The sequence below is a fragment of the Photobacterium sp. GB-36 genome, assembly GCF_003026135.1.
Classification (GTDB): domain Bacteria; phylum Pseudomonadota; class Gammaproteobacteria; order Enterobacterales; family Vibrionaceae; genus Photobacterium.
This window is the reverse complement of sequence record NZ_PYNY01000015.1, coordinates 1-102953: the sequence shown is the minus strand read 5'-3', so window position 1 is coordinate 102953 and position 102953 is coordinate 1. Positions and strand designations below refer to the sequence as shown.

The 102953-nt window shown below is 41.2% G+C and carries 89 protein-coding genes and 1 tRNA gene; 47 read left to right on the top strand and 43 right to left on the bottom strand.

Annotation, left to right across the window (positions count from 1 at the left end; translation table 11 throughout):
- Window positions 1-47: 47 nt before the first annotated feature.
- A tRNA-Asp gene (locus tag C9J46_RS14095) sits at window positions 48-124 on the top strand.
- A gap of 412 nt (window positions 125-536) precedes the next feature.
- On the opposite strand, the gene C9J46_RS14090 is transcribed toward C9J46_RS14095, so the two are convergent.
- On the bottom strand, window positions 537-1064 hold the full coding sequence (locus tag C9J46_RS14090) for a glycine zipper 2TM domain-containing protein (RefSeq protein WP_107207758.1): 528 nt from the start codon (window positions 1062-1064) through the stop codon (window positions 537-539).
- A 267-nt stretch (window positions 1065-1331) separates the two neighbouring features.
- On the opposite strand from C9J46_RS14090, the gene C9J46_RS14085 reads away from it, so the two are divergent.
- Complete coding sequence (locus C9J46_RS14085) at window positions 1332-2579, top strand: MFS transporter (RefSeq protein WP_107207757.1); 1248 nt, start codon at window positions 1332-1334, stop codon at window positions 2577-2579.
- On the opposite strand, the gene C9J46_RS14080 is transcribed toward C9J46_RS14085, so the two are convergent.
- The 7 genes from C9J46_RS14080 to gadC (C9J46_RS14050) form a co-directional block, all read right to left on the bottom strand.
- The gene (locus tag C9J46_RS14080) at window positions 2565-3179 is read right to left on the bottom strand and encodes a trimeric intracellular cation channel family protein (protein ID WP_107207756.1); all 615 of its coding nucleotides are present in this window, start codon (window positions 3177-3179) and stop codon (window positions 2565-2567) included. The two genes, C9J46_RS14085 and C9J46_RS14080, sit on opposite strands and share 15 nt — an antisense overlap.
- A gap of 146 nt (window positions 3180-3325) precedes the next feature.
- A complete protein-coding gene (locus C9J46_RS14075; RefSeq protein WP_107287832.1) occupies window positions 3326-4726 on the bottom strand; it encodes a glutamate decarboxylase in 1401 nt (466 codons plus the stop codon).
- Window positions 4727-4740: 14 nt separating this feature from the next.
- Complete coding sequence (glsA, locus tag C9J46_RS14070; protein WP_107207760.1) at window positions 4741-5685, bottom strand: glutaminase A; 945 nt, start codon at window positions 5683-5685, stop codon at window positions 4741-4743.
- Window positions 5686-5703: 18 nt separating this feature from the next.
- On the bottom strand, window positions 5704-7224 hold the full coding sequence (gene gadC / locus C9J46_RS14065; protein ID WP_107207754.1) for a putative glutamine/gamma-aminobutyrate antiporter GadC: 1521 nt from the start codon (window positions 7222-7224) through the stop codon (window positions 5704-5706).
- A gap of 565 nt (window positions 7225-7789) precedes the next feature.
- Window positions 7790-9190: a glutamate decarboxylase gene (locus C9J46_RS14060; protein ID WP_107287833.1), complete on the bottom strand. Its 1401-nt coding sequence runs from the start codon at window positions 9188-9190 to the stop codon at window positions 7790-7792.
- A gap of 15 nt (window positions 9191-9205) precedes the next feature.
- On the bottom strand, window positions 9206-10150 hold the full coding sequence (gene glsA, locus C9J46_RS14055; protein ID WP_107291075.1) for a glutaminase A: 945 nt from the start codon (window positions 10148-10150) through the stop codon (window positions 9206-9208).
- A gap of 10 nt (window positions 10151-10160) precedes the next feature.
- The gene (gene gadC, locus C9J46_RS14050) at window positions 10161-11678 is read right to left on the bottom strand and encodes a putative glutamine/gamma-aminobutyrate antiporter GadC (RefSeq protein ID WP_107207752.1); all 1518 of its coding nucleotides are present in this window, start codon (window positions 11676-11678) and stop codon (window positions 10161-10163) included.
- A gap of 317 nt (window positions 11679-11995) precedes the next feature.
- Between gadC (C9J46_RS14050) and C9J46_RS14045 the strand changes: the two genes are divergently transcribed.
- Complete coding sequence (locus C9J46_RS14045) at window positions 11996-12334, top strand: hypothetical protein (protein WP_107207751.1); 339 nt, start codon at window positions 11996-11998, stop codon at window positions 12332-12334.
- Between the two features lie 78 nt (window positions 12335-12412).
- Here C9J46_RS14045 and dapD read toward each other — a convergent pair whose 3' ends face one another.
- Window positions 12413-13444: a 2,3,4,5-tetrahydropyridine-2,6-dicarboxylate N-succinyltransferase gene (gene dapD, locus C9J46_RS14040; RefSeq protein ID WP_005371559.1), complete on the bottom strand. Its 1032-nt coding sequence runs from the start codon at window positions 13442-13444 to the stop codon at window positions 12413-12415.
- A 339-nt stretch (window positions 13445-13783) separates the two neighbouring features.
- The gene (locus C9J46_RS14035; protein WP_107207750.1) at window positions 13784-14089 is read right to left on the bottom strand and encodes a YebG family protein; all 306 of its coding nucleotides are present in this window, start codon (window positions 14087-14089) and stop codon (window positions 13784-13786) included.
- Window positions 14090-14170: 81 nt separating this feature from the next.
- Here C9J46_RS14035 and C9J46_RS14030 point away from each other — a divergent pair, with 81 nt between their 5' ends.
- The gene (locus C9J46_RS14030; RefSeq protein ID WP_107207749.1) at window positions 14171-14857 is read left to right on the top strand and encodes a DNA-3-methyladenine glycosylase I; all 687 of its coding nucleotides are present in this window, start codon (window positions 14171-14173) and stop codon (window positions 14855-14857) included.
- A gap of 27 nt (window positions 14858-14884) precedes the next feature.
- Here the strand turns inward: C9J46_RS14030 and C9J46_RS14025 are convergent, their stop codons facing one another.
- The gene (locus C9J46_RS14025; RefSeq protein WP_107247503.1) at window positions 14885-15772 is read right to left on the bottom strand and encodes a LysR substrate-binding domain-containing protein; all 888 of its coding nucleotides are present in this window, start codon (window positions 15770-15772) and stop codon (window positions 14885-14887) included.
- A 209-nt stretch (window positions 15773-15981) separates the two neighbouring features.
- Here C9J46_RS14025 and C9J46_RS14020 point away from each other — a divergent pair, with 209 nt between their 5' ends.
- The 4 genes from C9J46_RS14020 to recD all read left to right on the top strand — a co-directional run bounded on the left by C9J46_RS14020 (window position 15982) and on the right by recD (window position 26577).
- Window positions 15982-16974: a TDT family transporter gene (locus tag C9J46_RS14020; RefSeq protein WP_107207747.1), complete on the top strand. Its 993-nt coding sequence runs from the start codon at window positions 15982-15984 to the stop codon at window positions 16972-16974.
- A 202-nt stretch (window positions 16975-17176) separates the two neighbouring features.
- Window positions 17177-20638 carry an exodeoxyribonuclease V subunit gamma gene (gene recC, locus C9J46_RS14015; RefSeq protein WP_107291074.1) on the top strand — a complete coding sequence of 1154 codons (3462 nt, stop codon included), beginning with the start codon at window positions 17177-17179 and terminating at the stop codon, window positions 20636-20638.
- Between the two features lie 274 nt (window positions 20639-20912).
- Window positions 20913-24515, top strand: coding sequence for an exodeoxyribonuclease V subunit beta (gene recB / locus C9J46_RS14010; RefSeq protein ID WP_107291073.1), 3603 nt, complete (start codon window positions 20913-20915; stop codon window positions 24513-24515).
- Window positions 24508-26577, top strand: a complete 2070-nt coding sequence (gene recD / locus C9J46_RS14005; RefSeq protein WP_107291072.1) for an exodeoxyribonuclease V subunit alpha — start codon at window positions 24508-24510, stop codon at window positions 26575-26577. The genes recB and recD overlap by 8 nt, the downstream gene beginning before the upstream one ends.
- A 67-nt stretch (window positions 26578-26644) precedes the next feature.
- Here the strand turns inward: recD and C9J46_RS14000 are convergent, their stop codons facing one another.
- From C9J46_RS14000 to argA, 3 genes are all read right to left on the bottom strand, one after another.
- Entirely contained in the window at window positions 26645-27193 is a 549-nt protein-coding gene (locus C9J46_RS14000; RefSeq protein WP_005371573.1) for a disulfide bond formation protein B, read from the bottom strand.
- Window positions 27194-27206: 13 nt separating this feature from the next.
- Window positions 27207-27362, bottom strand: coding sequence for a DUF5993 family protein (locus C9J46_RS21820; protein ID WP_005371575.1), 156 nt, complete (start codon window positions 27360-27362; stop codon window positions 27207-27209).
- 136 nt (window positions 27363-27498) lie between these two features.
- Entirely contained in the window at window positions 27499-28827 is a 1329-nt protein-coding gene (gene argA / locus C9J46_RS13995; protein ID WP_107207743.1) for an amino-acid N-acetyltransferase, read from the bottom strand.
- Window positions 28828-28997: 170 nt separating this feature from the next.
- On the opposite strand from argA, the gene C9J46_RS13990 reads away from it, so the two are divergent.
- On the top strand, window positions 28998-29408 hold the full coding sequence (locus C9J46_RS13990) for a DUF2850 domain-containing protein (RefSeq protein ID WP_107291071.1): 411 nt from the start codon (window positions 28998-29000) through the stop codon (window positions 29406-29408).
- On the opposite strand, the gene C9J46_RS13985 is transcribed toward C9J46_RS13990, so the two are convergent.
- On the bottom strand, window positions 29405-29620 hold the full coding sequence (locus tag C9J46_RS13985; RefSeq protein WP_005371580.1) for a hypothetical protein: 216 nt from the start codon (window positions 29618-29620) through the stop codon (window positions 29405-29407). The genes C9J46_RS13990 and C9J46_RS13985 overlap by 4 nt on opposite strands.
- 299 nt (window positions 29621-29919) lie before the next feature.
- Here C9J46_RS13985 and mltA point away from each other — a divergent pair, with 299 nt between their 5' ends.
- On the top strand, window positions 29920-31050 hold the full coding sequence (mltA, locus tag C9J46_RS13980; RefSeq protein ID WP_107207741.1) for a murein transglycosylase A: 1131 nt from the start codon (window positions 29920-29922) through the stop codon (window positions 31048-31050).
- Between the two features lie 121 nt (window positions 31051-31171).
- Window positions 31172-31981: a tRNA cyclic N6-threonylcarbamoyladenosine(37) synthase TcdA gene (gene tcdA / locus C9J46_RS13975; RefSeq protein WP_107291070.1), complete on the top strand. Its 810-nt coding sequence runs from the start codon at window positions 31172-31174 to the stop codon at window positions 31979-31981.
- An 84-nt stretch (window positions 31982-32065) separates the two neighbouring features.
- Here the strand turns inward: tcdA and csdE are convergent, their stop codons facing one another.
- Window positions 32066-32500, bottom strand: coding sequence for a cysteine desulfurase sulfur acceptor subunit CsdE (gene csdE, locus C9J46_RS13970; protein ID WP_105060883.1), 435 nt, complete (start codon window positions 32498-32500; stop codon window positions 32066-32068).
- Window positions 32501-32523: 23 nt separating this feature from the next.
- A complete protein-coding gene (gene csdA, locus C9J46_RS13965; protein ID WP_107247509.1) occupies window positions 32524-33744 on the bottom strand; it encodes a cysteine desulfurase CsdA in 1221 nt (406 codons plus the stop codon).
- A gap of 363 nt (window positions 33745-34107) precedes the next feature.
- Here csdA and C9J46_RS13960 point away from each other — a divergent pair, with 363 nt between their 5' ends.
- Genes C9J46_RS13960 through rlmM form a run of 4 tightly spaced genes read left to right on the top strand, consistent with a single transcriptional unit; the run spans window position 34108 to window position 37167 of the window.
- Window positions 34108-35028: a transcriptional regulator GcvA gene (locus C9J46_RS13960; RefSeq protein ID WP_005371607.1), complete on the top strand. Its 921-nt coding sequence runs from the start codon at window positions 34108-34110 to the stop codon at window positions 35026-35028.
- Complete coding sequence (locus C9J46_RS13955; RefSeq protein ID WP_107247510.1) at window positions 35009-35686, top strand: alpha/beta family hydrolase; 678 nt, start codon at window positions 35009-35011, stop codon at window positions 35684-35686. The genes C9J46_RS13960 and C9J46_RS13955 overlap by 20 nt, the downstream gene beginning before the upstream one ends.
- 25 nt (window positions 35687-35711) lie before the next feature.
- Complete coding sequence (locus C9J46_RS13950; RefSeq protein ID WP_039872794.1) at window positions 35712-36071, top strand: DUF423 domain-containing protein; 360 nt, start codon at window positions 35712-35714, stop codon at window positions 36069-36071.
- A gap of 10 nt (window positions 36072-36081) precedes the next feature.
- Complete coding sequence (rlmM, locus tag C9J46_RS13945) at window positions 36082-37167, top strand: 23S rRNA (cytidine(2498)-2'-O)-methyltransferase RlmM (RefSeq protein ID WP_107291069.1); 1086 nt, start codon at window positions 36082-36084, stop codon at window positions 37165-37167.
- A 75-nt stretch (window positions 37168-37242) separates the two neighbouring features.
- Here rlmM and xni read toward each other — a convergent pair whose 3' ends face one another.
- The 5 genes from xni to queF form a co-directional block, all read right to left on the bottom strand.
- A complete protein-coding gene (gene xni, locus C9J46_RS13940) occupies window positions 37243-38019 on the bottom strand; it encodes a flap endonuclease Xni (RefSeq protein WP_107291068.1) in 777 nt (258 codons plus the stop codon).
- 74 nt (window positions 38020-38093) lie between these two features.
- Entirely contained in the window at window positions 38094-39467 is a 1374-nt protein-coding gene (ppnN, locus tag C9J46_RS13935) for a nucleotide 5'-monophosphate nucleosidase PpnN (RefSeq protein WP_107291067.1), read from the bottom strand.
- A gap of 271 nt (window positions 39468-39738) precedes the next feature.
- The gene (locus C9J46_RS13930; protein WP_107207734.1) at window positions 39739-41298 is read right to left on the bottom strand and encodes a GGDEF domain-containing protein; all 1560 of its coding nucleotides are present in this window, start codon (window positions 41296-41298) and stop codon (window positions 39739-39741) included.
- A gap of 123 nt (window positions 41299-41421) precedes the next feature.
- Window positions 41422-43701, bottom strand: coding sequence for a tetratricopeptide repeat protein (locus C9J46_RS13925; protein ID WP_107207733.1), 2280 nt, complete (start codon window positions 43699-43701; stop codon window positions 41422-41424).
- A 115-nt stretch (window positions 43702-43816) separates the two neighbouring features.
- Entirely contained in the window at window positions 43817-44665 is an 849-nt protein-coding gene (queF, locus tag C9J46_RS13920) for an NADPH-dependent 7-cyano-7-deazaguanine reductase QueF (RefSeq protein ID WP_107247514.1), read from the bottom strand.
- Between the two features lie 89 nt (window positions 44666-44754).
- Between queF and syd the strand changes: the two genes are divergently transcribed.
- Window positions 44755-45309 (top strand): SecY-interacting protein, encoded by a 555-nt coding sequence (gene syd / locus C9J46_RS13915; RefSeq protein WP_107207731.1) that lies wholly within the window; start codon window positions 44755-44757, stop codon window positions 45307-45309.
- Window positions 45310-45312: 3 nt separating this feature from the next.
- On the top strand, window positions 45313-46089 hold the full coding sequence (locus C9J46_RS13910; RefSeq protein WP_107207730.1) for a Zn-ribbon-containing protein: 777 nt from the start codon (window positions 45313-45315) through the stop codon (window positions 46087-46089).
- Window positions 46090-46127: 38 nt separating this feature from the next.
- On the opposite strand, the gene C9J46_RS13905 is transcribed toward C9J46_RS13910, so the two are convergent.
- The 4 genes from C9J46_RS13905 to C9J46_RS13880 all read right to left on the bottom strand — a co-directional run bounded on the left by C9J46_RS13905 (window position 46128) and on the right by C9J46_RS13880 (window position 50202).
- Window positions 46128-46400 carry a hypothetical protein gene (locus C9J46_RS13905; protein WP_107291066.1) on the bottom strand — a complete coding sequence of 91 codons (273 nt, stop codon included), beginning with the start codon at window positions 46398-46400 and terminating at the stop codon, window positions 46128-46130.
- A gap of 31 nt (window positions 46401-46431) precedes the next feature.
- Window positions 46432-46662 (bottom strand): DUF2789 domain-containing protein, encoded by a 231-nt coding sequence (locus C9J46_RS13900; protein ID WP_005371635.1) that lies wholly within the window; start codon window positions 46660-46662, stop codon window positions 46432-46434.
- Window positions 46663-48828: 2166 nt separating this feature from the next.
- Window positions 48829-49143, bottom strand: a complete 315-nt coding sequence (locus tag C9J46_RS13885; RefSeq protein WP_107207728.1) for a DUF3301 domain-containing protein — start codon at window positions 49141-49143, stop codon at window positions 48829-48831.
- 18 nt (window positions 49144-49161) lie between these two features.
- Window positions 49162-50202 carry a DUF3549 family protein gene (locus C9J46_RS13880; protein WP_199189197.1) on the bottom strand — a complete coding sequence of 347 codons (1041 nt, stop codon included), beginning with the start codon at window positions 50200-50202 and terminating at the stop codon, window positions 49162-49164.
- 186 nt (window positions 50203-50388) lie between these two features.
- On the opposite strand from C9J46_RS13880, the gene C9J46_RS13875 reads away from it, so the two are divergent.
- From C9J46_RS13875 to C9J46_RS13865, 3 genes are all read left to right on the top strand, one after another.
- A complete protein-coding gene (locus C9J46_RS13875; protein ID WP_105060868.1) occupies window positions 50389-50709 on the top strand; it encodes a YqcC family protein in 321 nt (106 codons plus the stop codon).
- Window positions 50710-50718: 9 nt separating this feature from the next.
- Window positions 50719-51456 (top strand): tRNA pseudouridine(65) synthase TruC, encoded by a 738-nt coding sequence (gene truC, locus C9J46_RS13870; RefSeq protein WP_107291065.1) that lies wholly within the window; start codon window positions 50719-50721, stop codon window positions 51454-51456.
- Between the two features lie 91 nt (window positions 51457-51547).
- Window positions 51548-51994 carry a flavodoxin gene (locus tag C9J46_RS13865; protein ID WP_107291064.1) on the top strand — a complete coding sequence of 149 codons (447 nt, stop codon included), beginning with the start codon at window positions 51548-51550 and terminating at the stop codon, window positions 51992-51994.
- Between the two features lie 57 nt (window positions 51995-52051).
- Here C9J46_RS13865 and glnD read toward each other — a convergent pair whose 3' ends face one another.
- Together glnD and map are read right to left on the bottom strand one after the other, a co-directional pair.
- The gene (gene glnD / locus C9J46_RS13860; RefSeq protein WP_107261051.1) at window positions 52052-54673 is read right to left on the bottom strand and encodes a bifunctional uridylyltransferase/uridylyl-removing protein GlnD; all 2622 of its coding nucleotides are present in this window, start codon (window positions 54671-54673) and stop codon (window positions 52052-52054) included.
- A 127-nt stretch (window positions 54674-54800) separates the two neighbouring features.
- Window positions 54801-55640 (bottom strand): type I methionyl aminopeptidase, encoded by an 840-nt coding sequence (map, locus tag C9J46_RS13855; RefSeq protein ID WP_107207725.1) that lies wholly within the window; start codon window positions 55638-55640, stop codon window positions 54801-54803.
- Window positions 55641-56007: 367 nt separating this feature from the next.
- Between map and rpsB the strand changes: the two genes are divergently transcribed.
- The 19 genes from rpsB (at window position 56008) to C9J46_RS13760 (ending at window position 78291) form a co-directional block, all read left to right on the top strand.
- Entirely contained in the window at window positions 56008-56736 is a 729-nt protein-coding gene (gene rpsB / locus C9J46_RS13850; RefSeq protein WP_005371655.1) for a 30S ribosomal protein S2, read from the top strand.
- Window positions 56737-56853: 117 nt separating this feature from the next.
- A complete protein-coding gene (gene tsf / locus C9J46_RS13845) occupies window positions 56854-57699 on the top strand; it encodes a translation elongation factor Ts (RefSeq protein ID WP_107207724.1) in 846 nt (281 codons plus the stop codon).
- An 89-nt stretch (window positions 57700-57788) separates the two neighbouring features.
- Window positions 57789-58517, top strand: coding sequence for a UMP kinase (pyrH, locus tag C9J46_RS13840; RefSeq protein ID WP_005371658.1), 729 nt, complete (start codon window positions 57789-57791; stop codon window positions 58515-58517).
- A 77-nt stretch (window positions 58518-58594) separates the two neighbouring features.
- The gene (gene frr, locus C9J46_RS13835) at window positions 58595-59152 is read left to right on the top strand and encodes a ribosome recycling factor (protein WP_107207723.1); all 558 of its coding nucleotides are present in this window, start codon (window positions 58595-58597) and stop codon (window positions 59150-59152) included.
- 75 nt (window positions 59153-59227) lie between these two features.
- Window positions 59228-59989 (top strand): isoprenyl transferase, encoded by a 762-nt coding sequence (locus tag C9J46_RS13830; protein ID WP_107207722.1) that lies wholly within the window; start codon window positions 59228-59230, stop codon window positions 59987-59989.
- 100 nt (window positions 59990-60089) lie between these two features.
- Window positions 60090-60938 carry a phosphatidate cytidylyltransferase gene (locus C9J46_RS13825; protein ID WP_107207721.1) on the top strand — a complete coding sequence of 283 codons (849 nt, stop codon included), beginning with the start codon at window positions 60090-60092 and terminating at the stop codon, window positions 60936-60938.
- Window positions 60939-60996: 58 nt separating this feature from the next.
- Window positions 60997-62193, top strand: coding sequence for a 1-deoxy-D-xylulose-5-phosphate reductoisomerase (gene ispC, locus C9J46_RS13820; protein ID WP_107291063.1), 1197 nt, complete (start codon window positions 60997-60999; stop codon window positions 62191-62193).
- Complete coding sequence (gene rseP, locus C9J46_RS13815; protein WP_107247520.1) at window positions 62190-63545, top strand: sigma E protease regulator RseP; 1356 nt, start codon at window positions 62190-62192, stop codon at window positions 63543-63545. The genes ispC and rseP overlap by 4 nt, the downstream gene beginning before the upstream one ends.
- 35 nt (window positions 63546-63580) lie before the next feature.
- Window positions 63581-66007 (top strand): outer membrane protein assembly factor BamA, encoded by a 2427-nt coding sequence (gene bamA, locus C9J46_RS13810; protein WP_107207718.1) that lies wholly within the window; start codon window positions 63581-63583, stop codon window positions 66005-66007.
- 17 nt (window positions 66008-66024) lie between these two features.
- Window positions 66025-66534: an OmpH family outer membrane protein gene (locus C9J46_RS13805; RefSeq protein WP_107207717.1), complete on the top strand. Its 510-nt coding sequence runs from the start codon at window positions 66025-66027 to the stop codon at window positions 66532-66534.
- Window positions 66535-66647: 113 nt separating this feature from the next.
- Window positions 66648-67676: a UDP-3-O-(3-hydroxymyristoyl)glucosamine N-acyltransferase gene (gene lpxD, locus C9J46_RS13800; protein WP_107291062.1), complete on the top strand. Its 1029-nt coding sequence runs from the start codon at window positions 66648-66650 to the stop codon at window positions 67674-67676.
- Window positions 67677-67769: 93 nt separating this feature from the next.
- Entirely contained in the window at window positions 67770-68225 is a 456-nt protein-coding gene (fabZ, locus tag C9J46_RS13795; RefSeq protein ID WP_005371673.1) for a 3-hydroxyacyl-ACP dehydratase FabZ, read from the top strand.
- Window positions 68222-69010, top strand: a complete 789-nt coding sequence (lpxA, locus tag C9J46_RS13790) for an acyl-ACP--UDP-N-acetylglucosamine O-acyltransferase (RefSeq protein ID WP_107207715.1) — start codon at window positions 68222-68224, stop codon at window positions 69008-69010. Before fabZ ends, lpxA begins: the two co-directional genes overlap by 4 nt.
- Window positions 69010-70152: a lipid-A-disaccharide synthase gene (gene lpxB / locus C9J46_RS13785; protein ID WP_107291061.1), complete on the top strand. Its 1143-nt coding sequence runs from the start codon at window positions 69010-69012 to the stop codon at window positions 70150-70152. The genes lpxA and lpxB overlap by 1 nt, the downstream gene beginning before the upstream one ends.
- A gap of 1 nt (window position 70153) precedes the next feature.
- On the top strand, window positions 70154-70765 hold the full coding sequence (rnhB, locus tag C9J46_RS13780; RefSeq protein ID WP_107287845.1) for a ribonuclease HII: 612 nt from the start codon (window positions 70154-70156) through the stop codon (window positions 70763-70765).
- Between the two features lie 128 nt (window positions 70766-70893).
- Complete coding sequence (gene dnaE / locus C9J46_RS13775; protein WP_107207713.1) at window positions 70894-74373, top strand: DNA polymerase III subunit alpha; 3480 nt, start codon at window positions 70894-70896, stop codon at window positions 74371-74373.
- Between the two features lie 70 nt (window positions 74374-74443).
- Entirely contained in the window at window positions 74444-75403 is a 960-nt protein-coding gene (gene accA / locus C9J46_RS13770) for an acetyl-CoA carboxylase carboxyl transferase subunit alpha (RefSeq protein WP_107291060.1), read from the top strand.
- A 104-nt stretch (window positions 75404-75507) separates the two neighbouring features.
- Complete coding sequence (tilS, locus tag C9J46_RS13765; RefSeq protein WP_107291059.1) at window positions 75508-76824, top strand: tRNA lysidine(34) synthetase TilS; 1317 nt, start codon at window positions 75508-75510, stop codon at window positions 76822-76824.
- A 255-nt stretch (window positions 76825-77079) separates the two neighbouring features.
- Window positions 77080-78291: an aromatic amino acid transport family protein gene (locus C9J46_RS13760; RefSeq protein ID WP_107261063.1), complete on the top strand. Its 1212-nt coding sequence runs from the start codon at window positions 77080-77082 to the stop codon at window positions 78289-78291.
- 51 nt (window positions 78292-78342) lie between these two features.
- Here C9J46_RS13760 and C9J46_RS13755 read toward each other — a convergent pair whose 3' ends face one another.
- The 8 genes from C9J46_RS13755 to metN all read right to left on the bottom strand — a co-directional run bounded on the left by C9J46_RS13755 (window position 78343) and on the right by metN (window position 85139).
- Window positions 78343-78531, bottom strand: coding sequence for a DUF4250 domain-containing protein (locus tag C9J46_RS13755; RefSeq protein WP_107207710.1), 189 nt, complete (start codon window positions 78529-78531; stop codon window positions 78343-78345).
- Complete coding sequence (locus C9J46_RS13750; protein ID WP_107207709.1) at window positions 78531-78737, bottom strand: YaeP family protein; 207 nt, start codon at window positions 78735-78737, stop codon at window positions 78531-78533. Before C9J46_RS13750 ends, C9J46_RS13755 begins: the two co-directional genes overlap by 1 nt.
- 134 nt (window positions 78738-78871) lie before the next feature.
- Window positions 78872-79729 (bottom strand): GGDEF domain-containing protein, encoded by an 858-nt coding sequence (locus tag C9J46_RS13745; protein WP_107207708.1) that lies wholly within the window; start codon window positions 79727-79729, stop codon window positions 78872-78874.
- A gap of 194 nt (window positions 79730-79923) precedes the next feature.
- Complete coding sequence (locus C9J46_RS13740) at window positions 79924-81639, bottom strand: proline--tRNA ligase (RefSeq protein ID WP_107207707.1); 1716 nt, start codon at window positions 81637-81639, stop codon at window positions 79924-79926.
- A gap of 126 nt (window positions 81640-81765) precedes the next feature.
- Window positions 81766-82467, bottom strand: a complete 702-nt coding sequence (gene tsaA, locus C9J46_RS13735) for a tRNA (N6-threonylcarbamoyladenosine(37)-N6)-methyltransferase TrmO (protein WP_107207706.1) — start codon at window positions 82465-82467, stop codon at window positions 81766-81768.
- Between the two features lie 103 nt (window positions 82468-82570).
- Entirely contained in the window at window positions 82571-83386 is an 816-nt protein-coding gene (locus C9J46_RS13730) for a MetQ/NlpA family lipoprotein (protein ID WP_107247525.1), read from the bottom strand.
- Between the two features lie 42 nt (window positions 83387-83428).
- Window positions 83429-84115 carry a methionine ABC transporter permease gene (locus C9J46_RS13725; protein ID WP_107207704.1) on the bottom strand — a complete coding sequence of 229 codons (687 nt, stop codon included), beginning with the start codon at window positions 84113-84115 and terminating at the stop codon, window positions 83429-83431.
- Window positions 84105-85139, bottom strand: a complete 1035-nt coding sequence (gene metN / locus C9J46_RS13720) for a methionine ABC transporter ATP-binding protein MetN (protein WP_107247526.1) — start codon at window positions 85137-85139, stop codon at window positions 84105-84107. The genes C9J46_RS13725 and metN overlap by 11 nt, the downstream gene beginning before the upstream one ends.
- Window positions 85140-85400: 261 nt before the next feature.
- Between metN and gmhB the strand changes: the two genes are divergently transcribed.
- The gene (gmhB, locus tag C9J46_RS13715) at window positions 85401-85955 is read left to right on the top strand and encodes a D-glycero-beta-D-manno-heptose 1,7-bisphosphate 7-phosphatase (RefSeq protein WP_107207702.1); all 555 of its coding nucleotides are present in this window, start codon (window positions 85401-85403) and stop codon (window positions 85953-85955) included.
- Between the two features lie 215 nt (window positions 85956-86170).
- On the top strand, window positions 86171-86419 hold the full coding sequence (locus tag C9J46_RS13710) for a hypothetical protein (protein WP_107207701.1): 249 nt from the start codon (window positions 86171-86173) through the stop codon (window positions 86417-86419).
- A gap of 66 nt (window positions 86420-86485) precedes the next feature.
- On the opposite strand, the gene C9J46_RS13705 is transcribed toward C9J46_RS13710, so the two are convergent.
- From C9J46_RS13705 to C9J46_RS13675, 7 genes are all read right to left on the bottom strand, one after another.
- The gene (locus C9J46_RS13705) at window positions 86486-87700 is read right to left on the bottom strand and encodes a lipopolysaccharide assembly protein LapB (RefSeq protein ID WP_107207759.1); all 1215 of its coding nucleotides are present in this window, start codon (window positions 87698-87700) and stop codon (window positions 86486-86488) included.
- Window positions 87701-87713: 13 nt separating this feature from the next.
- On the bottom strand, window positions 87714-88352 hold the full coding sequence (locus C9J46_RS13700; protein ID WP_107207700.1) for an energy transducer TonB: 639 nt from the start codon (window positions 88350-88352) through the stop codon (window positions 87714-87716).
- Window positions 88353-88356: 4 nt separating this feature from the next.
- Window positions 88357-88764: a biopolymer transporter ExbD gene (locus C9J46_RS13695; protein WP_107207699.1), complete on the bottom strand. Its 408-nt coding sequence runs from the start codon at window positions 88762-88764 to the stop codon at window positions 88357-88359.
- A 26-nt stretch (window positions 88765-88790) separates the two neighbouring features.
- Window positions 88791-89318, bottom strand: a complete 528-nt coding sequence (locus C9J46_RS13690) for a MotA/TolQ/ExbB proton channel family protein (protein WP_107207698.1) — start codon at window positions 89316-89318, stop codon at window positions 88791-88793.
- Window positions 89319-89327: 9 nt separating this feature from the next.
- Complete coding sequence (locus tag C9J46_RS13685; RefSeq protein ID WP_107207697.1) at window positions 89328-90689, bottom strand: MotA/TolQ/ExbB proton channel family protein; 1362 nt, start codon at window positions 90687-90689, stop codon at window positions 89328-89330.
- On the bottom strand, window positions 90689-91456 hold the full coding sequence (locus C9J46_RS13680) for a DUF3450 domain-containing protein (protein ID WP_107207696.1): 768 nt from the start codon (window positions 91454-91456) through the stop codon (window positions 90689-90691). Before C9J46_RS13680 ends, C9J46_RS13685 begins: the two co-directional genes overlap by 1 nt.
- Window positions 91457-91559: 103 nt before the next feature.
- The gene (locus tag C9J46_RS13675) at window positions 91560-94190 is read right to left on the bottom strand and encodes a TonB-dependent receptor (RefSeq protein WP_107207695.1); all 2631 of its coding nucleotides are present in this window, start codon (window positions 94188-94190) and stop codon (window positions 91560-91562) included.
- A gap of 793 nt (window positions 94191-94983) precedes the next feature.
- On the opposite strand from C9J46_RS13675, the gene C9J46_RS13670 reads away from it, so the two are divergent.
- Genes C9J46_RS13670 through C9J46_RS13645 form a run of 6 tightly spaced genes read left to right on the top strand, consistent with a single transcriptional unit; the run spans window position 94984 to window position 102564 of the window.
- Window positions 94984-96009 carry an ABC transporter permease subunit gene (locus C9J46_RS13670; RefSeq protein WP_107207694.1) on the top strand — a complete coding sequence of 342 codons (1026 nt, stop codon included), beginning with the start codon at window positions 94984-94986 and terminating at the stop codon, window positions 96007-96009.
- Between the two features lies 1 nt (window position 96010).
- Entirely contained in the window at window positions 96011-97054 is a 1044-nt protein-coding gene (locus tag C9J46_RS13665; RefSeq protein WP_107291058.1) for an ABC transporter permease, read from the top strand.
- A 25-nt stretch (window positions 97055-97079) separates the two neighbouring features.
- Window positions 97080-98933 (top strand): extracellular solute-binding protein, encoded by a 1854-nt coding sequence (locus C9J46_RS13660; protein ID WP_107207692.1) that lies wholly within the window; start codon window positions 97080-97082, stop codon window positions 98931-98933.
- 14 nt (window positions 98934-98947) lie between these two features.
- Window positions 98948-99814 (top strand): ABC transporter ATP-binding protein, encoded by an 867-nt coding sequence (locus tag C9J46_RS13655; protein WP_107207691.1) that lies wholly within the window; start codon window positions 98948-98950, stop codon window positions 99812-99814.
- A gap of 34 nt (window positions 99815-99848) precedes the next feature.
- Entirely contained in the window at window positions 99849-100685 is an 837-nt protein-coding gene (locus C9J46_RS13650; protein ID WP_107207690.1) for an ABC transporter ATP-binding protein, read from the top strand.
- Between the two features lie 52 nt (window positions 100686-100737).
- Window positions 100738-102564 (top strand): extracellular solute-binding protein, encoded by a 1827-nt coding sequence (locus C9J46_RS13645; RefSeq protein WP_107291057.1) that lies wholly within the window; start codon window positions 100738-100740, stop codon window positions 102562-102564.
- The last annotated feature ends 389 nt before the right edge of the window (window positions 102565-102953 follow it).

Sequence of the window (102953 nt, the reverse complement as noted above, 5' to 3'; positions counted from 1 at the left end):
GTTTTGAACTACGGATATCGGATAAAACGAAAGTTTTATCTCCGTGTGGAGCGGTAGTTCAGTTGGTTAGAATACCGGCCTGTCACGCCGGGGGTCGCGGGTTCGAGTCCCGTCCGCTCCGCCACTTATATTAAGCCCTAGTCGAAAGACTGGGGCTTTTTTACATTTGGAACAAATGAGTTAAATGTATTTGAGTGAGTTGGTAGTTCAGTTGGTTAGCCTCTTTATTGGAGAGCTTAGCGACCTGTCACGCCGGGGGCGCAGGTTCGAGTCCCACTTGAGCGCAAGCCTGAACTAGGCGTCCCCATCGTTCAGCCACTTATTAAGAAGCCTCGCTAGTCATCGCGGGGCTTTTTTCGTTTGTAAGAAATGAATATGATAGTGGGAGAGTTCGTTTGGTTAAGATTTAAAATTGAGAAGCTTAACTGCTGGTAACGCTGGGATGCGCAGGTATTAGGAGTGGAACCCAGTATTATTGAATAAAAAAGCCCTGCTATAGCTAGCAGGGCTTAGAATATTCTTATTGTGACTATAGATTAGATAACAACTTTACCGTTTTTAACCGCTAGCGTATCGCCAGTTGGTTTTTTATCCATACGAATTGTGTCTTTGTCATCGCCTAGTTGGTAGGTTACATCATAGCCAATGGTTTGTTCTGTTTTGCTATTTTCTGTGTGACAACGTTTTTCCATTGTTGTTGTTGTATGGCCTTCTTGGTATTTACCTTGAGCCATATTACCAGCAACGCCACCGGCTACTGCACCAGCTACTGTTGCGACTTTCTTACCGTTACCACCACCAACTTGGTGTCCTAGTACACCACCGGCAACAGCACCGGCAAGCGTACCTAACACTTTATTTTCGTCTTTAGGAGCGACTTTATGAGTCACAGCAACTTGCTCACAGACTTGGTGTGGTGTTGTTACTGTTTTAGTGACGGCTTTTACTGATAAAACTTTTGCTTCTGTTGGTTCGCTAGCGTGAGATTTTTCATTACACCCTGTTAACGATAAGCTTGAAATAGCAACCAGTGCACTTAGACCCACAATCATATGTTTTTTCATTATATCTCTCCTTAATTTTATGAAGTCTATTCTCCTGATTCGTTCCTGTTTAATGACAGAGCGTTGTGATTTAAATGTAAGCTAATAGTAAAATATTGAATGGATCGGGTGTTGTTGATTTAGCATATGGATGGAAATAGCTGGTTTTATTTTTTAATAAAGGACTAAAATAAGAAACTTAAATTGATTAAGTAAATATAAATCACTTTAAAATGAGGACTAAAATAACGCGGTTAATTATTATCATCACTGAGTGGGCTTGTTGGAATGAATAATTCAACAGAAATCCTTTTAGCCGATCAAGTCAAAGGTGTTATTAAAGAGAACTGGAATATCCTATTTCTCGCTATATTAATAGTTAGCATCGGTCAGCTTAGTTTAGGCTTAGTCTTTCCTTTGTTACCTTGGATCCATCTTGATTTTAAAATTAATCAAAATCTTGCGGAAGGACTGATTGTTAGTTATTTGATCGGATATGGTCCATCACAATTATTCTATGGGCCGTTATCTTATGTTTATGGGCGGCGTCATGTATTATTAATAGGTTTGTTGATATCTATCCTTGGTTTAGGAGTTATCTTAACTTTTCACCATGACTTTTCTATTTTGATTATAGGACGCTTTATTCAAGGTGTTGGTGGAGGGTGTGAATCAGTTATTGCACGTTCAATGCTACATGATAGCTATAAAAATAAATTCTTTTTATCAGCAATGACGGGACTATCTATTATTTCTGCTTTTACTCCTATATTTTCACCGATTATGGGAGGGTTAGTGAATCACCATTTTGGTTGGTTTGCGGTTTTTATTTGCTTGTTTATCTATACCGTTCTAGGTTTTCTCATTTTATTTTTCTATTTGCCTGAAACATTATCTACACCTCGTGTCTCTATTTCATTTATTCCTATATTTCAATATTATGGCTCCTTGCTAAAAGATAGATACTTTCTTTCTTATGCGATGATCGGTTGGGTTAATTGGGCACTTGTCATATTTACCGGTTCATTAGCGCCATTTATTTTAGAATCACAATTACATATTACTTCAGAAAATTATGCCTATTGGTCTATTATTCCTGCAGTGGCGTTTTTACTTGCAAGTACATTATGCTTTATATTGAGGAAGTCTTACGGTACGCACCATATTGTTTTTATTGCTCCTGTTATTCAATTGAGTGTGGTTATGATCTTTTTATCACAACCAATGTCACTATTAACGCTAACAATTGGCTTTATTGGTGTGGCTGTTGCTCAAGCGCTTATTTATCCCTGTTCCCAATCCTTATTATTGGTACCTTACAGTAATCAATTAGGAACAGTAAGTGCGCTCTCTGGTGGCGGACAAATGTTATTCTCAGCGATTTTTATTTTTATCGCATGGCAGCTTAATCTTGATAATTATTACTCACTTACAGCCATTATATTTATTACGTCTCTCATAGGGCTGCTTTTTGCCTTGCTGGGCAAGCGATCTATGGCAAGTGCATCACTAGAAAATGAATTATTTAAGCAATAAAAAATCGGGGAATTTTTTTTTCTTTATTACAATGTACATGCGTAAAGCAATAATAAAGATAATACTGCTCAAGGTTGCGACATCTGGGTTAATGTGGTGCTCAGTTTGGAGAATATATAAGTAACAGCCGATAATAACGGGACTGGCATAAAACTCCGTATTGTTAAACATGGTTGGACGGTTGGTGAGAATGTCACGTAGTACGCCACCAAATACCGCAGTGATCATCCCCATAGTGATCGCAACATAGGGCGCATAATGTTGAGCGGTCAGATCTTTAGTGACTAACACTGAGAACATGGAAATACCAATCGCATCCAGAGTTACAATAATACGTTCGACTTTTACGTGTCGTAAATGTGGAGCAAGGAAAAAACCTATAAAAGAGCTGAGTAATGCTGTCCAAAAATAGGATGGATCTCTTATCCAAAAAACCTGATTTGTGGATAGTATAATATCTCTTACGGTTCCGCCTCCGAGTGCTGTTACCCATCCAATCACCATGATGCTGACGATATCTTTACCTTTATTAGATTCACTGATCACGGCACTTAATGCGAAGGCAATAATACAAATAATTTCAATCGTGTGAATAAACATTTAAGCGCCTATAGTGTGGTGATTGATTTTATTATTAATTGAAAAATATTAGCATGTTAGATATTAAATGGGAGAGCAAATAGTGAAGTTAGTGTTTTCAATAATAGCAAAGGTCAGTATTAAACTAACCTTTGCTTTCATTGGTATCAGCGACCGCTATGATCAAAGTTTTGTGTATCATCAGCTGTACACTGCGCTGTCGGATGAGAGTTTAAAAAATCAAGCGAGCGTTGGAAGTCAGCAATTAATAAGCTAGCAAGGTCTACTGTAAAGCCTTGTTTAACTAAGATACGTTGTACCACAATATCTTGCGCGTTTGCAGGCAAGCTATAAGCAGGTACTAACCAGCCTCGAGTACGTAGGCGATCCGCTAAGTCATATAAGCTAAATGAAACGTTAGCATTATTTTTTAAGCGCCATGAAATGGCTGGAATACCTTTTTCACGGTTGCCGTCAAACAAGAACTCAAACAGATCAAATTTGTTTAACTCTTTAACGAGGTATTCGCACACATCGTAACTTGCATCATGAATACGTTTGTAACCTTCATAACCTAAACGTAGAAAGTTGTAGTATTGTGCAATGATTTGTCCTGCTGGACGAGAGAAATTCAAGGCGAAAGTCGGCATGTCACCACCTAAGTAGTTAACATGGAATACTAAGCCTTCAGGTAAATCTTCTTTGCTACGCCATACAACCCAGCCAACGCCTAATGGCGATAAACCAAACTTGTGGCCAGAAGTACTGATTGATTTAACCCGCTCTAAGCGGAAATCCCAAGGTTCAATTTCTGTGGCACAAAATGGGGCTAGCATTGCGCCGCTTGCGCCGTCAACGTGGATATCAATCGAGTTACCAGTGTCATGCTCGTAAGTATCTAGTGCATCAGATAACGGTTTTACTGTTTCGTATAAACCGGTGAAAGTTTGACCGAAAGTCGGTACCACCATAATAGTGTTATCATCAACGAGTTCTAACATGTCTTCTGGGGTCATAAAATAATGACCGTCGTCCATTTTAGTTTCGCGCATTTCAACGTCCCAGTAGCGGGCAAATTTTTCCCAACAAACTTGGACAGGGCCACAGACCATGTTTGGTTTATCGGTTGGTTGACCAAGAGCACGACGTTTTTCACGCCAGCGCCATAGGGCAGCCAAACCACCTAGCATACAGGCTTCACTTGAACCTGTGGTTGAAGTTCCGACTGTTGTAACAGAATCAGGTGCATTCCATAAATCCGCTAACATATGAACACAACGACCTTCAATTTCAGCAGATTGAGGGTATTCATCTTTATCAATCATGTTCTTATCAATGGATAGATCCATTAATTTATGCACTTCATCTTCTTCCCATGTTTGGCAGAAGGTCGCAAGATTTTGACGTGCATTACCATCTAGGTAAAGTTCATCACGGATCATTTGATAGATCACTTTAGGTGCTTGTTCTTGCTGTGGTAGTTTGGTCGTTGCCGCAACGTTATGAATAGTATCTGAGCCATAGATTGGATCATTACCTGTTTTACGGTTTACTTCATGAAGAGCCATAATTTTTCCCTACCTTAGTGTTGCTTACTGCTAAATAAGTTCCAAGCCATTGCTTGAGTAACATGCTTAATCATTTGTTGACCACGGATACTGTTACCAAATGGGTCTAGTCGTGGCGAGAATGCAGCCAGTGCACCTACGTTTGGAATAACCGTTACTAAACCGCCGCCAACGCCACTCTTTGCTGGTAAACCGACATCATATGCCCAATCACCAGAAGTATCGTAAAGCCCTTCCATTACCATCTCTGCGAGAATGTGGGGAATGTTTTGAGGGTCAATCACCTGTTGACCTGAGCATGGGTTTTTACCACCATTGGCCAGTGTTGCGCCTACGGTGGCAAGTTCTACCGTATTAAATAGGGTAGAACATTGGCGTGTATAAACATCACACGCTTCAAGTGGCTCTGAATACATACGCCCAGATGATTCTAATAACAATGCGATAGCACGGTTATGAGTATTGGTCGTTTGTTCAGACTGATTGACTTCGTCAGAGAGCGAAATTTCGCTGTTTGCTAGCAGGGATTGAAAGTTCAAAATCTGCTGCCAGCGTTGCTCTTTATCTGTCGCTTTAACTAAGCTCACTGTTGCCATTGCACCGGCATTAACGAGAGGGGTTAGGGGTTTACCGTTATGGAGTTCAAGTGCCAAAACGGAATTAAATGGCATCCCTGTTGGTTCTGCACCGACTTTACTGTGCAGCGCATCGGCGCCTGATTGTTCAAGAACTAATCCAAGCGTCATAATTTTTGAGATAGATTCAATGGCAAATTTATAATCACAGTCTTGTAATTGAATAATCTCGCCAGTAACAGACACAAAGGCTAAGCCTGTAAGTTCTGACGGTACTGATGCAAGAAACGGAATATATGAGGCGTTTTCGCCGTCGTTATTCGTTTTTGCTTCATTCAGTGCTTGCTGCATAATGACAGCAAGCTTTTCATTTAGTGGTGGCATTTGACGCATCCTTAACTCTTATTGATTTAATGTATGAGTTACTTTGTCTGATGGATTGATCACACCTGGATGAGTATCTTCTATTTCCCAAGTAAAGGGTGCAAAGTCTGAGACTGTTGGATCTTTCCAGTGCGGTTTACGGGCTTTGTAGATGAATAATGGAACAGCTACAAATATCACCGTTAGTACCACTAAGAAGCCAATGTATTCTTCAGGGCTACCGACTGAAATTTGACTTGGTGGAATGAAAGAGAAGATGAATGCTAATAGTGAACCAGAAAAGCCAACACCAGCGATGATCCACATTCCCATATCACCACCAGGGATTTTGTATGGACGAGGGCGATTAGGTTGGCTGTAGCGTAAATGAATCGCTGCAGCAAACATTAATAAGTACATGATGAGGTAAAGAACGACCGTTAATTGACTTAGAATTTGATAAGCAGCTTGAACTGAAGGTAATACTACAAACACAGTAGAAATCATGGTCACTAAGAACGCTTGTGCCATCATGATATGGGTTGCCATACCATTTTTGTTGGTGTATTGCCAAAAGCGCGGTAAATAACCACCTTTAGCAACCACAAGTAATGCCGATGAAGGACCTGCAACCCAGCCAACAACTCCAGCAAGTACACCTAGCGCTAAACAAGCTGCCATAATTGGCGCAGCCCAGCTGATGCCAGCCCAAGCAAACATATCATTGTAAGCGACTAATAAACTTTGAGTTAAGCTGATGTCTTGTTGTGGAATAACAAATGCAATTGCCAGCGTGCCAAGTACGAATACACAGACAGTACCAATCGCAGCAATCGCAATCGCAATTGGGTAGTTACGCGGCGCATTATCAACTTCTTTAACGTGAATCGCGTTCATTTCCATACCGGCATAGAATAAGAAGATACTTGCCGCTAAAACTACGTTATTAAAGTTAGAAAAGTCAGGAATAATATCGTGCCAAGAAAGTTGAATTTGTGGTGGCTTACCTGAGAAGAATAGGTAAGAGAAACCTAAAATAATTAATACGATACCAGGAATAACAGTACCAATTAATCCGCCCCATTTAGCCACTTTAGAAAAGGCTGCAGTGCCGCGTAAAGCGATGAAAGTTGCGAGCCAATAAATGGCTAATACTATTCCTAGTACGAAGAATTTATTTTGAGATAATGCTTGATCCCATGATTTATCTGGACCCATAAATGCAAGTGAAACAGAGCCAAAAGTTAATGCGGTTGGAAACCAAACAGTCACTTCAATCCATAGCATGAAGATCGCAACTAATGCTATTCGAGCTCCAAAAGCTTCGCCGACCCAGCGGAATACACCGCCTTTTTCAGACCAACCTGTCGCAAGCTCAGCGGCAACTAATGATACAGGAACCAGAAATACTACGGCGGCAAAAATATAATAAAAAATGGAGCTTAATCCGTATTCAGCTTCTGCTGGAAGACCGCGCAAACTCACTACTGCAACAATGTTTAACATTGCGAGAGCGAAAATGCTGATCCCCCCTTTTTTCGTTTTAATTGAATTTGTCATTGTTAACCAACTTATATTTAGTGCATTAAACTAATATTACAATATGAAAAATTAATTCATGTTGTAATTATATGTGAGAAAAAACATCAATAGAGTAGTACGTAAATTAAGGTGGATAATTATTATTGTTTATATTTGTGGATTATATATCAATAATTAAAGTTAACTTTATGATATGAGAAGTATTATTGGAATTATGTTTGGTAATATTTTTCTAGTGGTCTATTATTAATTTTTTAGTGACTGTTTTTAGTGACTGTTTTTAGTGACTGTTTTTAGTGACTGTTTTTAGTGACTGTTTTTAGTGACTGTTTTTAGTGACTGTTTTTAGTGACTGTTTTTAGTGACTGTTTTTAGGTTATTTTATGGGAGGGTTTAAATTATTTATTAAGACTCTTTTTATTTGTTTTTATCTGCAGATAAGCTGAAGGGGCGATTGAAAGGTTACTTTGATAATATTAAAGAGAATTTGGCGATTAATAATAGTAGGCGATTTTGGTTTATTAATATTAGTTAAATAAAGGCTGGAAAAACCAGCCTTTATTTAAAATAGATGTAAATATAATTAGCGACCACTATGATCAAATGTTTTTACATCTTCAGCTGCGCATTTAGCTTGTGCATGAGTATTTAGAAAATCAATTGAACGTTTAAAGTCAGCAATTAATAAGCTAGCAAGGTCTACTGTAAAGCCTTGTTTAACTAAGATACGTTGTACCACAATATCTTGCGCGTTTGCAGGCAAGCTATAAGCAGGTACTAACCAGCCTCGAGTACGTAGGCGATCCGCTAAGTCATATAAGCTAAATGAAACGTTAGCATTATTTTTTAAGCGCCATGAAATGGCTGGAATACCTTTTTCACGGTTACCGTCAAACAAGAACTCAAACAGATCAAATTTGTTTAACTCTTTAACGAGGTATTCGCACACATTGTAACTTGCATCATGAATACGTTTGTAACCTTCATAACCTAAACGTAGAAAGTTGTAGTATTGTGCAATGATTTGTCCTGCTGGACGAGAGAAATTCAAGGCGAAAGTCGGCATGTCACCACCTAAGTAGTTAACATGGAATACTAAGCCTTCAGGTAAATCTTCTTTGCTACGCCATACAACCCAGCCAACGCCTAATGGCGATAAACCAAACTTGTGGCCAGAAGTACTGATTGATTTAACCCGCTCTAAGCGGAAATCCCAAGGTTCAATTTCTGTGGCACAAAATGGAGCTAGCATTGCGCCGCTTGCGCCGTCAACGTGGATATCAATCGAGTTACCAGTGTCATGCTCGTAAGTATCTAGTGCATCAGATAACGGTTTTACTGTTTCGTATAAACCGGTGAAAGTTTGACCGAAAGTCGGTACCACCATGATAGTGTTTGCATCGACAAGTTCTAACATGTCTTCTGGGGTCATACAGTAATGACCATCAGCCATCTTTGTTTCGCGCATTTCAATGTCCCAGTAGCGGGCAAATTTTTCCCAACAAACTTGGACAGGGCCACAGACCATGTTTGGTTTATCGGTTGGTTGACCTAGTGCACGACGTTTTTCACGCCAGCGCCATAGGGCAGCCAAACCACCTAGCATACAGGCTTCACTTGAGCCTGTAGTTGAGGTACCAACGGTAGTTACTGATTCTGGTGAATTCCATAAATCCGCTAAAATATGAACACAGCGTCCTTCTATTTCAGCAGACTGAGGGTATTCATCTTTATCAATCATGTTCTTATCAATGGATAGATCCATTAATTTATGCACTTCATCTTCTTCCCATGTTTGGCAGAAGGTTGCAAGGTTTTGACGTGCATTACCATCAAGGTAAAGTTCATCACGGATCATTTGATAGATCACGTTAGGTGCTTGTTCTTGCTGTGGTAGCTTGGTAGTTGCCGCAACGTTATGAATAGTATCTGAGCCATAGATTGGATCATTACCTGTTTTACGTGTTACTTCATGAAGAGCCATAATTTTCTTCCTACCTTAGTGTTGCTTACTGTTAAACAAGTTCCAACCCATAGTTTGAACGACATGTTTGATCATTAATTGTCCGCGTACGCTATTACCAAATTGGTCGATACGAGGTGAGAATGCAGCCAGTGCACCTACGTTTGGGATAATGGTAACTAAACCACCACCAACACCGCTTTTTCCTGGTAAACCAACATCATAAGCCCAGTCTCCCGATGTGTCGTAAAGCCCTTCCATCATCATTTCTGCTAAGATATGAGAGGCATTTTCAGGGCTAACAAGCTGTTGTCCTGATATTGGGTTTTTACCGCCATTAGCATACGTAGCCCCTACTATTGCCAATTCAACAGTATTGAATAGCGTCGAACACTGACGAGTGTAAACATCACACGCTTCAAGTGGATCAGAGTAGATACGGTTTGATGATTCTAGTAACAAAGCAATTGCGCGATTATGGGCGTTGGTTGTTTGCTCTGACTGATTAACATCCTCTGAAAGCTCAATGTTTTCGCCAGCTAGCGCTGATTGAAACGCCAGAATTTTCTGCCAGCGTTGTTCTTTATCATCAGCTTCAATTAGGCTTACCGTTGCCATTGCACCTGCATTGACAAGCGGTGTTAGTGGCTTACCGTTATGGAGTTCAAGCGCCATCACTGAATTAAACGGCAAACCTGTTGGTTCAGCACCGATTTTACTGTGAATTGCATCTGCACCTGATTGTTCTAGTGCTAACCCTAATGTCATGATCTTTGAGATAGATTCAATGGCATATTTGTAGTCAACATCTTGGATTTTAATGACGTCGCCAGTAACAGAGACGAAAGCCAATCCACATAAATCTGATGGAACCGATGCTAGGAACGGGATGTAAGAAGCATTAGCGCCATCTTTGTTGTCTTTATGCAAATCAAACGCTTGTTGCATAACGGCAGCGACATCTTTTTTACAACACGACATATTCATTTCCTTACTGATTCAATGTGTGAGTAACTTTGTCTGATGGGTTAATTACACCTGGATGAACGTTTTCAATTTCCCAAGTGAATGGCGCAAAGTCTGTAATTGCTGGATCTTTCCAGTGAGGTTTACGGGCTTTGTAGATAAATAGCGGAACAGATACAAAGATGATGGTTAGCACAACTAAGATACCTACGTATTCTTGAGGGCTACCGACAGAGATCTGACCGGGTGGAATGAATGAGAAGATGAAGGCAGTTAAAGAGCCAACAAAACCTACGCCACCAACAAACCACATACCACCATTACCCCCTGGGATTTTGAATGCACGTGGGCGGTTTGGTTGGCTATAACGTAAGTGAATGGCAGCAGCAAACATTAATAGGTACATCACAAGATATAAGATCACTGTAAGCTGACTTAAGATCTGATAAGCCGCTTGTACAGAAGGAAGTACCACAAATACGACTGATAGAGCAGTAACAAGTAGACCTTGCATCAACATGATATGTGATGCCATGCCGTGTTTGTTTGTGTATTGCCAAAAACGAGGTAAGTAACCGCCTTTTGCCACCACAAGTAGCGCTGAAGAAGGACCAGCAACCCAACCAACAACCCCCGCTAGTACACCTAGAGCTAAACAACCAGCCATGACAGGCGCAGCCCAGCTAATACCAGCCCAAGCGAACATGTCATCGTAAGTAACAAGTAAGCTTTGAGTTAAGCTAATGTCTTTTTGAGGAATAACAAACGCAATAGCTAATGTACCGAGTACGAATACACATACCGTACCAAGTGCAGCAATACCGATCGCGATAGGGTAGTTACGTGGCGCATCATCAACTTCTTTAACGTGAATAGCGTTCATTTCCATACCGGCGTAGAACAAGAAGATGCTGGCAGCAAGAACAACATTATTAAAGTTAGAGAAGTCAGGAATGAGTTTATCCCAGCCTAATTGAATTTGTGGCGTATTACCGGCGAAGAAATAAGAAAAGCCTAATACAATTAATACGATACCAGGAATAACAGTACCAATTAAACCGCCCCACTTAGCGACTTTAGAGAAAGCTTCAGTACCACGTAGAGCAATGAAAGTGGCTATCCAATAAATAGCGAGAACAATGGCAAGTACGAAGAATTTATTTTCTGATAGGGCTTGGTCAAAGGTATGGTTAGGTCCCATAAAGGCAAGGGAAACAGAACCGAATGTTAGTGCTGTTGGGAACCAAACGGTCACCTCAATCCACAACATAAAAATAGCAACAAGCGCCAGTTTTGGACCAAATGCTTCACCTACCCAGCGGAAGATACCACCTTTTTCCGACCAACCTGTTGCGAGCTCTGCGGCAACCAGTGATACAGGAATAAGAAAAACAACCGCAGCAAAAATATAATAAAAGATTGAACTTAAACCATATTCCGCTTCAGCAGGAAGACCACGTAAACTCACCACGGCAACAATGTTTAACATTGCTAAGGCAAATACGCCGATCCTCCCTTTATTTATTTTGTCGTTACTAGCCATAAAAACCTACTTATATTTCCATATTTAACATGCGTGGGTTAGGTGTCCTTGTAGGCGTATAACATTTTAATAAACGTTATATGGAGACAGGTGTTACCTAATGGCAAGAAAAGTAGCATCAAGCATTTGCATTTAACATTCCTAAAAAAAATACTTTAAGTTGCAAATATTAATGTTGTTTTAATGAATAAAAAGAGTAGAAGTGGTTGTTTTTTATGCTTATCTAAATTAAATGAGCGCTTATTAGAAATAGAATAAATAAATTTACTTGATAGCATTAATCGGTCTATGAGATTCTAAGTTTAAGGATTTAATAGATGGATAATATAGTGAAATTCTTTTTTCAACGCAGTGAAACGGACTCTGAAATACGTATAGAACTGAAGACCGCCCCTTTTTATTTGTTATTAGCAATGATTGCTGGCTGGTTAGCTATTAGTTTTATTTTGAAATCTAATGAGGCTGGTTCAATCTTTTTACCGGTACTTATAGGTTTTATCATGTTGCGATTTTTTGCTTTAATTAAAGCGCAGAAAGAAGTACTAGGGGCGATGAAAGATCGTCGACTAACGACTCAAGGTAGTAAGTTTTCTTTTAATAATCCGTTTATTTATATTATTAAAAAGAAAGTAGATAACACTAAACCAGAAAAATAAGTATTAATCTTTTAAAAAAAAGCGGCTCACTAAAATAGTGAGCCGCTTTTTTTTATCGATTATCTATCGACAATAAAATTAGTTATTGCTGTGTAATTCGCTGTTTAGCTCAATCGCAGTTTTGTTGGTTAGACATTCGATTTGACCTGTCATAGAGTTACGACGGAACAGTAGATCAGGCTTACCAGCAAGATCGCGCGCTTTAACCACTTCTACAGGCTTACCGTTAGCATCAAGCATTTGTACTTTAGAGCCAGCAGTTACATATAGACCAGATTCGATAGTACAACGATCCCCCATAGGGAAACCAAGACCCGCGTTGGCACCTAGTAGGCTGTTTTCACCGATAGAAACCACTACTTTACCACCACCAGAAAGGGTACCCATGATAGATGCACCACCACCGATATCAGAGCCATCACCCACAACAACACCTGCAGAGATACGGCCTTCGACCATACTTACGCCAGTAGTACCTGCGTTAAAGTTGATGAAACCTTCGTGCATAACTGTCGTACCTTCACCCACGTGTGCGCCAAGACGTACACGAGATGTATCAGCAATACGAACACCTGTTGGTACCACGTAGTCCACCATTTTAGGGAATTTATCAACACAATCGACAGTGATCGTTTCACCGTTTAAACGGGCTTCCATTTGACGATCAGCAAGCTCAGGAAGATCAATTGGACCTTTGTTTGTCCATGCGATGTTGTGCAGTAAGCCGAAGATACCGTCAAGCACAACGCCATGAGGTTTCACTAAACGGTGCGAGATAAGTTGCAGCTTTAAGAAACCTTCAGCAACAGATGATGGAGCGAGATCTGTTTTTAGCATCACCATAACAAGCGGCTGAGAAGACAGTGTTGCTTTTGCTGCAAACTGTGCACTTACTTCATCGTCAGCATCTTCAAATGCAGAAGCGATAGCTGCACATTGTTCTGGTGTTACTTCAATCGCTTGGTTGCCGCCACGGTAGCCAACAATCGTCGCAATATCTTTTACTAATTGTTCTGATGGATGAAGCGTTGGGGTTGGGAAAAACGCTTCAATGATTTTTCCATCACGGTTTTTAGTGGCTGTACCTAGGGCAAGTGAAAAGCTAGACATGGTTACCTGTTCTCCATTACAAAAAATGTGATGTTAAATACACCTTACAGTAAGGTGGAACATCAAGATAAGCCCGAGAAATCATTTGCAACGAGCAGATAACTCCCGATTAATAAAACCATAATAAAGACACTTGGTAAGATATAGAAGAGCCGAAAGAAAAATCAGAGCAAAATGATGTTTTTTTTACGAATCTGTTGGCTTAAAAGAAGGGAATAGCCCTTTAAGATGGGACAAATTACTGGCTGATATTTGCTGTAGAATTGAGTTTTTATTGCTGAGTTATAAAAAAACCTCCAGTGAGGAGGCTTTCAACAGCGAACGGGATAATTTTAAAAATTATGCTGCGTCTTCTTGCTCTGGGGTATCAGCAACAACTTCAGGTTTTGCGACCTTCTTTTTTGCTACTGGTTTTGCTTTTTTCGCGCCTAACGCAATTAATACTTCTTCACGCTTTTGCGCTAAGAACATAGATAGTTCTTCTTGCTTGGCTTCATCTTCGAAAAGCTCACTTTCGCTAAGTAAAGTAAACATCTCGTCAGCCATATCTAGCATTTTGTCGTATGCGTCGGCTTCGGATTTAGAGGTGAAAGTCATCTTTTCTTCTCCGTTGCGCTCAACTACATATTTGACGATAACAGCCATGGTCATCCTCTCCGAAATTGATTTACTGGCTGTTTATACAGTAGCATACTAGCTTCGTCCAGTGCTAAGCGTGTTAATGTGATGACCAAAGAAAAATTTGACCAAATTTACATCAGAGCAGCAGAAAGAAAAGGGGGCGATATCGCATTAGAACAGCGATTATCACTGCCACTTAGTTGCAATGAATTAAAAGCGATCACAGATGATCGGTGGCTTGCGTGTTTAACTCAAAAAATCTTTCAGTGCGGGATTCGCTGGCAGGTTGTACGCAATAAATGGGCTGGCTTTGAAGAGGTATTTTTTGGTTTTAATATTGAAAAAATGGGTTTAATGCCTGAGGAAATGTGGGAACGTAAAGCGCAAAATCCCGAAATTATTCGTGATTTAAAGAAGGTAATGACGATCCCTGAAAACGCCAATATGATCCACCGTGCAGCAGTCGAGCATGGCTCATTTGCCAATATGGTTGCCGAGTGGCCAGAGCAAGATATCGTTGGCTTATGGTTGTACTTAAAAAAACATGGCAAACGTCTAGGCGGCAAAACTGGTGCTTATAGTTTACGTGCGATGGGTAAAGACAGTTTCTTGTTTACCAAAGATGTGGAAAGTTATTTGCGTCATACGGATATTGTGGATGGTGGACGAGACACATTAAAATCATGGCGAAATGCGCAACATGCGTTTAATGATTGGCAACAAGAATCTGGCCGATCATTAACTGAGATCAGCCAAATCATTGCTTACAGTGTGGGTGATAATCGTGTTTAACTGATATCTTTAAGACGAGTATGACGGTTAATCAAATGTCCATTGTTGGCTAAATTGAATAAAAGATTCTAGCAATGGACTTTGGTACTTCTCTTTATGGAAAATCAGCCAATATTGGCGGCGCATATCTAATGGCATTGGCAGTAATACAATGCGCTTTTCTTCAACTGCATGTAATGCCGCACGTTGTGAAATACAGGTGATCCCAAGTCCTGCGGAAACACTATTGATGATCGCTTCTGTAGTATTTAGCTCAAAAGCTGGCGTCCAATGCTCTAAACGTGGCGCTAAGCGATTTAAGAAAAACTCACGTGTGCCAGAGCCTGTTTCGCGCAGAACCCATTCAGAATCTTCCAGATCAGATAAGCGTAATGCTTCAATTTTTGTCAGTGGATGATTAGGATGACAAGCCACCACCATATTATCTTCGAGCCACGGCTGCACAATAAGATCTGGGTGCTGTACTTTACCTTCAACAAAGCCCACATCTAATTCAAATTCAGTGAGTTTCTGACATACTTGCGCAGTGTTAGAAATAAACAGTTTTTGGTGACGATGTTGGGTCGCTGAGCGGAAATCTCGAATTAAAAAAGGTGTTAGCTGATTGCCTACAGTATCACTTGAACCTATTTTTAGCTCACCAGCAATAACATCGTCTTGATCAAACAGTTTTTCGATAGTGTTAGAACGCGCTAACAGTTCGTCAGCCAAAGGCAGTAGTTTCTTACCTTGTTCGTTGATCAGTAAGCGGTTGTTGTTGCGATCAAACAGTTTATGATCAAGCTGCTTTTCTAGCTCAGACAATGCCATGCTCACTGCTGGCTTGGATAGAAATAACTTTTCTGCGGCTGCGGTAATGGTACGTTCTTGGGCAACGGTTACGAAAACTTTCAATTGTTTTAGCGCTATATTCATAACTATCCTTTGTTGAAAACTCATTGTGCAAGGTCGTTATTTATCATTAATGACGGTAAAATTTCGCCTTTAAAATATTGGTTAAGTTTAACTTAACATGTGGTTAAATATATTCAGATATTCTAAAACAATCAAGCTGGATATACTTAGTTACATCAAAAGAAACAGACAATTCGCTAAGAGCTATCAGATAAAGGCGGAGAGAGAACATGATTAAGACGACGAAAAGAAAAGTAGCAGGGGCGCCAACGCCTATGGCAGGTTTAGCACTCGGTATTGGTAGTGTTTTATGGTGCTGGGAAAATGGTGCCACACTTCATGGTTATGCACAAATGACAGGTGCAGTCATTGCGGCATTGATGCTACTCGTTTTAGTTGCAAAATTTATATTCCATCCAAAATTATTATGGGGTGATTTATCTCACCATGTAGTGGGTAGTGTTGTACCAACATTTGCGATGGCATTAATGGTGGTATCAAAAGCGATTGGTTTATATGTATCAGCGCAAGCAGGTGCTTACCTTTGGTTATTCGCGGTAATTTTACACGTTATTTTCTTAACACTATTTATTTACCACCGTGCATGTGACTTCCACCTTCACCACATGGTGCCAAGTTGGTTTGTACCGCCAATCGGTATTATTGTTGCTGATGTGTCGTTCCCAGGTATTGCAGAGCTACACCCATTAGCAAACGTATTGTTAATCTTTGGTATGTTGTCATACGCAGTCATGCTTCCAATGATGATTTACCGCTTTATGTTCCGTGATGAAGTGCCAGATGCTGCAAAACCAACCATTGCGATTATGGCAGCGCCTGCTAGCCTATCACTCGCAGGTTATTTAACAGTAACGGCAAACCCATCACCAGTAGTGGTTGCATTACTAGCTGGTATTGCAGTATTGATGACAGCGGTAATTTACTTAGCTTTCTTCCGTTTATTACGCTTAGAGTTCAGCCCAGGTTACGCAGCTTTTACGTTCCCAATGGCAATTGGTGCAACAGCACTATTTAAAACTGCAGCGTGGATGAAAAATTACGGCTTTGATGCTCACTATGTGGCACAAGTTCACGGTCTAGCAACCATTGAGCTTTATATCGCAACGATTATCATTGGCTATGTAGCAATTCGTTATTTAGCATTTTATCGTCCATTCGGACTTCTTAAAAATAACAGTGAACACTGTCCACAAAATGTCTGATAGCGATGGTAATACAGGCAGATGAGTTAAGATTATTTGCCTGTACTATCACTGATGTTTTGTGTGTTGCTCGATCGAAATATCGGGCTTTTTTTGTTTTAGGGCTAAGACAATATTGTTAATATTTCTGCCTGTATGTATTTACAGTGTTCAATTCATGGTAGACAATTTAGTTATTCATCACCTGCTGTGAGATACCTTAGTGTTTACCGTCTACCATTCAAATCAACTCGACTTGCTTAAATCTTTGCTGGTGGAGCTTATTAAGCTAAAGCCATTAGCTAATCCATTTGAAAAAGAACAGATTCTGGTACAAAGTCCAGGAATGTCGCAATGGTTAAAAATGGAATTAGCAAAGTCATTGGGTGTGGCTGCTAATATCGATTTTCCACTGCCAGCGACCTTTATTTGGAAGATGTTTACCCAGGTCCTCGCTGATGTACCAGAGCGCAGTGCATTTAACAAAGAAGCTATGACGTGGAAGTTAATGCAAGTGCTACCAGCACAGTTTGAGCAACCTGAATTTGAAGCGCTACAGCGGTATTTAGACGGTGATGACGACAATTTAAAGTGCTATCAGTTAGCTGAAAAAATTGCCGATATTTTTGACCAATATTTAGTGTATCGCCCTGAGTGGATCCAACAATGGGAAGCGGGGGAAGTTGTCGCTGAATTAGAAGATGAGCATCCTTGGCAGCCTATTTTATGGCAAGCACTGTATGATCAAACCTTGGCACTTGGACAATCGCCTTATCATCGTGCCAACTTGTACGAACACTTTATTGAAACGCTACAAAACTACAACGCATCACAAGGTAAAGAAGCATTAATAGCAGCAGGCTTACCGCAGCGTTTATTTGTGTTTGGTATCTCATCATTACCCCCACGTTATCTAGATGCACTTGCTGCTATTGGTGAGCATATTGATGTGCATTTAATGTTTACTAACCCTTGTCGTTATTATTGGGGAGATATTCGCGATCGTAAACACCTTGCGCGACTCGCTGCCAGTAAGCGGGTCAAACTTCATAATATCGAAGAGCAACAAGATATTGATGCCACGATTGAAGTACTAAAAGACAACGATGAAAGCCACTATGATGATGAGATGCAAAATGGCATGGTCGGTAATAGCTTATTAGCCTCTATGGGTAAGCTTGGTCGCGATAACATGTATTTGTTATCGGAGATGCAAGTTAACGAAGTGGATGCCGGTTTCGTTGATATTGAATCAGATACTTTATTACATGCCATTCAAGCTGACATCTTAAACTTGGTTGATCGCCAAGATGATACCCAATTAGATTCTAGCGAGCATAAATTCCCAATTGCTGCAGATGATAACTCACTCTCTATTCATGCATGTCATAGCCCAATGCGTGAAGTTGAAGTGCTTCACGACAAGCTGTTAGCGATGTTTGAGGCAAACCCTGATCTGAAACCACGTGATGTGATCGTGATGGTGGCTGACATCAATGCCTACAGCCCCGCCATCCAAGCGGTATTTGGTAATGCGCCGGGTAACCGTTATATTCCATTTTCGATTTCTGACCGAACCGCAGAGCAAGAAAACCCGATATTGTTGGCGTTTTTACGTTTATTAACTTTGCCTGATAGTCGCTGTCATGCTTCTGAACTGTTAGAGCTATTAGAAGTGCCTGCGGTGATGAATAAGTTTGGTTTTGATAGCCAAAGCTTTGAGAAAGTAAAACAGTGGATCGAAGAAGCGGGAGTTCGCTGGGGCTTAGATCAGCATACATCGAGCCAATTTAATCTTCCTGAGCAGATGCAAAATACTTGGCTGTTTGGTATTCAGCGCATGCTGTTAGGTTATGCCATGCCCCATAATACTGGTTTGTTTGAAGGCATTTCTGCTTACGATCAAGTACAGGGGATTGATGCGGAGTTAGCTGGGCAGTTAGCTGGCTTTATTGATTGCTTAATTAGTTACCGTGAAGTGTTAGCACAGCCACATTTGGTGACAGAGTGGGCGGATACACTTAACCAAATGCTGGATGATTTTTTCGCGGTGGAATTAGAAGGCGAACTGGTTCTTAAATCTATTCGCGATAACTTACACCGCTTGCACGAACAACTCGATGATGCGGGTTATCAAGGTGAGATCACACCAGCAGTGCTAACTCAATATTTACGCGATAAGTTATCGGGTGAGCGAGTAAGCCAACGCTTCCTTGCTGGACAAGTGAATTTTTGTACCTTAATGCCAATGCGTTCGATCCCCTTTGATGTGGTGTGCTTGCTTGGCATGAATGATGGTGCTTACCCTCGAAATATTGCCCCTGAAGGGTTTGATTTAATGAATGGTCGCACTAAAGCGGGCGATCGTTCTCGTCGTGATGATGACCGTTATCTTTTCCTTGAAGCATTATTATCAGCGCAAGAAACCTTATATATCAGCTACGTGGGTCGCTCAATTCAAGACAACGCAGAAAAAATTGCGTCTGTGCTAGTCAGTGAGCTGGTGGAATATTGTCAGCAAGGTTATTGCTTAGAGGGGGATGAATCTCTTCCTGTCGATAAATCAGCCGAAAACATTAAACAAAAACTGATTGAGCACCATCCCTTAGTGCCATTTAGTCCGAGTGCTTTTATCGGGAGTAATAGCAGTTATGCCATTGAATGGCTACCCGCTGCTGCTCGTGAAGGGCAAGCGAGCCAACCTTTCCAATTAGGTGAACTTCCTCCAGAACCGATTGCCGATGATCAACAACAAGTATTAGAGCTTGCTGAGTTGCAGCGTTTCTGGCGTTTACCGGTACGTTATTTCTTTAACCGTCGTTTGAAAGTCTACTTTGAGCCGCCAATGGGATTATTGGAAGATGATGAACCGTTTGTGCTTAATCAGCTAGAAAGCTATCACGTTAAAGATGAGCTATTAGCATTATTGCTTGATGCTCAAATGACCAATAAAGATCCGGATCAGATCTTCAGTCATTTCGCTCAAGAGCAAAAAGCAGCGGGCAAGTTACCTGTAGCGGCATTTGGTGATATTGATTTAGATGCCAGTCGTCTAGCAGTACGTGAGTTAGTGAGCCAAATTGAGCCATTAATTCATGCGCCATTAGATGATCAGGAAGTGGCAATAACACTAACGATAAATGGTCATGCCGTATTACTTCAAGGTTGGCTGAAACAGCGCTATCAATCAGGTTTAATGCGTTTTCGTAGTGGTAAAGTGCGCTCGGTAGATTTACTCGCGGCTTGGTGTGATCACTTATGTTTAGCGATTAGCCAGCCAGAATTGAACCCGAAAACACATATTATTGGTACCGATAAGCACCTTGTCATTAATGCGATCGAAGCGAGTAAAGCACAAGGTTATTTACAAGAGCTTATCGAGTTGTATTACCAAGGTTTGAATCAACCTTTAGCGTATTTTCCGAAAACAGCACATGCAGGTATTCAAGCGTGTGTTGATAAGCAAGGTAACTGGAAAGACGATGAACAAACCATCGAGAAAGCCTACAGCAAAATGGCAGATTGTTTTAACGATGGTTACTTTTTTGCAGGTGAAGGCGCGGATGAATACATCAATCGAGTATGGACACATTGGAATGATGAACTTGCACAGAATAGCTATGTGTTGGCACTGAAAGTACTTCAAGCTGCGGTATTAAATAGTGAAGAAGTAAAGCCGGAATAAGGGGTAGTGTGGCCGCCAGCAAATCATTATTAGTTGTAGGGTGCTTGCTGTACGGCCACCGGTCCAGAGGTGACCAAGTTTCTGGCGCTGATACTAACCAACCGCTGTAATACAAACCGTGAGTAAGTTCTCACAATATTAGAATATAACAAGATTTGATCGCTCAATATTCGCTTATAAGTGTTTGATCACAGTAGTGATGTGAGCAAGATCACCTTGAGCTTCAAGGGATCATTGGAGTGATCGAGTTTTACGATATGGGACAAGTAAAATCATGACGGTACAAACGCAAACCAATATTTTGCAGCCAATGGCCTTTCCATTGCATGGTACACGTTTAATTGAAGCATCTGCCGGTACGGGCAAAACATTTACTATTGCCAGTTTATACCTGCGTCTATTACTCGGTCATGGTAATGCAGAAACGCGTCATGCTGTTGAATTAACGGTTGATCAAATACTGGTGGTGACTTTTACCGAAGCGGCAACGGCAGAGCTTCGCGATCGTATTCGTGGCCGTATTCACGATGCGCGTTTAGCGTTTAGTCGTGGTGTGAGTGGCGATCCCGTTATAGCCCCGTTACTGCAAGAGTATCCCGATCATAAAGCGGCAGCCAATATTTTACTGCAAGCTGAACGTCAAATGGATGAAGCGGCTATTTATACCATCCATGGTTTTTGTCAGCGAATGTTGACTCAAAACGCGTTTGAATCAGGCTGTCGTTTCAACAATGAATTTGTCACCGATGAAAGCCAATTGAAGAACTTGGTGGTAGCGGATTACTGGCGTAGTCATTTCTATCAGTTACCACGAGCGCTTGCTTGTCAGATCCGTGATTTATGGTCATCGCCGCATGCGCTATTAAAAGATATTGGCAATAGTTTAACAGGTGTTCCCGTTAAACTTTCTGTAGCGGCTATGACGGCAAGTTTAGAGCAGTTACATCAGCAAAATATCGAACGCATTAATGAATTTAAAGCATTATGGAAACAGCACTTCGCTGATTTAGAAGCGTTAATTGCCAATTCAGACGTGAATAAACGTAGCTATACCAAAAAGAGCCTACCAACGTGGCTCGCTCAAGTGAATGAATGGGCTAATCAACCGACTGAGAATTATGATTTACCGGATAAATTAGAGAAGTTTCACCAACAGGAATTGATCACTAAAACCCCGAAAGGTGAAGCACCACAGCATGCGGTATTTGTTGCGGTTGCAGATTTACTTGATAACCCAGCGACATTACGCGATCCCTTATTAGCGCACGCGATTGAACATTGTCGTATTTTACTGGCGCAGGCAAAAGCCCATAAAGGGTGGTTATCGTTTGATGATCTCTTAACGCAGTTAGGCGCTGCGATCGATAACGATCAAGATGATCTCCTGGCAAGTAAGATCCGCAGCCAATATCCAGTTGCGATGATCGACGAATTCCAAGATACCGACCCCTTGCAGTACGGTATCTTCAGTTCGGTGTATCACGATCACCCTGAATGCGGATTGTTTATGATCGGTGATCCTAAGCAGGCGATTTATGCGTTTCGTGGGGCAGATATTTTTACTTATATTCAAGCCCGTCGTCAGGTTCAAGATCATTACACATTAGGTACCAACTGGCGTTCAACGGCAGATATGATTGCGTCGGTAAATAGCGTCTTTGATACACCTAATAGCCCGTTTATTTATGATCAAGATATTACCTTTGATCCTGTTGGTCATAGTCCGAAAGCACCAGATCGTAGCTGGTGGCTAAACGGCGAACAACAACACGCGCTCACGTTCTGGTTGCAAGATAGCCTCGATGGTAAGCCTATTACCAAGGGCGATTATGAGTCGACGATGGCAACGGCGACAGCCGCACACATTCAGCATATTTTAGAGCAGTCACAACAAGGGCAAGGCTACTTTTTAGATAAAGAAACTCAACACCCAGTGAAAGCGGGTGATATTGCGGTGTTAGTACGTACAGGACGAGAAGGTAAGTTGGTGCGTGAAGCACTGGCAAAACAAGGGATTGCCAGTGTGTATTTATCTAATCGTGATAGCGTTTTTTCCACTGCTGAAGCGGCTGATGTACAGCGATTATTACAAGCGGTACTAACACCTGATGACGATCGCGCATTGCGTGCTGCGTTGGCGTCAGGGTTGTTTTCTTTAACCGCAATAGAGCTCGATACGCTTAATAATGATGAGAATGAGTGGGAAATTGCAGTAAATAGCTTTAAGCAATACCGTCAACAATGGCTCAAGCGTGGCGTGATGCCTATGCTACGAAGCGTGATGGCGAAAAACAATATTGCTGAGCGTTTATTAGTGGAAGAAGGCGGTGAACGTCGTTTAACTGACTTACTTCATATTGGTGAATTACTGCAAGAAGCGAGTCAAACCTTAGACAGTGATTATGCGCTATTACGTTGGTTGGCTGAAAATGTAGCTGAGCCAAACGGTAATTCTGATGAGCAAATTTTGCGTTTAGAGTCCGAACGTAATTTGGTGCAGATTGTTACCATCCACAAATCAAAAGGATTGGAATACGATTTAGTCTTTATGCCGTTTGTTTGTAGCTATCGTGAAGTCGATAGTAAAGGCGAAGTGAAGTATCACGATGAAGACGATAACGTGACGATTTTAGATATTACCAAGCACGCTGATTCTATTTCTAAAGCTGATAAAGAACGCCTCGCAGAAGATTTACGTTTAATTTATGTAGCGTTAACTCGTGCAGTTTATGGCTGTTTTGTTGGTATGGCACCTGTACGTAATGGTCGCAGTAGCAAAGAGCCGACTGGATTACACAAATCAGCGATGGGGTATTTAATTCAAAATGGAGAAGAGTGCGGTGTTGCAGCACTAGAATTAGCGCTGGCTAAGTTATCTGAAGCGCAACCGACGATCACTATTGCTGAACCTCCAGTATTACCTGTCGATAAGTGGGCAGGACAAAATGAGCAAACTGAGGCGTTGAATCGTCGTGAATTTGAGCGTCAGATTGAACGTAATTGGTGGATGACCAGTTACTCCAACTTGGTGAAACAAGGCCATCAAGCGCATCATGATAGCAGTTTAGATCTTCCTGGATTTGATATCGATTCTGTGCAGAAAGAAACGCCAGAAAACAGTGAAACGGAGGTGGAATTAGAGCCTGAATACTCTATTTACACTTTCCCTCGCGGTGCGCGTCCGGGGACATTTTTACATACGGTGTTTGAAGAAATCGAGTTTACACGTCCTGTCGATAGCCCAGAAACTGTCGCTAAACTGACGGAGCTATTGCAACTTGAACATTACGAGTTAGCGTGGCTACCTGTATTACAGCAATTAATTAACGATGTTTTGCACTGTCCATTAGATGGCGAACAATTGCGATTGGCAGAAAAAACACCACAACAACGTTTAACGGAAATGGAGTTTTTACTCCCGATTGAAATGTTGCAATCACCGCTACTCAATAAAGTCATTGCTAAGCATGATTCTATTTCCGCTAAAGCTGGTGAGCTTGGCTTTAGTACGGTCAGCGGTATGCTTAAAGGTTTTATTGACTTGGTGTTTGAACATCAGGGTAAATATTACGTATTAGACTGGAAATCGAATTATCTCGGTGATGATCCACAGGTGTATCGTGGTGAGCAGTTGGTTGAAGCGATGCGCGATCACCGCTATGACTTGCAGTATCAAATCTATGCCTTAGCGCTGCAACGTTTCTTGCGTAGCCGTATTCCAAACTACGACTATGAGACTCATTTCGGTGGTGTGTATTACTTGTTCCTACGTGGCATTCAAGCTGGTAGTGACAGTGGGATTTTCCATGCGAAACCATCGCAAGCATTGTTAGAAGAACTGGATTTATTAATTGATGGAGCATTACCTCATGCTTAAACGACTTCAAGCGTTAACCAAACAAGGTGTGTTGCGTCAGCTTGATTATCAGTTCGCAAAATTTGTCGCGCATCATAGCCCCGCAGATCAAGCTGATTTAGCCGCACTTGTGGCAGCTCTTGCCAGTAATGAATTAGGTAAGGGACATGTTTGCGTAGTGCTAGATACACTTTCGCTTCAGAGTTTATTTAGTTTGCCATCACGTGTTGCAATTGAGTTGTTAGAAGGCGTGCCTGAGCCTTCACAATGGGGAGAGCTATTAAGCCATTTTGCTGTGGTATCAAGTGTGCAAACAGGCAAGGTGCAAGCGACCCCCTTAGTTATTGAACATGGTCGTTTGTACCTAAGTCGTTATTGGCAATTTGAACAAACCGTTGCCAATAAAATCCTCATGATGGCAAACAATGCAGGATCAGAGGATGTACGATTTAGTACGACTGAGCTCAACGTTATGCATCAGGCATTAGATGATTTATTTCCTGTGACTTACGGTTACTTGTATGAAGCCTTATCAACCGCGACAACAGCTGATGCACGCCAGAGATTAGTGTGTGACATGCTTGATGTGGTGAAACCAGAGCAAGTTGATTGGGCGAAAGTCGAGCATATTTTAGTCAATGCGACATCGCAAAAAGATCTTTCTCAATTAGATGGGGTGATACCACTAGATGCCTGCTTAAATTGGCAGAAAGTGGCAGCTGCAGTGGCATTGACACGTCAGTTTGCAGTGATTTCTGGCGGCCCAGGTACGGGTAAAACAACCACCGTCGCTAAATTACTTGCGGCATTAGTAATGCAAGCCGGTGATGAGCATGTACCTAATATTATGCTGGTGGCACCGACAGGTAAGGCGGCGGCACGTTTAACAGAATCGATTAGTTCTGCGGTGAAATCATTGCCCGTAGCGGCATCAGTGAAAGAGCGTATTCCGACTCAATCGAGTACGATCCACCGTTTATTGGGGGCAATTCCGGGACGCGTTGAATTTCGTCATCATAAAGATAATCCCTTACACCTTGATGTGTTAGTGGTTGATGAAGCCTCAATGGTTGATTTACCAATGATGGCACGATTGCTCGATGCGATGCCTGCTGGCGCGAAACTGATTTTATTAGGGGATAGAGATCAGTTGGCATCGGTTGAAGCGGGGGCTGTGCTCGGTGATATCTGCTCATTTGCTAATCAAGGTTATAGTGGAACGCAAGGGCAAGTGCTTAGCCAGTTGACGGGCTATGATCTTCATAGCACCTCACTCGACTTAAGTTTGGTGGCCGATTGTTTATGCATGCTACAAAAGAGTTACCGTTTCCACGCTCAATCTGGTATTGGTCAGTTAGCGAAAGCAATTAACAGCGGTCGTCCTGCGTTGGTGGAAAAAGTCTGGCAGCAAGGCTTTAAAGATATTCATCATTACGCCTTATCTTCTGACAGTTATCAGTCGATGATTAATCAAGTGACGACCTTCTACTTTGATTATTTAGATGCGATTGCCGAACAACGTGAGCCTAAATTGGTGCTAGATGCGTTTGCGAATGTGCGCTTGTTATGTGCATTGCGCGAAGGTGATTTTGGTGTTGTAGGGTTAAACTACCGGATAGAAAAAGAGTTAACTCACCGCGGTAAAATTAACCCAGGGGACGATACGTGGTATCAAGGTCGCCCAATTATGATCACCCGAAATGATCATGCCGTTGGTTTATATAACGGTGATATTGGTATCACTATGTTAGAGCCAGAAACGGACGCCGTCGATGGTGTGCGTCGTTTGAAGGTCTATTTTGAGATGCCTGATGGTACGATCCGTGGATTCTTGCCTAGTCGTATTCCAGAGCATGAAGTGGTGTATGCGATGACTATCCATAAATCACAAGGATCTGAATTTGCTGATACCGTAATGGTGTTGCCGAATGACTTTACACCGATCTTAACTCGAGAGTTGATTTATACCGGTATTACACGTGCAAAAGCGAGATTGTATCTTTACGCTCAACCAGACGTTATTCGTCGTAGTGTGCAAGTAAGAACTGAGCGGGCAAGTGGCTTATCTGAATTGTTAGTGTAAACCTGTATCTATCAATAAAAACGCCAGCATTTGTGCTGGCGTTTTTTATTGTTCGTTATTTAAGGTATTACTTAAACATGTCTAACAACCAGTAACTAACAGGGTTATCTGGACATTGGTAAGGGCCACATTCAAGGAATGTAGAAATAACATTAATTAGAACGGCCACAATCGCTAGAATACAAACAAACTTACCAAATTTGTTCATTTGATAATTTTCGCTTGTCCATTCTTTATTCCAAAGTAGGAGAAGTAGTGCGACACCGGCGATAGCCATAGCAAAGATCACAAATGCCCATGTGTAGTAGTGCATACCAAGGATCGGGCTACCAAAACCTGGTGTGCCAGGGATAACGTGTAGTGATACTTGGCGAAGCGCTGTCGCTGCACCAAATAATGCACCGACTAAGATCACACCATAATGGCGTTGCTGAGTGCCATAAACGACATTAAGCATAAAGCCGAACATTACCATAACAAAACCAAGACGCTGCAATAAACACAGTGGACAAGGTAATTCATTCCAAGCGACTTGTAATACTGAGCCCATTAATAATACAAAGGTAATACCTAATAGACCCAAGCTATTAAGAAGGGTTACATGTTTATTATTCATTAATCATTCCCCCCTATAATAAAATCGATAGTGAATCAGTGGCATGGTGATGAAACCAATACAAACCAATAATTACGGATGCGGCAAAGAATGCATATCCTACATTTTTTTTACCAATGAAAGCGCTGACCATTGCAATCAAAAGTAATAGAAATATTAAACTCATCATAAGTTGATTTAACCTGAAGTAATTTGTGTTTTTATAATGTTTGTAGCGTTATCTTAGTTGAGCATGTTTTTAGTAAAATAACTCTACACAGACAATTTTACGCTCTTAAGTCACCATTTTGTTAATTTTGTGTCAATTATTTTATTCTTGTGATGAGGATTTTTGATCTTCTTTGGTAATTATAAAGTGCTTTTTTTGCCATTGGCAGCCTATCTACATCACATTCAGAAAAGCCCTGTTCGCGGAACCAGTGTAAGCTTCGAGTGGTTAATACAAATAAGTGTTCGAGGTTTTGTTGGCGCGCTTGTAGGCATAACTCATTAAGCAGTAATACACCGCGATTATCATCCCTAAAGTCAGAATGAATCGCGACACAAGCCATTTCAGCCATTTTCTCTTCAGGAAAGGGATAAAGCGCAGCACAGCCGATAATTAAATTGTCACGCTCTACAATCGTAAATTGAGTAATTTCTTGCTCGAGTTGTTCTCGGGAGCGTCGAACTAAAATTCCGTCTTGCTCTAATGGTTGGATCAGATCCAGAATACCACCAATGTCGTTAATGTTGGCGCGTCGCACTTTTTCTGCGCTCGCCATTACAATTTGGGTACCGATACCATCAAGAGAAAAAAGCTCTTGAATTAATGCCCCATCTTCTTTGTAGCTGATCAGGTGGCTGCGAGGAACGCCAGCTCGACAAGCACTAATAGCACCACGTAAGAAACGCCCAGTACCACAGTCCTGCGCTCGCTGTGCGACAAGTTTTTGATGGATATGATCGGCTTCGTTTGGCAGTAATTCAGAGATAATTTCATTGTTATCGCCCACGACTCCTTGCTCTGAGCAGAAACCAATAAGTTTGTCGGCTTTTAAGCGGATAGCCACTTGGGTTGCGACTTCTTCAGAGGTGAGGTTAAAGCATTCTCCGGTTACTGAACTCGCGATTGGGCCGAGTAGTACAATGGAACCTTGCTCTAACTGACGTTTAATCGCATCGGTATCAATACGACGAATTTTTCCACTATGACAATAATCTACACCGTCATCGACCCCGAGAGGTTGGGCGATAATAAAATTACCACTAATGATATTAATCTGCGCGCCAGCCATTGGAGTATTATGGATCCCCATTGAAAAGCGAGCGGTGATATCTAACTGAAGTTGTCCCGCTGCTTGCTTGGCAATTTCTAATGCTCGTTCATCGGTAATACGGATCCCTTTATGATAAGGAGAATGACAATCTTGCTCTGCCAGTAATGTACTGATTTGTGGGCGAGCACCGTAGACAATAACGATTTGAATGCCTAGGCTATTAAGTAGTGCGATATCATTGACGATATTATCGAAATTGGGATCGGCAAATGCCTCTCCACCTACCATGATCACCATGGTTTTTCCAACATGCGCATTTAGGTAGGGAGCTGATTGTCTGAATCCTTTAACCAGCGGTGTACTACGTCTTTTCACTATCTGACATCCATGTACAAAAAATTTATATGGATAAAGTAAATTAATTTGTCAATTTGTACAGTATTTAAGTGATAGTATTTACAAGATGTTATGGCGGTGATCTTTAATTAACATTGCGAACAATCTGTTAGTTTAAATTGTATTAGTAGTTTTTGTGGAGGTGATAATTGGATAAAGTACAATCATCTAAAGTCAGTACTTATCATCTGATGACAAAACATTCACAAACAATTATTTTGATCTTGCTATTAGTCGCTGGTTTAGCACTCACTGGCCTGTTTGTATCTAAAGCAGCATTATCTTCTTGGCTAAAGTCCCCTTCATCTGAAGCCATATATGGCTATTGGAAAGAGCATGATGTCGCGCAATATGTGGCAGAAAGTTTTGAGATCCGCCCGCTGGGTATTTATCGTGATGGAAGGCTAGTGACGACACAGTATTGCTGGGATGGTCAAACATTGAGCTATCAATTAGGTGAACAGCATTACTCTTATCTTTATCATGATAATAACTTTATTCGTCAGCAGCCTGCACATTACATTTCTACATTTGTACGCACACCATTACTACTTAATTAGATCAGTTTTAGTAGCTCATGGATGGAACTTTGTTTGAGTGCTATTTGTCTCAAGAGATCAGCTATCTGTGGCGTACCGCCAAGACAATGCTGGATCACGTGGTTAATTTGGTGTTGAGGGACTCCTTCGCTAGTTAAATTTCTGATCCACTGGTATTCAATAGCATTGGGATCTAACAAGGTATCTTTGCCAACTTTAAGTGGTGATTGCATCTCTTTATATCCTTATGAGTGCGTTATTTTTATTATTAGTTTGTGAGTTGTTTATTTTTTGTGACGATTTTATTAAATCGCTTGTATGTGACAATAATATGACACTGGATGAATCATTAATAATATAAATATCTATATTCGTTGAATGAAAATGTAAGCACTGCAATGAAATTTAGATATAAATATGACTTAAGATTATTACGTTATATTGTTATTGATTTGCTACTATTGCCTTCATTCACATATATCTACCATATTAGCTGTATCTCGCATTTTAAAATTTTATAGGCTTATCTATCGTGTTACGTAAAGCAGCAATCGCTATTATTATGTTTGGTTTAGTTGGTTGCGCATCGAATAATGATGCACAATCAACCAATGAACAAACCGCTATTCAAAAAAATCCATTAGCTCACCAATATCTTGGTAACTATTTTCCACATGTATTAAATCGTGTTTCAACCATTAAGTCAGATAAGCAGCGCGATTACACAACCTTTGCTCCCCAAGCTGAAATGGTAGTCACACGTTCTCCATCAATGGCACGCAAATATGGCCCGTTATACAAGCAACTAGAAAAGTGGATCAGTGCGGGTGGTGATCCAAGTAAACTGGCTAGTTACGGTATTGAAGCGGCGCAAATGGGCGGTGGTGATAATAAAGGTAACGTAATGTTTACTGGTTATTATTCACCTGTTATTGAACTTCGTCATACACCAAATGCAGAGTTCCGTTACCCTGTATATGCAATGCCTAAGTGTAATGGTCGTTGCCCATCTCGCGCTGAAATTTACAATGGTGCGTTAAAAGGCAAGGGCTTGGAGTTAGGTTACAGCAAATCCATGCTAGATATTTTCATGATGGAAGTTCAAGGTAGTGGCTTTGTGCATTATGAAGACAATGATCAATTAGAATACTTTGGTTATAACGGTAAAAATGGTCACCGTTATGTGAGTATTGGTCGAGTATTGATTGATCGTGGTGAAGTGCCGAAAGAAAAAATGTCACTGAAAGCCATTCAAGAGTGGGTATCTACCCATAGTGATGCTGAAGTACGTGAACTATTAGAGCAAAATCCATCATTTGTTTTCTTTAAACCAACGAAAACGTTAGATGTTAAGGGTAGCGCGGGGATTCCGTTGCTTGCTAATGCTGCTGTGGCGGCAGATCGAAAATATATTCCTATGGGCTCTGCGTTGCTTGCAGAAGTACCCGAGCTTGATGCTCAAGGTAACTGGACGGGTAAACACGTTTTACGCCTGTTACTTGCGTTAGACACGGGTGGTGCTGTGAAGAAAAATCACCTCGATCTTTACCATGGTATGGGTAAGCAAGCAGGCACTGATGCGGGTCACTACAAGCACTTTGGTCGTGTATGGCGTTTAGGCTTAGAAGGAACTGCAACACAAGACCCTTGGCTTAAGCCATAGTTTGGTACTGTTAGAAAGCATTTCCAACAAGCTTGAGTGATGCTAACAACTGGACAATCCTATTAAGAGTGCGTATAAAAACGCACTCTTTCTTTATCCATCAGATCAGTGAAGAAATACTATGCGCGAACTTGATACCCCAGCATCCGACAGTTATAACCAACGTTTTGGCGGCACACGTCGTTTATACGGCAATAGCGAAGTAGACATTCTTCGTGCTGCACACGTGTGTGTGATTGGTATTGGTGGTGTAGGTTCATGGGCGGCAGAAGCGTTAGCGCGTTCAGGTATTGGTGAGCTTACCCTGATTGATATGGATGATGTGTGTGTGACGAATATTAATCGTCAAATTCATGCCATGACAGGGACGGTAGGTAAAAGCAAAATTGAAGTGATGGCTGAGCGTATTCACCTAATCAATCCTGAATGTAAGGTCAATTTGATTGACGATTTAATCACACCTGAAAATCAAGCTGAATACTTGTCAAAAGATTTTGATTACGTGCTCGATGCAATAGATAGCATGAAGCCAAAAGCGGCACTGCTGTCATACTGTAAGAGTAATAAAATTAAGGTGATCACCACAGGTGGTGCTGGCGGTCAAATGGACCCAACACAAATTCAGATCGCTGATTTGACCAAGACAATCCAAGATCCATTGGCGAAGAAGTTACGTGATACCTTGCGTCGTCATCATAACTTCCCTAAAAACCCAAAACGTAAGTTTGGTATTGATTGCGTATTTTCAACAGAGCAACTGAAGTACCCACAAGCCGACGGCTCTGTGTGTGCAGTAAAAGCGACAGCAGAAGGGCCCAAGCGTATGGATTGCGCGAGTGGTTTTGGCGCGGCAACCGTTGTGACTGCAACGTTTGGTTTTGTCGCGGTATCACAAATATTACGTAAGCTTATCGAAAAACATAAACAGTAATCGATAGGCAGTGACATGAAAAAGGCAGATCATATGATCTGCCTTTTTTGTTGCTGTGCTATTTCTAGGACTGATAAATCTTGTTTAGCGTGCGAGTTGTTTTATTTGCTCAACAATCGCTTTTAACCCATTGCCACGAGACGGACTCAAATGGGCAATTAAACCGAGTGAATCAAAGTAGCCATCAATATCAAATTCACTGATCTCTGTACGCGTTTTACCGTGATAAGCGGCAAGTACGAGTGTTATTAAGCCGCGAACAATACGCGCGTCAGAATCAGCTTGAAAATAAAAGTGATCGCCAACTTGCTGGTGGCGAAGCCAAACTTGCGATTCACAACCACTGACTTTTAACTGCTCATCTTTGTCTTCTTCTGCCATTACCGGCAGTTTCTTACCTAGCTGAATGACAGTACGGTAGCGATCTTCCCAGCCTGAAGCGTTTTGCATTTGAGCCACAATGTCTGTATCTGAAATGTCGGTGCCGAAAGGGTGATGGGGAAGTGTAAGTTCAGTCATAGTATTCAATCCAGATAACCGCATTAAAGTAAATCACAAGCTTTATGTAGTGCAGTGATAAAGCGCTCTACATCTTGCTCGGTGTTATAAAGCGCTAATGATACGCGTAATGTTCCTGTTAAGCCTAGTGCATCAAGCATGGGATGTGCACAGTGGTGACCAGCACGCAGCGCGATATTTTGCTGATCAAGCAAGGTCGCAATATCTTGATGGTGCACCCCATCAACGACAAAAGAGAATAAACTTGCCTTCGGTTGTAATCCTATAATACGTAAGCCATCAATATTTTTAATGCCTTCGATGGCTTTGTGGCGCAAGTTTTCAATATGTACTTCAGCGCCTTGTCTATCTAGTTTCTTGAGCCAATTAATTGCTGCGGCTAACGCTAAACATCCCGCTACATTTGGGGTGCCAGCTTCAAATTTACCCGGTAGTGCAGCGAAAGTTGTACCTTCAAAAGAGACTTTTTCCACCATTTTACCGCCGCCGTGCCAAGGTGGCATTGTTTCAAGTAGCGCTTGCTTGCCATAAAGAACGCCAATACCAGCCGGGGCATAAATTTTATGGCCTGAGAACACATAGAAGTCAGCATCAAGTGCAGTGACATCGATATCTTCATGAGCAATACCTTGTGCGCCATCAATTACAGCAATGGCGCTGTGCTGGTGAGCTGCGTGAATGATTTCTTCAATTGGGTTACGGGTACCCGTAACATTGGTAATGTGGGCGACTGCGACGATTTTTGTTTTATCCGATAGGAGCGAATAAAACGCATCTAGATCTAAAGTACAGTCATCGCGCATCGGGATTTTAATGACGCGTGCACCGGTTTCTGCCGCTATCATTTGCCATGGCACGATATTGGCGTGATGCTCTAATTCACTGACTAGAATTTCATCTCCTGCCGTTAGATTTGCGCGGGCATAAGTTTGAGCAATTAAATTTAATGCTTCTGTTGCGCCACGTGTCCAAATAATTTCTTTGCTGTGCGCTGCGCCAATGAAGTGTTGTACGGTTTCTCTTGCTTGTTCAAAGCGCAGCGTCGCATTTGCTGTGAGGCTATGACTGCCACGATGCACATTGGCATTATAACCACGATAGTACTCAGTGATTGTATCAATAACCACGGCTGGCTTTTGTGCGGTTGCTGCGCTGTCTAGGTACACTGGCGGTAATTCACCATCTGTGTGTTGCAAGGCAGGGAATTGAGCCAAAATAGTTGAGATATCAAATTGAGAGGTCATGGTTGTTCACATAGCTAAGATTGAACGAAGGATCATGCTAATAAATAAGTCAGAGAGCAAGTATTGATGGCTTTATATTGATAAAAAAATAGCACTGCGTTGGGGCGCAGTGCTAAAAATAGCTTTGACTTTATAGTCAAAAATACAGGAAATAAAGGATGGTTATTCCATCCGTCCGAAAGGATTCGGATAATATGCAAACACAACACGCAATATTGATTAAGCTGGTTAGCCAGAGGGCAAAGAACAGAGGATTAAATCAATATTGCGTAGAGATAATAGGGTTTCTCTAGTAGTTGAACAATGGACAATTTATAATGTTCAGGATTAAAAAAACTAATGCATTAAATAGTCGAGAAAAGTATGTCTAGACGTTTACCTCCGCTCAACTCATTAAAGGTGTTTGAGGCGGCAGCAAGACACTTGAGTTTTACTCGTGCTGCTGAAGAATTATTTGTTACTCAAGCCGCAGTTAGTCATCAAATTAAAGCGTTAGAAGAATTTCTAGGCTTAAAGTTATTCCGCCGTCGTAATCGTTCTCTATTGCTAACAGAGGAAGGACAGGGCTACTTTCTCGATATAAAAGATATCTTTTCAGCGATATCTGATGCGACTGATAAGGTCTTGGAACGAGGTGCTAAAGGTGCATTAACCATTAGTTTACCTCCTAGTTTTGCCATCCAATGGTTGGTACCACGTTTAACCGATTTTAATGAACAACACCCTGATATTGACGTGCGTATTAAGGCGGTCGATTTAGATGAAGGGTCGCTCACCGACGATGTCGATGTGGCGATTTACTATGGTCGAGGTAATTGGTCTGGCCTGCGTGCCGATAAATTATATCAAGAGTTCATGATGCCTGTTTGTTCGCCAATGCTGCTGACAGGGGCGAAACCGCTGCGCACATTAGATGATTTAAAACTACACACCTTGTTACACGATACTTCTCGAAAAGAGTGGAAGAATTATGTTCGTCATTATGACGTGCAAGGGGTTAACGTTAACCAAGGGCCTATTTTTAGTCACTCAACCATGGTGCTACAAGCTGCGGCTCATGGCCAGGGAATTGCGCTGGGAAATAATGTATTAGCGCAACCAGAATTAGAAGCTGGGCGCTTGGTGTGTCCATTTGATGAAGTGTTAGTGAGTAAAAACGCGTTCTATTTTGTTTGCCAAGAGCGCCAAGCTGATACTGGGCGAATTCAAATATTTAGAGATTGGGTGTTAGCCAAAGCACGTCGTGAACAAGAGGATATGCCTGATGTCGAACTTAGCCAGTGAATACATAATTAACGAACCTAAATCAGGTACCGCTGAAGCAACATTTTTGTTTGCTCATGGTGCAGGGGCGGGAATGGATCATGCTTTTATGATGGCAGTCGCTGAAGGTTTAGCACTGCAAGATATTCGGGTAGTACGGTTTAATTTTCCATATATGGTTAAACGTGCTGAAGATGGTAAAAAGCGACCGCCTGATCGCCAACCAAAACTCTTGATTGATTTTCAACGTCATATCGAAACCTTTGCAGGCAGTTCGTTAGTCATTGGCGGTAAATCAATGGGCGGTAGAATGGCGAGTATTATGGCAACAGAGGTTGCCGCTCAAAGCCCGGATGTAGAAAACTGCGCAGCGAAGGTGAAAGGCGTAGTGTGTTTAGGTTTTCCTTTTCATCCGCCGGGGAAACCTGAAAATTTTCGTGGTGATCATTTGGCGTCGATTACGGTACCCACATTGATCCTACAAGGTGAGCGAGACACGTTTGGTACTAAAGCAGAAATAGCACAATGGGCGTTTTCTCCCAATGTCGAGGTTGCGTTTCTTCCTGACGGTGATCATAGTTTTAAACCGCGAAAAGCCTCTGGTTTTACGGAAGCTAACAATATAGCAACGGCCATTGAGCGATTAGCGCGGTTTATTAAGGAGTGCTGTGGTGACTGAACCATTACAAAACCGAACGCGTTGGATGCTCTTTGTCGCGGCAATGAGTGGTGCATTAACGGTGGGGTTAGGGGCATTTGCTGCACACGGCTTAAAGCAGCATTTATCGCCTTATTTACTCGATGTATTTAAGACTGGCGTACAATATCAAGCGTGGCATACATTCGCGTTATTGGGTTGTGGAATATTGACACGCTTTTTGTCTTCAAAAGCTGTATCATACGCCGCTCTGTTTTTCACCCTTGGTATAATCTGTTTTAGTGGCAGTTTATATGCATTGGCATTAACAGGCATTAAGTGGTTTGGTCCCATCACACCGATGGGCGGAGTATGTTTTATTATTGGCTGGGTAATGCTTGCAGTAGCAGCCTGGCGTTCAGCTTGAGGGTTCCAACGTGAATCATGTTTTATTGTATTGTCGTCCTGGCTTTGAAAAAGAATGTGCAGGTGAAGTTCAAGACAAAGCAAATACGCTGGAATTGTTTGGTTTCCCTCGGGTAAAAAACAATTCAGGTTATGTGTTATTTGAATTTTATCAAGCAGGTGATGCGGATAAATTTATTCAGCTACAACCATTTTCACAGTTAATCTTCGCACGTCAAATGTTTGCGGCATCACAGATGTTAACGGATTTACCGGCTGATGATCGTATTTCTCCGATCTTAGAAGTGATTGGTGATGACTTCCCACGTTGTGGTGATCTCCGTGTTGAAACACCAGATACCAATGAAGCGAAAGAGTTATTAAAATTCTGTCGTAAGTTTACGGTGCCACTTCGTCAAGCAATGCGTAAGCGTGAGATTTTATACGCGAAAGATAACAACAAAAAGCCTGTGCTACATGTGTGTTTCGTCGCACCGGGTTGTTGTTTTGTAGGTTATTCCTACAGCTCGAATAACTCACAGTTCTTTATGGGCATTCCACGCTTAAAATTCCCAGCAGATGCGCCAAGTCGCTCAACGCTGAAATTAGAAGAAGCATTTCACGTATTTATTCCTCGCCATGAGTGGGATGAGCGTTTAGCGCCAGGTATGTGGGGTGTTGATTTAGGTGCTTGTCCTGGTGGTTGGACATATCAATTGGTGAAGCGCTCGATGTTCGTTCACGCGATTGATAACGGTACAATGGCACAAAGCTTAATGGATACAGGCCAAGTTAAATACCATGCTGTTGATGGTTTTAAATTTGAGCCAGCACGTAAGAACGTTACGTGGATTGTTTGTGACATGATTGAAAAGCCAGCGCGTGTGGCTCACTTAATGGGTGAGTGGTTAATTAAAGCGTGGGCAAAAGAAGCGATCTTTAACTTAAAACTACCTATGAAAGGTCGTTATGATGAAGTGCTTCAAGATATTGAAAACCTGAAAGTATTTCTTATTCAAAATGGTGTGAAGTTCAAGCTACAGGCTAAGCATTTATACCACGATCGCGAAGAAATTACGGTTCACATTCAGCGTCTAGATACACGCTCTCCACACTAAGTGAAAGAGATAACCGCGATAGGTTAATTAAAAAATGCCACTGTATTGCAGTGGCATTTTTGTATCGAGAATCTCTTAGGCTTGCGGTGTGATATAACGAATATCTTGTAGGTTAAAACCTAACTCTAAATCAGTTTTTAAACTTGATACCGCTTTACTTGCAAGTGCCACATCGTGGTGACCATCAATTTTCTTTTTCCATTTAGCAGGCAGATCATTTGCTGCCAAAATAGTTTCTAGCGTTGGGTATAGATTGAGTAACTCTACAGCGGCTTTAGGACCGATACCTGCAACACCTGGGATCTTACTCGAACTTATCCCAGCAAGTCCCCAATAATCCGTTAGCTTATCTGGCGCTACGCCATATTCCTTTTCAATAAAAGCACTATCGAGCCAGCGTTCTTGGAAGTAATCACGAATGCGCAGTGTCGGTTGTAATAACTGGCAGTAACCTTTATCCGTTGAAATGATGGTGACTTGCTCACCACGAGAGGCGACTTTAAGCGCAAGGGTGGCGACGAGATCATCGGCTTCATCACCATCAGAGAGCAGTGAATCAATCCCTATCTCCATAAAAGCATCTTGAATAATATCCATCCCCGTCATGAGCTCATCAGGCATGGGTTTTCTTCCTTCTTTGTAGTGAGGAAGAAGCTCAGCTCGCCAGCCACGCTCATCACCATGATGATCGAATACTGCCACAATATGGGTTGGTTGGCTGATCTTGATGATTTTTTTCAGTGCTCGACAACAAGTCTCAGCTGTCGCTTTTACATCAGGTTCACCGGGACGAGCCGCATGAACACGACGAATGAGATTAAGAGCATCAATAACAACAAGGTGGATAGCCATAAACAAATTCTTTGTAAATAAAAAGGAGCACTAAAGCTCCTTATTGTACGCAATTATAATCATCGATGTTGTGATTATTTTGTTGCTTTATCGGCTGTTATAATTTCATAACAAGGCTCATATTTGCTGCCGGGTAACTTCATTCGTTGCTGTTTAACGAAATCCTGTAACAGCTTATCCATCCGATCCATTAAATATTTATCACCATCAATTTTGAAGCGGCCATGGCGTTCAATTTCATGAATACCTTCTTCTTTGACGTTACCTGCGACAATGCCAGAGAAAGCACGGCGAAGGTTGGCTGCCAGTTTATCAACGGGTTGATCCATATGCAGATCCAAATTTGCCATTGCTTCATGAGTGGGGGCAAAAGGCATCTGAAATTCTGCAGGGATCTTGAGTGACCAATTAAAGCAGTAAGCATCTCCGATTTCTCGACGATGTTCTTTAACCTTGGTCATGGCGGTTTTCATAACTTTTGCGACTTGTTCAGGATCGTCAATGATGATCTGATAATGCTTGGTTGCTTCTTCGCCTAAAGTATTCTGAATAAAATCATCAAGCGTACGGAAGTAATCTTCACTTTCTTTCGGCCCTGTTAATACTACCGGCATCGGTTGTTCGGCATTTTCAGGCTGCATCAGCACCCCTAGAATATAGAGCAATTCTTCCGCAGTACCAGCGCCGCCCGGGAAAATAATAATACCGTGTCCAACGCGAACAAAAGCTTCTAGGCGCTTCTCAATATCAGGCAGAATGACTAATTCATTAACGATTGGGTTTGGTGGCTCTGCGGCAATAATTGAGGGTTCCGTTAACCCTATAAAACGACTGCTGCCATAACGTTGCTTCGCATGACCGATAGCAGCCCCTTTCATTGGCCCTTCCATTGCGCCAGGCCCACAACCGGTACATACATTGAGCTCACGAAGACCAAGTTCATTACCCACTTCACGGGTGTATTGGTATTCAGTAGGGTTGATAGAGTGACCGCCCCAGCAAACAACAATATTGGGATCTTCACCAGCATGAAGGGTACGAGCATTACGCAATAAGCTAAAGACAAAATCAGTGATGTGCGGTGCACTACTAAGATCTATATCGTTACGGCGAGCAACATGCATATCGACATAAATAATATCGCGCAATACTGAGAACATATGCTCTTGAATACCCGTAATGATCTTTCCATCTACAAACGCATGCTCAGGTGGGTTGACCAACTCTAACTTGATACCACGTTCGCGACGTTTTAGGTTGATATCAAAATCTTTGTTTTTTTCTAATAGCTCTTTTGAGTTATCGGTATGGCTACCGGAATTCAGTACTGCCAGTGAACAGTTACGATATAGGCGGTATAAGTCACTGGAAGCGGTTGCTTTTAAGCTATCAACTTCTATTTGGGAAAGCAGGGACATAGCCCCAACAGGACTGATATGTGTGATCATAGTAACCTCCCTGGAAACAATGAAAGCTCAGTTTGGTTCTTGCTATATGCGAAAATCAAGCAGAGTATGTTGATGATTTTGAGGTTATTCCCCCATCAGGTATCTACGATAGAAGGTGTTTGGAGGAAGCACTAAAATAGTGTTTGTTTTTATTACCATACACAGTGAATATGCATTTGACTAGATGTTAATAAAAAAAATCAGACGTCTGTTTTCACTATCATATTACGTTTTAAGAAAGGCATTTAAGCAAAAGTGTTTGCTTAGCGTTTTAAGAGATCCAAATTAAGCGATTAGTGCCAGCACTTTTTGCGCTTGCTAATGCTTTTACGGTTCGCTCGATAACAACATGATGGTCATCATTGCCTTCAAATAAGGTCGCGCCGATAGAGACCGAAATAGACAGGTTTTGGTCTTTAAATCGGAAGGGGAGTTGGCTGATAGCCTCTCGAATATTAGCAAGCTTTTTATTGCGAGTTTGTTCATCACAATCTGGCATGATAAGCATAAATTCATCGCTGCTAAAACGTGCTAAATAATCCGTGTCAGATAAACATTGTTGAATTTTTTTAGCGATAATTTTTAATGCTTTATCACCAGCAAGGTGACCAAATTTATTGTTGATCTCACCGAAACTATCAACATCAATAAGCGCAACAGGTAGTGCATATTCATAACGTTTCCAGTTGTGATATTCATGCTCAATACGATCCATAAATGCATTACGGTTATAGGCTAGAGTTAATGAGTCTCGTAGCATGCTTTGTTCTTGATCATGCAGACGTTGACGATAATTATGGGTTTGTTGGATCAACTGTTGAATTTGTTTTTCGTTATGTTGCTGTTGCTCAATCAGTGCTCGCTCTCGTTCTTGAAGTGCGATATTTCTTTCAACAATGCTGTCTATCTCGTTTGCAGCAGCATGAAGCGTTGGACGTTTATCTTCAAGGTTGGCGTTATCAGATAAGCTTATTTTTAGTTGTTGGGTAACCTGTGATAATTCGTTATCCAACTCGCTTCTGTGTTGATGTAATATGTGCGATTTGTCTGCTGTTTGATGGGTATCTTTGTGCAGTTCGGCTAAGTCACTATTAATATTATTAAGAAAGCTTTGTGAAGCTTGGCGTTCATACAACGTGGCATCTAATATCAAACGCAATACTTGGAACTGAATTTTTGTCAGTTGTTGAGTATCAAGCTCGTTGTTAAGTTGAGATTTGATCTCAATCAGCTGATTACCATGCTCACCGTTAAAATCTATTTCAGTAATAAGATGTTGTAACTCGGCAACTAGCTCTAGATGATGCGTCGACTTTTCTACAACGTCTGCTGGATGGGTAACTTTGGTCGCAGAACCTAGTTTTATCGTTCGCTCATAAAGTTCTAACAAACGTAAAATACGGCGATGGTTGTCGAGTAAAACACCTGAGTCATGGTTCAGTACGGCGCGTAGATCACGTCGTAACTGAACAGGTAAATCACGGTGGCGAGAAAGCGTTTCTCCCGCTTGATGAATTTTTTGATTTAAACGTAGATTCTGTTTATGAACAATATCAGCTTGTTGATTAACTAAACGTTCAATAACAGCTAAGCGAGGGATAAGTTTACTGATATCTGTCGGTTGTTCTAACTCGTGACGAATACTTTCTAAACGCTCATCGAGTTCAGAATTTATTCCTTTACAAGCGATAACTAATCGTGTGATGAGGCGTTTTAAGATCACGATTTCACGGCGTGACTTTAAAGAGGCATCACGATAAGAAAGTTGAGCTTGATCTAAGCGTTGCTTCAAGTTACTCACTTCAGAAACAACCGAATTAATATCTGTCACAGGATTACGTATTCATCATTAGCATTAATATCTATCTTCTTCATTGAGCGTTTATTACCTCAATCCCTTAAATTTACACGTATCTCAACTATTTTCGACATTAAAAAAAAAAGCTTGAGTAACTTAACTTACATTTATGTCAGTACTGTGATCATTATTCCAGATAATATCGGATTTGGATGAGCTTCGTACTTTCACCAGCCCTTTATCAATGCCTTCAATGCAAGATCGACGAATGTCACCACAGACAAAGCTGGCTGCCGGTGCGGCATCGATAGCGCATAAATGTACCCAATGGCTACCCGGTTCGCTGTCATTCATTTTCACTCCCGCATTGACTGCCATCAATAAGATATCAATAAGCTCTTGATCATTAATCGCCGTATAAGCGCGGGGCAAGAATGGGTACTCTGCCATACCGATTTGAATATCATTATTGAGATTGTTTTTAAGCGCATAGTTATCAACAAGTTGCTGTAATGAATCAGCTAATTGTTTAGGATCGCAACTTAACCGTGCGTTCGGCTCTATATATAAGAACATGGCATCGGAGAAGTGATAGATCCTCGCCGGTTCTAACACTTGTTCTTGTAAATACAAACCAAAGGCCTTTTCGGCATCTAAGCCTTGCTTATAGCCTTGCTCTAAGTAAATTCGCTTTAAACAAGAGACTTCAAATAACGCAAAGCGTAATCGGTCACTTAGCGGTTCATTGATGATTTCACCTAAGTGCCACTGCTCAAAGTTAGCACTACTTTGCTGAAGTGAATTTGCTAAACGTGCATTGAGCATCCGTAAATTACGTAGACCACTACGGGGATGGGTATAATAATCCGTTCGCAGTTGCGCTAGTTGTTGCTTAAGTTGTTTATTCAGATGTTGGCGGCGAAGTAATAGCAGAAGCATAAAGGCTAAAACCCCAATTAAAACCATGGTAATTTTTTGCTGTTTATATAAGGCTTTTTCACTTTCAAATTGTTCACGCTCCATCTCTTCAAGCTTAAGCGAGCGTTCCATCATTTTTTGTTGTTGTTTAAATACTTCAACATTACTTCTTGCAATACTTTCTTGTTGGCCAGCATATAACTGTTCATAGCGGCGCTGACTTAATAACGCGTTGTAGTAATCATTTTGTTTTTCAAAGGCCTCAGAAAGAATGGATTCACCCAGGAGTTGTAATTTGACCGCGCCAATACGACTGGCTGAAATTAAACCTGCTTGAAGAGAGGTTACCGCATCATCGAGTTTGTTTTCAGCAAGCTCTAATTGACCTTGTAATATTTGGCTTTCAGCTACAATGTTTTCATTACCGGTTTGTAGCGCTAAGTTACGTGCCTGTACGATATAAGCTTCTGCTTTGGTGTAGTTGTATAAATGCAAATACACGCGAGCAATATTTAGACGTAACCGTGCGGAGCGAACATCGTGGTCAAGTTGGTTTTCTTGATCTAGCGCGTTGAAATAGTGAACCAGCGCTAAGTTATAACGCCCTTGTTGTTCATAAATAGAAGCAATTAATGTTAATGTCTTAGCTAGTTGCTGACTGCGCTTATAGCGCTCGAAAAACTCCCCCGCTTGGGTGGCATGATCGAGTGCTTTATCAAACACTTTTCGTTCATCAAATAATTCAGCTAAATAATAGTTAGCTTGGGCTATTTGTCCTTGATCATCCGTTTCTACCGCTAGCCAATAACCACTAAGTAGACGATCGAGTGCCATATCATAGTGGTGATGCTTTAAATAATGTTGCCCCAGTTTCAATTGGTAATTAATGAGCTCGTCTTGATCATCTAATGCCACTAAATAACCTTTGGCTTTGATATACAGTTTTTCTGCTTTTTCATCAGCACCAATACTTGATTCAATGTTGGCACGTAACATTAATGAACGATATTTAAGGACTTGAAGTTGCTTCGTTAGCTTGAGTGAGGGAGCTTTACGACTTTCAGTATCAATATTATCGAGCATTTTTAATGCAGTCGTGCTATTGCGAAGGTTTTCCCAATAGAATGTAGCTAGCAATAACTGGCTTTCATATAAAGGATAAATAAGGTGATGTTCAGTTGCGATTTTTTCAGCTTTTTTGATAACACCAATAGCTTGTTCTGAACGTTGTAAAATCGAGAGCGCTTTAGCTTGAATTTGCAGAGCATTCACCGTATTTAATGGTGTTCGGATAGTATGATCACTTTCTTCATTGATATGCACTCTAGCTGGGTCTTGAGGTTTACTTAAGCGACGTTGGCTAAGGTATTTTTGGGTGATAGAAAGTGCTCGCTCAGGCTGACTAAGTAGCAAGCTGTTAGCTTCAGAAAGCATCGGGACGGTGTAGGTTTTTGCTTGCAGGCTGAAAGAAATTGAGAACACAAAGAGAGCAGTGCAAAGCAAACGGCGAAAAAACATATCATCCCAATACAACAAAAAAAGAATAGGGTTGATTTTACTGGCTTAAGGCATCAAGTCCAGCAAAGACAGGTTTTTTGCTGGACTTAATGTTGATTTCGCTAACAGAGTCTAATTACTGGCGAGCGAGACGGAAGTTGTCGCTAGGTGATTTACCCATATTGGTACGATAAGGGTTAATATCTAAGCCACCACGGCGTGTATAACGTGCATATACCGTCAATAACTCGGGTTTACAGTATTTCATAATATCACTGAAAATACGCTCAACACATTGCTCATGGAATTCATTGTGATTACGGAACGAAACGACATAACGTAGCAATTTTTCACGATTAATACGTTTGCCTTTATAAGCAATACGAACACTGCCCCAATCAGGCTGGTTGGTGATCAGACAGTTTGATTTTAATAAATGGCTATGTAGGATTTCTTCTACTTCTTCCTCCTCGACACCATTTTCAAGTAGTGCAGGGTTGAAGTCATAATCCTCAATTTCGATATCTTGATCATCAATACAAGTACCAAAGAAGTTCACGATAGGTTGTTCGCTAAAATCTTCTAACGGTTGAATCGTGACATCAACATCAGCACCTGCACAACGTGACAGATCAATCTGCAGTGTGTCTGCGATACCTTGCCAACTTTCAAATCGTGTTTGATTAAAGCTATTAAGGTAAAGCTTGAAAGATTTAGATTCAATCAAGTTTGGACTTGAAGCTGGTAGACGTACTTCACCAATGGCAACTTGTGGTAGACCTTTGCTATTTAACCATGACAATTCGTACAACGTCCAAATATCATAGCCAGTGAAAGGGAGTGCATCATCACTAATATTGAGATCAGTACGGTTTAGGCTTCTTGGCACTGCTTGTAGTAGCGATGGGTCGTACTGATCTTTATACTCTGTGGTTTTACCAAGGGTTAAACCAGCTAATTCTTTAGCGTCTTTATATTTACTCATACTGTCTATGACACTCTTGGATTAGAATTGATAGTCCGTAAAAACGGTTTTCAAGTCTAAAGTTTACTGAATCTTTAATGAGGTTGCGAATGAATCATCCAGTTACCTGTGCTTTATCTGATTTTTCTTCTCGTTATTTGCAAGCATGGTGTGATGCAGATCGCGGTTTTCCAGAAAGTCAGGATCTTGTTGGCTTAGATTCACCTTGCGTTGTTCATGACTCTGGCGATGCTGTGACATGGAAACCTGAACTAAGAACCCCAATGGGGCGTTTAGATGGGGTTGAAAAAGGCATTGAACTGACATTGCATGACGATATTCATGCGTTTTACTGCTCACAGTTTAGTGGTGATATGCAGGCAAAATTTGGTGATATTGAGTTGGATTTACTACAAGCTTTTAATGAAGATGATATAGATCGTTTACAACAAAATATTTTAGGCCACTTAGTGACACAACGCCGTTTAAAGCTAAAGCCAACCGTCTTTATTGCCGCATTAGAAGCTGAGTTTGAAGTGATCTCTATCTGTAATTTAACGGGGAATGTCTTACGAGAAACGCTAGGTAAAGATATTCGTGAAGTGTTAGCGGTTAATGTTGAAGAGTTCTTAACTCAGTTAACCCCCGTAATAATAGAGGAATAAATAGTGTACGTTGTAGAGTTACAGTTTGAGTGTTTTGATAATACAACGCTATCACGTGTGGATCGTGCCATTAATGGATTAATGGATGATTTACGTTATAACGGTCAAGTGCTAGGACGTGAGTTTCCGATTACGATTGATGATGGGATTTTTCGTGTACGTGCCGTATGCCCTGAAAAAGACAGTCTGCATCCCAAGTACAATAGTGAACAAGTGACACGTTGCATTGAAAAGTTGAGTGATGCTTGTTTACTGACACCAAAAATAAAAGTGTTAGGTGTTGATTTAAACTCAGAAGCGGCAGCTGAGCAGAGTAAGCCATCATGGCAAGTGCTTTATACAACTTATGTACATACATGTTCGCCGTTACGTAGTGGTGATTCATTATTGCCGATCCCACTCTATCAGACAGGCGCCCATCTTGATGGTGATTATAAAGCACTGGTTAAATGGCAAACAGAATGGCAAGCCTTTGATGAAATTCAGATGGCAAATAAGAGCCAACCTGCAATAAAAGTGGCACTAGATGAAATTGGTGAGGTTGATAGTGAACTATTTTCTCGTGGTGAGAAATTACGTGAACAGATCGAATCAACAACCCAGATCCCTACTTATTACTACCTCTATCGTGTGGGTGGAGAAAGTCTCGAGAGTGAAATAAACCGAACATGTCCTAAATGTGATAATGATTGGCGTGTAGAGGATCCTTTACATGGTTTATTTCATTTCAAGTGCGATAAATGTCGATTAGTTTCAAACCTATCGTGGAACTATCAATAATATAAAAGGCTCCTGATTTGATCAAAGGAGCCTTGTTATTATTGCTGAGCTTCTAATTTAGCTAAGCGAGTTGAAAGTGTGATGATTTGTTGTTCGAGTTGAGTGATGCGTTCATCAGCGGTGAGCGCTTTGGTTTGCTTTTCAATCGTTGGCACTTTGGCATTTTTTTTCCATGCTTGAAGCGCTTTGATAATAACCGGGATCGGTAGAGGGCTCGCTAATCGTGACTTTATTAATGCAACAGAAGGCTCTTTTCCCTCTGAGATTAAAGAACTAATTGCGTTTTCTAATTCTTGGGTAATTGTCGACATTGTTTTAAGTATCCTACATATAACAACGCATTTACTTTCTCAGTAAAGCATCAAGTTGATCAATCACTTCGCACCAGTCAGCATCTTGTTCTTGGCATTCCTTTATAAATCGACGTTGTATAACTGAGAAAAAAGGTGCTTCAGCAATATTCTGATGTTGGGCTAGCTGATGTTGGATGATAAATGATTGTATAAACTCATCTGAATTATTAAGTCCTAATTGGCTGAATAAATGAGATAAATTGTGCTGAAATTGTTCCATCATCGCTTCCTCATAATCATGACCGAGATATTAAGCAAAGTATAGTGTATTCAAACTGTCTTTTTTACTATTCCTGTTGTGAGAGATCGCTTACAACAGCGTGAGAAAACAATCCTACAAACATAATACTTATCGTTACTTAACTTTTTATCTTATTGATTTTAAATACCTTATTTATTGATGTTTATTTTATCAAAAAATGTTTTATAAATAATTGCTAGCGCTTTATTGTTTAAAAAAGCAAATCGCGTAATCTTATTGGTGTCGGAAGGAACTGACGGAACGGAACAGGAATATACTACAGGATGTAGTGGTCTCAGGATGAGAGGTTGATAGGCTAGGATGGTTTATCAAACAAGGACTGTGAAGGGAACACTCTAGGATAGAGTTCGGTAAGCAGGATGTTTACCAGTCAGGATGACAAAAGGAACACTTCAGGACGAAGTAAAGGACACCTCCAGGAAGGAGAAGAGAGTCATAACAGGATGTGGTGACGGGTTAGGATAACCAAAGGAACAACTTCAGGATGAAGCGCAAGGACAATGCTGAAGGAATCGGCAGTCAAAGGAATGAGGCAGGGAGCACTATAGTAGCGGGAATGCTGCAAGTAAGACCTAAGGGCGTGGCGAAAGTCACGCCCTCTCTTTTTGTTTAAAGGAAAATATCTTTGTTCCTTTTCCTCCTATTTATACTGAAAGTTGTTTTTATAGCGTAACGTATATGTCGATTTATGCGTAAAAAGATTAAATATAAAAGAATATTTCAGTTTTTATGTCGTTAATCTCTTGTTTCGTTGTGCGAGATCTCTTACAAAGGCGTAGGATATCTGTCGTTTAAGCAGTGTTTGATGTCTTCCTTATTCTGTTAAGTGCATGATTATTATTACCTTATTTTTTTGTGACTGTTTGGTTTATTTTTAATAGAAAATAAATGTATTTCGGTGTCTGTGTTTATTAAGGTGATTGGCGTAATATTAATGGTGTCGGAAGGAACTGACGGAACGGAACAGGAATATACTACAGGATGTAGTGGTCTCAGGATGAGAGGTTGATAAGCTAGGATGGTTTATCAAACAAGGACTGTGAAGGGAACACTCTAGGATAGAGTTCGGTAAGCAGGATGTTTACCAGTCAGGATGACAAAAGGAACACTTCAGGACGAAGTAAAGGACACCTCCAGGAAGGAGAAGAGAGTCATAACAGGATGTGGTGACGGGTTAGGATAACCAAAGGAACAACTTCAGGACGAAGCGCAAGGACAATGCTGAAGGAATCGGCAGTCAAAGGAATGAGGCAGGGAGCACTATAGTAGCGGGAATGCTGCAAGTAAGACCTAAGGGCGCGACGAAAGTCGCGCCCGCTCTTTTTTATGCCTTTCTAACTTTTCATATCTCTTTTTTATACTTCTTTTAATGCGTTAATCTCACATTCAACGCCTCTCTTCTCTCTATTTTGTCTTTATTTTTATGCTTTATCGCTTTTTATCTATTCACTTTGTAAGAGATCTCTTACATCACTGTGGGATTAATTCTTTTTTTTAATCGTAAAAATAGTAATTGGAAATAGATTGTTATTTAAGATCAATTAGTTAGATTGGCGGTTGGCGATTTAATAAAGAGTCTTTATTTTTCATAATCTATATATGTGTTGTTCATGATTACTAATCTAGTAATATCTACCTTGTCGAAAGGGAACGGCATTAGGAAACGGAACAGCTAAGGATTAGCTACCTCAGGATGAGGATAGATAGCGGAGCTATCTAACAAGGATTGTGCAGGGAAAACTACAGGATGTAGTGAGGTAAATAGGATATTTACTGGTCTGGATGACATGGAACACTTCAGGATGAAGTTTAGGGATAGCGCTCTAGGATGGAGTAAGTGGAACACTCTAGGATTGAGTAGGGATTAATCTTCATTGATGAAGTCAGGAACAGCTTTAGGATGAAGTAAAGGACACCTCCAGGACGGAAGAGAGAGTCAATATTGGAATATTGATGGGTCAAGGAACTACCGAAGAGCAACTCTAGGATAGAGTTTGGAGCTACACTGGGGATTTAAGTATATCAAGGATTGATGGCAAGGAGCACCATAGTAGCGGGAATGCTGCATGTAAAGCCATAGGGCGCAACGAAAGTTGCGCCCGTTCTTTTTATCACTATAAAAAATTAATACTCTTCACCCTCAGGAAGACGATGAGGGGGAATATAAAAATGGCTTGCTCTAAGTCGCTTCATTTCTAAATAACCTTGATAGGCATCATGCCCGTCGGCAGAGAACTCAAAGACAAAGATAGTACGCCATCCCCATTCTCCACGATGATCTTTGATTTTATGTGTTCCTCTCGCAAAGCTCAGTAATTGCAGTCCCATATTTTTACAGCGTTGCTCTATAAAATATTGCGCTAGCTCTGTTTGTCGTCTTTGCTGCCAAAATAAAAAACCGATGATCGCGATAAGTAGTATTCCGAATAAATTGTCCAAATTTTTATTCCTATTCTCTTATTGCCCACGAGCATGTTGCTGTAATTTCTCAATCGCGGCGACTAAAGCAGGTTCAGCTTGACCATGTAATACTTGAAGCATGGTGCCGCGTAATACAGGAAGCATAACTAAATCTGCAAATAATTGATTGAACAGTGCTTGATCGTTTGTTTCAGCAAGGCGTAATAAAAATCTTGCAGCGTTGTCTGTTGTTAATAGCCCCGACCAGCATCGACCAGCAATAGCGATTAACACTTCACGATGACACAATTCAGGTTGGGCTAAAATACTTTCAAGAGCAGGGTTTAAGATTTTGCTATCACTGCCAGATATTGCACGGATCAACGCTGAAACTAAAAATAGATCCGGATCTTGGCTATTGATTTCAGCACTTAAATGTTCACTGATACGAGTACTTAAAGGATCGGGTAATGAACAGTGCTCTAAGCAGCCAAGCAGGGCATAAAGTGGTGTCATTGGAAGGTTTGTAATTGCTTTACGGATAAAAGTAGCATTATTTTCTTGCTTCATCCGCGCACAAATATCGGCAATGCCTTGTAAACCAACACCTTGCCACTGTTGCCAATCTAATTTACCGGATAAATATTGCTGAGCATGTTCGTAATATTGGCTTGCTGGTAAATCCAATTGATGACGGATCTGGGCGTGAAAAATAGCCATCTTGTCATCGGTGGGTTTAAACGTATAAGGGTTAGCCGCTAGCTTTTCTTGCTCTTCTTCAGTCGGCTCGCTATTAAGTGTTGCGCCCATCGCTTCAATCACATACTTAATAAAATCACCAACAGCTGCTTGTTTTAATAAGCCACGCTCATCGAGTGGTAATCGAAGAAACCAGATCCACGGTGTATGTTGAGGTTGCCAAAAAGAAATAGCTAAATGCGCATGTTGCTGTAATGGCCATGGATAAGGCTGGCGATTTTCTTCGACAGCTTTAAATTGTGAAACATCAATTTCATTCACACGGCGGCCGAGATCAAAAATGTTGTATTGGCAGCCTGCATTATCAAGTAATTGGGTCAGGGTATGAAATTTATCCATGGTTATATCTGTGCTCCTAAGTCAGAAAGTCAGTATAACTTTTGCGGTGAGCCAAGCATACCTATTAACTAAAGGATTTATATTGGGTAGGCTAAAGGTTTCATAACCGCGATGCTAAGACGCTTGAATTACTTGGGGCATATCGTTTCAAGTGCTATTCTGCGCGGCTTACTATCAGGGGGGAAGATGGATAAATATCATCATAGTCAACGTTTACTTGAAGAATTAGAGTTGGTACTACGCCAACATTCTCATTGGCAGTTAACGCCTCCTGATGAGCAGTTACTTACAAGCACCGAACCATTTGCCATTGATACATTAGATTGCCACCAATGGTTACAATGGATTTTTATTCCCAAATTCGGACAACTGATTGCTTTACAATTACCGTTACCAGCACAGTTTGAGATTAGTCCTTATATTGAAGAAGCAATGAAAGAAAAAGTAGGTGTTAACGATATTTTATCGGTCACACGTCAGCTAGATTTACTATTTAAACAACACTGAGTGAATGTAATGGAACTTGAAATTTTATATCGCGATGACTATTTAATTGCGGTTAATAAGCCTGCCGGGATGTTGGTTCACCGTTCATGGCTAGATAGTCATGAGACTGTTTTTGTGATGCAAACATTACGAGATCAAATTGGCCAGCATGTCTTCCCATTACATCGTTTAGATCGCCCAACATCGGGTGTTTTGTTGTTTGGATTATCCAGTGAGATTGCATCACAAATGATGCCACTTTTTGCTGGGCGCGATATGCATAAAACGTATCATGCCGTGGTGCGTGGTTGGATAAAAGAAGCGGCAGTGCTCGATTATCCGTTGAAGGTTGAGCTTGATAAGATCGCTGATAAAAATGCATCAGAAGAGAAAGAAGCACAACCAGCTGTAACGGCTTACGAGCCATTAGCAACGGTTGAAACAGATATTGCGGTAGGGCGCTACTCAACCAGTCGCTATTGTTTAGTTGAAATGAAACCAGAAACTGGGCGGAAGCACCAGTTACGTCGACATATGCACCATTTAAGTCATCATATTATTGGTGATGTAAATCATGGTGATGGACGCCATAACCGTATGTTCCGTGAACATTATGATTGTCACCGTTTAATGCTGCATGCCTCAAGATTACAATTTGATCACCCGATCACAGGGGATGCTATTGATATTCGTGCAGATATTGATGAGACGTGGTGTAAAGTTATGACTGCGTTTAATTGGTCTCCCAATCTATTAGTGCGAGACTAATTGAAGTTTAATTATATCTGTTCATAGTGCTTGATTTTTAAGCTTATCATTGCCACATTGGTGATAGTTAATAGTGGCAATGGAGGGCATTATGGCTCGATTAGGTATTTTTATCGGATCTGTTTATGGTGGTGCGGAAGAGCTGGCAGAAGCATTAGCAGCGAGTGCGACGTCGATTGAAACGCAGGTCTATTTTGACCCCACGCTAGATGATTTTCTTGATTACAAAGATGATAATGTACTCATCATTTCATCGACAACGGGACAAGGTGAGATCCCTGAAAACTTGTTGCCGCTTTATGTTGCATTGCAAGATCAATTCCCTCTCTTACCTCAACAGCAATTTGGTGTGATAGCGTTAGGGGATTCAAGCTATGGTGAAGATCGCTTTTGTGGTGCTGGGCGTCAATTTGATGCATTATTAGTAGAGTTAGGCGCTAAACCTGTACAAGATCGCCTTGATATTGATGCCGGCATCCATTTTGAGCCGTTAGATGTCGCTAAAGGTTGGTTTGACACCTTTATTGCACAGATATAAAAGAGAAAGCCTGCAGTAATTGCAGGCTTTGTTATTTTTACCCTAATACGTTATCGGTTATGCGTGTTGATTGATTGTGCGTATTAGCGACGCTTCCAATACTTCTTGCTGCTCAACGCTAAGATTACAACCTTGATCATTAACCAGAATAAAGAAGTCCTCAGCGCGCTCACCAATCGTGGTTATTTTTGCCGCTTGCAAACTAATATTGTGTTCGGCAAATACAGCTCCCACTTTGGCTAATAATCCTGGCATGTCTAACGCAACTAATTCCATCATCGTTTTCTTGCCTGTTTTGGTCGGTAGAAAACTGACTTTAGTTTTTACATTAAAGTGTAATAGCTTACGTGGTGCTCGACGGATTTTTCGTTCAGATTTCATCACGGTTAACGCTTTGGTTAACGTGCGTCGAATAGTGGTATGACGGTTTTCATTGATTGCTTTACCGTTAGGATCTAACACCATAAAGGTATCAAGTGTGTAACCATCTTTACTATTCATTATTTGCGCGTCATGGACACTTAAGTTCTTTTTATCTAGCTCTGAAACGACGATAGCAAAAAGCTTGGCTTTATCTTTGCTATACACGAATACCTCAGTACCGCCACGGGTTGCTTTTTTACTGAGTAAGATGAGCGGTTTGTCATGATCGTGCGTGAGTAATGCTTCAGCATGCCACGCCAGTTGTTTGTGGGTATGGCGAAGAAAGTAATCAGCTTTAAAGCGTTGCCATAACACTTCAATTTCACGTGGCTGAAAACCTTTACTACGTAGCATAGCAGAGGCTAATTGTTGATTGTGACGAATACGGTCACGCACATCCGGTGTATTTTCTAAACCGCGACGTAATGCTTTTTGGGTTGAGTGGTAAAGCTCGGAGAGGAGAGTGCGCTTCCAACTGTTCCATAAGTCTTGGTTAGTGGCACAGATATCAGCAACGGTTAAGCAGACTAAATAGTCCAGACGTTCTTCATCTCGCACTTCTTTAGCAAATTCAGTGACCACTTCGGGATCGTAAATATCGCGACGTTGTGCGGTTACTGACATGAGGAGGTGTTTTTTAACTAACCATGAAACAATATTTGCTTCTGGTCGTGATAGCCCATGTTGGATACAAAATTCATAGGCATCGACAGCACCGAGTTCAGAGTGATCGCCTTTTCGACCTTTGGCGATATCGTGAAAAATAGCCGCTAGAATTAATAATTCTTTCTTAACTATGCGGGGATAGATCTCACAGCAAATCGGGTGACGTTGTTGATTTTCTGGGTCGCTAAATTTATTCAGGTTTTTGATCACTCGAATACTGTGTTCATCGACGGTATAAACGTGGAATAAATCAAATTGCATTTGCCCAACAATGTGGCTCCATTGCGGTAGATAAGCGGATAACACGCCGTGACGATGCATCAAGCGAAAGGCTTTTTGCAAGGCGTTGGGTTGTCGGACCAACTCCATGAACTTTTCACGAGCGGTTGGGATTTCAATTAGGAAGAGATTCAGTCGCCGACGGGCGGTGCGAAGTTGACGCAGTGTTGGCGCCGCAATACCTTCAATCTCAGAGTTTTTAGCAACATGAAGGAACATATCTAAAATAGTTTCAGGGCGAGCTTGGAATAGCGCTGGCTTGGTGGCTTCAATTAAATGCCCCCTAATTTGAAAGTCTTCATCAAGTACCGTGGGTACGGTATCTTTTGGTTGAGTAATAATCGCTTGTTCAAATAGCTGTAGTAGCATTTTATTGAGTTCGGCTACTCGACGAAGCGTACGATAGAACTCTTTCATCATCATTTCAACATGGCGATTACCTTCACCTTGATAACCTAAGTTGTTAGCCACTGATGCCTGATGATCAAAAGTAAGGCGATTATCATAACGACGAAGTTCGATATGTAATGCAAAGCGAATTCGCCACAGCTCATTTTGACATTCAACCAGTTCACGATACTCAGCATCAGTTAAAAAACCATGGCGACTCATTTCAAATAAGCTGGTGGCGCCAAAGTGCCGGCGTGCAACCCAACTTAAAGTATGAATATCTCGCAGTCCGCCAGGGCTAGATTTTATATCAGGTTCTAAATTGTAGGTGGTATCGTGATAACGAGCGTGACGTTTTTTTTGTTCTTCTAACTTGGCTTTATAAAACGTATGACTTGGCCAGAATGCGCCATCATTAATGGATTCAATAAGGTGATTATAGGTGCCTTTATTACCGCATAAATAACGGGCTTCGGTTAAGTTTGTTGCAACGGTTAGGTCATTTTTGCCTACATCAATACATTCAGCAACAGTACGGACACTTTGTCCTACTTCTAATCGAAGATCCCACAGTAGCGTAATAAATTCACTGACTTTTGTGCCAATCTTATCGCTAATGGGTTGTTCACTTAAAATTAAAATATCGACATCCGAAAGGGGATGAAGCTCACCACGACCATAACCACCGACGGCAACAAAAGCTAAATCTGATTGCTGTGAAAATCCATAAAAATGCCATAAACGTTGTAGTAGTTGATCTATGTAGTTACTGCGAGCGGTAACTAGATCGGCAATAGGGACATGCTGAAAAAAACTTTCTTTTTGTTGTTCTGCAAAGGTGGTTAATGCATTACGTAAATTATCGAGGGTGATGTCTTGATCAAGGTAACGATCAAGTTGAAGAGAGAGGGTATCTGTCATGGCAGTCCGTGCTATTGCTAAATCTTATCTCTACTATAACGACTACCAGTGAGGAACAACATGTATAGGGAGAAAAAAACCGACACAGAAGGTCGGTTTTTATGATCGTGTTAACGAAGTCGGTATGTTATGCGTTATGCATAACGCGTGGAAGTGTCTCTTCTGTACGAAGTGTTAAAATTTCACAACCATCTTTTGTCACTAGCAGGGTATGTTCCCACTGTGCTGATTTTTTACCATCGACAGTGTAAACAGTCCAACCGTCTTGATCATCAGATTCACAACCGAATTTACCTGCGTTGATCATTGGCTCGATAGTGAAACACATGCCTTCTTTTAGTACGGTACGATCGCTGTTTTTGTAGTGAACTACTTGTGGTTCTTCGTGGAACTCATTTCCGATACCGTGACCACAGTAATCTTTAACAATAGAGAAACGGCTATTACCAGATTTGATAAACTTCTGAATAGCGGTACCAATATCACCGACACGAGCACCTGGTTTTACTTTTTTAATGGCTAAGTAAAGGCTTTCTTGTGCCACTCGACATAGACGCTTGTCTTCAAGTGATACTTCACCTACTTCAAACATTTTTGATGTATCGCCATGATAACCATCTTTAATAACGGTTACGTCGATATTAATAATGTCACCATCTTTTAGCACTGCAGGCTTAATGTACTTGCCATTTGCTTCTGGTACTTCTTCATCAGTTAGTGCTGGAATACCATGACAGACTACGTGGTTAATTGAAGTACAGATTGATTTTGGAAAACCATGATAATTCAGTGGTGCTGGAATAGCTTGCTGATCTTTAGTGATGTAGTCATGACAAATACGGTCAAGCTCTTCTGTAGTTACACCAGCTTTAACGTGGGGTTCGATCATTTCTAGCACTTCAGCAGCCAAACGGCCCGCAACGCGCATTTTTTCAATTTCTTCAGCCGTTTTGATCTTAATGCTCATATAATCGTCTCTATTTGTATGTTTTGCTATAACACTATATTACCAGTCGCTTAGGGCTAATGGAAAGATAAGATTCATTCTCATAACCAGATTTGACTAGATTTAGCGCCTAAATATGTGGTATAAAGCGCGCCGTGATCGGTAATTTTGTTTCTTTCGATAACATATGTTTTTGCGTAAGCACTAATATTAGATACGAAGGTGCGACTTGATTGAGTCACACATACTTATTTTATTATTCACACATATCGACACATCTGCCGGGGTGCTCGGTTACCTAATAAGGTAACAATAGCTTTATATAGTTATTATCGGGTCGGTTTTAAGATGGGATATGTGGACGCCTAACCCCATAGAGGATTATTCAATGGCAACTGTATCAATGCGCGACATGCTTCAGGCTGGTGTACACTTTGGTCACCAAACTCGTTACTGGAACCCAAAAATGAAGCCATTCATTTTCGGCGCTCGTAACCGTGTACACATCATCAACCTAGAAAAAACTGTACCAATGTTCAATGCAGCACTAGCTGAAATTGAAAAAATTGCAGCTCGTAAGGGTAAAGTTCTTTTCGTTGGTACTAAGCGCGCAGCTAGCGAATCAATCAAAGAAGCAGCAATCAGCTGTGATCAGTACTACGTAAACAACCGTTGGTTGGGTGGTATGTTGACTAACTGGAAAACTGTTCGTCAATCAATCAAGCGTCTTAAAGATCTTGAAGCTCAATCTACTGATGGTACTTTCGACAAGCTAACCAAGAAAGAAGCGCTAATGCGTACTCGTGAAATGGAAAAGCTTGAGAAGTCACTAGGTGGTATTAAGAACATGGGCGGCCTACCAGACGCAATGTTCGTAATCGGCGCTGACTGTGAGCACATCGCAATCAAAGAAGCTAACAACCTAGGTATCCCAGTATTTGCTGTTGTTGATACTAACTCTGATCCAGACGGCGTTGACTTCGTTATCCCAGGTAACGATGACGCAATCCGTGCGATCCAGCTTTACACTGGTGCTGTAGCTCAAACTGTTAAAGAAGCTCGTAACCAAGATATCGCTGTTCAAGCTGAAGAAGACGGTTTCGTAGCTGAAGCTTAATAAGTACTTGTTACTTACCGAGCCTCTTAAGTTACCTTGTGTAAACTAAGAATGGTTACCAGGGGCCGATAGGGCCCCTGATTTTTACTCGAAGAATTAAATCTGAGGATTATGACAATGGCAACAGTTACAGCTGCCCTAGTTAAAGAACTGCGCGAGCGTACTGGCGCAGGTATGATGGATTGTAAAAAAGCGCTTGTAGAAGCTAATGCTGATATCGAGCTAGCGATCGAAAACATGCGTAAGAGCGGTGCTGCAAAAGCTGCTAAGAAAGCAGGTAACGTAGCAGCTGAAGGTACTATCATCATCAAAGAAGCTGCTGGTAAAGCTGCTCTTGTTGAAGTTAACTGCCAAACTGACTTCGTTGCTAAAGACGGTAGCTTCCTAGCATTCGCTAACGAAGTTGCTGATGCAGCACTTGCGAACCATGCGTCTATCGAAGAGCTTCAAGCACAATTTGAAGAAGCACGTATCGCGTTAGTTGCTAAGATTGGTGAGAACATCTCTATCCGTCGTGTAGATTACATCGAAGGCGAGAAAGTTTCTGCTTACACTCACGGTGCTCGTATCGCTGTTGTTGTTGCTGGTAACGGCGACGAAGAAACATTAAAGCACATCGCAATGCACGTTGCTGCATCTAAGCCTGAATACGTTAACCCATCTGACGTACCAGCAGACGTAGTTGCTAAAGAGCGTGAAGTTCAAGTTGAAATCGCAATGAACGAAGGCAAGCCTAAAGAAATCGCTGAAAAGATGGTTGAAGGCCGCATGAAGAAGTTCACTGGCGAAGTTTCTCTAACTGGTCAAGCTTTCATCATGGAACCAAAGAAAACTGTTGGTGAAGTACTGAAAGAAACTGGTGCTACAGTAACTAACTTCATTCGTCTAGAAGTTGGTGAAGGTATCGAGAAAGCTCAAGAAATGAGCTTTGCAGAAGAAGTAGCAGCTGTTCAGAAGGGTTAATCCTTCTTTATAAGAATGCCAAAGACCGTAGCCAAGGCTGCGGTCTTTTTACAACTCCATATCTCAAGTTAGCCTGGAAGGTAAAACACATGACCACAAACCCAAAACCAACTTATCAACGAATTTTGCTTAAGCTAAGTGGTGAAGCACTACAAGGCGAAGAAGGTTTCGGCATTGACGCACAAGTTCTTGACCGTATGGCTCAAGAAATCAAAGAACTCGTTGAACTGGGTGTTCAAGTAGGCCTAGTTATTGGTGGTGGTAACTTATTCCGTGGTGCTGGCCTTGCAGAAGCAGGTATGAACCGAGTTGTGGGCGACCACATGGGTATGCTAGCAACTGTAATGAACGGCTTAGCAATGCGTGATTCTTTGCATCGTGCCTATGTGAACGCTCGAGTGATGTCTGCTATTCCTCTCAATGGTGTTTGTGATAACTACAACTGGGCTGATGCAATTAGCCAGTTACGCCAGGGCCGTGTCGTAATTTTCTCTGCAGGTACTGGTAACCCATTCTTTACTACTGATTCTGCAGCATGTTTACGTGGTATCGAAATTGAAGCTGATGTTGTACTAAAAGCGACCAAAGTGGATGGTGTTTACACAGATGATCCAGTTAAGAACCCAGATGCAGTACTTTGTGATAAGCTAAGCTACCAAGATGTACTTGAAAAAGAATTAAAGGTAATGGATTTAGCGGCCTTTACACTTGCTCGTGACCACAATATGCCAATTCGTGTCTTTAATATGAATAAACCAGGCGCACTACGTCGCGTAGTGATGGGTGAGCAAGAAGGTACGCTAATCACTAGCGCTTAAGCAAAAGTGGGCAACTGATTAATTGAAAAAAGTACGATTACTTTTTTACTGTGACCGAATTATCAAGGGTATTTATCGTGATTAACGAAATCAAACAAGACGCGCAAGTGCGCATGGAAAAGAGTGTTGATGCACTACGAAATCAACTAGTAAAAATCCGTACAGGTCGTGCTCACCCAAGCCTACTTGATACGATTCATGTTGAGTACTACGGTGCGAACACTCCGTTAAACCAAGTGGCAAACGTGGTTGCTGAAGATGCTCGTACTCTTGCTATCACTGTATTTGACCGTGAACTAGCACCAAAAGTAGAAAAAGCGATCATGATGTCGGATTTGGGTCTAAACCCAATGTCTGCAGGTACTGTGATCCGTGTTCCTCTTCCACCACTTACAGAAGAGCGTCGTCGCGATCTTGTTAAGATTGTACGTGCAGAAGCTGAGCAAGGCCGTGTTGCTGTTCGTAACATTCGTCGCGATGCAAATGCAACGGTTAAAGGTCTACTAAAAGATAAAGAAATTTCTGAAGACGATGATCGTCGTGCACAAGATGAAATTCAGAAATTAACCGACGATGCTATTAAGAATATCGATGCAGTTCTTGAAGTAAAAGAAAAAGAGTTAATGGAAGTTTAAAACTATATTCGTTAGGTTTTAAATGGCTAGAGGCGCTGTGCGTGCAGCACAGCGCCTTTTTTTTGAGGGATAGAGATGGCAGAGCATTCAATCGAGGCTGGGCTTTCGGCAGATTGTCTTCCTAAACACATTGCTGTGATTATGGATGGTAATGGTCGTTGGGCAAAAGCCAAAGGCAAAGCTCGGGTGTTTGGTCACAAGGCTGGCGTAGAAGCCGTGCGAAAAACAGTCTCTACTGCTAATCGTCTTGGTATAAAAGCTTTGACACTATTTGCTTTTAGTAGTGAAAACTGGCGTCGTCCCGAGGCGGAGGTTTCACTATTGATGGAGCTCTTCATGACGGTATTAAGTCGTGAAGTAAAAAGATTACATAAGAATAATATTCAATTACGTATTATTGGTGATAAGCGTCGTTTTAGTCAGCGCTTACAAGATAAAATTTCAGCGGCAGAGGAATTAACCGCTGACAATACCGGCATGGTATTGAACATTGCAGCAAATTACGGCGGGCAATGGGATATTTTAGAAGCGGCTAAAAAGCTAGCTCAGCAGGCGATTGATAATGAACTTGATCTCGCAACCGTAACGGAACAAGATTTAGAGTCAGGGCTCTCAACGTATGGGTTACCAGAGGTTGATCTATTGATCCGTACCAGTGGTGAGTGCCGAATTAGTAACTTTATGTTATGGCAGGTAGCTTATGCGGAGTTATTTTTCACAGAAGAGCACTGGCCTGATTTTGATGAATCAAGTTTATTGAATGCTGTTGCTTGGTTCGTGACTCGTGAACGCCGTTTTGGCTGTACTGGCGAACAAATACAAGCATTGTTAAAATAAGAGTTATTACTTTTCGCCAATGCACAGTGATGTGTGTTGGCGTTATTATTTACAGTAAATATGGCCTTTGCCTATACAATAATTATATAGAGGACGCAGTTTGCTAAAGCAACGAATTATTACCGCATTAATCCTCGCACCACTTGTTATTGCGGGGATCTTTTTCTTACCATTTCCAGCCTTTGTGGCAGCCATTGCGGCAATAACATTATTGGGTTTTTGGGAATGGACACAGTTTATTAATACATCATCTCGCATCCGTGCAATGATTCTACCTGTGATTGCATTAGGTGCTAGCCTAGTGTTATTACCAGTAGATACAGCGTCTCTTTCGGCGATGAGTAATGGGTTACATGGCATGTTATTAGTAGGCGGAATATGGTGGCTAATTGCATCTATATTAGCGATTACATATCCTAAAACTGATAAGTTATGGGCATCTAATTCTTTTGTTAAACAGATTTTTGGCTTGTTAACACTGCTCCCGTTTTTTTGGAGTATTTTAATGTTACGTGCTGTAGATTACAGCATCGATTCGTATCATGGTGCTAAACTTGTTCTATTGGTTTGTTTCTTAGTTTGGTCTGCAGATACTGGCGCATACTTTTCAGGTAAGCGTTTTGGTAAGCATAAAATGGCGCCAGCCGTTAGCCCAAATAAAACGATTGAAGGTTTAGTCGGTGGGGTAATTTTAGCTGTTATTATTACTTGGCTAATGGCTCAACTTCTTTCTATCCCGTTTGTCTCAATTTCAAGCTTGTTATCGATAGCTATTATTACTGTTGTCATCTCTGTGCTTGGTGATTTAGTTGAAAGCATGTTTAAACGTGCTTCTGGCGTTAAAGATAGCGGTAACATATTACCCGGACATGGTGGCATATTAGATCGTATTGATAGCTTAACCGCAGCAATACCTGTTTTTGCATTACTTTATCTTTGGTTAATGTAAGCCACCTCTTTTCTAAGGCAGCCATTACGCTGCCTTTTTTGTAAATGTAAGTGATTTTATGCGTAAGTTAACGATCCTAGGAGCGACGGGCTCAATAGGTAGCAGTACTTTAAATGTCGTTGCTAAAAACCCTGAGCTATTTGAAGTAGTAGCACTTGCTGCTGGTTCAAATGTTGAAAAAATGTTTGCGCTTTGTCAGCAATGGCAACCGAAATTTGTCGCAATGTTTGATAGTAAGGCTGCAGCAGAATTGGCGACCTTATTAAAGCAGCAAGAAATTGCTACAACAGTGCTTAGTGGTGAGCAAGGTGTTTGTGAAGTCGCAGCACTTGATGATGCCGACACTGTAATGGCGGCGATTGTTGGCGCAGCGGGTTTATTACCAACAATGGCTGCAGTGAAAAAAGGTAAACGTATTTTACTTGCTAATAAAGAAGCGCTGGTGATGACTGGGCAAATGTTCATTGATGCTTGTGAACAGTATGGCGCTGAATTATTACCTGTTGATAGTGAGCATAATGCAATTTTTCAATCATTGCCGACAAATATTCAGCAGCGTATGGGACGTTGTGATTTATCAGCATCAGGCGTGAGTAAAGTGCTATTGACGGGGTCTGGTGGTCCGTTTCGATACACTGATATTGCAGAGTTAGATAATGTGACACCAGCGATGGCGATTGCTCATCCTAATTGGTCAATGGGACCAAAAATCTCTGTGGATTCAGCCACAATGATGAATAAAGGTCTAGAGTATATTGAAGCGCGCTGGTTATTTAATGCCAGTCGTGAGCAAATGGATGTCATTATTCATCCGCAGTCTGTTATTCACTCAATGGTGCAATATAAAGATGGTTCTGTTATTGCACAAATGGGGTTACCCGATATGTGTACGCCGATTGCTTGTGCAATGGCATACCCAGAGCGTGTCGATGCAGGCGTTGCTCCGCTTGATTTTAGTCAAATTGGTGAATTTACTTTTATGAAACCAGACTTTGATCGTTATCCATGTTTAAAGCTCGCTATTGATGCGTGCTATCAAGGACAAGCGGCAACAACGACTTTGAATGCTGCTAATGAAATGGCTGTTGCGGCATTTTTAGCAGGTGAAATTTGCTTCACAGATATTGCTAAAGTGAACCAAAAAGTGCTAGAAATAGCCGTGCTTGTTGAACCTCACAATATTGCAGAGGTAATGGAAATAGATAAACAAGCTCGTCAACTTGCTTCAGATGTCATCACCAAGGAATTTGCATGATTGAATTTATCCGCAATTTAAGTGCTTTTTTAGTTGCTCTAGGAATATTGATTGCTGTCCATGAATTTGGTCACTTTTGGGTTGCTCGCCGTTGCGGTGTATATGTTGAACGCTTTTCGATTGGTTTCGGTAAGGCACTTTTTCGTCGTAAAGGAAAAGACGGAACAGAATATACATTGGCAATGATCCCGCTGGGCGGCTATGTAAAAATGCTTGATGAGCGGGTAGAAGAAGTACCTGCAGAAAAGCGTCATATGGCGTTTAATAACAAAAAACTTTGGCAACGAAGTGCAATTGTTGCTGCCGGTCCTTTAGCGAACTTTATTTTTGCTATTTTTGCATATTGGGTTGTGTATCTTATTGGGGTTCCTGCACTAAAGCCGTTTATTGGTGAAGTGGCTCCACAATCGATCGCGGCACAAGCAGGAATTACACCTGGAATGGAACTTAAATCTATTTCAGGAATCGAAACATCAGATTGGGAATCAGCCAATATGGCAATGGTTTCTCATATTGGTGATAAGAGCATGGTGATCACAGCGACAGAGCCTGACAGTAATGTCATCGTGACGCGCACTTTAGATCTATCTCATTGGTCTTATGATCCTGAGTCTCAGCAAGTACTAAAAACATTAGGTATTACGCCTTATCGGCCTAAAATTACGTTAAATGTCGCGCAATTGGTTGATAATAGTGCTGCAGTAGATGCAGGATTTAAATTAAATGATAAGATTGTAGCAATTGATAAAAAACCTGTAACTGAATGGCAGCAGTTTGTTGATGCGGTGCGTACGCACCCTGAGCAACCGCTTTCAGTTGAAGTGTTGCGAGATGATGAACCAGTGATGTTATCATTAGTTCCTCGTAGCAAGGTTGAACCAGATGGTAATCAAGTTGGCTATGTAGGATTAGCACCTGCGATTGAACCGTGGCCTGAATCTTATAAAGTAAACTTGCAGTTTGGTCCAATTGAAGCTGCGGTTAAAGCAACAGAAAAAACTAAGCAATTAGTGACGCTAACTTTTGATATGGTCACTAAACTGTTTACAGGTGATGTTGCAATTAAAAACCTCAGTGGACCGATATCCATTGCAAAAGGTGCAGGAATGACCGCCGACTTTGGTCTGGTCTACTTTCTTGGATTTTTAGCACTGATAAGTGTCAATTTAGGTATAGTTAATTTGTTACCGCTTCCGGTGTTGGATGGAGGACATTTAATGTTTTTCGCCATTGAAGCTGTAACCCGTCGTCCTGTGTCAGAACGAATTCAGGATATTGGCTATAGAGTGGGATCAGCCGTTTTGGTTGCGTTAATGGCCGTTGCGCTATTCAATGATTTTACCCGTCTTTAATAATGCGTTTTTAGCAAGGAATAATCAGAACAGTAATGGCGATTAAAAAACTGTTGGTCGCATCGCTGCTTTTAACCAGTAGCGTTGCGCATAGTGCGGAAGATAAATTTGTAGTTGATAACATTCGTTTTGAAGGACTTCAGCGTGTTACGTTAGGTGCGGCATTGTTAAAAATGCCTGTCCGCGTTGGAGATACTGTTGATCAACAGGATATTTCAGAACTAATAAAATCACTTTATTCTTCAGGCAACTTTGAAAATATTCGAGTATATCGTGACGGTAATACGCTTCAGATCGATGTAACAGAGCGTCCTACTATTGCTGATATTACTTTCTCAGGTAACAAAGCAATCAAAGCTGAGCAGCTAAAAGAAAATTTAGAAGCATCAGGTTTGCGAGTGGGTGAAGCGCTTGATCGTACGACGTTACGAAAAATTGAAAAAGGGCTAGAGGATTTCTATTACAGTGTTGGTAAATACAACGCAACGGTAGAAGCTGTTGTTACGCCTCTGCCTCGTAATCGTGCTGATATTAAATTTGTTTTCACTGAAGGTGTGTCTGCAAAAATTAAGCAGATTAACATTTTAGGTAACCATGTTTTCAGTGATGACGAATTACGCAGCAAGTTTAAACTAAAGGACGATGTGCCTTGGTGGAACTTCATGGCGAATGAAAAATATCAGAAACAAGTATTACAAGGTGATTTAGAAACACTGCGCTCTCAATACTTGAATAATGGTTATTTGAAATATCGACTTGATGATACACAAGTGTCTATTTCTCCGGATAAAAAAGGCGTGTATATCACTCTTAAAATCCATGAAGGGCATCAATATAAAGTTAAGAATGTACAGTTCCGTGGTGATGTTGCAGGTCGCGTTGCTGAGTTCGATAAGCTGGTAACATTTAAGAATGGCTCTGTATATAACGGCGCTGCAGTTACATCGCTAGAAGAAGCGATTAAGCGTAAGCTTGGTGAAGAAGGTTACGCTTACCCGAAAGTAACGACATACCCTGAGTTTGATGATAAGACCAATGAAGTATCATTGGTTGTTAATGTTGAACAAGGTAAACGTATTTACGTTCGTAATATCGAGTTCCGTGGTAATACCAATACGAAAGATGAAGTTTTACGCCGTGAAATGCGTCAAATGGAAGGTACTTGGTTAAATGCGAAGAAGATTGAAACAGGTAAAGCACGTTTAAACCGAACGGGCTTCTTTGAAAATGTTGATGTACAAACGGTACGAGTACCTGGTTCTGATGATCAGGTTGACATTAAGTACAACGTGAAAGAAGCCAATTCTGGTAGTGTTAACTTTGGTGTTGGTTACGGTACTGAATCAGGTATTAGTTTCCAAGCCGGTTTAACTCAAGATAACTTCTTAGGTACGGGTAATCGTTTTGGTATCAATGCGATGACGAACGATTATTCGAAAAATATCAGTCTTGAGTACAATGATCCTTACTTCACGATAAATAACGTAAGCTTGGGTGGTAAGATTTACTATAACGAGTTTAAAGCTTCTGATGCCAATATCTCGGATTACACCAACCAAAGCTACGGTACAAGCTTAACGTGGGGCTTCCCATTTAATGAGTTGAACTACTTTAACTTTAGTTTGGGTTACGATCACAATAAGATTTCGAACACTCAAGATTATTACCAAATTCAGCAGTTTAAAAAGATTCATGGCTTTGATCTCGATAGCGATAGTGCGATCACCCTTGATGATTTTAGTTGGACATTTGGCTGGACACGCAACAACTTAAACCGAGGTTACTTCCCAACCTCTGGTAATCGCCAAGACTTCTCATTTAAGATGACAATTCCTGGTTCTGACTCACAGTACTTCAAAGCGCAGTACAACGTTCGTCAATACATACCATTAACAGAGAGCCAAGACTTTAGCTTATTACTACGTGGTAAGTTGGGTTACGGTAATGGCTACGGTAAAACGGATAATGGTAGCGATCAGCTAATGCCATTCTATGAAAACTTCTATGCCGGTGGCTTTAGTTCAATTCGTGGTTTCCGTTCAAATACTGTAGGTCCAAAAGCGGTATTTGTTGGTGGTTGTGGCGTAAATGGTCAAGGTAATAATAACTGTGCGACCGGTACTGATGATGCAGCAGGTGGTAATGCCATTGCGCTTGCAAGTATGGAGCTAATTGTTCCAACGCCATTTGCTTCTGGTGAGCTGAAAAACCAAATCCGTACCAGTTTCTTTGTTGATGCTGGTTCTGTTTGGGATACAGAATATAACCTGAATTATAAGAGCAGCGATGGTCAAAAACTGGCAAATTACTCAGATCCAGGTATGATCCGCGCTTCTGCCGGTGCAGCTTTACAGTGGATGTCGCCAATGGGTCCACTTGTATTCTCGATTGCGAAACCAATCAAGAAATATGAAGGGGATGATGAGGAATTCTTCACATTCACTATTGGTCAGACATTCTAATTTTGAGGAGAGAACTTTTGAAACAATGGATTAAAGCAGCAAGTCTTGGCTTGGTAATTCTATCTTCGTCTATGTACGCAAATGCAGCGGAAGCTGCTCAAAAAATTGGTTACGTATCTACTGGTCAAGCAATGTCTGAGTTAGCTCAGCGTTACAAGGTTCAAGAGAAGTTAAAGAAAGAATTCAGTGGTCGTGTTGCGGCTCTACGTTCTATCGAAACTAAGATGAAGACCAAGATTGATAAATTGAAGCGTGATGGTGAACTAATGAGTTCAGATCAACGTCAAAAGCTTCAACGCGAGCTTGCTCAACTTGATTCTGATTACAAACTAAAAGCACAAGCACTTGCTGAAGATCAACGCCGTCGTGGTATGGAAGAAGAGCAGAAGCTTGTTAAGAAAATCCGTACAGCGATTGATACAGTAGCAGAGAAAAACGGTTATAACATCGTGCTAGACGCACAAGCTGTTTTATTCGCAAATAAGAAAGATGATCTTTCTTCTAAAGTGATTGCTGCGGTAAAATAATCAGTAATATGAAGCAATAATGATTGGTATATCGTTATTTTCACGATATACCAGTTTTTAGTGTATCTAACAGCCACTTTTGTGGCTGTTGTTACAATAGGTATAAGGTAAATATGGCTGCAATCACACTTGCTAAACTAGCTGAAAAATTAGGTGCAGAGCTTCAAGGCGACGGCTCGGTGGAAATTCATTCTATTGCTGGGATGAGCAAGGCAGTGGAAGGTCAAATAACGTTCCTTTCTGATAGCAAATACCGTAAGCAACTTGCTGATTGCAAGGCTGATGCAGTAATGCTACGAGAAGCGGATGTCGAATTCTTCCAAGGTAATGCACTGGTTGTAAAAGATCCTTACTTAAGCTACGCATTAGTTGCACAACTATTAGATACAACGCCAGCAGCAGCAACCGAGATAGCGGCATCTGCATTTGTAGATCCAACGGCTACGCTTGGTAATAACGTTGCTATTGGCCATAACGCAGTGATTGAAGCGGGTGTTACCTTAGGTAATAACGTGCAAATTGGTGCAGGTTGTTTTATCGGTAAAAATGTGGTCATTGGTGATAACACTAAATTATGGGCCAATGTCACTATCTACCACAATGTAAAGTTAGGTAGCGATTGTTTAGTGCAATCAAGCACGGTTATTGGTGCCGATGGTTTCGGTTATGCGAATGATAAAGGTGAGTGGGTAAAAATCCCTCAACTAGGCTCTGTGCGTATTGGTAATCGTGTCGAAATTGGTTCATGTACGACGATTGACCGTGGTGCACTCGATGACACCATTATTGAAGACAATGTGATCATTGATAACCAAATGCAAATCGCCCATAACGTGCAGATCGGATATGGTACAGCGATGGCGGGTGGTACAATTGTCGCTGGTAGCACCAAAATTGGTAAATATTGTATTATTGGTGGTGCATCAGTATTAAATGGCCATATCAACATTGCTGATGGTGTAACCATCACTGGTATGGGGATGGTAATGCGAAGTATTGAAGAAAAAGGCATGTACTCTTCAGGTATTCCATTACAAACAAACCGCGAATGGCGTAAAACTGCAACGCGTGTTCATCGTATTGATGATATGAACAAACGTTTAAAAGCTGTTGAAAAAGAACTCGCAGCGAAAGGTAAGTAAGTTTTTACGTTTAATTGATGTGCCTACCTTGTGTAGGCCGTTTTGCATTGATATTGAATATTATTTTATTCTTTCTAATACAGGTATTTAGTTTTGACCAGCGAAAATAAGACGCTAAACATCACAGAAATTCAGGAACTGCTTCCTCATCGTTATCCTTTCTTAATGATTGACCGTGTTACTAATTATGATGAAGGCAAAACGTTAACAGCAATCAAAAATGTTTCTGTCAATGAGCCTCAATTTACTGGTCATTTCCCTAATATGCCGGTATTTCCAGGTGTAATGATTTTAGAAGCGATGGCACAAGCAACAGGTCTACTTGCATTTAAAACCTTTGGTGCGCCTGCTGAAAATGAACTGTACTACTTTGCAAGTATCGATAAAGCAAAGTTTCGTAAGCCTGTAGGTCCTGGTGATCAGCTTATTTTAGATGTTGAATTTATCAAAGAGCGTCGCGGTATTGCGCTATTTAATGGCGTAGCAACAGTTGACGGCGAAGTGGTATGTTCAGCTGAACTTAAATGTGCACGACGAGTATTCTCATGATCCATGAAACCGCACAAATTCATCCGTCAGCAGTGATTGAAGACGGTGTAAAGATTGGCGCTAATGTTAAAGTTGGTCCCTTCACTTATATTGCCACTGATGTTGAAATTGGTGAAGGCACTGAAGTGATGTCACACGTTGTGATTAAAGGTCCAACGGTGATCGGTAAAGACAACCGTATATTCCCATTCGCCGTGATCGGTGAAGAGTGCCAAGATAAGAAATATCAAGGCGAAGCAACACGTCTTGTGATTGGTGATCGCAATGTGATCCGTGAAAGTGTTCAAATGCATCGCGGCACAGTACAAGATAAAGGTGTGACTATCGTAGGTAGTGATAACCTTTTCTGTGTCAATGTACATATTGCGCATGATTGTGTTGTGGGCGATAACATTATCATGGGCAATAACGCGACATTAGCAGGTCACGTAACAGTTGAAGATTACGCGATTATTTCTGCACTATCGCCAGTACACCAATTCTGTACTGTCGGCGCACATAGTTTTATCGGCGGCGGCTCTATTGTTGTTCAAGATGTGCCACCATTTGTAATGGCGCAAGGTAACCACGCGAAACCGTTCGGTATTAATATCGAAGGCTTAAAGCGTCGTGGTTTTGAAAAACCAGAATTACATGCTATTCGTCGTGCATATAAAGAAATTTACCGTTCAGGTAAAACGCTAGCTGAAGTAAAACCTGTACTTGAAGAAATGAGTAAAGATTATCCTTCAATTGGCTTATTCCTGAAACTATTTGAAAACTCGACACGCGGTATTATTCGCTAATGACGAAGCCACTTCGAATAGGAATTGTCGCCGGAGAAATCTCCGGCGATATTTTAGGTGCAGGTTTTATTAAAGCTGTTAAAGCCAAATACCCAGATGCTGAATTTGTTGGTGTTGCAGGTCCTCGTATGCAGGCAGAAGGCTGTGAAGCGCTGTTTGATATGGAAGAGCTCGCGGTGATGGGGATTGTTGAAGTATTAGGTCGCTTACCTCGCTTATTTAAGGTCAAAGCAGAGCTTGTTAAATACTTTAGCGATAACCCGCCAGACGTTTTTGTTGGTATAGATGCCCCTGATTTTAACTTACGCCTAGAAAAAGATTTAAAAGAAAGCGGTATTAAAACCGTGCATTATGTCAGCCCATCGGTATGGGCATGGCGCCAAAAGCGTATCTTTAAAATCGAAGCTGCCACCAACCTTGTGCTTGCTTTCTTGCCATTCGAAAAAGCGTTTTACGATAAGTTTAATGTTCCTTGTGAGTTCGTCGGGCACACCATGGCAGATGCTATTCCATTGCAAACCGACCAAGGTGCTGCACAAAGATTATTAGGCCTAGATCCTGATAAACGATGGCTTGCGGTATTACCCGGTAGCCGAGGTAGCGAAATGGAAATGCTCGCGCCACCGTTTATCGATACGTGTAAAAAGCTTAAGGCTAAACATCCTGATTTAGGTTTTGTCGTTGCACTGGTTAATCAAAAACGTCGAGCACAATTTGAGCAAGCGTGGCAACAAACGGCACCGGATCTTGATTTCGTGCTGGTGGATGATACTGCTCGTAATGTAATGATTGCTTCAGATGCTGTATTGCTCGCATCGGGTACAGTTGCATTAGAATGTATGTTAGTGAAGCGTCCGATGGTGGTGGGCTATAAAGTGAAACCATTAACGGCGTGGCTGGCTAAGAAAATGCTTAAAACTAAGTATGTTTCATTGCCAAATATTCTCGCAGATGAAGAGTTGGTCACCGAGCTTTTGCAAGAAGATTGCACGCCAGAGAAGCTCTATCACGAAGTGGATAAAATGCTATATGGTGACACTTCTGAGCTGATGTTGAAATTTGAGCAGATGCATAAAACCATTCGTTGTAATGCTGATGAGCAAGCAGCAAATGCCGTCCTTGCCTTGATTGATAGAGCGTAAAATGGCTGAGAAAAAAGAGTTTGAACCATTTGTTTACCCGCAAGCAACTTGTATTGCTGGGGTGGATGAAGTCGGTCGTGGGCCATTAGTTGGCGCAGTGGTGACTGCGGCTGTGATTTTAGATCCGAATAATCCCATTGAAGGTTTAACGGATTCTAAAAAATTGACCGAAAAAAAACGCAATTTGTTGTTTGATGAAATCAAAGAAAAAGCGTTGTCTTGGTCATTAGGTCGTTGTGAAGCGGACGAAATTGATAAGTTGAATATCTTGCAAGCAACGATGGTTGCGATGCAGCGCGCAGTAGCAGGCTTAAGTGTACAGCCAGATTACGTACTTATTGATGGTAACAAAGTACCTGAATTACCGATGGCGGCACAGGCTGTGGTGAAAGGGGATTTACGTGTTGCAGAGATCAGTGCCGCGTCCATTATTGCTAAAGTGACCCGTGATCGTGAAATGGAAATATTAGATGCTGAGTTTCCGCAGTACGGTTTTGCTAAACATAAAGGTTATCCAACCAAAGCACACTTTGAAGCATTAGAGCAATACGGCGCAATAGATCAGCATCGTAAGAGCTTTAAACCCGTAAAGCGAGTATTGGGTTTAGACTAAACGATTTTTCTTTTTACAGACTAATGGCATAGCTATTCGCTATGCCATTTTTTTGTTTGCTCAATACCTCTCATACCTTGTTTCAGGTATAATTTTCATAATTAAGTTACGTAATAAATTAGGTTGTCATGGCAGAACCACGTTTTATCCACCTTCGTGTTCATAGTGATTATTCGATGATTGACGGTTTGGCGAAAGTAAAGCCAATCGTTAAAAAGGCATCAGAACTTGGTATGCCTGCACTCGCAATGACAGACTTTACTAACCTATGTGGTTTAGTGAAGTTTTACTTTGCTGCTCATGATGCCGGAATAAAGCCAATTATCGGTGCTGATTTCAAAGTACAGTCAGCAGAGATGGGCGATGAACTATTTGAACTCACCATTCTTGCTGCCAATAATGAAGGTTATAAAAATCTTACGTTATTGATTTCTGAAGCCTACCAACGAGGTCATGTACAGCATCAGCCTGTTATTGATAAAGAGTGGCTCGTGAATCACCGTGAAGGGCTTATTATCCTATCCGGTGGTAAAAATGGTGACGTGGGTAAAGCTTTATTAAAAGGCAACCAGAACATGGTTGATAGCTTAGTTGCTTTTTATCAAACCCATTTCCCAGATAGTTACTATTTGGAATTAGTACGTACAGGGCGTGCTGATGAAGAAGCCTACCTTCACTTTGCGATTGAGCTGGCAGAAAAAGCCGATTTACCTGTTGTCGCTACCAATGATGTTCGTTTACTCACTGCCGATCAGTTTGACGCACATGAAATTCGCGTTGCTATTCATGATGGCTATACCCTTGTCGATCCCAACCGTCCGAAACTTTATAGCGCACAGCAGTATCTTCGTAGTGAAGAAGAAATGTGCGAGTTATTTGCTGATATCCCAGAAGCACTACAAAACTCAGTTGAAATCGCAAAGCGTTGTAACGTAACCGTTCGATTAGGTGAGTATTTCTTACCTAATTTCCCAACGGGTGATATGACAATTGAGGACTTCTTGATTGTTAAATCCAAAGAAGGACTCGAAGAACGTTTAGAATTTTTATTTCCCGATCCAGAAGTGCGTGCTGCTCGTCGTCCTGAATATGATGAGCGTCTAGATATCGAATTAAAAGTTGTTAACCAAATGGGATTCCCTGGTTACTTCTTGATCGTAATGGAATTCATTCAATGGTCGAAAGATAACGATGTACCAGTAGGCCCTGGCCGTGGTTCAGGTGCGGGCTCATTGGTTGCTTACGCGCTGAAAATCACCGATCTAGATCCGCTGGAGTTTGACTTACTTTTCGAGCGATTCTTGAACCCTGAACGTGTTTCCATGCCCGATTTCGATATCGATTTCTGTATGGATAAGCGTGATTTGGTTATCGATCACGTGGCTGAAATGTATGGTCGTGATGCGGTATCACAGATTATTACGTTCGGTACTATGGCAGCCAAAGCGGTTATCCGCGATGTTGGTCGTGTGCTAGGTCACCCGTATGGTTTTGTTGATCGCATTTCAAAGTTAGTGCCAGCAGAGCCTGGGATGACACTCGCCAAAGCGTTTGATGCCGAACCTCAATTAGGTCAAGCCTATGATGCGGATGAAGAAGTTCGCGACTTGATTGATATGTGTCGCATTCTTGAAGGGGTAACGCGTAACGCAGGTAAACACGCTGGTGGTGTGGTTATCTCGCCAACAACCATCACCGACTTTGCTCCCTTATATTGTGATGCAGAGGGTAATAACCCCGTTACTCAGTTTGATAAAAATGATGTTGAAACTGCGGGTTTAGTTAAATTCGACTTCTTAGGTTTACGTACATTAACCATTATTGATTGGGCATTAGCGCTAATTAATCCACGTTTGGTTGAACAAGGCAAAGAGCCTATAAATATCGCAGCGATTCCAATGGATGATCCTAAATCCTTTGCGATGTTGCAGCGCTCAGAATCAACTGCGGTATTCCAGCTCGAATCCCGTGGTATGAAAGATCTGATCAAACGTCTTCAACCCGACTGTTTTGAAGATATGATCGCTCTGGTGGCACTATTCCGTCCCGGCCCGTTGCAATCAGGCATGGTAGATAACTTTATTGACCGTAAACATGGTCGAGAAGCGGTTTCTTATCCTGATGAAAAATGGCAACATGAGTCATTAAAAGAAATTCTCGATCCGACTTACGGCATTATCTTGTACCAAGAGCAGGTAATGCAGATCGCGCAGGTGCTGGCGGGTTATACCCTTGGCGGCGCGGATATGCTTCGTCGTGCGATGGGTAAGAAAAAGCCTGAAGAAATGGCGAAACAGCGAGCCGTGTTCGAAGAAGGCTCGATAAAAAATGGCGTTGATGGCGAGCTATCAATGAAAATCTTTGACTTGGTAGAGAAATTTGCCGGTTACGGATTTAACAAATCGCACTCAGCCGCCTATGCCTTGGTGTCTTACCAAACCCTATGGCTAAAAGCACATTACCCTGCCGAATTTATGGCTGCGGTAATGACAGCCGACATGGATAATACGGACAAGATCATTAGCTTGGTTGACGAATGTCACCGTATGAAGCTAAAGCTGCTGCCGCCGGATGTTAATAAAGGTTTATATCGTTTTAATGTTGATGAAGACGGTGCCGTTGTTTACGGTATCGGTGCGGTAAAAGGGGTCGGTGAAGGCCCGATTGAAAATATTATTAGTGCCCGTGAAAAAGGTGGCCACTTTAAAGATTTATTTGATTTCTGTGCCCGTATTGATACTAAAAAAGTCAATAAACGTGTCTTAGAGAAACTGATTAAGTCGGGTGCGATGGATCGTTTAGGGCCTAATCGTGCAGCGATGTTGGCAACTTTAGATGATGCGATAAAAGCCGCGAGTCAGCACCACCAAGCCGAAGCCTTTGGTCAAGCCGACATGTTTGGCGTATTAACGGCCGCCCCTGAAGAAGTTGAGAATAAGTATGCTAATATCCCTGAAGCACCAGATAAAGTCTGGTTGGAAGGGGAACGTGAAACATTAGGCTTATACCTAACAGGTCACCCTATAAATGCGTATCTCTCAGAATTAAAACATTACACCACATGGCGTTTAAAAGATGCGCAGCAAACAGGACGTGATAAGGTAGCGTCTGTTGCTGGGCTTGTTATTGCCGCCCGTGTAATGACAACCAAACGTGGGACCAGAATTGGTTTAATGACGCTTGATGATCGTTCAGGTCGAATGGAAGTCATGCTATTCTCTGATGCCTTAGATCGTTATATTGATCTGCTTGAAAAAGATAAAATTGTGGTGATATCAGGACAGGTCAGCTTTGATGATTTCAATGGTGGCCTTAGAATGTCTGCACGTGAAGTGCTCGATATATCAGAAGCGAGAGAAAAGCATCTCCGTGGTCTTGCTATATCTGTAACAGAACAGCAGATTGATGAGCAGTTTTTTGCCCGTTTCAGCCAAGTGTTGGAACCACACAGAGCAGGTACTGTGCCTGTTAATGTGTACTATCAGCGCTCGAATGCCCGTGCCAAACTCACTTTAGGAACAGAATGGCGAATAACGCCAGCCGATCAATTAATATCGGATCTAAAAACACTCCTAGGTGATAAGCAGGTCGAGCTTGAGTTTAATTAAATGCGCTTAATGTTTATGATAGGGTAGTTAAGTCCCTATCATCATCATAAGCAAAAGGATTTTAAGTGGTATGAGCCTGAACTTCCTCGAGTTTGAACAACCGATTGCAGAGCTAGAAGCAAAAATTGAAGCATTACGTGATGTATCTCGTCGTGATGAGTCTAATTCGGTTGATCTAGAAAAAGAAATTGAGCAACTAGAAAAGAAAAGCCTAGAGCTTACCAAGAAAATCTTTGGTGATCTTGGTGCATGGCAGGTTGCGCAACTCGCACGCCATCCTCAGCGCCCATATACTTTTGATTATGTCGAGCACATGTTCGAAGAGTTTGATGAATTGGCAGGCGATCGCGCGTTTGCTGATGATAAAGCGTTAGTCGGTGGTATTGCCCGTATTGATGGCCGTCCTGTTATGGTGATTGGTCATCAAAAAGGCCGTGGTACGACTGAGAAGGTGAAGCGTAACTTTGGCATGCCTAAACCAGAAGGTTACCGTAAAGCATTACGTTTAATGAAAATGGCAGAGAGCTTTAATATGCCTGTGATTACCTTCATTGATACAGCTGGTGCATATCCTGGTGTCGGCGCTGAAGAGCGTGGTCAATCAGAAGCTATCGCGATGAACCTAAAAGTTATGTCTGGCTTGAAAGTGCCTGTTATCTGTAATGTGGTGGGTGAAGGCGGCTCTGGCGGCGCATTAGCGATCGGTGTGGGTGATTGCGTTAATATGCTGCAATATTCAACCTACTCTGTTATTTCACCAGAAGGTTGTGCATCAATCTTATGGCGTGATTCAGACAAAGCACCGCAAGCGGCTGAAGCAATGGGTATGACAGCTCCTCGCTTAAAAGAGTTGGAGCTGATTGATAACATCATTGAAGAGCCACTGGGTGGCGCTCACCGTAATGTGTTACTAATGGCAAATACATTAAAAGCACAACTTAAGGCAACATTGGCTGAACTGGATGAATTAGATACTGAGACGTTACTTGAACGTCGTTATCAGCGTCTAATGAGTTATGGTTACTGCTAAAAAGTTGGTGTAACGTTTAGTAAAAGGTCAGCAATTAAGCTGGCCTTTTTTGTTTTTCCCATTTAGTGCTTTGATAGGCTGCGATAGACTATAGTTTTCTCTTAATGTTGAAAGATATCATGTTGTATTCTGCTTTTTGTCGTCAATTATTGACTCATCTCCCTGCAAGCAAACGGTTTGTTCTTGCTTTTAGTGGTGGGCTCGATTCTCGTGTACTGCTTGATTTAATAGCGCGATTTATTACACAAAATCCAGAATATAGCTGTCATGCCGTTTATGTACATCATGGGTTAAGCACTAATGCTGATATATGGGCTGATAAGTGTGTGGTTTGGGCTAAAAGTGCCGGCATTAGCTGTGATGTTGAACGTGTAAAAGTGCTAACAGGAAACCGAATTAGCCTTGAGCAAGCTGCACGAGAAGCGCGGTATAACATTTTAGCGCAACACGTCAACATGGGTGACATGCTATTAACCGCTCAACATAGTGACGATCAGATTGAAACTTTTCTATTGGCATTAAAGCGCGGGAGTGGCCCTGCTGGATTAGCAGCGATGCCAATGATACTCCCTTTTGCTAAAGGGACGCATTTAAGACCATTACTCAATATTACTCGTGCTGATATTGAGCAATACGGATTGGAGCACAAACTCTCTTGGGTTGAAGATGAAAGTAACCAAGATGAGCGTTATGATCGCAATTTTATTCGCCACCAAATAACGCCTCGTCTAGTTGAACGTTGGCCAAGTATTCATAAATCAGTCGCACGAAGTAGCGCATTGTGCGGTGAGCAAGAAGCATTACTAGCTGAGTTATTAGCCACCCAACTTGCTCAAGCGATCCAAGCTGATGGTAGCTTACTGCTTGCTTCTGATGTGACTCAACGTGTCGGTATGGCGTTAATTCGTCAATGGTTAAAAAAACAATCAGTCTTAATGCCATCGTTAGCACAGCTTGAACAGATTTGGTTTAACGTAGTTCAGGCAAAAGAAGATGCGAATCCTAAACTGTGTTGGGCAAATGTTGAAGTGCGTCGCTATCAAAAGAAGTTATATTTACTGCGGCAGTGGGATGATATTAGCCAGTGGAAAAACAATATTGATTTAGATTCTCCTTGCCAGCTACCGCAAAACTTAGGGACGCTGGTTTTAAGCCAAGAGGGTGATTATCCTTTATTAAGACAGCCTAAATCTGATGAGTCTATAACCGTGCGCTTTCACTATCAAGGTGATGCTATAAAACCTGTAGGGCGATGTGGCAGCAGAAAATTAAAAAAACTTTATCAAGAATATAATGTGCCAAGTTGGTTACGCAGCCGTACGCCTCTTATCTTTTATGGCGATAAACTTGCTGCTGTAGCGGGGTATTTTGTCGTCTCTGAGTTTTCTGGTCATGATATTACAATTGCTCTTAATTCTTAAAAAAGACAAATAGGGCATTATTTTCCTAGTAAGTTCAAGCACCCTATCTTTCATCGAAATATTATTTACTTTGCACCGTAATATATTATTTATTACGGTGTTTTTTATGCTTTTAAATCATGTTTTGTGAAGAAGGATATATAGCTAATTTTTATTATGTTGTTTTTTTAGCCTGCTTAGTAACTTTTTATTGCGATAAAATACAAAAGGTATTAGTGTACTAGTCTACTGATACGACAGTTGGAAGGGAAAGAAATGAGCAAACCATCGACACTTGGCGGAGCGTGTATTATTGCAAGCGTTTGTGTAGGCGCGGGCATGTTAGGTTTACCGAGTGCTGGGGCGGGTGCATGGACATTCTGGAGCGTTATTGCAATATCTTTAACCATGGTTATGATGACATTATCAGGCTGGTTATTATTAGAAGCGCTTAAGCATTATGATTTTAAAGTGTCTTTTAATACCATCACAAAAGATGTACTTAATACTAAAATTAATATTATTAATAATCTGTCATTATACTTTGTTGGTGGTATTTTGCTTTATGCCTATATTTCATCATCAGGTATGATTTTTAGTAATATATTAGGGATTGATAGTAAGTTAGCTTCTATTTTATTTGTCGCAATCAGTTCAACCTTTGTTCTGCACTCAACGCGTGCGGTTGATCGTATTTCTATTTTACTGATTGTTTTTATGTTGGTGAGTTTCTTAATTGGAATTTCAGGACTAGCGACGCATATCAAAGTTCCTGTTTTACTGGATACAACTCACTTACATGCCAGCTATTCTCCTTATGCGTTAGCACTATTACCTATAGCATTAACTTCTTTTGGTTACCACCATTCGGTGAGCACAATGCGCGACTATTACCGCGATGAATACCAAGCTAAAAATGCGATTCTAGGTGGCACATTTATCGCGTTAGGTTTCTATTTAGTGTGGGTGATTTGTATTTTTGGCAACTTACCTCGTGATGCATTTGGTCCTGTGGTTTCGGCTGGTGGTGGTATTGATGCTTTAACGCAAGCACTTGATAGCGTTATTGACTCAAACAGCATTAAACAAGCAATCCGTATTTTTTCGATTGCCGCTGTTGTTTCTTCGTTTATCGGAGTTGGTTTGGGGGTTTTTGATTATTTGGCCGATTTATTTGGCTTTGAAGATTCAAAACAAGGACGCTTGAAGACGTGGGCTATCACTTTCTTACCACCGCTGATCCTTTCATTATTTGCACCACTGGGTTTCTTGTCTGCGATTGGTTTAGCCGGTGCTGCTGCAACGATTTGGGCGTGTATTATTCCTGCTTTATTAGCGAAAAAGACTCGTCAATGCAAAGAAAAGAAAGATGGGTTTGTTGTGCCTGGCGGTAATGTGACGGTATATGTTGTGATTGGCTTTGGTGTGGTGACCGCAATCTTCCACATTATGGCGATGGCAAATTTACTGCCGATCTTTAAAGGCTAATACGGGTTTAACCTAAAAATAAAACGGAAGCTTTAAGCTTCCGTTTTTTGTTTAGCGAAATTGTTTAACTTCAGGCAAGTATTCAAAGCCAGCACTTGCAAGTTTATCGATCAGCTTTTGGCGATCAATCTCGTAGAATTTAACGAGTTCATCGAGATCTTGAAAGTCATCACGGATCTTCATGTTGACAATACTCATTAACATGATGGGATCCATGCTTTCAAATTTAGCTAAATCCATTATTTGTCCTCATGATCACTGATTAATAAGTTTGCTGCAGCAAACGCTGCACGCTCACGGACTTCAAGCGGTAAATTAGTATCTTCGGCAATATCATTGAAGGTTTTAATTGCACAGCTAATAGCCGCAGGAATATAACCTTGATCACCACTACCAATTTGCGCGTAAGTTGCTCGGATAAGCTCACAGCATTGATAAATTTGCATCATTCATCCTTTCTAGAAAGTATTCGAAGAGAATGTAGGGGCTCACTTCGAATATACTCACTATTAACGTGGATCATCATAGCGTTAAATAAAATAAAAACGTAGGATTTATGGTGCTTAGCGCAACGAGATGATTATTTATTACGCTTGTGATGATAAAGTTTACGATCGGCACGTTCAATTAAAGACAGCATAGAATCACCTTTATTAAAGGTCGCTGTGCCATAAGAAAATCCAATATTTAAGATACCCAAGATAGGGCTTTGTTGAATATATTGGTTGATCCGTGATACCACTTTTATTTCAGAGCGAGCACTGGCAGGTTGAAGTAAAATAATAAATTCATCACCTCCAATGCGATAACAACGATCTGAAGTGCGCGTTGCAAACTTCAGTGCATTAGCAAAATCTTTAATGACTTTGTCGCCATCAAGATGACCAAAGTTATCATTCACTTGTTTAAAATTATCTAAGTCACAAATAAACAGTACCAACTCCACATCTCGTTTTTCGCTCATCGCAATAGCATGATGAATATCTTGCTCAAAACACATTCGATTACATAGCCCTGAAAGTTTATCTTTCAGTGCCATATGTTTTACTTTTTGATATTCAATCGCATTAAATAGAGGGCCTGCAAATAAACGGTGGTAGGTATGTAATAGGCTTATTTCGTCGTTATCTAACGGATAAAGAGTGGAGTAATGAAGTGAGCCTAAAGAGTTATCACCAAAGCGTAAAGCAAAGCTGTTTTGATGAGGTGTCGGTTTTCCTTGGCGGATCAATGTTGTAGTTTCATCAAGGGTCCAGACTAAACGAGCGATATCAATTTGTTTATCTAGCTCTCTGCAGAGAGGTTGAAATAACGCTTGGATCTCCAGCTTCCCTTGAAGTTTTTGCAGGATCAACAGACGTTGATCCGCAGCTAAAGGTTTTTGCTTTAGCTTAGGGGAAGGTGAGGAATGAGATCGATTAAATAAAGCCTGTTCCATTACGACAAGATCAATAACTATTTGATTTGTCACTATAGGGCATATTTTGAGCAGATCAATGATAACGGCAAGATTGTAACGGATATTTACTGTTACATAAAAAAATGGGAGTGAGTAAAATGTTTTTTTAAAATAAAGAATAGAAAAAAAGCTGCCATAACGACAGCTTTTTCAATATGTTATTAGCTTTTTACTTAAGCCATTTTTTGCTTAATAAACGCAACAACATCATTTACAGCAACGGCTTCTTTGATACCTGTGCGACGGTTTTTATATTCCATCTCACCGTTTTCAAGGCTACGGTTACCAATAACGATAGTATGTGGAATACCTAGTAGTTCGTGATCTGCAAACATTACGCCAGGGCGTTCTTTACGATCATCAAACAGTACTTCAATACCAGCAGCAGTTAGATCGGCATATAGCTTCTCTGCCGCTTCTTTTACTTCTTCTGATTTCGCCATGTTCATAGGAACAATAGAAACGTGGAATGGTGCAAGCGCATCTGGCCAGATAATGCCGTTTTCGTCATGGTTCTGTTCGATAGCTGATGCCACAACACGTGATACACCAATACCGTAACAACCCATTTCTAGAATGGTGTTTTTACCGTTAGCATCTAGCACGCCACAGTTCATCTTCTCAGAGTATGTATTACCCAGCTGGAAGATGTGACCCACTTCGATACCACGTTTTAGCATCAATGTACCTTGGCCACATGGGCTTGGATCACCTTCAACTACATTACGTAGATCTTCAACGCGATCTAGCTCAACGTCACGGCCCCAGTTGATACCAACATGGTGTTTACCATCGATGTTTGCGCCTGCAGCAAAATCGCTCATTACAGCAACAGTACGGTCAACGATAAATGGAAGCTCAAGACCGACAGGACCAAGTGAGCCAGGACCTGCGTTAACGAACTGGCGAATTTCTTCTTCAGTTGCCATTTCAAGTGGAGAAGCAACCCAGTCTAGGTTTTCAGCTTTAATTTCGTTTAATTCGTGATCACCACGAACCAATAGCGCTACGATAGGCGCATCGATTTCATCAGAAGCTTTAACAAATAAGGTCTTGATCGTTTTCTCGATAGCAATACCGTGTTGCTCAACTAACTCATCGATAGTTTTCGCATTAGGTGTATCGATAACAGACAGTTCCACTGTTGGTGCTGCACGATCGTGAGCAGGGGCTAGTGCTTCTGCTTTTTCGATGTTTGCTGCGTAGTCAGATTCAGTTGAGAATGCAATTAAGTCTTCGCCGCTTTCTGCTAATACGTGGAACTCCTGAGAGCCATTACCACCGATTGCGCCAGAGTCGGCCCATACTGGACGGTACTCAAGACCCATGCGATCGAACGCTTTACAGTAAGCGTCGTGCATTGCATCGTAAGACTTTTGTAGACCTTCTTTGTCAATGTCAAAGCTGTAAGCATCCATCATGCAGAATTCACGTGCACGCATTACGCCGAAACGTGGACGACGCTCGTCACGGAATTTAGTTTGGATTTGGTACAGGTTCAACGGAAGTTGCTTGTAAGAGCTTACTTCGTTGCGTACTAGGCTTGTGATCACTTCTTCTGCTGTTGGGCTAAGCACAAACGGACGAGTATGGCGGTCAGTAAAGCGAAGTAGTTCAGGGCCCATTTTCTCAGAGCGACCTGTTTCTTCCCATAGTTCAAACGGCTGAACAACGGGCATCAAGGTTTCGATTGCGCCTGCATTGTCGATTTCTTGGCGAACGATGTTTTCGACCTTACGCAGAACACGCAGACCTGTAGGTAGCCAGGTGTATAGACCTGAAGCCAGCTTACGGATCATACCTGCACGTAGCATTAGCTGGTGGCTAATAACTTCTGCGTCGTTTGGAGTCTCCTTCAGAGTAGAAAGAAGATAATTACTGGTACGCATTGATGGTATCCGTTGATTAATTAGATTAAAAAAGAAGGGATAAATCCCGCCCGTCAGTGATCTGACGATAGCCGAATATCTTACCAGCCTACACGCTATTCGCCAAAGATAACTGTATAAGATCTGCTACTGATTAACTTTCTCGATCTGATTAACGGTTATTTGTTGCTCTGTTACTGAGAAGTGAACATTAAAATCAAATAAATGCACCGCATATTGTTTTAGATCCGGCTTACCTTTCTTATAAGCAGGACGTGGATCTTGCGCTAAAATTTCACAGATCACGGTTTGATAATAGCTTTTGTTTTTTGCTGGTAGTTGATTGAGCGCTGTTTCACTAAAACACACGGGCATTAGATCCGGAGTGTTAGAAGCAAATCCACCTTGTGCTTGTGGCAAGCTGTCTGAATAAGGGATATAAGGCTTAATATCGATAATAGGCGTACCATCAACGAGATCAACACCACCGAGTTCAATGATCACATTACCGTTTTCATGGCGAATGCCTTTTAATTCGACCGCAGACATGCCAATGCCATTGGGGCGGAATGTGGCACGGCTAGCGAACACACCAATGCGTTCATTACCGCCCAATCGAGGCGGTCTAACGGTTGGGCGCCATCCGGCATCTAAATTCTGATCAAACAAAAATAATAACCACAAATGACTAAATTGCTCTATGCCTCTTACCGCTTCTAATGAATTTGCAGCACCTTGTAAAACAATTTCAGAACGCGCACTTGGCACTAACCCAGGCTGCCGAGGAACAGCAAATTTTTCTTTATAGGGAGAGTGGATAATGCCGATAGGTTCGATGTTATAAGACATGGAATGAAGCCAATTAAGAAGCCAAAAGAGCTGAGAATATAGCATAAAAAAGGGTAGGTGCTGAGACCTACCCGATAAGTATATGGTTAGTAGAAAGTAGGGATTACCAACCTTTTACAACACCACCATTAAAGATATTTTTCGCAGAGTTATATACATCTTCAGATTGGTACGCTTGAACAAATTTCTTCACGTTTTCCGCATTCACATTATCTGCACGAGACACAATCAGGTTGACATATGGTGATTCTTTATCTTCTACAAACACACCGTCGCGCTCAGGCGTTAAGTTAATGCTACTTGCGTAAGTGGTATTAATAACAGCCAGTGCCACATCATCTAAAGAGCGTGGCAATTGTGCCGCTTCTAGCTCTACAATCTTTAAGTTTTTCGGGTTTTCAACAATATCTAATACTGTTGCAGTTAAACCTGAACCATCTTTTAGTTTTATTAGACCTTGCTGTTGAAGTAGCAACAATGAACGACCAAGGTTGGTTGGATCGTTTGGTACTGCCACTTTATCGCCATCTTTTAGCTTATCAACAGATTTGATTGAGTTTGAGTAACCTGCAATTGGGTAAACAAATGTATTCCCCGCTACCGCAAACTTGTAACCGCGATCTTTAATTTGCTGATCAAGATATGGTTTGTGTTGGAAAGCATTAGCATCAATAGAGCCTTCTTCTAATGCCGCATTCGGTGATACGTAATCAGTAAAAGAAACTAACTCTACATCCAAGCCATATTTTTCTTTTGCTTGTTTTGCAGCAACTTCAGCAACTTGCTCTTCGGCTCCTGCCATGACGCCAATTTTTACCTTGCTATTATCAACTACGGCTTCTTTTTCACTACAGCCTGTTAGTGATAGGGCTGCAGCAACACCTGCAAGAGCAAAAACATGTTTTAGATTAAACGCCATACAACTTCTCCTTAAAATGGGGTTTTCCTTAAAGTGTTTTGATTATCGATGATCAACACGTTTTACGAGGTAATCACCGACAGATTGAATAATTTGGACCAGTACTATTAGAACGACGACTGTGATAGCCATGACGGTGCCATCGAAACGTTGGTAGCCATAACGAATACCGACATCACCTAAACCGCCACCGCCAACCGTACCCGCCATCGCGGAATAACTGACTAAGGTAACAAGGGTGATCGTCACCGCATTGATGATGCCTGGTAATGCTTCTGGTAATAGCACTTTCTTAATGATCTGTAGTGGTGTTGCTCCCATAGATTGTGCTGCTTCCACAAGGCCTGATGGAATTTCTAACAATGCCCCTTCAACTAAACGAGCAATAAAAGGAATTGCTCCTACAGCAAGAGGAACTATCGCCGCAGCAGTACCAATTGAGCTACCTACGACAAAGCGGGTAAATGGAATGATCGCAACCAGCAGAATAATAAAAGGAATAGAGCGGCCAATATTAACGATAATGCCAAGGATGTTATTAACAACGGTATTTTCTAATAAGCCATTTTTCTTCGTTAAGTGAAGGGTGACCCCCAAAGGAATACCAATAACAAAACCAATTAGCCCTGATACAAACACCATGGTTAGTGTTTGTCCTAATGCTTCAATCAGTAAATCAATCAGGCGGGTATTTTGTTGCCACCACAGGGTTAAATCATTAAGCGACATAGCCAAGCACCTCAACATTTACTTTATTTTGACGTAGAAAATTGACCGCATTCTCAACAGAGTCTTGATCACCAAAAAACTCTGCTAACATCAGTCCAAATTTTACTCCTCCCGCATAATCCATATCCGAGCTGAGAATACTGATATCTAAACCAAACTTACGTGTTACTTGGCTGATCAGTGGCGCATCAACAGAAGCACCGGTGAACTCTAAACGAATAAGAGGGTATGAGTTTTCAACTTGTGTTGGCGTCATACGAGCTTGGTAATCAGCTGGAATCGACAAATCCAATGTTGAACGAATAAAGTCTTTGGCTAATTCGGTGTTGGGGTGTGAGAAAATATCACCGACTGATCCCTGTTCAACTAATTTACCGTCACCAATAATTGCGACCTCACTACAGATACGCTTCACGACATCCATTTCATGGGTAATAAGCAAAATAGTTAGGTTTAGCTTTCGGTTAATTTCTTGCAGTAGCTCCAGAATCGAATGCGTGGTGGCAGGATCTAATGCACTGGTGGCTTCATCACAGAGTAACACTTTGGGATCAGAGGCTAACGCACGAGCAATCGCGACCCGTTGCTTTTGTCCACCACTTAAATTTGCTGGGTAGCTTTGGTGTTTATCTTCAAGACCGACTAAAGCCAGTAACTCTGTCACTTTTGTTTTTATTATCGCTTTATTGGTATTGGCTAATTCAAGAGGCAAAGCAACATTATCAAAAACTGTGCGAGATGAAAGGAGATTAAAATGTTGGAAAATCATGCCTATTTTACGACGAGCCAAAGTGAGTTTTTGGTTCGATAGAGTAGTAAGATCGATACCATCGACAATCACTTGACCATTAGAAGGGCGCTCTAACAAATTAACACAACGAATGAGGGTACTTTTCCCTGCACCGGATGAGCCAATAACCCCAAAGATAGTACCTTGCTTAATTGTAAGGTTTATATCGCTTAATGCGTTTATAGCCTTATCGCCTTGATAGAAGACTTTATTGAGTTGCTTTATTTCTATCATTGAACGTCCTGCTCCTAGATAAAACTATTGTATGATCTTGAAAAACTATTGTATAAATTTATGGTTATTTGTTTTATTAGGGTTAAATAAGTAATCAACCTGAAATTATGATGCTATGTTCTATTATAAAAGCTGTCAATAGCTATTTTTACATCTAGACGTCCAAACGGCTATGTTGTGAGCGTTAATCAATAACGAGTACTCTTCATTATTAACTCGTGCCATAATCTAAAAAATTTATGATTTAAGAGGGCTATCCTTTTGGCCAAACCTGCAGTCTTTATTGACCGTGATGGCGTGATTAATGTTGATCACGGCTATGTCCATACCGTTGATGATTTCGAATACATTGACGGGGTATTTGAAGCATGTAAAAAATTCAAAGAAATGGGTTATCTACTCGTATTGGTGACTAACCAATCAGGTATCGCTCGCGGTATGTTTAGTGAAGATGAATTTACTTCATTAACAGAGTGGATGGACTGGAATTTTGTTGATAATGGCGTTGAGTTTGATGGTATTTACTACTGCCCGCACCATGCAACAAAAGGGCAGGGTGATTACTTGCAAGATTGTGATTGCCGTAAACCCAAACCAGGTATGTTTATTTCAGCTCGCGATTTCTTGAAAATCGATATGTCGCAATCTGTGATGATTGGTGATAAAGCGGATGACATGAAAGCAGCCACAGCTGCTGATGTTGCTTTAAAAGTGCTCGTACGTACAGGTAAGCCGATCACGGATGAAGGTGAAGCGTTAGCAAACGTGGTGTTAGACAGTATTGCTGATGTACCAGAGTGGTTAGCAATTCAATAGAAATGAGTGCTTATATAAAGGTCGTTATTAAACGGCCTTTTTTGTCTCTATAACTGGTCGTTTTAACGAAAAGTTAACGATTTAGCTTAGTGAGTTAGACTAACTGAGCCCGTTTTTTGTCAAAAACATTAGAAATAATAACATTTTTAAGATTGGTACAATTTCTGCAGATTACAGAATGAATTGATTAATAATGCTCTTAGGGGGATTTATTCATGATGTGGCGTGTACTTATTAATGCTATAAAAACGGCTGTAATTTCAATAAGTGTTGTGAGCTCGTTTAGTACTAATGCGAATGAACCAGATGAAAGTGGTGATTGGTATCTCTCTCAATTTCATCAAATTGCAGATCAGCAAGTAAATGTCGTTGCTGTCATTGAGCAAGAAAATGCTAAGACGTTGAAACAAACATTATCAGACACACAAAATGCGGTGCTTAACGAGATAAAAAAGGGGAAGTAATAAATACTTCCCCAAACAGTGTGACTGACTCACACAAGATCACGACAGTGAAAGGTGATGGTACCTTTAGCTTTGGTCTTCTAAAAATGCAATCCATGGCTCAGCACTGCTTTTCATCGAAGATGACTGCGCAGCTGTTTTCATCGCCTTTAAAGCATTTTGATGCTGATCTAATTCAAAGTAAGCCATGCCCCTAAGGTAAGCGAGTTCAGCCTTTTCATCGCGTTTAGCGTTGGATGAACTGTTAGCAAAAGCAGTTGCTTGCTTAAATTGCTTATCCTGTATCATTAATTTAACGATACGGATTTGTTGTTTACCTGAAGGTGCAATTTTAAAAGCTTGCTTATAGGTACTGATGGCTTCATCTAGCTCTTTTGCCTGATGATAAAAACTGGCTTGCTTCTCAATATTTGCATGAGTACGAGCAATGTTATTATTTGCCATTTCTTGCGCCATTATCTTCGCTGCTCTGTGGGGAATACCTTGGTATGCCATAAAGTTTACTAAGCGAAGGTGTTCTTTTTCTCCCTCTAACAAACCTAATTTGTAAGCAGCTTCAAGAGTCGCTAGCGCATTTTTATTCTGGTTGAGCTCCATATAAACCCCAGATAGTTGCATCCAATAACGTTTTTTCTTTGGATACTTATTCGTTAAGGTTTTCAGGACACTCGCAACACTTTTGTATTGCTTTAATTCGTAATGGGATGAAACTAGCAATAAGTACCACGATTCATTCGGCGATTTCGTCATTGAGATCGCTTTTTTTGTAGGTGCAATTGCGTTTCTATAATTTCCCATTTGAACATAAGCACTTGCCAGTGTGATGTAAGCATGCGCGGGTGGTTTTTCTTTGGTCGTTTTAGCAACTTTAAACCATGTATTCATGGTGTTGACCGAGTTTTTGTATTGCTCTTCTGCTAAATATAACTGTGCCAAGCTATAACGAACTTGTTGTGCCACCGGTACTGGTAGCGCATCCATTTTCAATGCGTCAGCAAAATATTTGGCAGCCTTCGGGTAATTATCTTTTAAAGAGTAAAGAAACCCCATTTGTTGCAATAACACGGCACGGTCATACTTCTTCTTATTTGAACTACTTAACGATTTATTTAGTTTGCTAATGGCCTCGTTGTACTTTTCCTCTGCAATGAGTTCTTGAACTTTGTTCACAGTACGAAAAGTACGATCTGAAAGTTGCGGGTTCTCATTGGCTACTGCGGGTGCAGAGAGCACACCCGCAGCAAGCGTGAGAGAAGCCAGCATGTGTTTTATTGATTTCATCATGTTTGACTCCTTAATTGGTTGAGAACTCGATCTCTTGAGACATCTTCGCACTCGCTGGTTTACCATCAACCATTTTGGGCTTAAAGGTCCATTTAGAAACAGTTTTTTTCGCAGCTTTGCCTAAGCCAAGCTTACGAGGTGTTTCTTTGAGAACTTTTACGTTTTCAACCGCGCCGCGCTCATTAACCACAAACTCGAGTAACACAACCCCTTTTTCAAGCCCTGAACGTGCAGCCTTTCGAGGCATTTGAGGCTGAAATGTTGCTAGTGGAATTGGACCATTGTTACCACCAACCGCTTGTGCACCACCGCCTTGAGAATAATGCCCTAGCACGGAACCACCAGTTACATTAACGGGTAAATTTAACTGTGGCGTGTCCATTGGCATTTGTTCCATCACCGGTTTTACCGTTGCCGTTACCTTCATTTCTGGTGGCGGTGGCGGGCGTTTTGGTGGTGGCGGAGGTTTTGGCAATTCGCGTTTCTTCTCCTGTATTTTTTCATTTTGTTTAACGTGGATGAAGTCAACCATACGAAGATCTTCATCCGACGTCAGCTCGTGGCGCTCTTTATTTACTAGCTTGTCCATCCCCCAGAACAACCCGAGGGAGACAACGAGCGCCAGTGCAATAGAGACCAAATACCGCATAGGCTTAATCCTTATTCGTTGCGGCAATGGAGATATTTTCAACACCTGCCATTTTTATTTGATCCATGACTTTTACAACCACGCCAGCATTGGCTTCTTGATCGGCTTGAATGACTACCGCTCCATCAGGGCTTTCAGCACGTAGACGTTCAATATTGGCTCGCACTGCATCAACTTCAATACGGCGTTTATCGACCCAAACATCACCTGCGGCACCAACGGCAACCATGATGTTACCTTTCTTAACCACTTGCGCGGAATTTGCACTTGGTCGACTGACTTCGATACCCGCTTCTTTTACAAACGATGTTGTAACGATAAAGAAAATCAACATGATAAATACGATGTCGAGCATGGGTGTCATATCGATAGCTGCTTCATCGCTGCTATCACTGCTATAGCGTCTTTTCATGACCTATACCTCTCAATCCTTTGAATTTAGGCAATATGCTTAAGTTGGTCTTCTAGCTTCTGTGTCGTCATTTTTGCTTGATGATCAAGGCGTGTACTAAAAAATAGTCCAGATAACGATGCCACCATGCCAGCAAGTGTTGGGATTGTTGCTTTTGAAATACCCGATGCCATAGCACGAGGACTCCCGGTTCCAACGACGGCCAAAATATCAAAAACTTGGATCATACCAACTACCGTCCCGAGTAAACCGAGTAGTGGGCAGAGTGCTATCAATACTTTGATAACGGGTAAGCCACGTTTATTTTCAATATCTTGTTTCGATATAATTTCTTGACGAATAGCTTTTGCATTCCAACTGTTGTGATCTTTTCTTGTCATCCAATTGTTAAGTGCACTTTTCGCGGCTTTGGGTGCAACAGCGATGAAGTAAAACCAACGTTCAAGGAGAACAATCCAAAGCATAAAACTGAGTATAAAGATGGCGATGAGGACATCACCACCCATACCTAGAAAGCGTCTTATTGACTCCAGTTCTTCAATTAACCACCACATAACGCCTCCTTAATCTTGGGCTTTGTGTAGCTTTTCCTGGTAACGAGCGATAAAGCCTGCACTCTGCTCTTCAAGTGTTTGGATCAAGCGACGGCTCTTACTGTGTACCAAGGTGTATAGGAACAGGAGTGGGATTGCGACAACCAGACCTAACATTGTGGTTACTAGGGCTTCAGAAATACCGCCAGCCATCAGTTTTGGATCGCCTGTACCAAATAGCGTGATAGCTTGGAAAGTACCAATCATACCCATTACGGTACCCAGTAGGCCAAGTAGTGGGGCGACAGAGGCGAACAATTTAATTGAGCCAACAAAGCGTTCGATACGAGGTGCGTTTCGTAGAATGATTTCATCCAACTTGGCTTCAAGATCTTCAAGGTTGTCACCTTTGTGATCTTGGTAGGCTTCAATCACCTCACCTAATGGGTTATTTTTCAGCGGCGTGTCTGATTTTTCTTGTTTACGCATTTTGTTGCCAATAATCAGTAGTCGTAGGTAACAAACTAGCGCAATTAATGCACCAATCGCACCCATACCAAGGATGACATAACCAACAATTCCACCTTGCTCTACTCGTTCTTTAACAGTTGGGCTTTGTACCAGTAGTGAAAGAATGACACCACGAGATGGGTCAATGAAAAGTGGTTGGTAAGTGTCTTTATTGGCCTCGAAACCTGATACTAATGTCGTAATATTGTTAGCAGGTTGGCGCGATAGCTCTTCAAATTTCTGTGTTTCAGGTACGTATGTAACATACTTACCGTCAGCAATAGCATTGAACTCACCAAGCAGTGTTACGTCAGTCGTTGCTTCTTTACCTTCGCCATACACTACGGTTGCCGGTGTCGTAGACGTTTCGCCTGATACAATGATTTGCTGTAAAATAGTGTGCCAAAAAGACTCTAGCTCTTCAGTTGAAGGTAGCTCTTTACTCTCAGCTAATTTTGTCAGTAAAGCATCGCGCTCAGGAAACTGAACTGCATTTTGTGACGCGTGAAAGAGTCCTTTAAATTCACCCGCATATTGGCGAACAACACCAAACATTTCACCTAAGGTACCAGAGCGCACGCGCAGGGTTTCTGTTAACTCTGTTAATTGTTTGTCGTTGTCATCAAAAGTGGCTTTTAATTGATCACCTTGCTCGGTTGCTGCTTGTAATTTTGCTTTTGCTTGTTGTAATAATGCGGCCTGTTTATTTTTATCTGAAAGAAACTCAGCTTCACGGGCTTTGTTTTCTTTTGACTCAACAATACTTTCAGACTTAACACTTTTTAGAAGCTCATTAAGATTTTTAGGTGCTTCAGCTTGTGCGCTTGAGACCATAAAAAGGCTGGCGAGTAAAACTGCTGCTAATGATTTGAATCCTTTCATTATTTATCCTCCCCAGTGAATACAGGTAGCTTAATCAGTGCTGGTGGTGCTTGTTTCTTAGCAATTCGAATACCTTGTTGAACAGCAATGCGGTAACTCTCTGGCAGAGTTTCCCATTTGCCCGATTGTTGATTCCACATCCCTGTTTCTCCACCATCTGGTGATTGATAAAGAAGGGCGGTACGACCGATGCGTAAAAAGTCATAAGTAACGGTTTCACCATCGCGATCTAAGCTTGCTTTGTAAGACTCAATCGAGCGCGAGAAGCCTTCTTCAATTTGGTATGCTTCCATCACTTTACGGAACTTTTCAGATGTAGTGACATCTGCGCGGTCCATCATTCGCTTCAATTCATTAATGCGTTTTTCACGGTTTTCTTGCTGGAATGGAAGGTCTAGAGCGATAAATTCATCGAGAGCCGTCACCATTTTTAGCGTCAACGGCACAACCTCTGTTGCTGTTTGATCTATCTGAGCAATTTGATTGTTGAGTGAATTAAGCTCTTCTTGTTGAGATAGCACCATGCGTTCAATTTGCTTGTTATAGACCGTCATACTGTCAATTTGACGAAGCAGGCCTTTGTATTCGGCTAACATCGCATCTGCACTATCAGCATATTTATCGATTTTATTTTGCGAGACTTGGGCTGATTTATCGGCTTTCGCTTGAGCTGAAATAACAGCATCTGCATTTGATGCCAAAGTTGCACCACTAAAAGTGAGCAAGGCTGCGGTGATGGCATTCACACCGAATGTTTTTAATTTCATTGATACATCCTTGTTTGTGTGGCTTGTCAGTCAGGGGGAAGGCCGGCACGATATATCGTGCCGGAAATTTATAATTTATTAGTAACTTAATCAGTTAGTTACTTTAAAATTTGAAGTTTAGGTTAGCGTAGAAGTATCGACCGCCAACATCATAGGTTGTTGTATCTGTGTTAGCAGAGATGGTATCTAGAATGAGTGGTGGCTCTTTATCAAATAAGTTATTCACACCACCAGATAACGTAATACCATTATCAAAGGCATATGCAGCGCTTATATCGTGGTAAACAACGGTTGGAACGCTAAAGTCATATGTTTCTTTATCAGTACCTGGTAGTTCGTAATCAACACCATCAATCAGACGCGTCGTCCAGTTAGCACGCCATGCATCTTGTGCTAGACCAACATTTAGTGTTGAACGGAATTTTGAGAATAGACCTATCGAATCACTGATGAATTTACCGTTGTAATCTTCAACTGTGCCATCAGACTGAGTCAGTTCGTAGTTTAAAACGTATGTATTTTCCCAGTTTAGACTCAGTACCATAGGGTCAAAGTCATAGGCGTAACGGACATTTACATCTAGACCGTCAGTTTTCAAATTACCGACGTTAGTTAAACGCGCATCGATAGCTTTAATATCACCATTAGCAAAACGAGTGATCTTGTCACAGTACTTTCCTGACGTTGCACACTCATCAAGCATTAATTGAGGATCGATATTATCGATTAAGTTTTCTAACTCAATTTGCCAGTAGTCGACAGTGGTTGATAGTCCATCAACAAATGATGGTGAATACACTAAACCAAGAGAAGCTGTGTGGCCCTCTTCTGGTTTAAGCTCTTCATTAGAACCATAGAATACAGGGAACTGAGATCGTCCACTTGAGTCTTGACCGGTAGGATCCGTTAAGACATCCGCACTTTCTGCTGAACCACCATAAAGTTCAGCGATTGACGGTGCTTTAAATACTTCACTGTACGTGCCTCGGAACAGGACATCTTCAACTGGCTGGTACAAGAAGCTATAACCCATCGTTGTTTCCCCACCAAACGATGAGTACTTATCATGTCGAGCCGATACTTTTGCTTCAAGGTAATCAGCTAATGTGACATCTGAAAGGATAGGGATCAGTAATTCACCGTAGAAAGAGTCGACACTGTATGAACCTTCAGTTGGCGATTCTGCGTTACCACTAGCATTACCAAGCACGACCAATGCATCTGGTTGAGAGCCACCTTTTTCAGTACGCGTTTGATAACCTGCCGCAAAGGCGACGGTACCCATTTCGTGTTCAAAAAGATCGCCAGTAACATTAAAGTCGAAAATTTGTTGCTGGTTATACCCTGAATCTTGGCGAGTGAATGTCGCATAGTCTAAAGCGGCTTGGCTAACTTCACCGAATACATTCATCGGTACACAGCCGGCAATAACAGTGCCATCGCTGTCTAAACATTGACCGTTTGCTGATGCGCCGACAGCGTTAGAAACGCGATCTTTCATGAATACGTTGCTTTCAAGCTGGTTAGTTTTGGTTTTACCCCAGTTAAAGCTAGTATCCCACATCCAACCGTTAGAAAATTCACCGTCTAAAGCGAATACAAAGCGCGCTGTATCTGATTCAAATGAGCGATTTCGACCACCGGTTTCAACCATACGTCGACGCCAGTCAGTAATATCAGCACCTGTTGGATTAAACTCATTGTCAGCAGAGATTGGGCCATACCCTTGGAATGCACCAAAAATAGGTTCAGCAGCAAGAAGGTAGTTTGACTTTGAATTTGAATAAAGCGCTTCAAAACTTGCCGTCACTGGACCTAAAATGTCATTTTCAGCAACCAAGTAATTTCCTTGTGTTGCTAGGTACATACGTTCCGATGGGCGTTTTAAGTAGTTATCTGGCGCGTAGTTGTATAAATCATCGGGTGCAGAAAAATCACGCAGCGAACTGCCACCTTCTGGACCAAATGTTTTTCCATCGTAGTAACCCCATGGTGTAGCAGAACTACCACCTACGTATGTACCACCTAGACCGTCATGCATGATGTCTGTATTAGAAAACCCTCGGTCACCCGCCATGATTTTCTTTTCTTCAGAGTAGCCAGCAGAGAAAGTGATATTACCGCGATCACTTGAAGAACCTGCAAGTAAACTAACATCAGTGACTTGACCATCACCTTTTGAGGTTGCCCCTTGCTTTACATTAACTTCAAAGCCTTCGTAGTCTTGCTTAGTGATAATGTTAACAACACCAGCAACAGCATCAGAACCGTAAACAGACGATGCACCATTTTTTAGCACTTCGATACGTTCAACCATCGCGGTTGGGATCATATTAAGGTCAACAGAAGCATTTGCACCTGTACCACCATTTACCATACGACGACCGTTAACAAGAACTAAAGTACGTTTAGCTTCTAGTCCTCTTAGGTTAACTGTTGCTGCACCATTACTACCATTGTTGACAGAAGAGCTCTGAACTGTGCCACCAACTCCTGGTATTTGGTTTAAGACATCGCCAAGTGAAACTAATCCCGTATTTTCAATATAATCAGAGGAAAGTACTTGAACCGGTTCCGCTTCTTCCATATCAACACGAGAAATACGTGAACCCGTTACTTTCATTTTTTGAAGCTTTTCAACTTCTTCTTCGGCATAGGCGACCATAGGGGCTACGCTCAATGAGCCTAGCGCTAGGCTGACGGCAACCGACAACGCTGTATTTTTTTTATACATCCATGCGCTCCATTATCTTCCTAGGTATAAATTATTTTTCTGTTAACTGGTTGTTAACGTTATTAATGGTATAACCGAAGCGAAAATATGAAGTCAAACCAGTAGGATGAATTATTCACCAAACCCCAAAACGGTATAAAATCCATGTTTTTTATTTTATTTGGTGTTTAATTCTAATTATTAGATCGGTAGCTGGCTTTTAGTGCTATTTTATTTGCCTGATTGTGGTTATTTTAATATTGACTCAATATCCTTCTATATCAAGTAAAGCCAGTTAAATGAACTGCTTTTTATTTTTTAGGTAGCACAAGTTACCAATATTGGCTAAATGATTATTTATGCATTTGTTAGTTAGTTGATTCTTAGCGAGAGGATCTGTTGTTGCCGGAATAATAGGGCTGTGGTTAGACCACTCTTTAGGTTAATGCTCTATGTGACCGATTAAGGAATAAGAATAAATGCATAAAAATGCAATATTTTTGTAATATTCACAAGGGAAGAAGTGCCTAATCCTGAATGTAAATGGATTAAATAGCAGATAAATGTTGTTTTTTTGTTTCCATTTTGTGTTTTGTGCTTTTCGGGGCATTTATGGCACAAGATTATAGCGTTGGGTTGAAGCTATTCGTAATTCATTGTATTTATGTTGGATATTTATAGTAAGACATGCTGTTGGTGAGTGATGTTGCTTGTTCAGGATGAACCAGTGCATTAAATGTGAAGTTACTAAAATGTAAATTATTATCGCTGGTATATCATCACCAGCATGAATTAACAGGGAGTCAGTTAAGACATGTTTTCGTACTTTTTACGCCGAATGGCGCTTGTGATCCCTACTTTTCTTGGTATTACGGTTTTAATTTTTGCTATTACTCGCTTTGTGCCAGGAGGTCCTGTCGAGCGTATGTTGGCAAATATGCAAGCACAAGGTGATGGTGGTGCAGCTATGTCTTCTGCTGGCGGAAATTCTGCTTTATCGGAAGAGCAAATGGCTGAACTTAATGCGTTTTATGGGCTAGATAAACCCGTGATGGAAGCGTATTCAGAATGGTTGTTTCGCCTCGTGCAGTTAGACTTAGGTGAGTCTACCCGTTATTACGAACCAGTTTCTGAAATGATTGCAGAGCGATTACCTGTTTCATTATTTTATGGCGGTATGACGTTCTTTATTAGTTATTTTATTTCTATTCCTCTTGGCTACTACAAAGCACTGAAACATGGTTCGGTGTTTGATTCCTCCTCTTCTATTCTCATCTTCGTCGGCTATGCCTTACCCGGTTATGTTGTTGGTGTACTACTCATCACTTTATTTAGTTATCACTTGGAATGGACACCAATGGGGGGCTTTGTTAGTGATGACTATGAAGATTATGAAACCTTTTTCGAGCGTTTTAAAGACATCATGTGGCACGCGATTCTACCATTAATTTGTTATTTGATTGGTGATTTTGCAACGTTAACGATGACGATGAAAAATAATCTAATGGAGAATTTGTCGTCAGATTATATCCGAACAGCGATCGCGAAAGGATTACCTTTTAAGCGTGCGGTAAGAAAGCATGCTTTACGCAACAGTTTAATCCCGATTGCGAGTCACTTTGGTAATTCCTTATTATTTTTTATGACGGGATCTTTTCTTATTGAAGTTATTTTCAATATTGATGGTATTGGTTTATTAGGCTACGAGTCGATCATGGAGCGTGATTACCCCGTCGTTATGGGGATTGTTGCTGTTAATGCTGCAATGTTATTGGTTGGAAATATCTTGTCAGATATCTGTGTTGCTTTGGTCGACCCTCGCGTGAAGTTTGGAGCCTAATATGTTGAAAATTAATCCATTAACACAAAAGAAGATCAAACGTTTTAAAGAGATTAAACGAGGTTATTGGTCATTCATTATTTTAGCAGTATTACTCACGCTGTCATTATTTGCCGAGCTACTCATTAACAATAAAGCGCTGATCGTGAAATACAATGGGAATTATAGTTTCCCTGTGTTTTCCGATGTACGACTGGGTCAGGACTTTGGTCAAGGTACAGCAAGTGAGGCGGATTACCGTTTACTTCAAAAAACGTTTGAAGAAGAGGGCGGAGACAATTTTGTCATTATGCCTTTAGTACCATGGAATGCCTATGAGCAGGACTTTTCCGGCAACTATCCGCCAAACCCACCAAACTTCGAGAATAAACACTATTTAGGTACTGACATTATTGGTCGAGATATCTTAGCGCGTTTGGTATACGGCTTTCGTATCGCTATGGGATTTGCATTATTAACCATGGCCATTTCTTATGCTATTGGCACTGCAGTAGGATGCGCGATGGGTTTTTTTGGTGGAAAGTTCGATTTATTCGTCCAACGTTTAATTGAAATCTGGTCAATGGTGCCTTTCCTTTATGTGATTATGATTTTAGTTTCGATCACTCAGCCAACCTTTACTTTGTTTGTTGCCATCAACGTTTTATTTGGTTGGATGGGGATGACCTGGTATATGCGTACCATGACTTATAAAGAGTCTGCACGTGAATATGTTATGGCAGCTAAAGCCTTAGGCGCTTCAACGGGTAGGATTTTATTTAACCACATACTACCTAATACGATGGTAATGATCGTGACATTAGCTCCGTTTACCATTGCGGCAAACATTACCGCGTTAACGGCATTAGATTATTTAGGGTTAGGTTTAATGCCCCCAACCCCAAGCTGGGGAGAGTTACTACAGCAAGGAAAATCTAACCTTGACTCTCCATGGATTGTGACCTCAGTTGTAACATCAATCGTGTTGGTGTTAGTGATGGTTACCTTTATTGGCGAAGCCATTCGTGCCGCTTTTGACCCAAAACGATTTACTCGTTACGTTTAGTCGCATAGCGAAACAAGGATGTTATATGAAAAATAATAAATACAGTGCGCTTACTTTGATAGCGCTTTCAATGGCAGCAATCAGTCCCAATACATTTGCGGCTCAGTTACCGTCGGATATGACATGGGTAACTAATCTTGATGAGCCTTTATTTGCCTCTCCAGATGCTCAGCGTGGCGGTACATACCGTACGTTTATGCGTAGCTTCCCTCAAACTTTACGTAGTGTTGGGCCTGATGCTAACTCAGGACTTCGCCAATATTTTATGGATGAAGCACCAAAGTTAGTCCAACTTCACCCGACCACTGGTGAGTGGATCCCGCAATTAGCAACTGAATGGGCATTTGGTGATGATCATAAATCGGTGTATTTCAAACTAGATCCTAATGCACGTTGGAGTGACGGAAAAAAAGTAACAGCAGAGGATTACCTCTTCATGCTTAAGTACTACCGTTCGAAAGATATCATTGACCCTTGGTATAATGATTTTTTTATCAACCATATAGAAAATGTTGAAAAAATTGATGATTACACCATTGTTATTACCTCAAAAGTTGCGAAGAGTGATGATGAATTACTTTACATGTTGTCTCTTCCAAGTAATGGTGTACAGCCTCGTCCGGCACATTATTTTGCATCAGTAAAAGATGAAAATAATGATGGCATGGACGATAACTTTGTTCGTAAATACAACTTTAAGACAGAACCAACAACCGGGCCTTATTACGTTGATAAAGTTAAAAAAGGGAAAAGCATTACCTTTAAACATGTCGGTGATGAGTGGTGGGGATACAACAATCGCTATTATAAAAATCGTTATAACGTCGATAAGATCCGTATTAAAGTGATCCGCGATCAAGATATTGCTAAAAAACACTTCGAAAAAGGGGATTTAGACTCATTCATTCTTGCTCAGCCTGAATTATGGCATGAAAAGTCTAATACAAAAGCTTATCAAAATGGTTACGTCCATAAGTTATGGGGTTACAACGAAGCGGTTCAGGGCGCTGGTGGGTTGTGGATGAATACTGCGAAGCCTTTACTGGATGATTTGAATATCCGTAAGGGAATTACCTATGCAACCGACTATGATGGTTTGATCAAAAATGTATTACGTGGTGATTACCTTCGTAAGCCGCATGGTCTAGGTACGGGGCATGGTGGTTTCGACAGTCCTACCCGAACTCCACCGACGTTTGAACCAGAAAAAGCCATTATTTACTTTGAAAAGGCCGGTTTTTCAACAGTAGGTGCTGATGGCATTCGTATGAATGATGAAGGTCAACGTTTGTCGTTTGCTGTTACTTATAGTCGCCCAGCACGAACGCCTCGTCTCGCATATTTAAAAGAGCAGGCAAAACAGGCAGGGTTAGAGTTAACACTGAATCTAATTGATGGTTCATCTGCATTCAAATATATCTTAGAAAAGAAACATGAATTGGCTTATCTGACGATGGGGGGCGGTAAAATTCCTGCTTACTGGGAATATTTACACTCGGTAAACGCAAAGCCTCAAACCAATAACCATACTAATTATCGTTCTCCTGAAATGGATAAAAAGATCGCTGCCTTTATTGCCGAATTTGATACTAAGAAAAAACAAAGTATTTCCCATGATATTCAGAAAATGGTTTCAGATGCCTATGTAATAGTACCGGGCTACATGGCTCCTTTCACACGTGAAGCTTATTGGCGTTGGATGCAATTCCCTTCGCCAGTCATGACGAAAGATACGGATTATGTTTTCTCTAATGGTGGGTATCTAACATTGGGAACATTCTGGATTAATTCTGATGTGAAAAAAGAAACCAAAACAGCAATGAAAAAAGGGGAATCTTTTGATCCTGTAGTCATTATCGATGATAGCTATAAGCCATAACGTAGGAGTGAATGATGCAAGATGAGATCATTTTAAGCGTACGTGATTTAGAGACTGAGTTCTCGACAGATGATGGCGTGGTAAAAATTCTTCATGGCGTGAATTTTGATGTTTATAAAGGCCGAACGCTAGGGTTAGTTGGAGAATCTGGTTGCGGTAAAAGTGTCACTTCTATGTCCATAATGGGTTTATTACCCAAACCGTATGGGCAAATAACCAACGGCCAGATCTTGTACCGTGGTACTGATTTGGTCACTTTGCCGGCAGAAGAAATGTATGCCATGCGTGGCAATAAAATCTCGATCATCTTTCAAGATCCAATGACGGCGTTAAACCCTGTTCATACCATTGGACGACAGCTCAATGAAGTGTTGGAACTGCATCGTCCTGATCTCGATAAATCGCAGCGGACTGCCTATTCAGTTGAAATGCTAAATAAGGTAAAGATCCCTTATCCAGAAAAACGTTTTAACGAGTATCCACATAATTTATCTGGAGGGATGCGCCAGCGAGTCATGATAGCCATGGCGCTGGCCTGTAAACCTGACATACTTATTTGTGATGAGCCGACAACCGCACTCGATGTAACGGTACAAGCGTCTATTCTTGAATTAATGAATGAACTTCAAGAAGAAACGGGTATGGCCATGATTTTTATTACGCATGACTTAGGTGTTGTGGCTGAGATTTGTGATGAAGTTGCTGTTATGTATGGGGGAAAGGTTGTCGAATATGCCGAGATATTTGATCTATTTGATAACCCTCAACACCCTTATACCGAACGCTTAATGGGATTGATGCCAAGTCTGGATAGTGAGCCCAAACAACCGATAGAAATCAAACCGATTGATATCACCTTGTTTCCAGAGTTTAAGGGTTAAGCCAGCGTTCATAGTCTAATATTAAGGTGATGTTATGTCAGAGATTTTAAGGATTGAAAACCTCAAGCAGCACTTTGTTTCAGGTAAAGGGATTTTCAAAAAAGGCTACACTATAAAAGCGGTAGATGGCGTTTCCTTTTCAGTTTCACAGGGTGAAACACTTGGCCTTGTAGGGGAGTCAGGTTGTGGGAAAAGTACATTAGGTCGAACTATCCTCAAGTTGTTTGAACCGACAGAAGGACGAATTTTTTTTGAAGGTAAAGACATTACTGATCTATCTACTAAGGCAATGAGACCGCTTCGAAAAGACATGCAGATTGTCTTTCAAGATCCAATGGAGTCACTAAACCAGCGCCATACCATTGGCATGATCTTAGAAGAGCCTTTTGTTATCCATAAAATAGGAACACCTGAAGAGCGAAAAAAGTGGGTTAAAGAATTGCTGATTAAAGTGGGGTTACCGGAATCTTCAGTTAATCGCTATCCTCATGAATTTTCTGGTGGTCAGCGTCAACGCATTGGCATTGCAAGAGCGATAGCACTCAAACCTAAATTACTCATTTGTGATGAATCCGTGTCAGCTCTTGATGTATCAGTACAGGCGCAGATTTTAAATTTATTGTTGCAGTTACAAAAAGAGATGAATCTAGCCATGATCTTTATCTCTCACGATTTATCCGTTGTTAAACATATATCAGATAACCTTGTCGTGATGTATTTCGGAAAAGTTGTTGAAATGGGGAAAGCAAAAGATATTTATGCGAATCCTCAGGCTGATTACACCAAAACGTTACTATCAGCGATTCCAATCACCCATCCAAAATACAGGAAAAGAAAAAGGCATAACGAAAAAAAAGCTGACGTCGCTTAATCGTTATGATGTCGAATAAAGTGTGATTGAAAGCAATGCTCAAGGATGAACGATGATTAGACAGATTTTAACTGCCACAGCAGTCTTATTACCTACTTTATCGTGGGCGGAGTTACCTTCAAACGTTGAGTGGATTACAAATAATAACGAGCCTCTTTTTGCGTCATCTGATGCAAAATTCGGAGGGACGTTGCGCACTCATATCTCTAGTTTTCCGCAAACATTTCGAACCGTAGGACCTGATGGTAACGGTGAGTTTCGTGTTTGGCTATTAGATGGGCAACCGCAATTACTTCAGCGCCACCCTGACACACAAAAATATATTCCTGATCTTGCAACGCATTGGGCCTTTGGTGAAGACAAAAAGACTATTTATGTAAAGTTAAATCCAGCAGCCAAATGGTCAGATGGGAAGCCACTCAAAGCATCTGATTATATTTACATGCTAACGTTTTATCTTTCAAAAGATATTGTCGATCCTTGGTACAACACATTTTATTCTGAATATTTTGAACGTATCACTGCGCTGGATGAGCATACTTTGGAGATTGTTTTCGCAACTGAAAAAGATGAAGCCGATCTGCTATATGGTATTCATCGCTTAAAGCCTCGACCTGAGCATTTTTATACGCCAACCAAAGATGAAAATAACGATGGTGTTGATGATAACTTCGTGCGCCGTTTTAACTTTAAAGCGGAACCGACACTGGGTGCTTATCATGTAGGTAAGATCAAAAAAGGTAAATCCATTACCATGGAGCATGTTGGTGAAGACTGGTGGGGATACGGTAATCGCTATTATAAAGGCCGATATAATGTAGAAAAAATCAGGATCAAAGTCATTCGTGATAGCGATATTGCCTTTAAGCACTTTCAAAAAGGTGACCTAGATATATTTTATTTAGGACGTCCTGATCTATGGCATGAAAAGTCAGATACCAAGCCTTTTAAAAATGGCTATATTCATAAATTTTGGGGATACAGCGAGCCTGAACTTGGGGCTGGAAGTTTTTGGTTAAATACCGATAAACCCATGCTTGATAATATCCACGTTCGTACTGGTATTGCATATGCTTTAGATATTGATGGATTAAATAAAAACGTATTGCGTGGTGATTTTGTACGTAAACCTCATGGATTAGGGGTCGGGCAGGGTAACTTTAGTAATCAAGAGCTAAAACCATTACCTTTTGAACCAAACAAAGCGATCGCAGAATTTGAAAAAGCTGGGTTTACAACTATTGGTTCTGATGGCATTCGTCTCAATGACCAAAAGCAAAGGTTGAGTTTTGCTTTTACCTATAGCCACCAAGTGGTAACCCCTCGTTTGGCTTATTTGAAAGAACAAGCAAAATTAGCTGGGCTAGAAATTAAAATGAATTTAATTGATGGCTCTTCTGCATTTAAGTATGCGTTAGAGAAAAAACATGATGTGTCTTTCCATTCAATGGGAACAGCACCGCAACCTCAATATTGGGAGTATTTTCATAGTGCTAATGCAGGGAAAGTCCAAAATAATAACTTTACTAATTTTAGTACTCCTGAATTGGATCAGTTAATTATGAACTTTCGTAATGCGCTATCAACTCAAGATAAAGAAAGGTACTCCCGTCAGATACAAGCCGTTGTTCACGATGCAACAGTCGTAATACCTGGACTAATGGCTCCCTATACACGCGAAGCGTACTGGCGTTGGATGAAATATCCAGAACAGCCAATGCAGAAAAAAACACAAATGTTATTTACGCATGGTGGCCTACGCGATTTAGGCGTGTATTGGATCGACAATGACGTTAAAAAAGAAACGAAATCAGCAGTTAAAAAAGATCATAGTTTCGGCTCTAAAACCGTAATCGATGACAAATATAAGCCAAATTAAACGTATTTAAGGTTCGTAGGATAAATAAAAGCACGTATTACACTACGTGCTTTTTTGTTTTTTATACGAATTAATATTTTTTTGGTTGAATGTTGACCACTCGCGTATTTTTTTTATTTCAGGGGCTTGTCAGGACATAAAATCTCCCTATAATGCGACCTCACTGACACGGAGCAAGCCATTGGCTAGCAACCAAATCAGTATCGTTCTTTAACAATTTGACCATGCAATCTGTGTGGGCACTCGTTGAAAAGTTAAGTCAAAAGATTTATCAATGATACTAGTGACCAATTGATACGTAAGTATCAGCACAGTCAATTCATTCATCATTTTATGATGAATTAACAGTATTCATTGAGCCGGTCGCCTTTTTACAAGAGCGACCACAA

Excerpts from the sequence above, each read along its gene's own strand:
- C9J46_RS14090 (WP_107207758.1), bottom strand. The coding sequence starts at position 1,064 with ATGAAAAAACATATGATTGTGGGTCTAAGTGCACTGGTTGCTATTTCA.
- C9J46_RS14085 (WP_107207757.1), top strand. The coding sequence starts at position 1,332 with ATGAATAATTCAACAGAAATCCTTTTAGCCGATCAAGTCAAAGGTGTT.
- C9J46_RS14080 (WP_107207756.1), bottom strand. The coding sequence starts at position 3,179 with ATGTTTATTCACACGATTGAAATTATTTGTATTATTGCCTTCGCATTA.
- C9J46_RS14075 (WP_107287832.1), bottom strand. The coding sequence starts at position 4,726 with ATGGCTCTTCATGAAGTAAACCGTAAAACAGGTAATGATCCAATCTAT.
- glsA (WP_107207760.1), bottom strand. The coding sequence starts at position 5,685 with ATGCCACCACTAAATGAAAAGCTTGCTGTCATTATGCAGCAAGCACTG.
- gadC (WP_107207754.1), bottom strand. The coding sequence starts at position 7,224 with ATGACAAATTCAATTAAAACGAAAAAAGGGGGGATCAGCATTTTCGCT.
- C9J46_RS14060 (WP_107287833.1), bottom strand. The coding sequence starts at position 9,190 with ATGGCTCTTCATGAAGTAACACGTAAAACAGGTAATGATCCAATCTAT.
- glsA (WP_107291075.1), bottom strand. The coding sequence starts at position 10,150 with ATGTCGTGTTGTAAAAAAGATGTCGCTGCCGTTATGCAACAAGCGTTT.
- gadC (WP_107207752.1), bottom strand. The coding sequence starts at position 11,678 with ATGGCTAGTAACGACAAAATAAATAAAGGGAGGATCGGCGTATTTGCC.
- C9J46_RS14045 (WP_107207751.1), top strand. The coding sequence starts at position 11,996 with ATGGATAATATAGTGAAATTCTTTTTTCAACGCAGTGAAACGGACTCT.
- dapD (WP_005371559.1), bottom strand. The coding sequence starts at position 13,444 with ATGTCTAGCTTTTCACTTGCCCTAGGTACAGCCACTAAAAACCGTGAT.
- C9J46_RS14035 (WP_107207750.1), bottom strand. The coding sequence starts at position 14,089 with ATGGCTGTTATCGTCAAATATGTAGTTGAGCGCAACGGAGAAGAAAAG.
- C9J46_RS14030 (WP_107207749.1), top strand. The coding sequence starts at position 14,171 with ATGACCAAAGAAAAATTTGACCAAATTTACATCAGAGCAGCAGAAAGA.
- C9J46_RS14025 (WP_107247503.1), bottom strand. The coding sequence starts at position 15,772 with ATGAATATAGCGCTAAAACAATTGAAAGTTTTCGTAACCGTTGCCCAA.
- C9J46_RS14020 (WP_107207747.1), top strand. The coding sequence starts at position 15,982 with ATGATTAAGACGACGAAAAGAAAAGTAGCAGGGGCGCCAACGCCTATG.
- recB (WP_107291073.1), top strand. The coding sequence starts at position 20,913 with ATGACGGTACAAACGCAAACCAATATTTTGCAGCCAATGGCCTTTCCA.
- recD (WP_107291072.1), top strand. The coding sequence starts at position 24,508 with ATGCTTAAACGACTTCAAGCGTTAACCAAACAAGGTGTGTTGCGTCAG.
- C9J46_RS14000 (WP_005371573.1), bottom strand. The coding sequence starts at position 27,193 with ATGAATAATAAACATGTAACCCTTCTTAATAGCTTGGGTCTATTAGGT.
- C9J46_RS21820 (WP_005371575.1), bottom strand. The coding sequence starts at position 27,362 with ATGATGAGTTTAATATTTCTATTACTTTTGATTGCAATGGTCAGCGCT.
- C9J46_RS13985 (WP_005371580.1), bottom strand. The coding sequence starts at position 29,620 with ATGCAATCACCACTTAAAGTTGGCAAAGATACCTTGTTAGATCCCAAT.
- tcdA (WP_107291070.1), top strand. The coding sequence starts at position 31,172 with ATGCGCGAACTTGATACCCCAGCATCCGACAGTTATAACCAACGTTTT.
- csdE (WP_105060883.1), bottom strand. The coding sequence starts at position 32,500 with ATGACTGAACTTACACTTCCCCATCACCCTTTCGGCACCGACATTTCA.
- csdA (WP_107247509.1), bottom strand. The coding sequence starts at position 33,744 with ATGACCTCTCAATTTGATATCTCAACTATTTTGGCTCAATTCCCTGCC.
- C9J46_RS13960 (WP_005371607.1), top strand. The coding sequence starts at position 34,108 with ATGTCTAGACGTTTACCTCCGCTCAACTCATTAAAGGTGTTTGAGGCG.
- C9J46_RS13955 (WP_107247510.1), top strand. The coding sequence starts at position 35,009 with ATGTCGAACTTAGCCAGTGAATACATAATTAACGAACCTAAATCAGGT.
- C9J46_RS13950 (WP_039872794.1), top strand. The coding sequence starts at position 35,712 with ATGCTCTTTGTCGCGGCAATGAGTGGTGCATTAACGGTGGGGTTAGGG.
- xni (WP_107291068.1), bottom strand. The coding sequence starts at position 38,019 with ATGGCTATCCACCTTGTTGTTATTGATGCTCTTAATCTCATTCGTCGT.
- ppnN (WP_107291067.1), bottom strand. The coding sequence starts at position 39,467 with ATGATCACACATATCAGTCCTGTTGGGGCTATGTCCCTGCTTTCCCAA.
- C9J46_RS13925 (WP_107207733.1), bottom strand. The coding sequence starts at position 43,701 with ATGTTTTTTCGCCGTTTGCTTTGCACTGCTCTCTTTGTGTTCTCAATT.
- queF (WP_107247514.1), bottom strand. The coding sequence starts at position 44,665 with ATGAGTAAATATAAAGACGCTAAAGAATTAGCTGGTTTAACCCTTGGT.
- syd (WP_107207731.1), top strand. The coding sequence starts at position 44,755 with ATGAATCATCCAGTTACCTGTGCTTTATCTGATTTTTCTTCTCGTTAT.
- C9J46_RS13905 (WP_107291066.1), bottom strand. The coding sequence starts at position 46,400 with ATGTCGACAATTACCCAAGAATTAGAAAACGCAATTAGTTCTTTAATC.
- C9J46_RS13900 (WP_005371635.1), bottom strand. The coding sequence starts at position 46,662 with ATGGAACAATTTCAGCACAATTTATCTCATTTATTCAGCCAATTAGGA.
- C9J46_RS13880 (WP_199189197.1), bottom strand. The coding sequence starts at position 50,202 with ATGGATAAATTTCATACCCTGACCCAATTACTTGATAATGCAGGCTGC.
- C9J46_RS13875 (WP_105060868.1), top strand. The coding sequence starts at position 50,389 with ATGGATAAATATCATCATAGTCAACGTTTACTTGAAGAATTAGAGTTG.
- truC (WP_107291065.1), top strand. The coding sequence starts at position 50,719 with ATGGAACTTGAAATTTTATATCGCGATGACTATTTAATTGCGGTTAAT.
- C9J46_RS13865 (WP_107291064.1), top strand. The coding sequence starts at position 51,548 with ATGGCTCGATTAGGTATTTTTATCGGATCTGTTTATGGTGGTGCGGAA.
- glnD (WP_107261051.1), bottom strand. The coding sequence starts at position 54,673 with ATGACAGATACCCTCTCTCTTCAACTTGATCGTTACCTTGATCAAGAC.
- map (WP_107207725.1), bottom strand. The coding sequence starts at position 55,640 with ATGAGCATTAAGATCAAAACGGCTGAAGAAATTGAAAAAATGCGCGTT.
- rpsB (WP_005371655.1), top strand. The coding sequence starts at position 56,008 with ATGGCAACTGTATCAATGCGCGACATGCTTCAGGCTGGTGTACACTTT.
- tsf (WP_107207724.1), top strand. The coding sequence starts at position 56,854 with ATGGCAACAGTTACAGCTGCCCTAGTTAAAGAACTGCGCGAGCGTACT.
- pyrH (WP_005371658.1), top strand. The coding sequence starts at position 57,789 with ATGACCACAAACCCAAAACCAACTTATCAACGAATTTTGCTTAAGCTA.
- C9J46_RS13830 (WP_107207722.1), top strand. The coding sequence starts at position 59,228 with ATGGCAGAGCATTCAATCGAGGCTGGGCTTTCGGCAGATTGTCTTCCT.
- ispC (WP_107291063.1), top strand. The coding sequence starts at position 60,997 with ATGCGTAAGTTAACGATCCTAGGAGCGACGGGCTCAATAGGTAGCAGT.
- rseP (WP_107247520.1), top strand. The coding sequence starts at position 62,190 with ATGATTGAATTTATCCGCAATTTAAGTGCTTTTTTAGTTGCTCTAGGA.
- bamA (WP_107207718.1), top strand. The coding sequence starts at position 63,581 with ATGGCGATTAAAAAACTGTTGGTCGCATCGCTGCTTTTAACCAGTAGC.
- lpxD (WP_107291062.1), top strand. The coding sequence starts at position 66,648 with ATGGCTGCAATCACACTTGCTAAACTAGCTGAAAAATTAGGTGCAGAG.
- lpxA (WP_107207715.1), top strand. The coding sequence starts at position 68,222 with ATGATCCATGAAACCGCACAAATTCATCCGTCAGCAGTGATTGAAGAC.
- lpxB (WP_107291061.1), top strand. The coding sequence starts at position 69,010 with ATGACGAAGCCACTTCGAATAGGAATTGTCGCCGGAGAAATCTCCGGC.
- rnhB (WP_107287845.1), top strand. The coding sequence starts at position 70,154 with ATGGCTGAGAAAAAAGAGTTTGAACCATTTGTTTACCCGCAAGCAACT.
- dnaE (WP_107207713.1), top strand. The coding sequence starts at position 70,894 with ATGGCAGAACCACGTTTTATCCACCTTCGTGTTCATAGTGATTATTCG.
- accA (WP_107291060.1), top strand. The coding sequence starts at position 74,444 with ATGAGCCTGAACTTCCTCGAGTTTGAACAACCGATTGCAGAGCTAGAA.
- tilS (WP_107291059.1), top strand. The coding sequence starts at position 75,508 with ATGTTGAAAGATATCATGTTGTATTCTGCTTTTTGTCGTCAATTATTG.
- C9J46_RS13760 (WP_107261063.1), top strand. The coding sequence starts at position 77,080 with ATGAGCAAACCATCGACACTTGGCGGAGCGTGTATTATTGCAAGCGTT.
- C9J46_RS13755 (WP_107207710.1), bottom strand. The coding sequence starts at position 78,531 with ATGGATTTAGCTAAATTTGAAAGCATGGATCCCATCATGTTAATGAGT.
- C9J46_RS13750 (WP_107207709.1), bottom strand. The coding sequence starts at position 78,737 with ATGCAAATTTATCAATGCTGTGAGCTTATCCGAGCAACTTACGCGCAA.
- C9J46_RS13745 (WP_107207708.1), bottom strand. The coding sequence starts at position 79,729 with ATGGAACAGGCTTTATTTAATCGATCTCATTCCTCACCTTCCCCTAAG.
- C9J46_RS13740 (WP_107207707.1), bottom strand. The coding sequence starts at position 81,639 with ATGCGTACCAGTAATTATCTTCTTTCTACTCTGAAGGAGACTCCAAAC.
- tsaA (WP_107207706.1), bottom strand. The coding sequence starts at position 82,467 with ATGTCTTATAACATCGAACCTATCGGCATTATCCACTCTCCCTATAAA.
- C9J46_RS13730 (WP_107247525.1), bottom strand. The coding sequence starts at position 83,386 with ATGGCGTTTAATCTAAAACATGTTTTTGCTCTTGCAGGTGTTGCTGCA.
- C9J46_RS13725 (WP_107207704.1), bottom strand. The coding sequence starts at position 84,115 with ATGTCGCTTAATGATTTAACCCTGTGGTGGCAACAAAATACCCGCCTG.
- metN (WP_107247526.1), bottom strand. The coding sequence starts at position 85,139 with ATGATAGAAATAAAGCAACTCAATAAAGTCTTCTATCAAGGCGATAAG.
- C9J46_RS13710 (WP_107207701.1), top strand. The coding sequence starts at position 86,171 with ATGATGTGGCGTGTACTTATTAATGCTATAAAAACGGCTGTAATTTCA.
- C9J46_RS13705 (WP_107207759.1), bottom strand. The coding sequence starts at position 87,700 with ATGAAATCAATAAAACACATGCTGGCTTCTCTCACGCTTGCTGCGGGT.
- C9J46_RS13700 (WP_107207700.1), bottom strand. The coding sequence starts at position 88,352 with ATGCGGTATTTGGTCTCTATTGCACTGGCGCTCGTTGTCTCCCTCGGG.
- C9J46_RS13695 (WP_107207699.1), bottom strand. The coding sequence starts at position 88,764 with ATGAAAAGACGCTATAGCAGTGATAGCAGCGATGAAGCAGCTATCGAT.
- C9J46_RS13690 (WP_107207698.1), bottom strand. The coding sequence starts at position 89,318 with ATGTGGTGGTTAATTGAAGAACTGGAGTCAATAAGACGCTTTCTAGGT.
- C9J46_RS13685 (WP_107207697.1), bottom strand. The coding sequence starts at position 90,689 with ATGAAAGGATTCAAATCATTAGCAGCAGTTTTACTCGCCAGCCTTTTT.
- C9J46_RS13680 (WP_107207696.1), bottom strand. The coding sequence starts at position 91,456 with ATGAAATTAAAAACATTCGGTGTGAATGCCATCACCGCAGCCTTGCTC.
- C9J46_RS13675 (WP_107207695.1), bottom strand. The coding sequence starts at position 94,190 with ATGTATAAAAAAAATACAGCGTTGTCGGTTGCCGTCAGCCTAGCGCTA.
- C9J46_RS13670 (WP_107207694.1), top strand. The coding sequence starts at position 94,984 with ATGTTTTCGTACTTTTTACGCCGAATGGCGCTTGTGATCCCTACTTTT.
- C9J46_RS13665 (WP_107291058.1), top strand. The coding sequence starts at position 96,011 with ATGTTGAAAATTAATCCATTAACACAAAAGAAGATCAAACGTTTTAAA.
- C9J46_RS13660 (WP_107207692.1), top strand. The coding sequence starts at position 97,080 with ATGAAAAATAATAAATACAGTGCGCTTACTTTGATAGCGCTTTCAATG.
- C9J46_RS13655 (WP_107207691.1), top strand. The coding sequence starts at position 98,948 with ATGCAAGATGAGATCATTTTAAGCGTACGTGATTTAGAGACTGAGTTC.
- C9J46_RS13650 (WP_107207690.1), top strand. The coding sequence starts at position 99,849 with ATGTCAGAGATTTTAAGGATTGAAAACCTCAAGCAGCACTTTGTTTCA.
- C9J46_RS13645 (WP_107291057.1), top strand. The coding sequence starts at position 100,738 with ATGATTAGACAGATTTTAACTGCCACAGCAGTCTTATTACCTACTTTA.